The organism is Nostoc sp. (assembly GCF_036917455.1).
GTDB lineage: Bacteria > Cyanobacteriota > Cyanobacteriia > Cyanobacteriales > Nostocaceae > Nostoc.
In genome coordinates, this window is sequence record NZ_JBALDK010000219.1 from 1 (window position 1) to 110955 (window position 110955).

95 protein-coding genes, 2 tRNA genes and 3 pseudogenes are annotated in these 110955 nt (G+C 41.1%); 55 read left to right on the forward strand and 45 right to left on the reverse strand.

Annotated elements, in window-relative coordinates:
* The coding region (locus V7K42_RS23905) for a right-handed parallel beta-helix repeat-containing protein (protein WP_334919766.1) at positions 1 to 1347 on the reverse strand (1347 nt) is incomplete at its 3' end.
* Positions 1348 to 2552: 1205 nt separating this feature from the next.
* Here V7K42_RS23905 and thiD point away from each other — a divergent pair.
* The 3 genes from thiD to V7K42_RS23920 all read left to right on the forward strand — a co-directional run bounded on the left by thiD (position 2553) and on the right by V7K42_RS23920 (position 4849).
* Positions 2553 to 3380: a bifunctional hydroxymethylpyrimidine kinase/phosphomethylpyrimidine kinase gene (thiD, locus tag V7K42_RS23910; protein ID WP_334919767.1), complete on the forward strand. Its 828-nt coding sequence runs from the start codon at positions 2553 to 2555 to the stop codon at positions 3378 to 3380.
* Between the two features lie 175 nt (positions 3381 to 3555).
* On the forward strand, positions 3556 to 4164 hold the full coding sequence (locus V7K42_RS23915; protein WP_334919768.1) for a hypothetical protein: 609 nt from the start codon (positions 3556 to 3558) through the stop codon (positions 4162 to 4164).
* 346 nt (positions 4165 to 4510) lie between these two features.
* The gene (locus tag V7K42_RS23920; protein WP_012410794.1) at positions 4511 to 4849 is read left to right on the forward strand and encodes a P-II family nitrogen regulator; all 339 of its coding nucleotides are present in this window, start codon (positions 4511 to 4513) and stop codon (positions 4847 to 4849) included.
* A 113-nt stretch (positions 4850 to 4962) separates the two neighbouring features.
* Here V7K42_RS23920 and rdgB read toward each other — a convergent pair whose 3' ends face one another.
* The 6 genes from rdgB to V7K42_RS23950 form a co-directional block, all read right to left on the reverse strand.
* A complete protein-coding gene (rdgB, locus tag V7K42_RS23925; RefSeq protein WP_334919769.1) occupies positions 4963 to 5541 on the reverse strand; it encodes an RdgB/HAM1 family non-canonical purine NTP pyrophosphatase in 579 nt (192 codons plus the stop codon).
* 87 nt (positions 5542 to 5628) lie between these two features.
* Entirely contained in the window at positions 5629 to 7065 is a 1437-nt protein-coding gene (locus tag V7K42_RS23930) for a phosphoglucomutase/phosphomannomutase family protein (protein WP_334919770.1), read from the reverse strand.
* A 554-nt stretch (positions 7066 to 7619) separates the two neighbouring features.
* The gene (locus V7K42_RS23935) at positions 7620 to 8099 is read right to left on the reverse strand and encodes a plasmid segregation centromere-binding protein ParR (protein WP_334919771.1); all 480 of its coding nucleotides are present in this window, start codon (positions 8097 to 8099) and stop codon (positions 7620 to 7622) included.
* Between the two features lie 5 nt (positions 8100 to 8104).
* Positions 8105 to 9271 carry a ParM/StbA family protein gene (locus V7K42_RS23940; RefSeq protein ID WP_334919772.1) on the reverse strand — a complete coding sequence of 389 codons (1167 nt, stop codon included), beginning with the start codon at positions 9269 to 9271 and terminating at the stop codon, positions 8105 to 8107.
* A gap of 240 nt (positions 9272 to 9511) precedes the next feature.
* Positions 9512 to 10135 (reverse strand): DedA family protein, encoded by a 624-nt coding sequence (locus V7K42_RS23945; RefSeq protein ID WP_094345931.1) that lies wholly within the window; start codon positions 10133 to 10135, stop codon positions 9512 to 9514.
* A gap of 582 nt (positions 10136 to 10717) precedes the next feature.
* Complete coding sequence (locus V7K42_RS23950) at positions 10718 to 11800, reverse strand: Gfo/Idh/MocA family protein (protein WP_094327261.1); 1083 nt, start codon at positions 11798 to 11800, stop codon at positions 10718 to 10720.
* A gap of 339 nt (positions 11801 to 12139) precedes the next feature.
* On the opposite strand from V7K42_RS23950, the gene queC reads away from it, so the two are divergent.
* Positions 12140 to 12817, forward strand: coding sequence for a 7-cyano-7-deazaguanine synthase QueC (queC, locus tag V7K42_RS23955; RefSeq protein ID WP_334919773.1), 678 nt, complete (start codon positions 12140 to 12142; stop codon positions 12815 to 12817).
* A 31-nt stretch (positions 12818 to 12848) separates the two neighbouring features.
* On the opposite strand, the gene V7K42_RS23960 is transcribed toward queC, so the two are convergent.
* Complete coding sequence (locus tag V7K42_RS23960; protein ID WP_181154362.1) at positions 12849 to 14243, reverse strand: hemolysin family protein; 1395 nt, start codon at positions 14241 to 14243, stop codon at positions 12849 to 12851.
* Positions 14244 to 14313: 70 nt separating this feature from the next.
* A complete protein-coding gene (locus tag V7K42_RS23965; protein ID WP_334888884.1) occupies positions 14314 to 15015 on the reverse strand; it encodes a hypothetical protein in 702 nt (233 codons plus the stop codon).
* A 298-nt stretch (positions 15016 to 15313) separates the two neighbouring features.
* Here V7K42_RS23965 and V7K42_RS23970 point away from each other — a divergent pair.
* Positions 15314 to 15386 (forward strand) — tRNA-Ile (locus tag V7K42_RS23970).
* A 118-nt stretch (positions 15387 to 15504) separates the two neighbouring features.
* On the opposite strand, the gene V7K42_RS23975 is transcribed toward V7K42_RS23970, so the two are convergent.
* On the reverse strand, positions 15505 to 15939 hold the full coding sequence (locus tag V7K42_RS23975; protein ID WP_334919774.1) for a hypothetical protein: 435 nt from the start codon (positions 15937 to 15939) through the stop codon (positions 15505 to 15507).
* A 106-nt stretch (positions 15940 to 16045) separates the two neighbouring features.
* Here V7K42_RS23975 and pyrE point away from each other — a divergent pair, with 106 nt between their 5' ends.
* Entirely contained in the window at positions 16046 to 16669 is a 624-nt protein-coding gene (pyrE, locus tag V7K42_RS23980) for an orotate phosphoribosyltransferase (protein ID WP_334919775.1), read from the forward strand.
* Positions 16670 to 16760: 91 nt separating this feature from the next.
* On the opposite strand, the gene V7K42_RS23985 is transcribed toward pyrE, so the two are convergent.
* Positions 16761 to 16832 (reverse strand) — tRNA-Thr (locus V7K42_RS23985).
* A 322-nt stretch (positions 16833 to 17154) separates the two neighbouring features.
* Between V7K42_RS23985 and argF the strand changes: the two genes are divergently transcribed.
* The 7 genes from argF to V7K42_RS24020 all read left to right on the forward strand — a co-directional run bounded on the left by argF (position 17155) and on the right by V7K42_RS24020 (position 24713).
* Positions 17155 to 18075 (forward strand): ornithine carbamoyltransferase, encoded by a 921-nt coding sequence (argF, locus tag V7K42_RS23990; RefSeq protein ID WP_334919776.1) that lies wholly within the window; start codon positions 17155 to 17157, stop codon positions 18073 to 18075.
* Between the two features lie 210 nt (positions 18076 to 18285).
* Complete coding sequence (lexA, locus tag V7K42_RS23995; RefSeq protein ID WP_334919777.1) at positions 18286 to 18891, forward strand: transcriptional repressor LexA; 606 nt, start codon at positions 18286 to 18288, stop codon at positions 18889 to 18891.
* A gap of 290 nt (positions 18892 to 19181) precedes the next feature.
* Positions 19182 to 20654, forward strand: a complete 1473-nt coding sequence (locus V7K42_RS24000; protein ID WP_334919778.1) for a DNA phosphorothioation system restriction enzyme — start codon at positions 19182 to 19184, stop codon at positions 20652 to 20654.
* Positions 20655 to 20966: 312 nt separating this feature from the next.
* Entirely contained in the window at positions 20967 to 21140 is a 174-nt protein-coding gene (locus tag V7K42_RS24005) for a hypothetical protein (RefSeq protein WP_180277607.1), read from the forward strand.
* On the forward strand, positions 21137 to 23209 hold the full coding sequence (locus tag V7K42_RS24010; protein ID WP_334919779.1) for an AAA family ATPase: 2073 nt from the start codon (positions 21137 to 21139) through the stop codon (positions 23207 to 23209). The genes V7K42_RS24005 and V7K42_RS24010 overlap by 4 nt, the downstream gene beginning before the upstream one ends.
* 159 nt (positions 23210 to 23368) lie before the next feature.
* Positions 23369 to 23938 (forward strand): Uma2 family endonuclease, encoded by a 570-nt coding sequence (locus V7K42_RS24015; protein WP_334919780.1) that lies wholly within the window; start codon positions 23369 to 23371, stop codon positions 23936 to 23938.
* Between the two features lie 301 nt (positions 23939 to 24239).
* On the forward strand, positions 24240 to 24713 hold the full coding sequence (locus tag V7K42_RS24020) for a DNA phosphorothioation-associated protein 4 (RefSeq protein WP_334919781.1): 474 nt from the start codon (positions 24240 to 24242) through the stop codon (positions 24711 to 24713).
* 28 nt (positions 24714 to 24741) lie between these two features.
* Here V7K42_RS24020 and V7K42_RS24025 read toward each other — a convergent pair whose 3' ends face one another.
* Both V7K42_RS24025 and V7K42_RS24030 read right to left on the reverse strand, forming a co-directional pair.
* Positions 24742 to 25935 (reverse strand): DNA sulfur modification protein DndB, encoded by a 1194-nt coding sequence (locus tag V7K42_RS24025; RefSeq protein WP_334919848.1) that lies wholly within the window; start codon positions 25933 to 25935, stop codon positions 24742 to 24744.
* 203 nt (positions 25936 to 26138) lie between these two features.
* Positions 26139 to 27740, reverse strand: a complete 1602-nt coding sequence (locus tag V7K42_RS24030; RefSeq protein WP_334919782.1) for a DGQHR domain-containing protein — start codon at positions 27738 to 27740, stop codon at positions 26139 to 26141.
* Between the two features lie 179 nt (positions 27741 to 27919).
* Here V7K42_RS24030 and dndC point away from each other — a divergent pair, with 179 nt between their 5' ends.
* From dndC to V7K42_RS24080, 10 genes are all read left to right on the forward strand, one after another.
* Positions 27920 to 29545, forward strand: coding sequence for a DNA phosphorothioation system sulfurtransferase DndC (gene dndC, locus V7K42_RS24035; protein WP_334919783.1), 1626 nt, complete (start codon positions 27920 to 27922; stop codon positions 29543 to 29545).
* Positions 29546 to 29628: 83 nt separating this feature from the next.
* Positions 29629 to 30042: an IS200/IS605 family transposase gene (tnpA, locus tag V7K42_RS24040; protein WP_334919784.1), complete on the forward strand. Its 414-nt coding sequence runs from the start codon at positions 29629 to 29631 to the stop codon at positions 30040 to 30042.
* A 104-nt stretch (positions 30043 to 30146) separates the two neighbouring features.
* Positions 30147 to 32132 carry a DNA sulfur modification protein DndD gene (gene dndD / locus V7K42_RS24045; protein WP_334919785.1) on the forward strand — a complete coding sequence of 662 codons (1986 nt, stop codon included), beginning with the start codon at positions 30147 to 30149 and terminating at the stop codon, positions 32130 to 32132.
* A gap of 57 nt (positions 32133 to 32189) precedes the next feature.
* The gene (gene dndE / locus V7K42_RS24050) at positions 32190 to 32576 is read left to right on the forward strand and encodes a DNA sulfur modification protein DndE (RefSeq protein WP_334919786.1); all 387 of its coding nucleotides are present in this window, start codon (positions 32190 to 32192) and stop codon (positions 32574 to 32576) included.
* Between the two features lie 51 nt (positions 32577 to 32627).
* Positions 32628 to 34085, forward strand: coding sequence for a DNA phosphorothioation-associated putative methyltransferase (locus V7K42_RS24055; protein WP_334919787.1), 1458 nt, complete (start codon positions 32628 to 32630; stop codon positions 34083 to 34085).
* Positions 34086 to 34229: 144 nt separating this feature from the next.
* Positions 34230 to 35531 (forward strand): AmpG family muropeptide MFS transporter, encoded by a 1302-nt coding sequence (locus tag V7K42_RS24060; protein ID WP_334919788.1) that lies wholly within the window; start codon positions 34230 to 34232, stop codon positions 35529 to 35531.
* The gene (locus V7K42_RS24065) at positions 35516 to 35920 is read left to right on the forward strand and encodes an ABC transporter permease (RefSeq protein WP_334919789.1); all 405 of its coding nucleotides are present in this window, start codon (positions 35516 to 35518) and stop codon (positions 35918 to 35920) included. The genes V7K42_RS24060 and V7K42_RS24065 overlap by 16 nt, the downstream gene beginning before the upstream one ends.
* A gap of 142 nt (positions 35921 to 36062) precedes the next feature.
* Positions 36063 to 36251: a hypothetical protein gene (locus V7K42_RS24070; RefSeq protein WP_334919790.1), complete on the forward strand. Its 189-nt coding sequence runs from the start codon at positions 36063 to 36065 to the stop codon at positions 36249 to 36251.
* A gap of 38 nt (positions 36252 to 36289) precedes the next feature.
* The gene (locus tag V7K42_RS24075) at positions 36290 to 36844 is read left to right on the forward strand and encodes a GNAT family N-acetyltransferase (RefSeq protein ID WP_334919791.1); all 555 of its coding nucleotides are present in this window, start codon (positions 36290 to 36292) and stop codon (positions 36842 to 36844) included.
* Positions 36845 to 37012: 168 nt separating this feature from the next.
* Entirely contained in the window at positions 37013 to 37771 is a 759-nt protein-coding gene (locus V7K42_RS24080; protein ID WP_334919792.1) for a HEAT repeat domain-containing protein, read from the forward strand.
* Between the two features lie 47 nt (positions 37772 to 37818).
* Here the strand turns inward: V7K42_RS24080 and V7K42_RS24085 are convergent, their stop codons facing one another.
* From V7K42_RS24085 to V7K42_RS24115, 7 genes are all read right to left on the reverse strand, one after another.
* Positions 37819 to 38223 carry a phosphomannose isomerase type II C-terminal cupin domain gene (locus V7K42_RS24085; protein ID WP_094345013.1) on the reverse strand — a complete coding sequence of 135 codons (405 nt, stop codon included), beginning with the start codon at positions 38221 to 38223 and terminating at the stop codon, positions 37819 to 37821.
* Between the two features lie 227 nt (positions 38224 to 38450).
* A complete protein-coding gene (locus V7K42_RS24090; protein WP_334919849.1) occupies positions 38451 to 39794 on the reverse strand; it encodes a PQQ-dependent sugar dehydrogenase in 1344 nt (447 codons plus the stop codon).
* A 144-nt stretch (positions 39795 to 39938) separates the two neighbouring features.
* A complete protein-coding gene (locus tag V7K42_RS24095) occupies positions 39939 to 41150 on the reverse strand; it encodes an EAL domain-containing response regulator (protein ID WP_334919793.1) in 1212 nt (403 codons plus the stop codon).
* Positions 41151 to 41648: 498 nt separating this feature from the next.
* A complete protein-coding gene (locus V7K42_RS24100) occupies positions 41649 to 42002 on the reverse strand; it encodes a hypothetical protein (protein WP_334919794.1) in 354 nt (117 codons plus the stop codon).
* 360 nt (positions 42003 to 42362) lie between these two features.
* On the reverse strand, positions 42363 to 45170 hold the full coding sequence (locus V7K42_RS24105; protein ID WP_334919795.1) for a family 10 glycosylhydrolase: 2808 nt from the start codon (positions 45168 to 45170) through the stop codon (positions 42363 to 42365).
* Positions 45171 to 45267: 97 nt separating this feature from the next.
* On the reverse strand, positions 45268 to 46608 hold the full coding sequence (locus V7K42_RS24110) for a TIGR03279 family radical SAM protein (protein ID WP_334919796.1): 1341 nt from the start codon (positions 46606 to 46608) through the stop codon (positions 45268 to 45270).
* A gap of 69 nt (positions 46609 to 46677) precedes the next feature.
* The gene (locus tag V7K42_RS24115; protein WP_334919797.1) at positions 46678 to 47502 is read right to left on the reverse strand and encodes an undecaprenyl-diphosphate phosphatase; all 825 of its coding nucleotides are present in this window, start codon (positions 47500 to 47502) and stop codon (positions 46678 to 46680) included.
* 434 nt (positions 47503 to 47936) lie between these two features.
* On the opposite strand from V7K42_RS24115, the gene V7K42_RS24120 reads away from it, so the two are divergent.
* From V7K42_RS24120 to nadB, 3 genes are all read left to right on the forward strand, one after another.
* Entirely contained in the window at positions 47937 to 48716 is a 780-nt protein-coding gene (locus V7K42_RS24120) for a DUF3120 domain-containing protein (protein ID WP_334919798.1), read from the forward strand.
* 584 nt (positions 48717 to 49300) lie between these two features.
* Complete coding sequence (psbU, locus tag V7K42_RS24125; protein WP_094331664.1) at positions 49301 to 49729, forward strand: photosystem II complex extrinsic protein PsbU; 429 nt, start codon at positions 49301 to 49303, stop codon at positions 49727 to 49729.
* A gap of 194 nt (positions 49730 to 49923) precedes the next feature.
* Complete coding sequence (gene nadB / locus V7K42_RS24130; protein WP_334919799.1) at positions 49924 to 51600, forward strand: L-aspartate oxidase; 1677 nt, start codon at positions 49924 to 49926, stop codon at positions 51598 to 51600.
* A 165-nt stretch (positions 51601 to 51765) separates the two neighbouring features.
* On the opposite strand, the gene V7K42_RS24135 is transcribed toward nadB, so the two are convergent.
* The 4 genes from V7K42_RS24135 to btpA form a co-directional block, all read right to left on the reverse strand.
* Entirely contained in the window at positions 51766 to 51999 is a 234-nt protein-coding gene (locus tag V7K42_RS24135) for a hypothetical protein (RefSeq protein WP_334919800.1), read from the reverse strand.
* Between the two features lie 748 nt (positions 52000 to 52747).
* Positions 52748 to 54952 (reverse strand): CHASE2 domain-containing protein, encoded by a 2205-nt coding sequence (locus tag V7K42_RS24140; protein WP_334919801.1) that lies wholly within the window; start codon positions 54950 to 54952, stop codon positions 52748 to 52750.
* 565 nt (positions 54953 to 55517) lie between these two features.
* Positions 55518 to 56501 carry a vitamin K epoxide reductase family protein gene (locus tag V7K42_RS24145; protein WP_334919802.1) on the reverse strand — a complete coding sequence of 328 codons (984 nt, stop codon included), beginning with the start codon at positions 56499 to 56501 and terminating at the stop codon, positions 55518 to 55520.
* A gap of 106 nt (positions 56502 to 56607) precedes the next feature.
* The gene (gene btpA / locus V7K42_RS24150) at positions 56608 to 57456 is read right to left on the reverse strand and encodes a photosystem I biogenesis protein BtpA (RefSeq protein ID WP_094329752.1); all 849 of its coding nucleotides are present in this window, start codon (positions 57454 to 57456) and stop codon (positions 56608 to 56610) included.
* Between the two features lie 675 nt (positions 57457 to 58131).
* Between btpA and rimO the strand changes: the two genes are divergently transcribed.
* From rimO to V7K42_RS24165, 3 genes are all read left to right on the forward strand, one after another.
* Positions 58132 to 59451, forward strand: coding sequence for a 30S ribosomal protein S12 methylthiotransferase RimO (rimO, locus tag V7K42_RS24155; protein WP_334919803.1), 1320 nt, complete (start codon positions 58132 to 58134; stop codon positions 59449 to 59451).
* 264 nt (positions 59452 to 59715) lie between these two features.
* Positions 59716 to 61239: a DEAD/DEAH box helicase gene (locus tag V7K42_RS24160; RefSeq protein ID WP_334919804.1), complete on the forward strand. Its 1524-nt coding sequence runs from the start codon at positions 59716 to 59718 to the stop codon at positions 61237 to 61239.
* A 198-nt stretch (positions 61240 to 61437) separates the two neighbouring features.
* A complete protein-coding gene (locus V7K42_RS24165; protein ID WP_334919805.1) occupies positions 61438 to 62016 on the forward strand; it encodes a Uma2 family endonuclease in 579 nt (192 codons plus the stop codon).
* 10 nt (positions 62017 to 62026) lie between these two features.
* Here V7K42_RS24165 and V7K42_RS24170 read toward each other — a convergent pair whose 3' ends face one another.
* From V7K42_RS24170 to V7K42_RS24200, 7 genes are all read right to left on the reverse strand, one after another.
* Positions 62027 to 62974 carry an aldo/keto reductase gene (locus V7K42_RS24170; protein WP_334919806.1) on the reverse strand — a complete coding sequence of 316 codons (948 nt, stop codon included), beginning with the start codon at positions 62972 to 62974 and terminating at the stop codon, positions 62027 to 62029.
* Positions 62975 to 63010: 36 nt separating this feature from the next.
* A complete protein-coding gene (locus V7K42_RS24175; RefSeq protein ID WP_334919807.1) occupies positions 63011 to 63172 on the reverse strand; it encodes a hypothetical protein in 162 nt (53 codons plus the stop codon).
* Positions 63173 to 63389: 217 nt separating this feature from the next.
* A complete protein-coding gene (locus V7K42_RS24180; RefSeq protein WP_334919808.1) occupies positions 63390 to 63614 on the reverse strand; it encodes a hypothetical protein in 225 nt (74 codons plus the stop codon).
* Between the two features lie 329 nt (positions 63615 to 63943).
* The gene (locus tag V7K42_RS24185; protein WP_334919809.1) at positions 63944 to 64396 is read right to left on the reverse strand and encodes a hypothetical protein; all 453 of its coding nucleotides are present in this window, start codon (positions 64394 to 64396) and stop codon (positions 63944 to 63946) included.
* Positions 64397 to 64632: 236 nt separating this feature from the next.
* Positions 64633 to 65298, reverse strand: coding sequence for an AAA family ATPase (locus V7K42_RS24190; RefSeq protein WP_334919810.1), 666 nt, complete (start codon positions 65296 to 65298; stop codon positions 64633 to 64635).
* Positions 65261 to 65749: an AAA family ATPase gene (locus V7K42_RS24195; RefSeq protein WP_334919811.1), complete on the reverse strand. Its 489-nt coding sequence runs from the start codon at positions 65747 to 65749 to the stop codon at positions 65261 to 65263. Before V7K42_RS24195 ends, V7K42_RS24190 begins: the two co-directional genes overlap by 38 nt.
* Positions 65750 to 66197: 448 nt before the next feature.
* On the reverse strand, positions 66198 to 66995 hold the full coding sequence (locus V7K42_RS24200; protein WP_334919812.1) for an Rpn family recombination-promoting nuclease/putative transposase: 798 nt from the start codon (positions 66993 to 66995) through the stop codon (positions 66198 to 66200).
* A gap of 235 nt (positions 66996 to 67230) precedes the next feature.
* Here V7K42_RS24200 and V7K42_RS24205 point away from each other — a divergent pair, with 235 nt between their 5' ends.
* From V7K42_RS24205 to V7K42_RS24220, 4 genes are all read left to right on the forward strand, one after another.
* A complete protein-coding gene (locus V7K42_RS24205) occupies positions 67231 to 68664 on the forward strand; it encodes a BCD family MFS transporter (protein WP_334919813.1) in 1434 nt (477 codons plus the stop codon).
* Positions 68665 to 68713: 49 nt separating this feature from the next.
* Positions 68714 to 69520, forward strand: a complete 807-nt coding sequence (locus V7K42_RS24210) for an inositol monophosphatase family protein (protein WP_334919814.1) — start codon at positions 68714 to 68716, stop codon at positions 69518 to 69520.
* Positions 69521 to 69735: 215 nt separating this feature from the next.
* Complete coding sequence (locus tag V7K42_RS24215; RefSeq protein ID WP_334919815.1) at positions 69736 to 70308, forward strand: hypothetical protein; 573 nt, start codon at positions 69736 to 69738, stop codon at positions 70306 to 70308.
* A 138-nt stretch (positions 70309 to 70446) separates the two neighbouring features.
* On the forward strand, positions 70447 to 71403 hold the full coding sequence (locus V7K42_RS24220; RefSeq protein ID WP_334919816.1) for an MDR/zinc-dependent alcohol dehydrogenase-like family protein: 957 nt from the start codon (positions 70447 to 70449) through the stop codon (positions 71401 to 71403).
* A gap of 79 nt (positions 71404 to 71482) precedes the next feature.
* Here V7K42_RS24220 and V7K42_RS24225 read toward each other — a convergent pair whose 3' ends face one another.
* The 4 genes from V7K42_RS24225 to petP all read right to left on the reverse strand — a co-directional run bounded on the left by V7K42_RS24225 (position 71483) and on the right by petP (position 74412).
* Positions 71483 to 71770: a hypothetical protein gene (locus V7K42_RS24225; RefSeq protein ID WP_334919817.1), complete on the reverse strand. Its 288-nt coding sequence runs from the start codon at positions 71768 to 71770 to the stop codon at positions 71483 to 71485.
* An 89-nt stretch (positions 71771 to 71859) separates the two neighbouring features.
* On the reverse strand, positions 71860 to 72906 hold the full coding sequence (chlG, locus tag V7K42_RS24230) for a chlorophyll synthase ChlG (RefSeq protein ID WP_334919818.1): 1047 nt from the start codon (positions 72904 to 72906) through the stop codon (positions 71860 to 71862).
* Positions 72907 to 72999: 93 nt separating this feature from the next.
* On the reverse strand, positions 73000 to 74100 hold the full coding sequence (locus V7K42_RS24235; RefSeq protein ID WP_334919819.1) for a Get3/ArsA fold putative tail anchor-mediating ATPase NosAFP: 1101 nt from the start codon (positions 74098 to 74100) through the stop codon (positions 73000 to 73002).
* A gap of 120 nt (positions 74101 to 74220) precedes the next feature.
* A complete protein-coding gene (petP, locus tag V7K42_RS24240) occupies positions 74221 to 74412 on the reverse strand; it encodes a cytochrome b6f subunit PetP (RefSeq protein ID WP_334919820.1) in 192 nt (63 codons plus the stop codon).
* An 886-nt stretch (positions 74413 to 75298) separates the two neighbouring features.
* Between petP and V7K42_RS24245 the strand changes: the two genes are divergently transcribed.
* The 16 genes and pseudogenes from V7K42_RS24245 to rfbD all read left to right on the forward strand — a co-directional run bounded on the left by V7K42_RS24245 (position 75299) and on the right by rfbD (position 93276).
* Positions 75299 to 76147 carry an ABC transporter permease gene (locus V7K42_RS24245; RefSeq protein ID WP_334919821.1) on the forward strand — a complete coding sequence of 283 codons (849 nt, stop codon included), beginning with the start codon at positions 75299 to 75301 and terminating at the stop codon, positions 76145 to 76147.
* A 180-nt stretch (positions 76148 to 76327) separates the two neighbouring features.
* A complete protein-coding gene (locus V7K42_RS24250) occupies positions 76328 to 77680 on the forward strand; it encodes an ABC transporter ATP-binding protein (protein ID WP_334919822.1) in 1353 nt (450 codons plus the stop codon).
* Positions 77668 to 78177, forward strand: coding sequence for an acyltransferase (locus tag V7K42_RS24255; protein WP_334919823.1), 510 nt, complete (start codon positions 77668 to 77670; stop codon positions 78175 to 78177). Before V7K42_RS24250 ends, V7K42_RS24255 begins: the two co-directional genes overlap by 13 nt.
* Before the next feature lie 41 nt (positions 78178 to 78218).
* Positions 78219 to 79895, forward strand: a complete 1677-nt coding sequence (locus tag V7K42_RS24260) for a class I SAM-dependent methyltransferase (protein ID WP_334919824.1) — start codon at positions 78219 to 78221, stop codon at positions 79893 to 79895.
* Entirely contained in the window at positions 79892 to 80938 is a 1047-nt protein-coding gene (locus V7K42_RS24265) for a glycosyltransferase family 4 protein (RefSeq protein WP_334919825.1), read from the forward strand. The genes V7K42_RS24260 and V7K42_RS24265 overlap by 4 nt, the downstream gene beginning before the upstream one ends.
* On the forward strand, positions 80935 to 82236 hold the full coding sequence (locus tag V7K42_RS24270) for a glycosyltransferase (RefSeq protein ID WP_334919826.1): 1302 nt from the start codon (positions 80935 to 80937) through the stop codon (positions 82234 to 82236). The genes V7K42_RS24265 and V7K42_RS24270 overlap by 4 nt, the downstream gene beginning before the upstream one ends.
* A 582-nt stretch (positions 82237 to 82818) precedes the next feature.
* Entirely contained in the window at positions 82819 to 83382 is a 564-nt protein-coding gene (locus V7K42_RS24275) for a class I SAM-dependent methyltransferase (protein ID WP_334919827.1), read from the forward strand.
* A gap of 7 nt (positions 83383 to 83389) precedes the next feature.
* Positions 83390 to 84109: a glycosyltransferase family 2 protein gene (locus V7K42_RS24280; protein WP_334919828.1), complete on the forward strand. Its 720-nt coding sequence runs from the start codon at positions 83390 to 83392 to the stop codon at positions 84107 to 84109.
* A gap of 98 nt (positions 84110 to 84207) precedes the next feature.
* Positions 84208 to 86346: a COG1470 family protein gene (locus V7K42_RS24285; protein ID WP_334919829.1), complete on the forward strand. Its 2139-nt coding sequence runs from the start codon at positions 84208 to 84210 to the stop codon at positions 86344 to 86346.
* Positions 86347 to 86382: 36 nt separating this feature from the next.
* Positions 86383 to 86752: pseudogene (locus V7K42_RS24290) on the forward strand (EamA family transporter).
* 353 nt (positions 86753 to 87105) lie between these two features.
* Entirely contained in the window at positions 87106 to 88077 is a 972-nt protein-coding gene (locus V7K42_RS24295; RefSeq protein ID WP_334919830.1) for a GDP-mannose 4,6-dehydratase, read from the forward strand.
* A gap of 8 nt (positions 88078 to 88085) precedes the next feature.
* A complete protein-coding gene (locus V7K42_RS24300) occupies positions 88086 to 89246 on the forward strand; it encodes a glycosyltransferase family 4 protein (protein ID WP_334919831.1) in 1161 nt (386 codons plus the stop codon).
* Positions 89246 to 90340 carry a glycosyltransferase family 4 protein gene (locus tag V7K42_RS24305; protein ID WP_334919832.1) on the forward strand — a complete coding sequence of 365 codons (1095 nt, stop codon included), beginning with the start codon at positions 89246 to 89248 and terminating at the stop codon, positions 90338 to 90340. Before V7K42_RS24300 ends, V7K42_RS24305 begins: the two co-directional genes overlap by 1 nt.
* A 79-nt stretch (positions 90341 to 90419) precedes the next feature.
* The gene (locus V7K42_RS24310) at positions 90420 to 91496 is read left to right on the forward strand and encodes a glucose-1-phosphate thymidylyltransferase (RefSeq protein WP_334919833.1); all 1077 of its coding nucleotides are present in this window, start codon (positions 90420 to 90422) and stop codon (positions 91494 to 91496) included.
* A 118-nt stretch (positions 91497 to 91614) separates the two neighbouring features.
* Entirely contained in the window at positions 91615 to 92160 is a 546-nt protein-coding gene (gene rfbC / locus V7K42_RS24315; protein ID WP_334919834.1) for a dTDP-4-dehydrorhamnose 3,5-epimerase, read from the forward strand.
* Positions 92161 to 92391: 231 nt separating this feature from the next.
* Positions 92392 to 93276: a dTDP-4-dehydrorhamnose reductase gene (gene rfbD / locus V7K42_RS24320; protein WP_334919835.1), complete on the forward strand. Its 885-nt coding sequence runs from the start codon at positions 92392 to 92394 to the stop codon at positions 93274 to 93276.
* An 86-nt stretch (positions 93277 to 93362) separates the two neighbouring features.
* Here rfbD and V7K42_RS24325 read toward each other — a convergent pair whose 3' ends face one another.
* Positions 93363 to 94097 carry a 2-phosphosulfolactate phosphatase family protein gene (locus V7K42_RS24325; RefSeq protein WP_334919836.1) on the reverse strand — a complete coding sequence of 245 codons (735 nt, stop codon included), beginning with the start codon at positions 94095 to 94097 and terminating at the stop codon, positions 93363 to 93365.
* A gap of 318 nt (positions 94098 to 94415) precedes the next feature.
* On the opposite strand from V7K42_RS24325, the gene V7K42_RS24330 reads away from it, so the two are divergent.
* Both V7K42_RS24330 and V7K42_RS24335 read left to right on the forward strand, forming a co-directional pair.
* Positions 94416 to 94835 carry a BlaI/MecI/CopY family transcriptional regulator gene (locus V7K42_RS24330; RefSeq protein WP_094329782.1) on the forward strand — a complete coding sequence of 140 codons (420 nt, stop codon included), beginning with the start codon at positions 94416 to 94418 and terminating at the stop codon, positions 94833 to 94835.
* Complete coding sequence (locus tag V7K42_RS24335; protein ID WP_334919850.1) at positions 94835 to 95677, forward strand: M56 family metallopeptidase; 843 nt, start codon at positions 94835 to 94837, stop codon at positions 95675 to 95677. Before V7K42_RS24330 ends, V7K42_RS24335 begins: the two co-directional genes overlap by 1 nt.
* Positions 95678 to 95820: 143 nt before the next feature.
* Here V7K42_RS24335 and V7K42_RS24340 read toward each other — a convergent pair whose 3' ends face one another.
* On the reverse strand, positions 95821 to 98460 hold the full coding sequence (locus V7K42_RS24340; protein ID WP_334919837.1) for a M1 family metallopeptidase: 2640 nt from the start codon (positions 98458 to 98460) through the stop codon (positions 95821 to 95823).
* Between the two features lie 554 nt (positions 98461 to 99014).
* Between V7K42_RS24340 and V7K42_RS24345 the strand changes: the two genes are divergently transcribed.
* Positions 99015 to 100697, forward strand: a complete 1683-nt coding sequence (locus tag V7K42_RS24345) for a DUF3352 domain-containing protein (RefSeq protein WP_334919838.1) — start codon at positions 99015 to 99017, stop codon at positions 100695 to 100697.
* Positions 100698 to 100965: 268 nt separating this feature from the next.
* On the opposite strand, the gene mscL is transcribed toward V7K42_RS24345, so the two are convergent.
* Positions 100966 to 101388, reverse strand: coding sequence for a large conductance mechanosensitive channel protein MscL (gene mscL / locus V7K42_RS24350; protein ID WP_334919839.1), 423 nt, complete (start codon positions 101386 to 101388; stop codon positions 100966 to 100968).
* A gap of 327 nt (positions 101389 to 101715) precedes the next feature.
* On the opposite strand from mscL, the gene V7K42_RS24355 reads away from it, so the two are divergent.
* The 3 genes from V7K42_RS24355 to V7K42_RS24365 are packed head-to-tail and all read left to right on the forward strand — an operon-like array spanning position 101716 to position 103779.
* Positions 101716 to 102636 carry a class I SAM-dependent methyltransferase gene (locus V7K42_RS24355; RefSeq protein ID WP_334919840.1) on the forward strand — a complete coding sequence of 307 codons (921 nt, stop codon included), beginning with the start codon at positions 101716 to 101718 and terminating at the stop codon, positions 102634 to 102636.
* Positions 102629 to 103624, forward strand: coding sequence for a PrsW family glutamic-type intramembrane protease (locus tag V7K42_RS24360; protein ID WP_334919841.1), 996 nt, complete (start codon positions 102629 to 102631; stop codon positions 103622 to 103624). The genes V7K42_RS24355 and V7K42_RS24360 overlap by 8 nt, the downstream gene beginning before the upstream one ends.
* Before the next feature lie 32 nt (positions 103625 to 103656).
* A complete protein-coding gene (locus V7K42_RS24365) occupies positions 103657 to 103779 on the forward strand; it encodes a hypothetical protein (protein ID WP_334919842.1) in 123 nt (40 codons plus the stop codon).
* A 58-nt stretch (positions 103780 to 103837) separates the two neighbouring features.
* Here V7K42_RS24365 and V7K42_RS24370 read toward each other — a convergent pair whose 3' ends face one another.
* The 7 genes and pseudogenes from V7K42_RS24370 to V7K42_RS24400 form a co-directional block, all read right to left on the reverse strand.
* Positions 103838 to 104710, reverse strand: a complete 873-nt coding sequence (locus V7K42_RS24370) for a 6-carboxytetrahydropterin synthase (RefSeq protein WP_334919843.1) — start codon at positions 104708 to 104710, stop codon at positions 103838 to 103840.
* Positions 104711 to 104828: 118 nt separating this feature from the next.
* Positions 104829 to 105530, reverse strand: a complete 702-nt coding sequence (locus V7K42_RS24375; protein ID WP_334919844.1) for a J domain-containing protein — start codon at positions 105528 to 105530, stop codon at positions 104829 to 104831.
* Positions 105531 to 105545: 15 nt separating this feature from the next.
* Positions 105546 to 106508, reverse strand: coding sequence for a cysteine synthase A (gene cysK, locus V7K42_RS24380; RefSeq protein ID WP_334919845.1), 963 nt, complete (start codon positions 106506 to 106508; stop codon positions 105546 to 105548).
* Positions 106509 to 106623: 115 nt separating this feature from the next.
* A pseudogene (locus tag V7K42_RS24385) lies at positions 106624 to 107076 on the reverse strand (RrF2 family transcriptional regulator).
* 268 nt (positions 107077 to 107344) lie between these two features.
* Positions 107345 to 109063, reverse strand: a complete 1719-nt coding sequence (locus tag V7K42_RS24390; protein WP_334919846.1) for an iron uptake porin — start codon at positions 109061 to 109063, stop codon at positions 107345 to 107347.
* 655 nt (positions 109064 to 109718) lie between these two features.
* Positions 109719 to 110000 carry a 4a-hydroxytetrahydrobiopterin dehydratase gene (locus V7K42_RS24395; protein ID WP_334919847.1) on the reverse strand — a complete coding sequence of 94 codons (282 nt, stop codon included), beginning with the start codon at positions 109998 to 110000 and terminating at the stop codon, positions 109719 to 109721.
* Positions 110001 to 110766: 766 nt separating this feature from the next.
* Positions 110767 to 110955: pseudogene (locus tag V7K42_RS24400) on the reverse strand (photosystem II D2 protein (photosystem q(a) protein)); the annotation flags it as partial.

The window sequence follows — 110955 nt, forward strand, 5'->3', positions numbered from 1 at the left end:
CAAGGTGTTACCGGCAACGACATCGCCAAAGTTAATCGCAGTAGTACTACCATCTGCAATGTCAACTGTGCCATTGAGAACCTGAATTTCTGGAGCGCTAATGGTGCTGCGGGGGGCTTCGTAGGCACCAATGTCAATCAATGCAGTGCCATTGCCATCACCATCCTGGGGAGTATTCGTACTAATGCCATTGAAAAGATTGGAACCCGCATCAATTGCAGCGCTTCCAGTTTTGAGTGCAAAATTTCCTTTGGCCGCATCAACAAATTGGGGATCTTTACCCAAAATATTCTGCAACCCTGTGGCCTTTAGATTATCTGAAGCTTGGAATAGATTCGAGTTATAAACAAGGTTGCGATCGAAAGTTACATTTGTAGAGAACTTGATGAGATTGGCATTTTGATTGTCATTTGCATACATGATGTTGTTATAGACCCGTACATTATCTGAGTAATTAACACCAATCTCTCCAGAGTTTGTTAGAACACGGCTATTCTGATAAACCGTGTTGTTAACAATATCAACGTTCGTAGCTTTGAAAGCTTCAATGCCAGAGCTACCATTGTTGTAAACTATGTTATTAGCAACTAAGGTCTTACCGCTATAAGGCACACTATTAGTAGTCTTAGTAATAGTGTCAAGCATAATCCCGTGACCTTCAGTGATTTTGCCAGCTTCATGCCACGGAACTAAACTTTGATTATCGTAAACAATATTGTCTCGAAAAATCATCCTGTAGTCAGTAGTATTATTATCGTAATTAAAACTACGGAGAGCGCTGATTCCCTGAGTCCCCCAAGGCGAATACCAAGCGTTTCCAGACACAATATTTTTCTCAACAGTAATATAGTCTGTATTGGTGAATCCCATTCCTGCACCGGAGAAGTTACGGACTGTGTTACCGGTAATGACAATATGATGGGGGTTAGTACCGCCTACCCCTTGGCTATTTGTCCAAGCTTTTACTTCAATTCCACTGGCGTTAGTCAAAGGGTTGTTGAGATTGTCCTTTTGTTGTAATGCATAGTCTAAAGTTATATTTTCCCGATTGCCTTCTATATCAAGTCCTTCAATCCGCACGTAGGATGAACTAAATACAAGAATGCCACTTCCTGTTGTTTGGATCTTAGGTGTAGCCCCTGGATAAGCTTTTATTGTTGTCCAGTTATCTGGCGAGCCATTTTTGTTAAAAAGCATCGCTCCTGTGTTATAAGTCCCATTCATAACGTAGAGCGTGTCGCCTGTTTTCATTCCATACACGGCTTTGCCCAAGGAGCGAAATGCAGCGCCTTCCTTCAAGCCATTATTGCTATCATTGCCTGTTCCAGAAACGTAGTATGTAGTCATTTATTTACTCCGAATGTGTGTGTGTAAGGGTAATTGGAAGTACACCTCAGCAACTTTATTAAGTTGCTAAGGAGTGATTTGAATGGTTAATATGTTGGGATTTTTCAGACAGTCACAGTTGTCCGATCACAACTTAAATTTGTGTCGTTGTAGAAACGCTGTTATCAAACTGAAAACTTTTTCTCCTATCAACCGTTGATGGTTAAATGAGGGATATTAATATCGTCAATCGTCAGTGTTTTATTGAGGGTGAGCGGACGATTAGCACGTAGACAAGGCAGCGCAAAGCCGGAGACGTTTCCTGTCTTCTCTGAGCTTTTTGTTAGATATCCTGTGAAGAAGTCGAGTTGAATAGTATCTTTTATCTGTAGCAGATGCGTAGGCATAGCCCGTCGTAGACATCGCTGCTCTTTGCAAGCCAGCTTATCTGCTATATTTGATACAAGAATCGTAAATCTGCATAGTAATTCCTCTGAACTTTGTCCGTTGTTTTAGGTCAGGAAGTTGCCAAATCGGCATGGTAAAATGCACCTCCGGGCTGATAACTGAGGACTTAAAGTTACAGTGATCGAAGTTAAATTGGTTGAAACTTTAGTAGGTTGATCCCTTAACTTAAGGGAACTAATGTAACAACTTAATTGAACCTGTTGTAGGCGATGTAACTGAGCCTTGTGAACTTAGTTAAAAGTAACCTTTACAAATAGCACTTGATATCAGTGAATATTCTGAATGTGGTAAATTTTTTTACAACAAAATCAAAATAACTATGGAGGTATAGTAGTGGAGTCCTGTTAATTTCGAGAGTGATATGGGGATAGAGAGTGCTTTGTGCGAGGATTTGATGAAGTTCCTTCAAACATTTTTTGCGAGTTACGCCTACACCGAATGGCACTAAGAAAAGGGAAAATCGTTGAGGCAGCAGGGGTGCAGAGGAGCAGGGGAGAAAGAAGAAGTTTTAGGTATACAAACGGATATTTAAAAATTCCCCTCTGCACCTTTGCCCCCCTGCCCCTCTGCAATCTTTACGCTGCACACTCTTCAGCTTAACTTAGTGCCATTCCGCCTACACCAAGCAAAGACTATCTCATCAGTAAGTAGGTTGCCTTCAGGAGGCAGAAGGGAAGAGGGTTTTAGCTTAATTCATCAATCTTTGAGATAGTTTGGTTTGATGATGCCAACTGACTTATGACTTAACCTTCATAATTATGAATACTAAAATAAACTCCAGAATACCTGTTGCTTTAACCATTGCTGGTTCAGATAGTGGTGGCGGTGCAGGAATTCAAGCTGATTTACGCACCTTTGCTTTTCACTGTGTCCACGGTACTAGTGCCATAACCTGCGTCACGGCACAAAACACTTTAGGAGTCAAAAGAGTTGATGCCATCGCAACAGAGGCTGTTGTGGCGCAAATTCAGGCAGTAGTTGAAGATATTGGCGTACAAGCTGCCAAAACTGGTATGTTGCTCAATCAGGAAATTATCTTTGCTGTTGCCCAGCAGGTGGAAGCTTTACAAATCGAGAATTTAGTAGTAGATCCAGTAATGGTTTCACGTACAGGGGCACAATTGATTGATGATGATGCTGTGAAGACTTTATGCGATGCCCTGATTCCCAAGGCAGTTATCATTACGCCGAATCGCTACGAAGCCCAGATTTTGAGCGGTTTACAAATTAATTCTTTGGAGGATATGCAAGCTGCGGCTGAAATTATTCACAAGACTTTACGGACGAAGGCTGTTTTAGTCAAGGGTGGTGGTATGCAGGGAGATTTGCGTGGAATTGATATCTGGTTTGATGGGGACAAGTTGGAAGTTTTGACTTGCCAGCAAGTAGAGACAAAAAATACTCACGGTACTGGTTGTACGCTATCGGCTGCGATCGCTGCTAATCTGGCTAAGGGAAATAACTTGTGGTCAGCAGTGCAACAAGCAAAGGAGTATGTGACTACTGCGCTTACTTACGCCCTAGATATTGGCGAAGGACAAGGCCCTGTAGGACATTTCTTCCCAATTGTGGGGACTAGAGACTAGAGACTAGAGACTGGGGACTAGGAAGATTAACCAATTCCCAATTCCCAATCCCTCATAATAAATCTTTGCCCTTTCGGCATTTTTCTATTATTCTTGGGCATAGTTTCAGGGCTGACTATCTCTGTTAGCATCTCTGTACGATCTACTTACCTTGATTTTTAATACCAAGCCCCCGATGCGAACAACCATAGGTTCTGTTCACAGAAATTCGCCAACACCGACTACTCAAGCCTACCCTCCCTCTGTACCACTATCTGTATACAGGGAATTGTCAGCAGAGTTGCAAGCAGCACAGGCAAGGCTAAATGCAGTCACCACCCAAAATCAGCAACTAGCACAAGAAAATCAACTATTACGCCAAGAAATTATCAAAGTTGCCGAGTCTTTTTCTCATTTGCAAAATTTTGTAGATTCCCATGCTACGCCTAGTTATCACCAAGCTTCCCAAGCTTCTAGCGGCGTGAAAAGGGCTACCAAACAGCCAGGAACTCAAGTGCCTCCACCTCAGCAGGTTGCTCATCCGCGTCCACCTGTTGTCCCCAAAGCCTCGCCTGAAAAAAGCCACTACCAAAACTTTTCGACACCTGTAATGGAAATTAATTTCCCGATACAAGAACCAGTTTTTATAGAAGAGCAACAAGTAAGTTATTATTCCACTACTGAGCCAGATGCCAAGGGACTAAGTGGTTGGTGGTTAATTATCACCATTTTGTTAATCATGCTTACTGCCTTTAGCGCCGGCTATTTCGTTGTGCGTCCCTTATTTGAACATCAGAAACGTTAGTTTCAAACTCCCACAATCAGCAGCAGGCTACCAAGCAATTTCTCTGCATTCACTCTCTAAATATTTGAGGATATCTGCTAAATAACGAAATTTATCTATTTCTAGGTTATAAAAGCTACATAAAATGCTAACTTGACAGCAACTTCTTTTTGTTAGAGCCTCAAAGATTATCCAATTAATAAATCCTGGCTGGTTCTCATGTCTCAAGCATCAGGCAATGCATTTACACTTTAAGAAAGTGGTAATTATTACATATCTTTTAGGAAAAGCACTGCTAGTTACAGCTTCAGACTGCGGATCTGGTTAGATATATAAACGAAGCTAGTAGAAGTCAGGAGTCAAGAAGATGAAAAAAGTAGAAGCTATCATCCGCCCATTTAAGTTAGATGAGGTAAAAATTGCCTTGGTTAACGCTGGTATTGTCGGCATGACTGTTTCTGAAGTTCGGGGGTTCGGACGGCAGAAAGGCCAAACTGAACGGTATCGGGGTTCTGAGTACACTGTCGAGTTTCTGCAAAAACTCAAAGTGGAAATCGTAGTTGACGACAATCAGGTTGATATGGTGGTAGACAAAATTATTGCTGCTGCCCGCACTGGTGAAATCGGCGATGGTAAAATTTTCATCTCGCCTGTTGAGCAAGTGATTCGGATTCGTACCGGCGAAAAAAACACAGAAGCAGTTTAAAAAAGTGATGAGTAGAGACGCGATTAATCGCGTCTCTACAGGAGTTATGAATTGTGAGTGAGGACTAAATGAATGAAGATTTAGCAGAATTCATAAATCCTAACTCCTAATTCCTAACTCCTAACTCTTTCCAACTGCGGAAGTAAGGCTGTAAAAGCCTTGCCCCGATGGCTAATTGACCGCTTTAACTCCCGTGTCATCTCAGCAAAGGTCAATTGCAACTCTTGCACATAAAAAATTGGATCGTAGCCAAAACCACCATCACCACGAGGTGCGTGGAGAATTTCGCCACGACAAATACCTTCAGATTGTAATGCGATCGCACCATCAGGACGAGCGATCGCTACTGCACAAACAAACTGCGCTTGCCGACTTACCTCGTTGTCTAATTCTTTCAATAGCCTAGCAATCCTTTCTGAGTCGGTTTTGGCGTAACGTGCAGAATATACCCCTGGTGCGCCATTGAGGGCATCTACTTGCAAACCCGAATCATCAGCAATTGCCCAGTTACCCGTAGCTTTAGCAATTTGTGATGCTTTCAGGCAAGCGTTAGCGGCAAAAGTTTCGCCCGTCTCTTCAATTTCCAATTCTTCAGGTTTAAGGGTTAATTCCCAACCAGAATTTTCCAGGTAAGCTTGCATTTCCCGCAACTTACCTGGATTTCCTGTGGCTACTACAAGTAATTTGGTCATTGGTCATTAATCATTGGTCATTGGCCGTTAGTCATTAGTTATTTACCAACGACAAAGGACAAATGACTAATGACTAATTAATGAATTTTACCCCGCCCACTGTTTCGCCCAAGCAAGAGTTTGATGCACTTGCTCAATTGTTGGGGCTTCGCAGTAGAGGCGTAAAACTGGCTCAGTACCGCTAAACCGAATCATTAACCAGCTTTTATCAGCAAGGCGATACTTGTAGCCGTCAATTGTTTGGCAATCAATTACTGCTAACCCGGCAATTTCCGTTAAGGGTTGGGTTTGCAGTTGTTGCAAAAGACGCGATCGCACTTGCATATTTGCTAAGGGTAAATCAATGCGATCGTAAGTTGAGGTAAACCCTGCTTGTTTCTGCAAGTAGCGATAATACTCACCTAAATCCAAACCAGATTCAACGATCGCCTCTAGGACGTACAACGCTGACAGCAATGCATCACGTTCGGGAATATGGCTGCCATAGCCGATTCCTCCTGATTCTTCGCCACCGAGCAACACTTTTGCTACTAACATTCTGTCAGCGATGTATTTATAACCAACTGCTGTCTCAAATACTGACAGGTTATGTAGTGCTGCCACAAGGGGCATCAAGTCGGAACCACTAACAGTTTTGACTATTTCACCACTAAAGCCGCGTCTTAGGGTTAAGTGGTCGATTAATATCGGGATTAATACTTGGGAACTTAGGAAGTTAGCTTCTCCATCTACTGCTGCAATGCGATCGCAGTCTCCATCAAATACTAACCCCACCGTTAAACCGGATTTATCGGTTTCTCGGTGAGCTTTGATGACTCCAAATAACTTTGAAAGATATTTAGGTAAGGGTTCCGGCGCACCGCCACCAAAGAGGGGATCGCGTTCTGAGTTGATTTCTTTGACTTGATTGCCTAGTAGTTTCGCCAATCCGCCAGCAGCAGCACCATGCATGACATCGGCAAATAACGTTAGTTTGCCAGATGCGATCGCTTCTCGAAGTTTGGCGATATCAACTTTACGTTCTAGTGCTTGGGTATAACTAGGCCAAGGATCGAACTTCTCTTGCTTACCTGGGGTAGCTGCTTGTGGTACTCCCACCGACAACTGCGCTTCGATCTCTTTTGTGACCTCTGGCGGCACCGATCCACCAAAATAGCCTTTGACTTTTAAACCTAAATATGTACCAGGATTATGGCTAGCTGTGATTACCAGCGCTCCTAAAGCATTGAGTTCTTTTGCTGCCCAACTATAAGCTGGGGTTGGAGCAAAACTTTCGCTCAGTAGCACGTCAAAACCGACAGCAGAGACAGTATCGGCAACAGCACGAGCAAAGTCTTCAGCCATGAATCGGCGATCGTAACCGACAATTATTGTCCGGCTACCCACCTGAGAAAAATATGTATCATATAATACTTTTGCGGCGACTGGCGCGACCAGGGCTAGGCGTTCAAAGGTGAACTCGTCACCAATAATGCCCCGCCAGCCGTCTGTACCAAACTTGATTGAGTTAGCTACAACTGGCATCTAAGTATCCTAACTGTCTACTTGAGGATTCTAGCATTTATACAGTGTATAAAGTAAAAAAAGAATCTAGTAATAATATGTACTAATAATATTCAGCACAAAAGTGAGCAAATTTTTGTATTGCAGAGGTGCGATCGGGTGTATTTCTTTTATTAGTTGATGCAAAAGGCAAATGGTGAACGGTCAACAATTGCTTAGACGTTAGGGATTTCCAAGGAATAAATTATCCCAAAAAACGAACCACAGAGACGCAGAGAACACAGAGAGAAGAGAGATTAAGAGGATTTTTGCGTCAGTTTTGGAATATTTTTTTATTTGGAAGTCTCTTACGCTGCTGGGGAGAGAGATTTTAGCGGGGTCGCTCTCAAAGGAGCTAATCTTAGTGGAGTCAGTGTTAATTTTGTAAAAAGTATTTCATGGATATCACTTTCTATAACTTGAATAGACGCGATCGCATTTCTAAAAAAAATATATAAACATTAATAATCCTTAATAGTATTTACTATTAAGGATTGTTAACATGAGCAAAAACTGCTCACAAACCTGATTGTTCCTTAAAAATCATCGAGAAACTGACTAAGGCGACTGATTACGGGGTCAACCTCTTGAGGAGGGGTAGCAACAGTATAAGAAGTATTATTTACTACTTCTAATTGAGTTGGAGACGGAACGAACGAGCGATCGTTGACTATGAGCGCCAGTTGTGCGACTTGTTGGGAAAGTTGCAGTAAATGATGTTCCATCGTCTCCAAACGATTAGATCCCTTGGCAAAAAAACGTTCCTCAAGTCCAGCCACTTGACGTTGCAGTTCACCGATTTGTTGTTCAATCGGTGTTGTTGCTGCTGTTTGTGGAGCAGGTTGTACAGATTCCGGTACACATAAAGATTGCCACAAGGCTTCTTTACAGAGGTCGCTGAAAGTCTTGTCTGGTTGTTTTTCCAAATAACTTTCTACTTGTGCTAACAAGCTTTCATCAGCAAGCTCTGGGTTGAACGTGACGGATTTAACTACCTTTTTTGACCATTGGAACATCAGCTTTATGCCCTAGCAGCGCGATTGGAGGATAATTGTGCCTCTCCATAAATATACTGCCCCAAAGCATTCGCCTGTCGTGAAGGTGCTGCTAAATGAGCATTAATCTTTGCTTCTTTGAGCAGACGTTGAACGTCATCCCAGAAGAACTCACCACCGCCGCCAGTGAGAATCACATCGGTGACGCGTTCTGGCAACCAGGCTAGCACACGGCTACAGATTTCGCGCGAAAACATCTCTGTAAGGTTAGGAAGAAAATCGTCTAGGTTGGTGGGCTTGCTAGCGCCTTTAGGACGGTAAAAGCGTTCACCTCTGGGTTTGTTCACAGCAGAAATCAGTGCTAGAGATTGACTATCTGCTCCCTCGATTTCGGCAGACACCAATTCATAAAACTTATTCATGCCGAAATCTTCGCTCTTAGAAGCACCTCTGGCAAAACGGAAGTTATCTACCATCAAAAGATCGACAGTTTGATGTCCAATATCAACTATCGCCACCGATATTTTTGTAAAATCGGGACTACCAGGGCTTTTCTTCGGTTGAGCTTCAGACCATAGCAAACTGCCGTAGCCTTCTGGCATTACCCATACCTTACTTACATTCAAGGATATAGATTCGCCTCGGAAGTTCAACACATGAGGCCCACCTACTTGGCTAATCAACTGTGCTTTTTCCTTTTCAAATTGCTCTAAGGAAAGAAAAGGCAGACCCAGTACAACTGAGATATCATCTCTGAGTTTGAAGTAGCCAGCACTTGCTAACACTTTTACCAGTGCAGCCTCTACCTTAGATTGGCCGACTCCTAGATTCGCCCCAAAATCTGCTGCTAGTTGACCAACGGCATATCCATTTCCTTGATACTCCAGCCACAAATCCATTAAGGGGTCAGTAGCTCTGGCTTCAAAAACACCACCGCGGACTTGTTCTATCGACATCTGCTTGACGTTAGCAGGTACGAAGACCACGCTGCCTGGTTCACGACTCACACAAGTTTTTGTGGAAGTTCTACCTAAATCAACACTGAGAATGGTTTTCCCGGAACCACCGACTGGCTTGCTAGTGGGAGGATTATTATTAACAGCATTGATGGGAGTCGTCGATGCTAACGGCTGCCTATTCATGGGTATAGCAGCAGTATTCATAGGGTTAGCGGCGGAAGGTTGGTCTGTCATGAAAGCTCCTAGTTCAAACTTAACTGTAAAAAGTTGTCATGCTCATCTTACAAAAATGCGAGCAACCAGAAATTCTAGGTTGCGTCAAGTGTAGCTAGAAATACGCCAAAAATTAATTCGAGCGATATCTCCGATGGGCTCATGCCTTCGCACATCTAGTATTATTTGGCATAGTGTAGGCGAATTTTGGCCAGATGTAACCCCTGCTTTTACTGCTTTCAAACCAAAAGCGTCCGTGTTTCATCTTCTAGTACGTCTTAACTGGCGCTTGAATATCCAAGAAACAAATGCTAGAACCAAACCCCCAAGGACGATTTTGGATACAGGAGCAAGGTACTTGTCCACAAGTTCATACTGACTACCCAAGGCGTATCCAGAGTATGTTAGCAAACCTACCCAAGCCGCGCTACCTACAGTTGTGTAAAACAAAAATGGTAGTAAGGGCATATTGCTGATTCCTGCGGGAACAGAAATCAAGGTGCGGATTCCTGGCACAAGGCGACCAATTAATACTGCTTTTCTACCTTGTTGGTCAAACCACTTTTTGGCTTTGGTAATATCTTTACTGGATATAGCCAGCCATTTGCCATACTTGTCAGCCCAAGCTTTCAAGCGGGTTTCGCCCAAAAACTTACCTGGATAGTACCAAATAAGTGCGCCCAATACAGAACCTAAAAGTCCTGCGAAAAACACACCAATGATATTCAGTTTTGGCCCTCCTGGTTGATGTGGACTTGCTGCAAATCCAGCCAGTGGCATAATCAATTCTGAAGGAATGGGAGGAAACAGGTTCTCTAGGAACATTAGTAGGGCGATTCCCCAATGGCCAAAATAGTTAATAGTATTAGTTATCCATTCAAGCATTGAGTCAATTCCGGAAATTACTACACTACTCTTGCTATTAAATTCAGTTTTAGCTTTTTTTAAAGATATAGGACTTATGCAAACCTACATACTGTAGGGGCAATTCATGAATTGTCCCTACCTAAAAATCTTTCTTTTCAACTATTGTTTGCGTAGGTCCTCAAAAGATAATTATCCTCGCTTGCTAGAATCAAGGTAACTTAGCTGCACTATAAAGTTGACACGCCAATTTAGAAACAGAGTAAAACAAGTGGAAGCTAGAGGTCTGTTTCATTAATTTTGAGGGTTATAAAAGTTCGTAGTCAGTAGCTCTAATGTTTTAAATTGAGCCATTTATGCCTCACTACGAACCTCACAAAATTCATGAAACGAACCACTAGGTTTTGTTTTCTAATTTTTTAGATCCCTCTTGGTCGGTTTTTTAAAAGGACTAGGAAGGATCTAAAAATTTGATCGCCTAATTTCAAAACATACTTTTGGATTTTCTTCTGAGATTGATGCAGTGAAGGGGATGAGGCAGAAAGAGAAGGTAAGGAAGAAAATTTTACTTTCTCCCCTTCATCTCCATCTGCCAATCTTCTTTTAAGCTGTCGGGGTCAATGATTGTACTCTTGGTTCCGATTGCCAGTCTAATGGATTCCAAACTCGATCTTCTAGCGCCATTTGCTCAATTAAACTTGCAAGTCTCAGAGCTTTGAGAGCTTGTTCGCCACCTACTGAGGGTTGATTGCCACCATGCACGCAGTTGACAAAATGTTCTAATTCTGCACTTAGGGGTTGAATATTGCTCGTGTAGACTTTTTCAATCACACCATCTTGTCTGTAAAGTACTTGTCGGTGGTCGGTGAGAGAATTTACCGTGGTTTGTCGGTGAATCAAAATTTCATTCTTGAGAAAATCTGCCTCAGTAAATGAATTTTTGCAATGGGCGACAATCCGACGAATTTTTCGATGGGTGACTTTACTGGCGGTCAGAGTAGCAACAATACCATTAGCAAACCCCAAGGTGGCGGTTACATAATCTAAATAACCAGAGTCTAGGGAGCGAGTCCCGCTAGCAGTCAATTTCGTGACTGGGGAAGCAGCTAATTCCAAAAGTAGGTCGATGTCATGGATCATTAAATCCAGCACAACTGAAACATCATTTGCCCGATCTGAGTAAGGACTCATTCTGTGGGCTTCTAGCGCCAACACTTCCTCTGTTTTTAGAACTTGGCTTAGTTCTTTAAAAGCTGGGTTGAAACGCTCAATATGACCTACTTGCAGGATACACCCAGACTCAGCCGCGGCATTTACTAAAGACTCTGCCTCAGAAATACTGGCTGCGATGGGTTTTTCAATCAAAACATGAATTCCCGCTAACAGACAGTTGATACCCACGGCATAGTGCAGACGGGTGGGAACAGCTACACAAACTGCTTCCACAAGGGGTAGCAGGTCACAGTAATCTTCAAAAAAACGCACCTTGTAATTGCTGGCAGTTTCTAATCCTCGTTCGACGTTAATATCTGCCACTCCGACCAGTTCAACATCTTTCATTGAACTCAGCACGCGAGCGTGGTGTTGTCCCATGTTACCCACTCCAATCACGCCTATGCGGATCGGTCGTGGCTGGTTGCGCTGTGTATATAGATTCGATTCTGCCACTGACATGCTATCTTGCACTATTATTCTCTCCTCAACCACCAAATTTAGAGACGCTACGGCCGTTGGCGTTTATACTCGAAAGCCAGTTACGATCCGTCTAAAACCATCCAGATGGTAACATAGAGCCTATGTTTATGAAGAATTTCAAAGTTTGCGATCGGTTCCCGTAATCCAAATATCTTTTGTATAGATAGTTCGGGTTTGTTTTGGATTTTGCACTTTCTACAATAAGTATGTATCTTTTTATTAACTTTAAAACATTCAGTAGGACTTAAATGTATTTTCTCCTTGGCATTGCCTTCTGGCATCTTGTTGAGGTGTGATTTGGTGATTTGAAATCTAAAATTTGCAACTGAGATGAAAGCTGTAATTCTGTTATCTGGGGGATTGGACTCTTCCACAATTCTGTATCAAGCTAAGGCTGATGGCTGTGAATGTCATGGGATCTCCTTTGATTACCAGCAGCGACACCGAAGAGAGTTACACTCAGCTCTCAGTGTTGCTCAAAAGGCTGCGATCGCAAAACATCAGGTAGTGAATTTTGATTTACGGCAATGGGGAGGTTCCGCACTTACCGATGATGCGATTGATTTACCCCAGGAGCGATCGCTGGATGAAATGTCTCAAAATATTCCTGTAACTTATGTTCCGGCTCGTAATACCATCTTTTTAAGCTTTGCTCTTGGTTACGCCGAAGCGATCGCAGCAGAACGTGTCTATATCGGTGTAAATGCCTTAGATTACTCAGGATATCCTGACTGCCGTCCCGACTATATTCAGGCAATGCAGGAAGTTTTTCGTCTGGGAACCAAACAAGGGCGTGAGGGACAGCCAATTAATATTGTTGCGCCCTTAATCAACCTGAAAAAAACCGAAATCATCCAATTGGGGAACCAATTAGGAGTTCCTTGGGAGCTAACTTGGTCTTGCTATGGCGGTGGTAATGTCGCCTGTGGTGTATGTGATTCTTGTCGCTTGCGGTTAGCAGCTTTTGCCGAATTGGGACTTGTCGATCCAGTGGTATATGCTTCTTGAAGTAGGAGTTAAAATTCATAACTCCTAGCTCTTAACTGTCAACGATTAACTCTTCTAACCGTCGAAGTTGAATTTGATGGAGGCGCGGGCCAACAATTGATACCACAGTGAATTCAAGATTTTCATAACAGAAAGTTTCACCAATGGCCGGAATTTTCTGTAACTGATATAGCAAAAAGCCTCCCAGTGTTTGATATTCTCTGGTCAGAGGCAAATTGAGATTTAAAACCTCATTCAGGTCTTCGAGGTTGATTTGTGCCTGTACCAGAAATTTCTGCTCATCTAACATCTGAATCAGTAAGTCGTCACTGCTTTCAGGAACGCTTGCGTCACCGATGATTTCGGCAATGACATCTTTGATTGTCACGAGTCCCACAATGCCGCCAAATTCATTCACTACCATAACCATAGCGGGTTTCTCTTGCTGCATCATGGGCAAAAGTTCACTCAAAGGCGTGTGTTCTGGAACAAACCGAGCGGGACGCATCCAAGGTTGGATTTGTGTCTCTAAACTGAGTTTTCCGACAGCCAAAGGTTGTGCCAAATCTTTAAAATAAACAATGCCGCGAACATCGTCTAAGGATTCACCAATCACCGGATAGCGAGAGTAACCAGTAGCAGCCATTTCTTTGAGTAATGCCTGGAAGGTAGCATCTTTTGGCAGCGTGATAATACTGGTGCGGGGGATCATCACATCTTGGGCCATGACATCCCCAAATTCAAAGACATTATTGAGCAGTTCTCGCTCCGCACGCTGTAAACCAGTAGATCCCCATTCTGTAGAGATAATCAGTTGCAATTCTTCGGGAGTCACAGGTGGCCGCCAGCCTTGACCTGTATATTGAATGCCAAAAATCCGCAATAAAAAACGAGTTGATTGGTTGAGAATCCAGATGAAGGGGCCAAAAAAACGCACGATCGCTTTTACCGAAGGCCCCAAAAACCTCGCTAGCTGTTCTGAGTACAGCATCGCTAAGGATTTGGGACATAGTTCTCCGATCACAATTTGTAAATAGGCAATCAAGAAAAAGGCGATAGGAATTGATAAAGAATGGGCGAGGAAGGTAGTCATCCCAATCGGTAAAGGCCAGGATCTTAACCAGGCATTTACCAGCACAACAATCGTACTTTCGCCAATCCATCCCAGCGCCAAACTAGAAAGGGTAATACCTAACTGAGTGGTAGATAGCAGTCGGTCAATACTACGTTGTAGCATTTCGACTGCGATCGCGGGAATATCCCCAGCCTTAACTAGCTGGTGAATACGCGATCGCCGCACGCTGACCATCGAAAATTCCGCCGTTACAAAAAAGGCATTTATGGCAATCAGTAGTAGCACTGACAACAACCGCAGCGCCACATCCGTCCAAATTAAGTTAGGAAAACCAATCACCGCCAAAGCTCGTGTAAAACTCACGTCCTCCATTTAGGAGGATTGGGGATTGAGTATTGGGAAGAATTCAGTCCCCAGTCCCCAGTCCCCAGTCCCCAGTCTTCTACCTTCCTACAGGAATATTCGATGCCTCTAACTTTAATTGTTGAGCAGGATAATCAGTGAGAGCAAGTGATATTTTCTTGACATCATCAAGTAAAGCTGTGGGAATGCTCACTGTACCTGAAAATACTGGCCCATTTACAGGCAATTCTGTTGGTAAACCCTCTGTACTAGCACTCAGAGTTCGTCCTTTGTCATCGGTAACATCTAAAAAACTATACAGGAAGCGCACAGAATCTTTACCTTTGTTCTGCATTTTCACTTTCAGTAGCAAATCACCACCAGAGTAGCGGGCAGATTGTACAGTCATGGTTACGCCCTGACTTTGGGCAGTAACAGGAAAGCCTGGTAGGGGTTTTTCTTCAACCACTTCTTTCGGCTTTTCCTCTGGCTTCTGCTTGCTGCTATTCGTTTCTTCGTCATCTTCCTCTAGCTTTTCTGATTTAGCAGCCTTGGTCTTACCGTCAATTCGCGCCTTGACAACTTTCAAAATCTCTTCCTCTTTTAATAGCACCAGCCCTCCTTGTTGGGAGCTATTTGCCTTATTACTGGCAAATTTTGTTGTGGGACGACCATCTGGTGTGGTCACGCCTTTAAGTGCTGAACTCCCTAGTTCAAACCCCAAAAAGGCGCTCACAGAACCTGCTCCCATCATCAGGATTAACAAAATCAAAGTAAGAAGTACAGTAGAATTTATTTTCATTGCTGATAAGCTATCACATAAAAATGCTGGTCTATTTAAGAATAGTGAAGCTTTTGACCTCAATCCTTAAAAGAACTTAATCAATATTAGTCTGTACTATTCCATGACTAAATTATGTAGTATAAAAATCTCGGAAGCTATTGTCCAGTATTCACACGTGGTAAACTTGTGTTATAGTTACGGAATTGGCTAAACTCAGTGCGATGAGGTATTTTCCTCACTCTAAAAATTAGCAAATGTTGACCTAAGAGTTAAAATAATTTCCTCAAAGGACAGCAACCCAAAACTCAACAAACGAGCGCCTTTGGCCGATTGGGGAGGCAGCGAACTCATAATTCGCCTTCAGGCTGGTTCGATTCCAGCAGGGCGCACTGAATCATCAAAAAACGCTAATAGCGGGCATGGGGTATGGGCACTTGTACTGAATGTTGCTGATAGTGTTGGTTAGTAATTATTATCCCCTGCTCCCCACTTCCCTAATCACCCATCTTACCGAGATGGTAAAGTTTCAAACCTGAATTCAGTTCCCATTTTGAGTTGATTGCTATTAAAACGAGGAGACATCATCAGCGATGTGTCATAAGGATTTGGTAGATCGGGGGTGCGAATATAAGGATCGTTGCCAGCTTGCTGAGTCAGGACATCGTGATATAAAGTGTTAACCAACTCAGCATCGCGGGCAATTTCATTTTCTGGGAAGGAACCACCGAAACTAGAACCGGATCCTAAAAGTGAGTCTAACTGACGCTTAAGGCTACCATTTTCGTAGAAATTGCGATCGTGACTAAAATAAGCCCGTTCAAATACATCGCTCGTAGTTTCAGTTTTGGGGGTTTCGGTTTGGGCAGATGCAACTGAGGGAAAAATAATCCCAGTAGCAAGCAGCACCAATAAACCACCAAAGGTTTTAAATTTTATCCGCACGTTTATGACTCCTCAATTTTCGTTTTTGGCGAATCTTAATTTATGCTTAAGTTCAGAACTCTGATGAGTTCAACCTTTGGTGTAGCACAACTTTTAATGTTTTGTAATGACGTATCCTACTGAAACTCTTACCCACTCAGATATTTGGGCAAGTACTGCTGATTTGACTACCTTGCGCCACAAGCTACTAAATTTATTTTCTCAACTGGCTTATCAAGAGGGTGATTTTGTTCTTGCTTCTGGGCTACGTAGTTCTTATTATGTCAATAAGATGCAGGTAACACTTCACCCCCAAGGAGCTTTAGCTGTTGGACGATTGCTGTTTCCTTTACTACCTCTAGATACTCAGGCTGTAGCAGGTTTAACAATGGGGGCTGACCCAATGGTGACAGCAGTGAGTATAGTTTCTGTTTATGAAAACCGTCCGATACCAGCACTAATTATTCGTAAGGAAGCCAAGGGTTATGGGACGAAAGCTTATATAGAAGGCCCGAGTTTACCAGAGGGTGCAAAAGTAGTTGTTTTGGAAGATGTGGTGACAACTGGGCAATCTGCTCTGAAAGCGGTTGAGCGTCTTAAAGATGCGGGTTATACCGTAAATCAAATAATTTCACTGGTAGACAGAGAGCAAGGGGGAGGTGAATTGTACCAGTCAGCTGGGTTGAAGTTTGAAACTTTGTTTTCGATTCAGGAAGTTCAGGAACGCTACCGACAACTTGCGAATTTATGAATATCTAAAATATACGATTTAGTTAGAGACTAAAACATATACTCGTGTAATCTAGAGCCAAAAACCCCCGAATGCGGGGGTTTTGGGTTAAAGCCAGCAGCGGGATTTGAACTCGCGACCTTCCGATTACAAGTCGGATGCACTACCACTGTGCTATGCTGGCAAATTTTGCGTTTACTTTAAAATAGCAACCACAATTTATTATTGTACCATAATGAATTTATTTGTCTAGCTGTAATTCCTAAAAAATATCTCCCTCTTCAGAAATAAGGTTAAAAGACAGATTAGAAATTTGCGCCTAGACAGTTTGGTTAGTGTTGCAATTGTGATGAAACACAAACAAATCAGCGATCGCAATCACTTCAAAAGCTAACTAAAATCTTAGGCTGGACGCAAAAATATCTCGTCAATTCTCAAACTGTATTTTCTTAGCACGGCTGAATAAAGGAACGGAAATATATAATTATTTTTTACAGATTACAAGCATGGCAGCATTGCTCGGACGAGATTTATTAAGTCTAGCGGACATCAGTCCAACGGAACTTCAAGAACTTCTGGAATTGGCAACTCAACTGAAATCACAACAGTTTAAGTTGCAGTGTAATAAAGTTTTGGGGTTGTTGTTCTCCAAAGCTTCAACTCGCACACGGGTAAGTTTTACTGTGGCGATGTACCAACTGGGTGGACAGGTAATCGATCTCAACCCTAATGTCACTCAAGTTAGTCGCGGGGAACCTTTACAGGATACAGCGCGGGTATTGGATCGATATCTGGATATTTTGGCAATTCGCACTTTTGCCCAGCAAGATTTGGAAACTTTTGCTCACTATGCCAAAATTCCAGTGATTAATGCGCTTACCGATGCAGAACATCCTTGTCAGGTATTGGCGGATTTATTGACGGTTCAAGAAAGCTTTAACACCCTTGCTGGGTTAACTTTAACCTACGTGGGCGATGGGAATAATATGGCTAATTCTCTGATGTTGGGTTGTGCATTGGTGGGGATGAATGTCAGAATTGCTACCCCTAGTGGATATGAGCCAGATTCTAAGATTGTAGAGCAAGCAAGAGCGATCGCTAATAACAAAACGGAAGTCCTCGTTACTCACGATCCAGAATTAGCAGCTAAGGGTTCTGCTGTACTTTATACTGATGTTTGGGCAAGCATGGGACAAGAAGCGGAAGCAGATAATCGGATGCCAATTTTCCAGCCTTACCAAATTTCGGAACAGCTATTAAGCCTTGCCGATCCAGAGGCAATTGTTTTACACTGCTTACCAGCCCATCGCGGTGAAGAAATTACCGGATCTGTTATTGAAGGTTCCCAATCAAAAGTTTGGGAACAGGCAGAAAATCGCCTCCACGCGCAGAAAGCTTTGCTTGCGAGTATTTTAGGGGCAGAGTAAGGGAATAGGGCACAGGGGATAGGGTATAGTTTTCTTGCTTGTAACCTGTACCCTCTAACCTGTAACCTGTAATATTCTTATTTGTCAAAAGCCAAAAGAAAATAAAATAATCTTACTTTTGCCTTTCATATTTTTACTTTTCTCTTGTTATAGGGAGTTTTTTGTAGTACTAATGTTCTAGAGACATTAATAATTACTTCCCACAAATTTATGGAACGTCTAACGGAAGCTCAACAAGAACTTTACGAATGGTTAGCAGAATATATCAGAACGCACCAGCATTCGCCTTCAATTAGGCAAATGATGCAAGCGATGAACTTGAAGTCACCAGCACCAATTCAAAGTCGCTTAGAGCATTTACGCACTAAAGGATATATTGAATGGACTGAAGGACAAGCGCGAACAATTCGGATTTTGCGTCCTGTTAAGCAAGGTGTACCAATTTTGGGCACGATCGCGGCTGGTGGTTTAATAGAACCGTTTACTGATGCTGTAGATCATTTAGACTTTTCTAATTTCGATTTACCTCCCCAAACCTACGCTTTGCGCGTAGCTGGCGATAGCATGATTGAAGATTTAATCACTGATGGCGATGTGGTATTTCTACGTCCAGTAGCAGAACCAAATCATTTAAAAAATGGCACCATCGTCGCCGCCAGAGTTGATGGATTCGGTACTACTTTAAAACGTTTTTATCGCCAAGGCGATCGCGTTACTCTCAAACCAGCAAACCCTAAGTACAATCCCATTGAAGTCATGGCTCAACAAGTACAGGTGCAGGGTTCTCTCATTGGTGTTTGGCGCGATTACAACTGAGTAATGGTGACTGGGGAGTGGGGAAGGGAGCAATGCGATTTTGTGAGGTGAGTAAGCAGGGGAGGCAGGGGAGGCAGGGGAGGCAGGGGAGGCAGGGGGAGAGAAATACTTCTAGTATATTTTTTAGTTTTTTAGTAGCAAAACATACTAAAATTTTTTCTTTACTCCCCCTGCCTCCCCTGCTCCCCCTGCTCATTAGACGATGATCTCACTTTTTCGCGTTGCTCCCAGTGGGGAATAGGGATTGGGAAAGATAAGTACCAATGACCAATGACTAATGACTAATGAATATGTACCTGACGAAAAATCCAGTGCAGCAACTGCCCACTTTCCGGTTGAAATTACCGTTTGCAAGGGAAAGTAAGGGCAGTTATCACACGCAACTATTACCAGGATGCCCAAGAATGCCTGTGTCTCTGCAATTGCGGCAATATCAGCGCCAAGCGATCGCTAGCTGGTTTACCAACAATGGCAGAGGGACGCTGAAAATGGCTACTGGTAGTGGTAAAACGATTACTGCATTAGCGATCGCTTGTGAATTATATCGGCAGATTAATTTACAAGTTCTGGTGGTGGTGTGTCCTTACCGCCATCTTGTCACCCAATGGGCGCGAGAATGTGAAAAATTTAATTTGCAACCCATTTTAGCCTTTGAGAATTTACGCACTTGGCAAAGTCAACTTTCTACCCAAATTTATAATCTGCGTTCTGGTTCTCAACGGTTTCTCACAGTAATTACTACGAACTCCACATTAATTGGAGATGGTTTTCAGTCTCAACTCAAATATTTTCCTGCCAAAACTTTAATTATTGGGGATGAGGCGCATAATTTAGGCGCACCCAAATTAGAAGAAAGTTTACCGCGCACTGTTGGGTTGAGACTAGCTTTATCTGCCACACCGGAGAGGTATTTTGATGATTTTGGTACACAATCTTTATTTGATTATTTTGGCCCAGTTCTCCAGCCAGAGTTTACTTTGAGGGATGCGATCGCTCAAGGTGCTTTGGTACATTATCTCTATTATCCGGTGTTGGTAGAGTTAACTGAAGCAGAAAGTATTGCCTATTTAAAGTTAACTAAAAGAATTGGGCGATCGCTACTTTATCGAGATAGAGAAAATGGCGGAAATTTTGAAGACAATGAAGATTTAAAACCGTTGTTGATGCAAAGAGCAAGATTAATTGGTGCGGCGGAAAATAAATTAACCGCCTTGCATGAATTAATGACAACTCGCCGCGAAACTACTCACACTCTTTTTTATTGTAGTGATGGTTCCCAAGATGCGGGACAACGTTCATCTCTACGCCAACTTAAAGCTGTTGCTAAAATTCTGGGGGTGGATTTAGGGTATAAGGTAAGCACCTATACGGCTCAAACAACTTTACAAGAAAGGGAAATATTGCGCCATCAATTTGAAAGTGGAGAGTTGCAAGGTTTAGTCGCAATTCGTTGTTTAGATGAAGGTGTTGATATTCCGGCTATTCAAACTGCGGTGATTTTATCAAGTTCTGGTAATCCCCGCCAATTTATCCAGCGACGGGGGCGAGTTTTACGTCCTCATCCGGGTAAAGAACGCGCCACTATATTTGACATGATTGTTTTGCCACCAGATTTAGATAGAGAAACTATAGAAGTTGAACGTAATTTGTTGAAAAAAGAATTACGGCGCTTTGTAGAGTTTGCCGATTTGGCTGATAACGCAGGTGTTGCAAGAATGAAGTTACTTGATTTACAAAAGCGATATGGTTTATTAGATATTTGATGATGAACCAGAAAATAGTTGTATTTTTTTATAAAATTTTTCGAGTTTTGAAAAAAGAAGCATTAAGTATGAAATAATAAAAATATGGATTAGATCATAATGGGATGTAAGTTGCTTTAAAAATTTCACTTACATCCCATTATAATCTAGTTTTTTAATATATACTATAACAAAAAACAATTAAAGAATAAAGTATTTTTTTAAAAAAATTGGATTTTAAAGATAATGCAAACAGTGCCTTTACGGAGGCTGTTCTAGCACGAGAGAAAGTTAAAATGTAGAAAAACTAAAAACTATATTTTAAAATCCGATATGTCACAAGAGGCTAATATCGATGATGTTCAAGAGCCAATAACCAGCGCACCGCCGGAAGTACGGCAAATTATTGAGCGCGTATGGAAGCTAGAAAAAGGCAGGCTAGATAAAAAGATTAACAGCCATATAAATGATAATATTTTGGACATTATTAAGGAAGAGGTGCGATGAAGCTGACTTCAATCAAGCTCTGCAACTTTCGCTCCTTTTATGGTACGACACCAGAGATGATTCTGGCTGGAGGAGATGCTCAGAACACGACAATTATTCATGGGAATAATGGCTCTGGAAAAACTAGCTTGCTGAATGCCTTTACGTGGGTATTGTATGATAAATTTAGTGCAGCGTTCGCATCGATAGAGCAGTTAGTGAATAAGCGTGCGATCGCAGAAACTCAAAAAGGTCAAGCTGTAGAATGTTGGGTAGAGATTGGCTGGGAACATGAAGGCAAACGCTATCGAGTCAAACGCGCCTGTCGGGGTTATAAAAACGAAGGTGATTTTGACGCTGGTAAAACTCAATTAACCATGTGGGTTGGTGCGGATGATGGCAAATGGAATATACCAATTCAGCAACCAGACGATATAATTAATCAAATTTTACCCGCTACTTTACATCAATATTTTTTCTTTGACGGCGAACGAATCGAAGAAATCGTTCGTTCTGATAAAAAAGCTGAAATTGCCGAAGCTACAAAAATATTTTTGGGCGTGGAAGTAATCAACCGTTCCATCAGACATTTGGGAGATGCTAAAAAAACTCTAGAAAATGAGTTAAAAGCGATTGGTGATTCTGAAACTAAACAGTTATTACGACAGCAAGAAAAAATAGAACGCGAACGTGAACGCATTACCAAACGGCAAACGGAAATTAAAGAAGAGTTAGAATATCAACAAACTTTTAAAAAAGAGACAAGTAACCGTTTGCGAGAATTGAGTGCTGCTAAGGAATTGGAAGAAAGATGGCAGGATTTAGAATCGCAGAAAGCGACAAATCAAGAAGAATATAAAAAAACCAAGGAAGCGCTGAAAAAAGTTATCTCTGGGCGGGGTTATACCGTTTTACTATCAGATACTACAGCACAGTTCCGAGAAATTATCAACGATTTAAAGCAGCGCGGCGAGTTAACATCAGGAATTTCGCGGGAATTTGTCAATGATTTACTCAATTCTCAACGCTGTATTTGCGGTGCAGAGTTGCACGAAGGTAATCATTCTCATACTCATGTGAGTACTTGGTTAAATAAAGCTGGTTCTTCGGCGGTAGAAGAAACTGCAATTCGCATGAGCGCCCAAGTAGATGAAATTGATAAGCAAGCAATAGGATTTTGGGAAGAAGTTGATAGAGAACAAGCTAGGATTAATCAGTTAAGGCAAAGTATATCTCAAATTGAAGACGATTTAGACAATATTCAAGAACGGTTGCGAAAAGATGCTAATGAAGAAATTGGCAGTTTGCAAAAAAGATTAGATGAAATTGAAAGTAAAATTGATGAATTAAATCGAGAACAGGGTGCAAATCAGCAGCAAATTGCTCAACTTACAACTGAGATTGAAGGTTTAAACAAACAAATCGCCAAGCAAAAGCTGAATGAGGATAAGCAAACCTTAGCACAACGACGGATTAACGCCACTCAAGATGCAATCGAACGGTTAACGGAAGTTAGAAATCGTCAAGAGCAACAATTTCGTCTGCAATTAGAAAAGAGAGTGCAAGAAATATTTACAGAGATTTCAGTTACTCCATATATCCCTAAAATTAGCGATAAATATGAACTGACATTAGTAGAAAATACTACAGGTGTGGAAGCGCCAGTTGCAGCTTCTACCGGGGAAAATCAGATTCTTAGTTTATCCTTTATTGCCAGCATCATTGACAAGGTGCGGGAATGGAGCGAGAAACGGAAAATGATGATGATTCCCGATAGTAGTACTTTCCCAATTGTCATGGATTCGCCGTTTGGTAGTTTAGATGAGAATTCGCGGCGACACATTGCGAAGACAATTCCCCAATTAGCGAATCAGTTGATAGTTTTAGTTACTAAGACTCAATGGCGGGGTGAAGTAGAAGCAGAAATGACAGACAGAATTGGTAGAGAATATGTGCTTACGTATTATTCTTCTAAGCCGGATTGCGAACAAGATTATATTGAGTTGGGTGGGAAAAGATATCCTTTGGTGAAACAAAGTCCGAATGAGTTTGAATATACGGAAATTATGGAAGTTAAACGGGATAGGTAATTACAGCAGTTTGTTTTGATGTCTTTGAACCACATCTGTCGTAAAAAATGTAGGCGCAAAGATTTTTTACGACAGATGTGGTTTAATTTTCCGTTCCCTGTGCGTAAGTCTGATTTTAGTTACAGTTGAGAAAAGTGGCTTTTGAGAAGGAATAAGCTTATGGTTGCGAGTCCAGACAGAAACTATATGTCCCCCCAGGAATATCTGGAATGGGAAGAATGCCAAGAAGTTAAATATGAATATATTGATGGTGAAGTTTTCGCCATGACTGGGGGTACTCTTTTCCATACAACTATTGCTTTAAACTTAGCTTCAGCGTTAAAAAGTCATCTCAGGGGGAGTGGGTGTCTTCCTTTCATGGCGGATGCGAAAGTAGGAGTATCGGAGAAGGGGCCTTTTCATTATCCCGATGTTGTGGTGAGTTGCGATGAACGGGATAAACAAGCTATTCAATTTCTCCAATATCCCTGTTTGATTGTTGAAGTTCTGTCCCCAAGCACGGAAGCTTACGACAGAGGTAAAAAATTTACGCGGTACCGTCGCATTCAGACTTTGCAAGAATACGTCCTCATCGATGCTGAAAAAATTGGTTTAGATTGCTTCCGGTTAAATGAAAGAGGACTTTGGGAGTTACATCCTTATGAAGCAGGGGATGAGGTTCATTTAACTAGCGTTGATTTCCACTTTCCGATTTCTTTAGTTTATGAGGATGTTCAATTATCAATTTAAATTTCACACAAAGGCGCAGTGGCAGGATGGACTATGTTGGTGGATAATTTGTTTGTTTAGCGATCGCCCACATACTATCATAAAATCATACCTTGGCAATTCCGTAAACGTAGCGATCGCCCACATACTATCATAAAATAATACCTTGGCAATTGCGTAAACGTAGCGATCGCTTTTAGCTGTCCTTGTTTGTTTAGTGATCGCCTACATACTATCCTAAAATAATACCTTGGCAATTGCGTAAACATAGCGATCGCTTTTCGCTGTCGGTTAAGATGGCAACAATGTAAATATTAATATTATGGCTGAAACTGGCAGAATCAGGGTTGCTAAAGATAAAGCTGAGTTGGTGAAAGGTTTAACATCTTCAGATGGTGGAACAGGGCCTTTTAATACTTTTGCTGATGTGATTGTATTTGCAGCAGCTTTGGGTGCAAAGCATAAAAAACGAGTGGCTTTAGGGGAAATTTCTAAAAGGGAACCATCGCCAATCAGGATAGAGTATTTTGCCTCAATGGGAAACGATATTTTAATAAAATTATTAGCAATCAATGAAACTAAAGATATAAAAACACTATCTATTAATGAAGAAGAATATGAAAGACAACGCAATCATATATTTGAAGAGTACGCTAATGGTGGATTGGAAATATTGCAAAATGAGTTGCGTGGATCAGTAGATTACTCAGAGCGAATTTTACTATTTCTCAGTTATGAGCGAACGAATATAGAGCAACAAGACGAGGAATTTGATCTTACCAAATTCCTCTCTTGATTTTTAGGCGATCCTTAGAAATAATTATTTATATCCATTCCAGCCGTATTTTTACTATCTTGACTGCATCTGTTACAGCATTTGCAGCAGTAGATAACTTATAAGGCTTATCCGGGTTTTTAGGTTTGGGATCTATTCTAACTACATTATCCTTCCAAAGTTGATTTTCTCTCGACCAATCTATTTGTGCTAGTTGTAAAACTTTTTCTTCATTAAAATAATTGTTTTCTGTATCGTATATATAATGCAATAAACGTCCTAAAACTTCCAGACCCACGCTTACACCTATAATACAGTCTTCTTTAAATGCTGCTACTTCATCTACTGTTAGTTCTTCAACAGTTGTATCAGCAATATACTCAGTGTTACTGCATTCTGAGAAAAATCTATTAAGAGAAAGAACCAAAGCATCAGATGCTTGATAAACATCATGATCTCGAAGCTGATTACTTGGATCGTTAGTAAAAACGCAACTTACAAACCTAGCGATAAAATTAGTTGTGTAGATCAGCTTATCTTTAGTTGCAGGACTTAATTTAATCTTCTCTGTCTTCCCCAAAAACATTGGTACTCGTTTTATTAATTCTTTAGTAATGCCAACTCGACCAGAGAATTCACCAAATGATAATAATAATGACTTATCTAGTTGTTTTGTTTGAGCCATGTCTCTGAAATCTGCTTGACACTGGTGAAAATCACCTTCTAAAACTAGAGTAATTGCAAAATCATCATCACTAATTAAGTGGCTTTCAGTACTTTCTATCAATTCGTGAATTGCAAGTTTACGATGTTGTCCATCAGTTATATCTAATTTGACTCCACGACGAATAACAACTAGACAAATGCCCCTACTCAGTTCAAGAATTGTTATATCTTTTGGAGCTATATTAGCAGTCAGAGTTCCTACAATCCAAGGTTTTCCTTTTCGAGAACGGTCAACAATATATTTTTTAATTTCATCAGCATGACCTTTGACCACTGGGCGATTTTTACCAGAATCAGGATCATTCCCGGTGGATGGTTTAGCTTGGAGAAGACCAGAAAAGTCACTCGCAGGTACATTAATTTGGAGCATTTTCCGCTTTCCCTGCTGGAAAATCAGCCCTGGATAGCAGCGATCGCGATGATATTGTGAGAAAAATGGTTCAATAAAGGAGCTAAACTGAGCTTTACAGCACTTCCGGCGGCTATGAGGTACATCCTCAAACCTGAAAGCTATGATAGGAGAGGGGCAAGAGGAAAACTGTATTGCATAATAGCCGGAAGCGCTGTAATCTGAGGAGAAATGCTATTATTAGCATCCTCAATTGGTTGAGACATATAAAGACCTAATATAAATTAGTAGATGTTAGCAAACATGATATGCAACCCTTATGAACTGTAGCATCGGTAAAAACCACACTGCAAAATCCCTACTGAAATTTGCTAGTTGAGAATATGTGGAAGTCCTACTGCTTTCGGTTCAACAAACTCGCCATCAAAACTTATAGTTTTATCTTCCACAGTCCTAGCATCCGCTAAAGCCTTGCGAAGTTCAGCACGTTCCATCTGTTCCTGAACTCCACCCAAGATGTAAACCAATAACTTCGCCGCCAAATCTCGTCCAGCAACCTGCACCCGCCTTTTATTTGGGTCATACAAAACCCCATACCAGAGAGATTGGGGATATTCCATACCACTAAAGCCGCCTTGCTGGTCAAACTTCCGCAGCTTCTTAAAAATATCTGCTAGGGAAAAACCTTTTTTAAATACTAAAATTCCCAAAGCTTGCGCTAATGCAACTTGAGCAACCGGACGGAAAAGCATATTTCCTTCACCTCCATCCTTCTCAAAGCTGAAGCGCCGCAAAGCTGGTGTATCCTCGTGTTCTAAAATTTTATAACTGGAAAGACTAGCTAAATTATCAAATAGCTTGCTAAATTCCTCAATCCCCTGCTCAAGTTCTTCATCCTCTGGACGCATGGGAATTAGACCTTTCTCCAAGGGTTTCCAATGGGGGAACTTTTGAGCCAAATATCGCTCAGACATATCTTGCAGAGCTTGCAATGTCGTCAAAACTGTAGAATTTGAAGCCACTGTTGCACTATTCCAATTGACGCGGGGATTGCGTTCTTGTCGTTGTTCTAATAGTGGATGTGTAACTGCAATTTTTCTAGCAACGATCGCAAAACCATCATCCTCATTCAACTGTGTTAGTTGCCCTTTAGTCAACGGTGCAGCCATCAGGTTGACATGAACAAAAATCGATCTTACCCTGCGCCTCGCCTGGGTGCGAGTTTCCCCAGCCGCTACCGCACAGATGAACTCAATACCAATTTTCTCCTTGGGTAAATTTTGCAAGTAAGCAAGGTCTACTTGGTACTTTTCTATCAAATCATTGACTGTAATAAAACTATCATCAGCACCTTTATCTTTTTTATAGCGCTGGAGTTTACGAGTTTTGATTAACTCCATCAATCCTTGAACGCCCATTAATCGATGTTGACCATCTAGTGCATAAATGGTTACATCATCCTCAGAAATATTTAGCAGACCTACCTTACCGTCTTTATCTAGGGGTATAAAATCAGTCGTAGACTTTGTAGCGCGTCCTTCGCCATCCCACTCAGCAGCTTTGGGATTATCCACCCACGGTTGATTAATCACCACTAGCACCGGCGGAAACTTATGATTGTCTCTAGCCGCTAAATACTGGACTAGCGGTGCTTGACGTGACCAATCAAGGGGACGTTGCTGAATTTCATCAATACTATCTGCGTCAATCTCGACATTATCACTTTCAGGATTATACTTTTTTTGAAACAGAGGTAAGCCAGAGGCGAAGTGAACCCGACCTGCAAACCATTCCAGTGTAACAGAGCTAACATAAGCCTCAGTACCACCCATCTCGGTTTTTTGAACGAGAATCTGATCTTTTCTCCCTAAAAACTTCTCTAGGAGTAAAGCTAGTACCTGTTTTTCTTTATTTTCTCGTTCCAGATATTCTCTAGCGATGTCAGCAGTTGGGTCAGATGTACTATCTTTCATGTTAAATTTTAAAAACAGAATAGTATTATGTAGTTTAATTATCCAAAAAATTGGATATTAGTAGTAAAGTTTTTAAAAACTTTTTCACAACCCAGGTCAGTAGATTTTGGGTGTAGCCGCGAATTCTATTCGCCCTATTTTCCCAGATATTATGCCAGTGTTTCCAGAGATCAGAAGAAATGACTACAGCACAACAACCAGAAAATCAAGTTCAGCAAGCGAATACTGTAGCAGATTTAGTGGCAGATATCCAAGCTCTCACTACTGAAATTCAAGAATTGTATTGCTTAGATGAAATACCTTGGGTTGTGGGTTACTCAGGGGGAAAAGACAGCACCGCGATTTTGCAGCTTGTGTGGAATGCGATCGCCGCACTCCCCGACGAAAAGCGAACTAAAACAATCTACGTAATCACCACAGACACACTGGTAGAAAATCCTATTGTTGCTGCTTGGGTACGCAATTCTCTAAAACAGATGAAATCTGAAGCCCAAACCCAAGGATTACCATTTGAACCCCATTTGCTACAGCCAGATTTTAAAGAGACATTTTGGGTAGGTTTGATTGGTAAAGGCTATCCAGCACCCAAAGGAAAATTTCGTTGGTGTACAGAACGCCTGAAAATTAATCCCTCTAACCGCTTTATTCGTGATGTGATTCGAGCGAGTGGAGAAGCGATCGTTGTGTTAGGGACTCGCAAAGCTGAAAGTACAAAACGTGCTAGCCGAATGAGAAAATTGGAAGCCCAACGGGTACGCGATCGCCTCAGTCCTAATATGAACTTGCCAAATTCTTTGGTTTATAGCCCTATTGAAGACTGGCAAAATGATGAAGTCTGGATTTATCTCATGCAGTGGGAAAACCCTTGGGGGTACAGCAATAAAGATTTATTTACCATGTATCGAGGCGCTTCTGCTGATAATGAATGTCCTTTAGTAGTCGATACATCTACGCCTAGTTGTGGTAGCTCTCGTTTTGGTTGCTGGGTTTGTACGCTGGTTAGTCAAGATAAATCACTGGCGGCGATGATTCAAAATGACGAAGAGAAAGAGTGGATGCAACCTTTACTTGATTTCCGTAAAGAATTGGATGCAGAAGAAACCCGTGATAAAAGAGATTTTCGACGTAGAAATGGTGGTGTCCAACTTTATGAACGTAACTTAGAAGATGGGACATCTATTGAACCTATTCCTGGCCCATTTATTAAAGAAGCGCGGGAGGATTGGCTAAGACAACTGCTTACAGTTGAAAAACAAATTCGTCAAACAGCACCAGAAAATATGCGCGACATTACCCTAATAACTCTAGAAGAAATGAGCGAAATTCGCCGCATTTGGCTAGAAGAAAGACACGAATTTGATGATAGCTTACCCCGGATTTATCAAGAAGTGACTGGTGAAGAATTTCAAGACCCCCGTCCTGGTGCTGACCTTAGCTTATTAGGTCGTGATGAGTGGATAGTATTAGAAGAAATTTGTGAAGGTGACGCGATGCACTTTGAACTCATGGCGAAATTGTTAGATACAGAACGCCAGTATCGCAAAAAGACTCGTCGCGTGGGAATATACGAAACCTTAGAAAAATGTTTTAATACGAGTTCCCGTTCTCCAGAAGATGCGATTAAAAATGCTCGTTTGAAACGCGAATTAAGCGAAGCAGTTAGTCAAGGTGATGTTGCAAAAGTCAAGCAGATGACTTTAGGCGATGTTGCAGCAATCAATGAAGTAGATGAAGGGAAAAGTGAAAGCGATGAACAGGTAACTTGGGCAAATATGAAATTTAAAAAGGAAAACTCAGAAGAATAAGAATAATAGAATACCCGGCGAATACCCAGCGAATGGAATTCGCGGCTACACAGACGAAACCCACCTTCGTGGGTTGAAGAAAAATGAGAGCAAGTTTTACACAATTGTATGTGCATTATGTTTGGGCAACCTGGGATAGATTGCCCATAATTACGCCTGATATTCAAAAGCAACTTTACGGAGCAATTATTCGGGAATCTGAACAGATAAAGTGTACCGTAATTGCAATTGGCGGTATTGAAGATCATGTCCATCTGCTAACGGGTTTTCCGCCAACCATCAGTATCTCTGAATTGGTTAAACAAATTAAGGGAAGTTCGTCACATTTCATCACCCACGAAATCAACCCAAGTGAGTTTTTCAAATGGCAAGGTAACTATGGAGCTTTTACAGTAAGTCATGATGCCATCGACAATGTAGCCAACTACATTAGAAACCAACCTATCCACCATAACCAAAAATCAATCATTCCCACCTGGGAACTAACTCCCAAGTAAACCAATAACTATCTATGAATTTAGTCCGCGAAGGCGGACTTTGCCTGTGTAGCCGCGAATTCCCGCCCGGTATTCCTTCACCCGGTATTTAATAATCTCCAATCATGATATTTCTTGAACTCGTATTACAAAACTTTGGCCCCTATACTGGAAAACAGGTAATCAACCTTAACCCAAAAATTGATGAGGAAAACTCACACCCAATTATCCTCTTAGGCGGGATGAATGGCGGCGGAAAGACTACCCTAATGGATGCCATTCGTCTCGCCCTTTATGGCCCCCGCGCCCAATGTTCTACCCGTGGTAATTTAAGTTATAGCGATTTTCTCAACCAATGTGTTAACAATAAAATTGATCCAGTTGCAGACACCCGGATTGAATTACTTTTTGAACATATTGAAAATGATAAACCAATAAAATACCGTGTTGTGCGTAGTTGGACAAAAAATCCTAAAGACGGTAAAGATACATTAGGTATTTTAGGTGACAGTGATACCTGGCCTGATGCTTTAGTTAATATCTGGGATGAATATATTGAAAATCTCTTGCCATTAGGGATTTCTAATTTATTTCTATTTGATGGTGAACAAGTTAAAGAACTTGCAGAACAGGAAACACCACCACCAGTTGTAGTAGATGCAATTCGCGGACTTTTAGGTTTAGAGTTAGCAGATCGTTTAGCAGTTGATTTAGATATCTTAGTTAACCGTAAACTTAAAGAAGTTGGTAATAGTAAGGATTTAGCAAACCTAGAGGAAATTGAAACTAGGTTAACCCAACAGCAAGAAGATTATCAAACAACAGGAGAAAAGTTAGAAACTCTCAAAAATCAGGTAGAAGAATTAGAACAAAAGCAGCAAGAAGCCTTTGATAAATTTATTTCTGAAGGTGGGAAGATTGCAGCAGAACGCAATCAATTAGAACTACAACAGGATACAAAAACTGCGGAAATTGAACAAGTACGTCAGTCGATGTGTGAATTGGCGGCTGATGTTTTACCTTTGGCATTAATTCCCTATTTGCTTAATCAAGTGCAAGCACAGGGAGAAAAGGAATTTCGCCATCAACAGGTACAAACTTCTAAAGATTTGTTAATTGAGCGAGATCAGCGCTTACTCGCTTGGCTAACTCAAGGGGAAATTTCTCCAATTCAAGTTGACAAAATTCAATCATTTCTAGTTCAAGATGTAGATAATTTATATGCAAAGACTATCCAGATAGAAGCACCTTGGTTATTAGCTGATGATGAAAATTTAAGTCAGTTAGATAATTTCATATATCACTTACAAAGTTCTAAAATTTCTGCAAAAGAGAAATTAGCTATCCTCAAAAATAAAGAAGAAGAAATTCATACTTTAGAAAGGCAAGTGCAAACAGCAGCAGCACCAGAAGATTATACAAAGCTGCGTCAAGCACTTGAAGCGGCACAAAATCAGGTTGTTGAAGCTAAAGCAAATTACGAAACAATCCGCCGCCGTTTAGCTGAGTTAGAAACTATTATTGCCAAGTCAAAGAAAGAATTAAGTGATTATACTGTAGAAAATATTAAACATAAAAATAGCGAACATATTATTACTTCAGCAGCGAAAGTTCAAAACACACTCAAGGTTTTTCGGGAAAAATTAACTCTGCGAAAACTCAATAAGTTAGAGGAGGAAGTTAAAAATTGCTTCCTTTATCTGCTGCATAAATCAGATTTAGTGCATCGGATCACCATTGATACTAAGACTTTCAGCCTTTTGCTTTACGATTTAAATAGTAAACCTGTTCCTAAACATCGTTTATCAGCAGGCGAAAAACAACTACTTGCGATCGCATTCCTCTGGGGTTTAGCCAAAGTCTCTGGACACCGCCTACCAGTAGCAATCGATACGCCACTAGGTAGACTCGACTCCTCACACCGCAACAATTTAGTTGAACGTTACTTTCCATCGGCTAGTCATCAAGTAATTTTGTTATCTACCGATACTGAGATTGGTAAAAAAGAAGTAGAAACACTCCGAGAAAATGAAGCGATCGCACGCGAATATCTCCTCAAATACGACTCCTCCACCCGCCAAACAACTATACAACCAGGTTATTTTTGGTAATTCCCTTCTCTCCTCTCTGCGTCCTCTATGCCTCTGCGGTTCGTTAATGAAAAACTTATGGAATCACCAATAGAACGTATTCGTCTCTCCCAAACAGCCAAAGACCAACTTACCAAACTCAGACGCAGTACCAAAATCGACCAATGGAATATCCTATGCCGTTGGGCATTTTGTCGTTCCCTCGCAGAATCAACCACACCCTCCCCCGTCCCAATTCCCCAAGATAGCAACGTCGAAATGACTTGGCGCGTCTTTGGCGGCGAAATGTCGGATATACTCCTTCTCGCCCTCAAGCAACGCTGTCATAATGACGGCTATTCCACCGACAAAGAAACCCTCGCCACCCAATTCCGCCTGCACTTACATCGCGGTATTGGTTACTTAGCAGGCGATCCAAATATCAAGAAAATTGAAGATTTAATTGAACTGGCGGTTAAAAATTGAAAGGATATTAGTTGATTGTTAACTGTTCACTGTTAACTGACAACTAATATTATGCCTGAAGCGCTAGAAATTGAGCGTCATAGAGCTGCGATCGCTCGCACTGACCTATCCCGCCCTGTAAAATTGGCAATAGAATGGGCAATCCTCAATCCAGACACCACTTTTTTTGACTACGGCTGCGGCTACGGTGGTGATGTTCAGCGATTAGCAAACTTAGGCTACACCAGTTTAGGCTGGGACCCTTACTACTATCCCGATGTACCACGCATCGCCGCCGATGTGGTCAACTTGGGCTATATCCTCAACGTGATTGAAGATTCAGAGGAACGCCGCCAAAGTCTGATCCAAGCTTGGGAACTTACCGGGAAAGTTTTAATTGTCGCAGCTCAAATACTGATTAACGCTCCCAGCAAAACCCAACTTGCTTACAATGATGGCATTGTGACGCGCCGCAATACTTTTCAGAAATATTACGAACAGCAAGAACTCAAAACTTATATTGATGAAGTTCTAAATGTTGATGCAGTACCGATCGCACTAGGCGTATACTTTGTTTTTCGAGATGAAGCTGAAAAAGAAAGTTACAAAGCTATCCGCTTCTTTTCTACCACTTCTACACCACGAGTCCGTATCCCCACTAAGCGGTTTGAAGACTATCAAGAACAGCTGCAACCATTAATGGCTTTCTTTACCAAGCGCGGTAGACTACCTGTAAAAGGCGAGTTGGAGAATGAACAGGAATTACTGAACGAATTTGGTAACTTCCGCCGCGCCTTTGGTGTAATTTTACAAGCTACTGATGAGGCTGAATGGGATGCGATCGCTTATCGTCGTTCTCTGGATATCCAAGTTTATCTCGCCCTGACTCACTTTGATAAACGCCCCGCATGGCAGAAGCTAGCCCTAGAAATGCGTCACGATATCAAAGCCTTTTTTAGTAGCTACGAGGAAGCGTGTCTTGTAGCAGACCAAAAACTTTTCAGCTTAGGTAAAGCTGGGGTAATTAAAACTGCTTGTGAAAAAAGCAAAATAGGTAAACATACACGCGGTGCTATTTACGTCCATGTTTCGGCATTAGCAGCACTCGATCCCTTGCTGCGAATTTGTGAAGGTTGCGCTAGCCGCACCATTGGGCGTGTAGATGGAGCCACATTAATCAAATATCACACTGATAAGCCGCAAATATCTTATCTGTTTTACCCTGACTTCGACACCGATCCCCATCCAGCCTTAAAAGCCAGCATCTGTATTGATTTAAAAACCCTCTTCATCACTCACCGAGACTACGAAACTAGGGCAAATCCGCCAATTTTGCACCGAAAGGAAACATTTGTTACCAGCGACTACCCACGCTACGAAGAATTTGCTAAACTCACTCAACAAGAAGAGGAATTAGGATTGCTCAAGGACAAAAGCGACATAGGTACGCGTGAAGGTTGGGCAAAATGCCTTGCTACCCACGGGGTAGAAATCAAGGGGCATCAGGTTTATTCAATTAAGGAAAATTAAGGAATAATCACACTGTTACAGCATTGTTGATATGTATCTTAAATAAAGAAAATCCTAGCGGATTTGTGTGCGTATACGAAATTAGACAGCAGGTATGGCAAGATAACTGCAATTCAACTTAGATAACAAGGAATCTTCAATATTGTGCAAGTAAATAAATCGCTGCTACGAATTTTTGGCAGCCAGAAGATGGGAGCTTTGTTATTTCTTGGCTTTTCATCAGGGTTGCCGTTATATTTAACTAGTCAGACATTACAAGCCTGGTTGACCAAAGAAGGGATTAGCTTGGCAGCGATCGCCGCTTTTAGTTTAGTTAAGCTACCATATTCTTTAAAATTTATCTGGTCGCCTTTACTAGATAGATTTGTACCGCCTTTTTTGGGGCGACGTAGAGGTTGGCTGGTAATTATACAAGTAGCATTACTGTTAAGTATAGCTGCGATGGCTCTACAACACCCATCCCAAGGGCTACAACCTTTAATAATTGCTGCTGTAGCTGTTGCTTTTTTTAGCGCCAGCCAAGACATCTTAGTTGATGCTTACCGCACTGATGTAGTGGAAGTAGAAGAAAGAGGTGCTGGGGCATCTATTTACTTGTTGGGTTATCGCATTGCCATTCTAGTAACCGGTTATGTCACCCTATTTTTGGCAGACAGAATGCCTTGGCAAGCTGTTTACTTGTTGATGTCGCTGTTGATGCTTGTAGGCGTGGTTAGCTCTATTTTTGCACCAGAACCAGTCCTACGCGATCGCCCGCCTCAGACTTTATCCGCCGCCGTCAAATTACCCTTTATTGAATTTTTCCAGCGTCATGGCTGGCTACAAGGACTTTTAATTTTGGTCTTCATTGTGATCTACAAGCTGGGAGATTCTTTACTAAAGAATGTATCCACCCCATTTTTGTTAGATAAAGGTTTACATTTCACTCAAACCGACATCGCGTTTCCTGGTGCATTGGGAATTTTCGCCACTATTGTTGGCACCTTAGCAGCAGGAGCAATAATGACCAAAATTGGTGTTAATCGCTCACTCTGGATATTTGCTATACTCCAAGCTGTCGGGAATTTGGCTTTTTTTGCGCTAGCAGTAGTCGGTAAAAATTTCTATCTGATGTTAGCTGCCGTTAATATCGAACAATTCTGTGCTGGTCTAGAAACTGCTGCTTTTGTAGCATTTTTGATGAGTCTTTGTAACCAAAGCTTTTCAGCTACACAGTACGCCTTACTTTCCAGTTTACAAGCTTTTAGTAGAGATATTGTCACCGCTCCAGCAGGTACATGGGCACAAGCCACTGGTTGGTCTACATTCTTTCTACTGACAGCAATAGCAGCTTTGCCAGGATTACTATTATTGCCATTTTTTGCCCCTTGGAATCCCAAACCAGTGGTAGTATTATCCAGACCAGGACTTGACGACGAAGAAGAGGATATATGGGGAATCAAGTAGTTATTGCTGTAGGCACATTTATTCTCTTACTGACTGGTTTATTACTTGGGTATGTTCTCTCGCAGTTAGTTCTGGGATATCTAGCATTTAATCTCCTAACTTTTTTCGGAACACTCAGCCTAATTTTAATTTTTGGTACACTTTATTACGTTTTATTTTGGCAGTTACGAAGAGATCAGTCTCGACCATCAACTATAAATCAAGGGATACCAAACCAGGTAGACGATGGTGTATCTGATAGCTATCTCAAAAACAGACTGATTGCTAAATTATCCGGTGACACTGCCGCAGCCGAAAGGTTAATTGAACAGGCAAAGGAAACTTATCCTGGAATGCCGGAAAATTGGTATTGCGAAAGAGTACTTGATGACTTGGAGCGCGGTCAATAGGGAACAGGGAACAGGGAACAGAATTAATAATCTATCCCAATTCCCAATTTTCATATACAGAAAATTGCTAAAATAAATGAATACTTCACAAATCTTCAGCTAAGTTCTCATAAAGGTTCCTAGCTCTCTTTGCAATTAAAATATGGCTATTTTTCGTCAATACATTGCTCCACTGCTTGTAGTTTTGGTATTTGTCTTTGCTCTAGTAGCAGTAAGCGCCCGCATATTTTTACCATCAGATATGGCAGCACCCGCACCAATTGAAGAGGTAGGAGTAAGTTCTCAAACCACTCCTGCTAATTTGCAACCGGCAGCACATACTAATTCGTAATTGGTATAACTCACCTACCTAAGAAACAAACGCCAGAAGTGTCTGAGCAATTACTACCGGGGTATATTATCCGCAATGGTTCCTCATTGGAGCGATCGCTGCTGCTTAAATTCATGCAGCGAACTTATCAGGATCTCTTTCCCCATGAGGATTTTTCTCACCTAGAGCAAACAGTTAAGCAATACTTTTCTAGCGATACGCCCTTGTGGTGGGTAGAAGAAGAGGGGGAGCAGGGGAGCAGGGGAGCAGGGGAGCAAGGGACTAATAAAGAATCTCTCTCCTCTACCCCTCTGCCCCTTTGCCCCTCTGCCTCTTCCCCCATCGCTTGCCTTTGGGTGGGTAATGCTATAGATCAAGTACATGGAAACCGCCATGCCCATATCTTTATCCTCTACGTTGTACCAGAACATCGGCGGCGAGGTATTGGTACAGCCTTGATGCGATATGTGGAAAATTGGGCTATTCAAAGAGGCGATCGCCAGATCGGATTACAAGTCTTTCAATCAAACAAACCTGCATTAAATCTTTACAATCAGTTAGGTTATCAAACCCAATCCCTGTGGATGGTAAAATTCCTGAGTGCAGAAAAATAAACTAGAGGATAGCCATAATATACTTTAGTGTTTGAGTATGTAGCGGTTCTCGTTTGGATAAAATTCAACGAGGGGAAAGGAAAGTGTATAATTACGCAACTTATAAAGTTTTAACTTATTGGCACGGCGGATTATGTGTTAATCCCTTTTCGGGATTGAAATGAAATTATGTATGACGAAGACGATCTAAGCCTACTCGATATTGAGGAGGAACTAGAAAGCCCCCTAGATAAAATAGAGCCGCTAACTGACGATTCAGTTGTGGCGAAGCCCGATCCAGAACTGATGCTAGCTCTCCTGCAAAATCCTCAGCCGCAGCAAAGAATGTTAGCGGCGCGTGCTTTTTGTGATATAGAAGATGCGCGTGCTACCCCCCATTTGATTCGCCTCTTAACTGATATCTGTCCCTTAGTCAGGGTGAGCGCATCTTATGCCCTCGGACGCAATCCCAGTTCAGAAGCAGTGACTCCATTAATTGCTCAACTAAACAGTGATTGGAATGGCTATGTGCGTAAAGGCGTTGTTTGGGCTTTAGGAAACTGTCGCGATCGCCGTTCTTTACCGCCCCTAGCAGATGCCTTAAGAACAGACATTTCCGCAGTGCGTTTGTGGGCTGCTAGCTCCTTAGCACAGATGGCAGAAGTTGGTTATGAAGCAGTTATCGGGGCAATACCACCATTAATTGAAGCCTTAGTCAAAGATCCCGTGGCAGCAGTGCGAAGTAACTGTGCTTGGGCAATTGGTCAACTGTGCCGCGAACTACCTTCTAATGTAGTTTATGCCACAGCGATCGATGCTCTAATTCAAGCCTTTGCCGAGGATCAAGATTTGGGAGTCCGAGAAGACGCGAAAGCTTCACTTTTAGGAGTGGGCGATCCTCGTGGCTTACAGCTAATTGAAACCCTAGAACAAGAAGGTTGGTTTTGATTTGGGTATGGGGCATTAACAACAGACGCGATTAATCGCGTCTCTCACTAACCTTCAGCTACAGCTTTGACCAAATTTAAGTCATAAGGACGCTCAGTATCATCCTCACCCAAATATTCACCATTTTGAATTTCCAGAATAACTAGCGGGATATGTCCAGGATTTTCCACCTTATGTAAGGTTGCTGCGGGGACATAAGTTGATTCGTTCCGATTCAGTAATATTTCTGCATCGCCACAAGTTACCTTAGCTACACCGGAGACTACAACCCAATGTTCATTGCGGTGATAATGAATTTGTGGTTTAATTCCGTGCCTGGGCTTGATTTCAACACGGCTAATTCTATAGGTATCTCCCTCCTCGATCACCTCCACCTCACCCCAATAGCGTGTACCTGAATGTGGAGGCAATTCGTTGATATTTGACTGAGTATTATTTTCATTGGGAGTCATAATCAATTTCTCAACCAGATAAGTATTAGTATTTTTCTGTAATTTACAGTAAATTTACTGTAAACGGGATAAACCTGGATAGGCAAATACAGCCACAACTGCCCTAACCTTACTCTAGGGAATTATCGTAAATAAAAGGGTTTAAGACCCCGACCTCTACAGGTAGCCCCAGCTTCAGCCGGGGTTTAGATCCCCATCTGAAATTGTCTTTAATTTTGAATTGTTATTCATCCCCCCGTATACTGAATCCGATAAATCCGATTATTGGCTTCTTCTGTTAGTAATAAACTACCATCTGGCAACACGAGTAAACCTACAGGTCGTCCCCAAGTGGTTGGTACAGAAGGATTTAGCAAAAAGCCTGTGAGAAAGTCTTCGTAATAGCCAAGCGATCGCCCCTTAGCATCGAAGGGAACAAATACAATTTTATAACCAGTACCGCGATCGCGATTCCAAGAACCGCGAAAAGCAGCAAAAGCACCGTTGCGGTATTTTTCTGGAAATGTCTTACCATCATAAAACTGTAAACCCAATGCTGCTGAATGCGCTTGGAACAGCACATCTGGGGTTTGGGTGCGGGCTGCTAATTCGGGGCGTTTACTTTTGCCATCAGTTTTTTGACGCGGATCGAGGTTGTTTGGTGTTAGATAGGCATAAGGCCAGCCGTAAAATGCCCCCTGTTTAACCCGTGTCAGATAGTCTGGAACCAAGTCATCACCGATGCCATCGCGTTCGTTAATAGTGGCGTAAAGTTCCTTAGTTACAGGGTTAAAATCTAAACCAACAGGATTACGCAAGCCGGAAGCGAAAGTTTGCTGTTGAGAACCATCTAAATTCATTACCTGTATCGAAGCGCGTGGTAGGGGTTCTTCATCCACATTGGTTCCCGATCCAACTGAGACATATAATTTATTGCGATCGGGTGAGACAACAACATTGCGCGTCCAATGGTTGTTATAACCTTGAGAAGGCAAGTCGGCGATTTTTTTCCCTTTACCTGTAATCTTATTTTGACCTTGGCTATAGGGAAAACGCACCACAGTATTTGTGTTTCCTAGAAAAAAGGAATTATCTGCAAAAGCCATCCCAAAGGGTCTATTGAGTCCGTTGTCCCCACTAGCAAAGGTTTCTCGAACGTCGGCTACGCCGTCACGGTTGCTGTCACGTAATAGACGAATACGATTTTGCCCGGTTTCAGTAACCAGAACATCGCCACTGGGAGTTAAAGCTAGCCAGCGTGGGGCATCTAAACCTTCGGCAAAAACATTAACTGTAAAACCTCGTGGTACGCGTAGCACCGGATCTTGCGGAATCGGCACAACTTCAGGCCGCTTGGAAGCACTTTCTGTTGCGAAGGGTGCTGGTAAATTCTTCAGGTTTATCCGAATCGGTGTAGCTGAGAGTGCTTCAGTTCGGACAATATTTTTTGGCTGTGTAGGATTCTGTGTCAGTTGGGCAGAAGGTACAGATTTTGGTGGTGTGGGATTATCTGACGAAGCGCGAGTTTGGTTGCAGGCTGCGGCCAAAGTCAGTAAAAAAACTGGTAGCAAGAAACGCGCAAAGACTTTCATGACGGTAAACACCATGAGACAATTTTTCTACTTTAGACTTAAGACTTAATAATTGTCGCCAGTCTAAAGTCCAATTTTTCTTGCTTAGTCAACCTATCAGAGGATTGGGAATTGAAAAGTAAATTATTTCCCAACTCCCAATCTTCACACATATAAGCATTTGTTAGTCAATAAAAAATTTTCAAATTCTGCTGCTGGTAATGGACGACTAAATAGAAAACCTTGCATAGAATTACAGTTGTGTTGGCGCAAAAAAGCTAGTTCTGCCTCCGTCTCTACACCTTCAGCAATTACATTTAAATTGAGATTATGAGCCATTTGAATTAATGCTTTAGTAATGGCTGATTTTTGTGGGTCTTTAGCAACATTATGAATAAAATAACGGTCGATTTTTAATGTATTGATTGGTAAGTTTTTTAGATATATCAAAGAAGAATAGCCTGTCCCAAAATCATCAATGGCAATTTTTATACCCAAAGATTGCAGTTTGCTCATAGTAGCGATCGCACTATTTACATCTTGCATAATCATGCTTTCAGTTAGTTCTAGCTCTAAGTCATCTGGTTCCAAATTATTGATCCGTATAAAGTTGACTATTTTATGAATAAAATCTGGTTGATTAAATTCGATGACTGATAGATTTACAGCAATAATCAAGGAATTAATTCCGATATCACGCCAGCTTTTTAATTGTTTACATACACTTTTTAATACCCATTTACCAATTGGAACAATTAAAGCCGTAGACTCTGCTAACGGAATAAATTCTGTTGGGTAAATCATCCCCAATTCTGGACTTTGCCAGCGCAATAAACTTTCAGCGGCTACTATTTTCCCAGAAGTAATATCAACTATTGGTTGATAATAGATTTCAAACTCTTGAAAATTATGTTGTTTGATAGCCCGATGTAAGCTAATTTCTAACAACTGCATTTTAGGAGATAAATTGCTAATTGCAGTTTGAGGAGATAAATATCTTTTTAAAGTAGCGTGCTTTTCTAACCTGTTCATGATAGCGCTTAATAACTCAGCCCGAGTGAATGGCTTTGTTATATAGTCATCAGCACCCATATCCATACCTAGACGGAAGTCAGATTTGGCAGATTTTGCAGTGAGAAAAATGAAGGGAATTGTTGCCGTTGAAGGATCTTGGCGTAACGCTGTTAGCACGCCATAACCGTCAACTTCTGGCATCATCAGATCGCAGAGAATTAAATCAGGAACTTCGCAGATAGCTAAATGTACACCGATTCTGCCATTTGCCGCAGCAATAGTTTCAAAGTCCTCAGCTTCTAGCAAATCTAAAAGATTTTCACGGACTGCTTCCTCATCTTCTATTATTAAAATTTTGGGCATATTTTACCTCAATTTATATTTGATTATTTGATAATATAATTACAATAAAATTTATACCAAACCCCGGTATAATTGTGATAAATATTTTACCTTAGTACATATCCAAACGTTTTTTTATAATTGCCATTCACTAATCCAGTGCCTAGTATACGCTCGACATTACTGCTGTGATGAAAAGATTGCAATACTGAATAGAGATGGTTAGACCAAAAGCCAGGATGTTCAGGTCTTTCCCGTGCTTTATAAGCCGTAAGAGTGACAATATTTTCGCTTATAAATCTACTACGAAAATCTCCTGAACTCTTAGAGGATGTTTGAAAAGTCCTCTTGTCGGTATCAAAAATTTTAGACCCCCCTAAATCCACGCCACTTGCTTCACTTGGGGAGACCCCAAGACCGCAGTGTCTCCCCTTAAAAAGGGGGATTTTGATTCTGGTTCCCCCCAATTGATCGGGGGTTATGGGGGATATAAAAGTGCCTAAAGTCACAGCGAAACACTTATTCATTCAACCTCTTACAGGTATAAATTACTGTAGGGCTGGAGGAGAGTAAATATTGCAGATGTTGAAGGCTTTCAAGTCGCATCCACCATATTTCCCAATCTGAAAGCCCAACTACATGTTGTGGTTGTAGTCCGCTAAAGTTGAGTGCTGTTTGGTTTACTTCTGGCACAATGCCTTCTTTTATAAGCAATCCGATAAACTGGAAAGTGCCATTAAAGATGCTGTGAAATCGTATTTCACTCTCATACAATCCTACTTTTACTACACGGGAAGTACTATCCACACAAACTCCAATGAGGCGAGCCAATTTGTCGTGTCTGTCAGTACTATAGCGCGTGGTAGTAAGCATTTGTACTTTAGTAACTGGTTCTCAACGAGAATTTGATATGCTATAGGACTCATATAGCAAGGGATTGGGGACTGGAGACTGGGGACTGGGTGAAAAGTCTTCTTGTGTCTAAGTTTCATCATCTATTGATGTCCTAACCACCAAGGCTTGTGCTATATTTAATTTTTGAAATACACGCAGAGGGTGTTATGCGTAAGCCGTAACCCACCAGACTCCAAAGCTTTTGGTGTGTTACGCTGACCCTAACACACCCCAAATATACTTAGATTTTTTCATAAATCAAATCGGATTCCTATAGAAGGAAGAAACTTGTTTAATAATTCTCCCTTGTCCGCGTGCTTTTGCTGCCTTGCATCTTCATTAGGGATGCAACTGCACCCGGCGTTCGCCGTAACGCAATAGCCTTTCTATAGTTACAAGCCGATTTTCCCAAACTTTGACTTGATAGGAATTCGACTTAATTTCTTGACTCATCAATACCCGAAATTGAGACTGGAAACGAGTTAGAGAGGCTTTCGCCACTAACAACTTACTAGCAGAAGGGGAAGCAGCGAGCTGATTTAAGGCACTGCGTAAAACTTCGGCCTGGTTGTTAAAATCTGATATTGTCTGGGCGGGTTTTTCTAGTGGGTCATTTTGGAAAACAAATTTCCATTCCCGTTGCAGTGCGGTGTAACGGATGGCGGCAGTTTGAAAAGGTTGGCGGTGAGGAATCGGTTCACTTGTTTTGGATTGAACTCTACCTTGGGTGCTAATAAAAAGCTTTTGTAGATCGTTATTAAAATTCTCTGCGGCAAAGAGTGCATAACCACTCACTGGCAAGTCCCTTACTAACTGGAGTTGATCGAATGCCCCGATTGTTGGTAAAGAAAGTAAGCGAATTCCTGGCACTAACAATGTAGCTCCCAATTGTTTAGAGGCGATCCAGGGTTGGGCTAGTCGCTGAAAGCGCGAAGTATCCAGAGCATAAGTCATGGGGACGATTAAATCTACATCTCCCCGCCTTGCCCAAATTTCCCAGTTTTGTTGAATTTTCTGAATCCGCTCTTGTTCTGGCAGAGGAAATACTGCAACCGATAAAATCAAATTCGGTCGTTTTTGTCGCAACTGCTCTGAAACTTTGGCAACAAAGCTATTAACTTGCTCGGTGCGAAATGTTGTCCACTTTTGCCACAAGTCTGGTTGACTGGGGGAAATATTTATCGGATCTACGCCAGTAAGTTGCTGAAACTGCGCTCTTGCAGCTTTGCCATAGCCGTAGGTTCGACCTGCTGATGGGTCTTGGAAGGGATAGCGAATGTAGTCTAGCTGTAGACCATCCACGTCATAGCGAGTAACGATTTCCTCGTACAGCTTGAGTAAGTATTGCCGCACTTCGGGGTTGGCTGGATCAAAGAATGGCTTAGTCTGACCAGCGGGAATCATGTTGCCAAGATTATCGTAGTTTGCCCAATCGGGATGAGCCGCTAGCACTGGCCCTGGATAATTTGGACTAACGTTGATAATCTCATTGTGCCGTTGATTGCCAGCAGCAAAAGTCCAAACCCATGCGTGTAATTCCATGTCGCGCTCATGGGCTAATTTCACCGCATCTTCTAGTGGGTTCCATCCATGAATTAATGGGTTTTGCTCTTTTGCAACTTGGCTGGGATAAATAGTATAGCCAGCATTAACAGTTTCAAAGAAGACAGTATTAATTCCAGTTTGGGCTAGGCGATCGAAAATCTGGGCTAGTCCCGCCTTGCTACCAGCACGAACAATCGTCCCCCGATCTAACCAAACTGCCCGAATTTCTGGTTGAGCCAACCTCCGATCGACAGGAAATTGCTGCCACAAAATTGTCTTTGCTACTAGCCACTGCTGACGAGCCAGGGCGTAGTTTTTTTGGGCAATCAATTGGGGTAAGTTGTTGACAATTACTCTTACCTGTGCCAAGGCTTGGTCTTTATTTCTGACTAGCCCACCTAATTTAGTTGAGGCCAATTGCGTTGGCTGCACATTAACAGGTTGGGGAGTGTAGGTATGCAGATGCCTAGCAGACTGCTTTTTCTCAGATATCCCAACGCTTTCGCTTTCATTTGCCACATCAGCTGACACCGCTAAATTAGCGCTTTCTACCCGACCAATTAGATTTTCTAGCTCTTGCTGGAGGGCGATCGCTTCATTGTTATCAATCGGCTTATTGGAGTTCGGCGTAACATCCAGACGTACTGATTGTTCTAACTGATCGATAGCCTCGGAATTCGGGGGTTTGACTATAGGAAGCGCTCTCGGTATGGGAGCAGTCGCACTTTTAAGAGGAGGGGATGCTGGAGATGAGGAAGGAGGTGAGTTGCCCCTCTGCACCTCAAAGCCTCTGCCCCCTTGCTCCCTTGGCGCGGCTGCCACCGTTGTAGAGCAGTTTGAGGAGCCTCCTGTTACTTTTTTCATCCGACTCGATGGTGGTGGTGCTGTCAAATAATGATTGAGAGCAGCTTTTAACCAGGCATTATCTAATTCTGCTGCTGAGGCTGTATCTGTTCCCCAACGCCAGCCAAAAAAGGTGGAACGCTCAGTTGTTACTACTGCGGCTGGATTATCTTTGGAATTCCAAACAGCAGCAGATTCTGCGCCCATATCATTCGGAATCACAGCGCCGCCACGTATTTTGCCAAAAAGTTCAGTTTGATTTGCCCATTCTGGGGCATTAGTTTTTATGGGTTTGATCTGTTCTGTATCACTAAGGCTGAATCCCCAATAACCTCCCAAGAGCGATCGCAATAACTGCCGCACTCCTGCCGATGACAAACTACCCAAGGGGCCACTAGCAATCAAGCGCCCTCCCTTACTCATCCATTCTTCGAGAGCGATCGCTTGGGTTGGCGTTAATGTCTCGACATTTGGCAAAAATAATACCCGGCGATCGCCCCAATCTGCCCCACTCTTTACATCATTTAGGGGGATTACACAATATTTCACCCCTATTGTCTGCAAGCGGTCAGTTATCCCTGTCCATTGATTCGCATTTTCTGGGCTATGCACTACGCTCAATACAGGTTCTTCAGTAGCCGCCGTCACTGGCAAAATACTAAAACTATTTAAAATTAAAAAGTTAAAACTTAAAATGAAGAATCCGGCTTTTTTTATTTGTGAATTTGCCTTTTTATGATACTCTTTCCGATTCTTCACTACTGACTCCTCAGTGGATTAATTATTAGGCATTACTTCTTATTTATCATCCAGCATAACAATAAATTACCTCCGAAAAACAACTGATCTTTTATAACTAAACCTGAGCATAATTAAAAATACAGTTTTTGATTAAATCTTCCACTCCTGCTACTGGAAAAATTTTTGTATTTAGTCTACTAGCTAATTCTTCAATCCTCATATCATCTAAAAATACTAATTCACCATTTTTTAACATGACATTGGGTAGCAAAATCCCATCACCTAAATCTTCACCTTCCAAATTTAAAAGCAAATCATGACCAGTTAGCAATCCGGTTACACTGATAGTTTGTCCCCAATAATCACTAGATAAAGCACGCATATTTACTTCTAAACCTTCAACATAATTTAAGCGTTTCAAAATAGGTTGAAATGCTTTTTCTACGGCGTTGCCCACGACCCAAGTTAATTTTCTTTGAGGATATACTTTTGGCGGAAGTAATTCTGCTGCAATGGTGGCAAATTGCTTGATAAATAATTGAATCGAACCAACTCCGTTATCAATTTGGGGATATTCTTCATATTCTGATTCGCTGGGTAATTCCTTTCCTGCAATCAAAAACCACTCATCGGCTAACCAAACAACGCTAGAACCGAATTGTTGGCAAAATTGCTGTGAGAGGATTTGCACCTGGGAAATAACTTCTTGAGCTTTTTCCCTAGTTACGGGTATGAGTGCGTCTTCTGGAGGTCGAAACCTTGTCAACCCAACTGGTACAACTGCTACTGATGCCACCGCAGGCACTTCACCAGTATGAAAAGACGCTAAATCTTTGAGAGTTTGTTCCAGGTGTTTGCCATCATTTATACCAGGACAAACAACAACTTGAGCATGAATTTGTAGTCGCCTTTTTTGAAACCACTTCAATTGTTGTAAAATTTGCCCCGCACGCGGATTTTTTAGCAGTCTAATTCTCACATCTGCTTCTGTAGCATGAACAGAAACATACAACGGAGACAAGCGCATTTGCTCAATTCGCTGCCATTCTTTTTCTGGTAAATTGGTCAGGGTAAGATAAGAACCGTACAAAAAGCTCAGACGATAATCGTCGTCTTTCAAGTACAAGCTGGTGCGCTTACCTGGTGGCTGTTGGTCAATAAAACAAAATGGACAACGATTATTGCACTGAATTAAGCCGTCAAATAGGGCAGTTTCAAATTCTAGTCCCAAGTCTTGGTCGTAATCTTTTTCGATTTCCAGGCTATGAGTTTTACCAGCTGCATCTAAAACTTCTAGTTCCAAAACTTCATCAGCACACAGAAACTGATAATCAATTAAATCGCGGGGACGCGTACCATTGATTGCAACGATCGCATCCCCAGCCTCAAAGCCAATCTCGGCGGCTATTGAGTCGGGAAGAACCTTGGTAATTCGGGCCGGATTAATGGTATTCATGGGAATTGGGAATTAGGGATTGGTAATTAGTCATTAGCTTTAAACAAATGACTAATGACTATTATGAAATTATCCTTTCCAACCTGCTGCGATCGCAGCTAAGATAGTGATGCCAAATGCTAATCTATACCATACAAAAATCAAAGTATTTTTTGTTTGTAAGTACTTGATCAAAAATGCAATTGATAGGTAGGAAAAAATAAAGGTTGAAATAATCCCTACAATTAATAGTCCAACAATATTATCGGGTAGTTGGTGAGCTTGAAATAATTTGAAGATTTTCAAGCTTTTATAGAGCGTAGCAATGGTAAGAGTTGGAAACCCTAACAAGAATGAAAATTTCGCTGCTGTATCGCGTTCTAATCCTAAAAATAAAGCAGTTGTCAACGTCGAGCCAGAACGAGAAACTCCCGGAATTAAGGCAAGTGTTTGTCCCAATCCAACTAAAATACCATCTCGAATCTGCAATGAATCAAAATCTCGCTTGCGAGTACCAATTCTTTCTGCCAAAGCTAATACAAGTGCCATGATGATTGACATGATGGCAATAATTAATGCACTCTCTGGTAGAACGTCTTTTAAAAGAAAGCCGAAAATTAAGGCAGGCAACGTTCCTACTACAATCCCAACCAGAATTTTCCATTCTTCACGTTGCCAATCTTTCTGTTTTAGTGCTTCGATTCCACCTTTGACAATACTAGAAATCAGCGACCAGAAATATCCTGCAATTGCGATCACACTGCCAAATTGAATGGCATCGACAAAATCTTTAGAACCTAATTCTTTCCAACCAAATACTTTTGTAAAAATCAGAAGATGTGCAGTGCTACTGATTGGCAAAAACTCTGTAATACCTTGAACGATACCCAAAATAAAAGCTTGGATAAACTCCATTGCAATTAATACCTTTTTCCTGTTCTAGACATCATTATGAACATTGTCTAGATGATGATGTTGCTTTATATACTCTCTACTGCACCTAATTTTATAGAAAATCTGATTTTACCGATCAATAACATCATCTAAGACGCTGACCATGTTCTTACACCCACTTCAATAAGTCAACGAAATTTTAGCAGTTCATCAAAATTTAATATTTAGCGGACTAATATCGTTCGCTTTTTAACTATTAAATTTTACCCTTCATCTCTCTGTAGTCCACTATCTACAAGAAACTACAGAGCAGTTTTGTACATAGTGCAACTTTGTTTTGTCTGGTTTGCACCAGCGCTCCGGGAAATTTCAGTATAATTTACAATGCCCCTGGGGTGGATTTTAAAGTGTGATATCTTAAATAAGATAAAGTTTAGTAACAAATATTAAAAACTTTGATTAATAATACACTGTCCTCCTACACTGCTTCTACCCCTTCTATTGATACTGAGTTCAATTTGGCTGATACTGGGCAGAAAGGGATCGGACAATTGGAATCTACACTCTCCTTTTCTGCCTCTCTCCCTTTATCTATTTCTGCTAGACAAAGTTGGTTAGTGTTTGCGGCGGCGGTGTTTTTGGTATCAGTGTCAGTATTTATAGAAGCGCCAATAGTGCGATCGCTACCAACTCTGAGTTTAGCGTTGACAGCATTTTGGCTGTGGCTAAGTTTTTCCTTAATGTCGCGTTCTGCAACTTATGTCTGGGGGGATTTGCTCTTAGGATTTAGCTGGAGTTGGTTAGCAGGGGCGATTTACTGGGGCTGGTTACGTTGGGAACCTTTATGGCATCTACCAGTAGAATCTATAGGTTTACCGTTTGCTTGCTGGTGTCTAGCGAAGAATTGGGGCAAGGTGGGTAGCTGGTTTTATTTAGGTTCTTTACTCGGTACAGTTTTAACAGATGTATATTTTTATCTAGCAGACTTGATGCCCTATTGGCGGCAAATTATGAGAGTAGATGCAGATGGCGCACCACAAATATTACAAAATGCCCTGATCCAAGTACAAACCCCTTGGGGACAAAGTTGGGCAATAATTCTCGCCTTAGTGCTTTCAACAGTCGGGATTTTTGCTTTAGGTCGAAATCAAAGACACTGGTATGCCTTTGGTGGAGCAGTTTTAAGCACAATTTTGGTAGACAGCCTATTTTTGTTAGCTGCGATCGCAGCGTGAAGGAGGCAGAAGGCACAAGGTTGCAACGATGGTCTTATCTCACCGAAACTTTTTCTAGTCAATCTGCGGCACATCAAGAATGATGGTATAGATAATAATTAGTTAAGAAATATTACATAACACTCCATCACCCTCAAGTCCTCTTGCTAGGGTCATCGATATTAGACATCACACGGTTTTGTGTCTGCTTGGAAGGTAAAATCAGCCACCCCGAAAAGATTTTGGATCGTAGGGAATACTACCGGGATCGTTGATAGAAGCCGATTACAGCTATTCATGCACTCTAACGACGATCAAAGTTTTTGCCAAAAATAAAGTCAAACCCAGCAACGGTAAATATTGTGGATATTAATACGCTGTATATTAGTTTCTGATGACTGCTGTGTTAATTAAGCTATCACGTTTTGTCCAAAGTCCAATTGTCCTTTGTCCTGTGTCTTCTAAGGTAGACGCATTAGTGGCTACTCTGCGATTTACTCCAACCGAGTACCCGCAGGGTATGACCAATGACCAATGACTAATGACTAATGACAGCTTTTAGCTTAAAACTTTTATTTCTGTTTGATGGAAAGAGGTAGAAAATCGTGAAAGGATTGGCGCGTTTATTAACAGTGTTTAGTTTGTTACTTAGTTGCTGGGGATTGTTGGGAACAACTCAGATAGCCCAAGCTGCTAGTTTCAACAGTTTTGCTTTTCCTCAAGTCCCAATTCTGGCAATTGAGCGGCAGAATCGGGCAGATAAGAAGCTAGGAACGGAATTTGGTAAGAAAATCGATTTGAATAATACCAACGTCCGAGCTTTTCAACAGTATCCAGGGCTTTATCCCACCCTGGCTAAGAAAATCATCACAAATGCTCCCTACAAAAATGTAGAGGATGTATTGGATCTTCCAGGATTGAGCGATCGCCAAAAACAAACCTTGCAAGCCAACTTGGATAAGTTTACCGTGACAGAACTAGAACCTGCCTTCAACGAAGGAGACGATCGCTTTAACAACGGCATCTACAGATAACTGACTTGCAGTTAATGTAGCAAATAAAAGCCCACTCCTGATTCTAGGGAGTGGGATTATTCTATTAAAAATGAAGGGGATGAGGAGGATAACAAAGACAAGGGAAACAAAGAGGAGAAAGTAAAATTTTCCCTCTGCTCCCCTGCTCCCCTGCTCCCCCTGCTCTCTACCCCCTTCCCCCCTCCCTCATTACCTTGTCTCAGATAGATATTCCTAGCCAATTTGATGTCTTAGTAGTCGGCGCTGGTGCTGCTGGACTATACACGGCGCTGTGTCTACCAGAGTCTTTGCGAGTCGGTTTGATTACCAAAGAAACTGTTGCTTTGTCTGCCAGTGATTGGGCGCAAGGTGGTATTGCCGCAGCCGTTTCCCCAGAAGATTCTCCCACCCTACACATTGAAGATACGATCCTGGCAGGTGCAGGTTTGTGCGATCGCAATGCTGTAGAATTTCTCGCCCAACTTGCCCCTAACTGCATTCAATCCCTAATTAACTTGGGGGTTGCTTTTGACCGTCATGGTCAAGCCTTGGCTTTAACTTTAGAAGCCGCCCATTCTCGCAACCGCGTTCTCCATGCTGCGGATACTACAGGGAGGGAAGTTACCACCACCCTCACCACCCAAGTATTACGTCGCCCAAATATTCAAGTCATTCAGCAAGCTTTAGCTTTAAGTTTGTGGATTGAACCCGAAACTGGTCGCTGTCAGGGAATAAGCCTGTTTTATCAAGGTAAAATCACATGGGTAAGGGCTAGTGCTGTGATATTGGCAACTGGTGGCGGAGGTCAGGTATTTGCCCAAACCACTAACCCGGGGGTGAGTACGGGTGATGGAGTGGCGATCGCATATCGGGCTGGGGTCATCCTCCGCGATTTGGAATTTGTACAATTTCATCCCACAGCCTTGACTAAACCTGGTGCCGATCGCTTTCTGATTAGCGAAGCTGTACGCGGCGAGGGCGCACACCTTGTTGATAACGAAGGGCGGCGTTTTGCTTTTGACTACCATCCTGCGGGTGAACTCGCACCCAGAGATGTAGTCAGTAGAGCAATTTTCAGCCATTTACAACGTACCGCAGTTGATTTGGCGACTGCCCATGTGTGGTTGGATATGCGCCCCATCCCTGCGGACAAGATTCGTCACCGCTTTCCCAACATCATCAAAGTTTGTCAGCATTGGGGAGTTGATGTTTTCCATGAACCAATTCCTGTAGCGCCTGCTGCTCATTACTGGATGGGTGGGATTGTCGCGGATCTAATGAATCGCACAAATATTAAAAGTTTGTATGCAGTGGGTGAAACTGCTAGTACTGGAGTACATGGGGCAAATCGTCTTGCCAGTAATTCTCTGCTGGAATGTATTGTGTTCGGGGCCCAGATGAGCCAAATTGAGCTGGAAAATATTGGGTTGCCGTCAGAAATACCAGTGTTACCATCACGTAAATTTAGTATTGATGCTAGCGAGGGAAACATCCAGCAAGCACAGCTAGAAGCACTCAGAGAGAAGTTACCGCGTCTAGTGTGGGAAAATGCTGGTATTTGTCGGGAGCAATCAAAGTTGGAAACTGCGATCGCCACTGTCGAATCTTGGCAGCAAGATTTTGCTGCTTTGCCTTTAAGTCAATTCTTGGTTGCTTTACGTCCAGCAGAACCAGCTAATTTTGACCTACCAGATGTTGAACGGCAATTGCGACTTTGGGCAGAAACCCGCAATTTATTAGATGTGGCTAATTTAATTCTCAAAAGTGCTGCTTTTAGAACCGAAAGCCGAGGTGGACACTACCGTTTAGACTATTCGCAACCAGACCTAAATTGGCAAGTTCATACCCTTGTACAAACACATCATTGGTGGAAATCTTCACTATTATCTTGAATAAATTACCCTTGGCATTTTCCAAGGCAAGAGACTTACTAAAGACTATAGATGCCCTCCCAAGAGCGATGCCATTTCTCCAAGCAAAAGATGTGGTGTCTTAGACACGATATACACAAACGCGCTACTTTACCACAATCTAAAATTTAAAATCCAAAATGGTGATCAGCGAGTGCCGCTACCATGCTGACTGTCAGGACCACCATAATTTGGTGGGATATATGTGTCTTTTAAATTTTGAGAACTGACTTGATGGGTGATTGAAGTATTGTTGCTAGCACCACCAGTATTAGCACTTGCAGTACTAGATATACCCGTGTAAGCGGCAATTTTCGGTATCAGTATGTAAGCACTTATACAAAATATCATGATTTTTGTGATTCGGAAGTTAGTTTTCATAGACTCAGTAATTTTACTAGTTTTGACTCTTAAAGTTATTTTATTTTTTAACGTGTATTTACTTATATTGATGAGAAAAATATTTTAACTTTATTAAATTATTGCCAGTGGTTTACAACTAATCGTGGTATTCACTTGTACACAAATTTTAATTTGCTGGTATTAAATAATTCCTATACTTAAGAAATATTCTTAATGAACCGTTTTTACATCAGTCTAAAGTTAGATATGTTGATGAATCACTGTAAGCTTTTTATCTACTTCACTATTTATTAATAATACCTTAATGCTTTTAAGTATAAACACCATGCCTACTGAATAGCGAGTTTTTCAAATAGACAATAATACTTAATTTCTTGTATAATTAAGTTTTTATCAACGTAAAGAGATATAAGGATAGAATAATATAATTGTTATAGTGTAAGGGTTTAAAAAAGTATAGGAATATAAAAGACCGTAATAGCACTATTAAGTATAAGTATTATTTTGTAGTCAAATAATTACATAAACATATTTTTTTCCTAATTACTTCTAAGAACTAATTTTTTGCTCACCTATATTCTTAGTTTGGGTTATGAGGTCAAAAAGCCTTGCTAATTCTATGTCTTAACTAAAAAACCATCTCTAGACATATACACAATGCTTTTTCAAGACCGTACCTTACATGTATTTAAAATCCAAATTCCGAATTTTAAGGTAAAAATTTTTACTAAAAAAAGAAAAATATGGAGACTTGACCCTTGACTAATTAAGCAAACTCGTATCGATTTTTACCCAGATGCTTTGCCCGATACATTGCTGCATCTGCTTGCTTCATCAAAGTTTCACTGTCTTGACTGTTGTATGGGTAGACACTAATGCCAATACTGGCAGAGATTCGGATTGCATAGCCATCCAAAACAATTGGCTTAGTAATACTGCTTAAGATTTTTTCGGCGACCTTAGCCGCTATTTGGACGTTAGGAATTGCCCGTAAAATTATAGTAAATTCATCGCCGCCCAAACGAGAAACTGTATCACTAGCGCGTAAAGAGTTGCTCAGTCTTTCAGCGATAGTCATTAGCAAGCGATCGCCAGTCTCGTGTCCCAAAGTATCATTAACTTGCTTAAAGCCATCTAGATCGATAAACAGCAGTCCCAGCAAGAGGTTATTGTGTTGCGCCCAATTTAACGACTCATAAAGTTGTTCGGCAAAAAATTTGCGATTGGATAAACCGGTCAAGGGGTCATGATACGCTAAATAACGCAAGTGGTCTTCTTTGAGTTTTAATTCATTATTAGAGCGGAATAGTTCAGCAGCAGTCCGCTTCAGCTGCTCCTCCATCAGCTTGCGCTGAGTAATATCTCGGATGACTCCAACTAAAAATAAATTGCCAGCTGCGTCTTTGTGGAGCGATCGCTTAGTAGCAATTTGATGAGTCTGTCCATCTGCATTTGTAAATTCTTCTTCGTGTTCCTGGGGTTTTTGAGTCCGAAATACAAGATCGTCCTGTTGTCGAAACACATCAGCCTCATGTTTAGGGAAAAAGTCATAGTCTGACTTTTCAATTAACAACTTATTCGCATAACCGATAAATCGACAATACGCCTCATTTAAAACAATCCACTGGTGTTGTTCATTTTTCACAAAAATTGGATCGGGAATCGTGTTAATGACGTGATACAAAAATTCTTTGGAACGTTTCCACTCTTCCTGCATGTGGGCAATATGACTAGTCATCCATATAGCTGAACTGCCAAAGCTAAACAGTGAGGGAATGAGCGGTATCCACCAACCATACAAAAAAGCAAGGTATGTACTCAAAGTCAATATAAAACAAGAAACTAAGATACTGAGCAGACCTCTCGTTGCGTGTCGTATCCGCCATGTAGTCACGGCTCCTAAATAAGACCAGACAAAAATCCACAAATCTTCTACTAAGTCAGGCCAGACCTTGAGTAAGGGCCGTCCACCAAGAGCTGCTGAGATTAACTCACTAATAAAATAAGCTTGCAGTTGAATACCAGGTACAGGCTTTGCTGTACCCATTAGACTACTGGAATAAGGAATGAATACAAAATCTTGGAGACTGGGTGCAGTGGAGCCAATGAGTACGATCCGATCTTTGATTAAGTTTTCTTTAACTTTATCTGCCAGTACATCTCTCATCGATACCTGGCGAAAATTACACAATTCTTTAGATGAACCTTGACATTGGGGTTTGGGAAAATTGGTCAAAAGTTGGTAGCCTCTATCATCGGCTCCCACATAAGCACCATCATTAGTCTCAAAACGAGTAAATACTGCTTTACCTAATTGCAGATACTCAGGATTGTTTTTTGCTTTGCTGGGGGTAATTCCCTTTGACTTTAAATACAATAAAGCCAACTTCAAAGCAAAACTTTCGTGTGGCTGATTATCAACGTACCAATACAACAAACTGCGACGTACTTTACCATCAAGATCGTACAGCAGGTTATTAAAGCCCACTTGATTCTGATTCAGTCCCTGTGGAGGCAAAACACTAATGTTTTTGTTTTTGTCATTTGTCAACAGCTCAATACCAATTAAGTTGGTCATTGACTTATAAACATTACGCAGTTCTTGGTTCCCTGGCTCTACTGGCAAATTTCTGTAGATATCTAAGCCAACGGCAAGGGGTTTGTGGACATTTAATTTTTGCAACAACTGAGCAATCTTCGTATCTGGAATCGGCCACGAACGTATTTCGTTTAAATAGGATTCATCAATCACTACAATCGTAATCCGCTCTTCTGGCGGTTCATTTGGACGTAAGCGAAAAAATTGATCCAAAGCTGCCAACTCCAAAGATTGCAATAATCCGATGGAGTGCAAAAGCAGAACGCAGACTGCTACGCTGACGGCAGTAATCAATTCTCTGTGTCCTCGACTAAGCGATTGTTTGAGTCTAAAGATTAACTTTACAAAACGCTTGTCTAGCTGCTGATTCATTCCCATTACCTAGTGGGGAGAAATATTCTCTATTTCCTATAGATATTAACTATCGGACTAACATAGCTCAAAGGAGAGATCGATAGAGTTTCTAAGAGTTTTTTCAACTCAGCAAGGTTCTTAAAGACATCTTGGTATAGGATTCCGATTTGATTTCTGAAAACATCCTGAGATTGGAAAGCCCCTTTTATAAGGGTTTCATCTGAAATATTGTTCAAAAATCAGATCCGAGTCCTATATTTATTGAATGTATTACCATATATTGAGGCCAATTATCTTACCAAACGGCAACTGGGACTTTTTTGGCTATCGGCACAAATTAAGTATAAATCTTGATTAATTTCCTTGAGCTTTAGGTGTTTGCGGATAAAAGCCACAGGAGAATTGGTTATTGGGTATTGGACAACACCTATTATCTATTACCAAAAACAAAAAAGCCAACTGGAAACAGACTTTGCTGTATTCATCCAGTTGACTGTACTCAAGACTCTTGATCTTGGATGTGAACTACACCTTACCGCTAGCTCAGTGTAGACCATAACTGAGACTTCTTGAAGGTAAGTAACTACTTGAAATACTTGAAGTTCCTAGATCCTGTGTAACCAGAAACTTTTGCTAGCTCCTCTAAATTTTGGACTCCGCTATAGCTTTTCCCATTAACGATCCAAGTGGGGAAGCCTTCAATTTTTGCGGTTTTACACAGTTCAGTTTGAGCATTGAGTCCTTCGGGAGCGCACTCTACCTTAACATCTTTGTTGATTATTTCCTCCGCTTCTTTACCAAAAAGCATCTTTTGTTCGTGGCAGTGAGGACACCAATAAGCACTGTATTCCTTTGCGCCTATCTTTGCTAGATGGCTTGCTAAGGCTATTTCTGCCTCACCAGAAGTAGTAGTAACTTCCCAACCGAAGGCTGGGTTAGGGTCTCCTTTGGAATTAAAGGTAATTTTAACGGGTTGTCCAGGAGTTCCAGGTGTAACATTTGATTGATTTACGCCAGCATAAACGCCTAAAGTGCCAATCAGCGTTACCATCCCCACAATTAGGGCAGTAAATAAAATTTGTCCAATATCCTCCCAAGTGCGACCCATAATCGTTAGTACCAAAAGACTCACAGAGAATAAAGCTGAACCAATACAGTAAGGACAAATAGCTTTGATTTGAGATGCTAACACGTACATTAAGTAGCCGCTAAAAACAGACATAGCGATCGCACCCACAAGCAGCAGCCACCACGTCAAATTTTCTAATTGTTTGCGGCCATTGTTTTCCCCTGAGTTAAAGACCAAGGGAGCCAAAGCAAATATCACCATACTGATGTATGCCAACAACCCAAACAAAGCTAATGGCTGACCAAGAACTGTTGCCCAAGGGCTGGAAAGTACATCATTACAATCCTTGACACCAGCCTGTGCCACACAAGCTGCACTGCCTCCTGTTAACTTTTCTATGGTGAGATAACCTGTGATCAGGGCACCACATCCAGCGATCGCGGCAATCAATGGACGTGACCATTTATGAATCCAAGGAGTTGAACGGCGGCGAATCATAAACTGTTATTGAAGATTGGGGATTGGGGAACTCGGGGCCCCCTCTGGGAATTAGGGGCGATGGGGATTGGGGATTGGGCATTATTTATTTCTTCCCATGCCCCATTTAAGAATGTAACTTTACTTGTTCTACTGATTTACTTTCACTTTTAGAGTTCCAACTGCGACGTGCGGCTTCGACAAATTGGCTGACGCGAATTGGGTCAATTGGTTGCTCAATGCGTCCGTGACGTTTTAGAGAACTGGAAACTATTACACCATCTGCTGCCTGCATCAATGTATCAATATTTTCCCAACTTGCCCCACTACCAATAAATACTGGCGTACCAGCTGCTGCATCACAAGCTAGTTCCAAATCTTCTAAGTTAGGTGGACTACCAGTAGCCCAACCAGACAAAATTACTCCGTCTGCTAAACCCCTTTCAATGGTGTCTTTCACCGCCACCGTGAGATTTGGAGAACTCAAAGGACGGGCGTGTTTCACCAACACATCGGCCAGGATTTTAACATCGCTGCCTAACTCCCGTCGATAACGGAGCAGTTGATAGGCTTCTCCCTCAATTAATCCCTGATCGGTTGCCATCACCCCTGTGAGAACGTTGACGCGGATAAATTGCGCTTGCACACAGCTAGCGATCGCCATTGCACTTTTACCGTCGTTTCGCAAAACATTTAACCCTATAGGCAAAGTCACCAAGTTTTGTATCCGTTGCACCACAATGGTCATGGCACTCACAACCACAGGATCGACTTGGTTTTTGGTAAAGGGCGCGTCGAAAAAATTCTCCACAATCAACCCATCAACCCCTCCACTTGCAAGGGCTGCGGCTTCTTGTTCGGCTCTGTCAATCACCGCTTTTAGACTACCTCCCCAACGGGGCGAGGTAGGCAGTGGTAGCAGGTGAACCACGCCAATAATCGGTGATCGAGTTTTAAATAATTGATATAAGTCCACGTCTTTAAATCCGCCTCGCGGAGTCCAGAGTCTAGAATTTTTTGACTATTGACTGTATGACCCTTGACTCTTGACTTTTCATTAACTAGTCAAATGTGTTTTATGATAGTCGGTTTATTGCCTCCTTCCTCAGATGGAAATTGGCGTGAAACCTCCCATAAGATATGTTAAGATAAAACTTGGCTACAAGAGGAGTTTGCCACTCACTAGACGCAAGGCAGCTTTCCGTGGTTTAGGGCATCTTGTCCGCGCCCAGTCGCAGGACTTGCCAATCGCCAGGTTAACATTACTGCTTTATCAAGCGTAGTCGCTTTCGTCGATTTCCCTGAGGGTAGCGACTTCTCACAACAAGCCCTTTGGGCGGCTTCCCGATGGGTAGATTAACAACGCATACGCTGTGGTAATGTAAAATACCAATAGGCGAATTGTTAAAAAAGATTACAAGTGTCAAATGTACCCAAAGACACTTCAATTTACCCTGGGGAACAGATTGATAGGAATATCATAACATGACCTCTATTTTTATTTATTGATAGAGTTATGAGTCCACGTCCAGTTACTAACAGTGGGGATTTGCCACTGTAGTGTTTTCATGAAGATGCTGATAGCAAAAAAGCAAAGTTAGCGCCGGAATGTTTGACAACAAGAAGAAAAAAATGAAGATATTTTCAAAATATGGGTGACAAGCCAACAATTGCCATTTCTCACCTGGGCTGCGAGAAAAATCGAATTGATACAGAACACATGCTGGGAATGCTCGTAGAAGCAGGCTACGGTGTAGATACAAATGAAGAATTAGCAGATTACGTTATTGTTAATACCTGTAGTTTTATTGAAGCAGCCCGGCAAGAATCTGTCAGAACTCTGGTAGAACTGGCAGAGGCAAATAAAAAGATCGTAATCACTGGCTGTATGGCGCAACACTTCCAAGAACAACTTTTGGAGGAGTTGCCCGAAGCAGTGGCGGTGGTTGGTACAGGCGATTATCACAAAATTGTTAATGTAATTGAGCGTGTTGAACTTGGCGAACGGGTCAAACAGGTTAGTATTGAGCCAACCTACATCGCCGACGAAACTACACCGCGCTATCGCACTACAACTGAAGGCGTAGCTTACCTCCGCATTGCGGAAGGATGTGATTATTGTTGTGCATTTTGTATAATTCCTCATCTTCGAGGGAACCAGCGATCGCGTACTATTGAATCTATAGTCGCCGAAGCGGAGCAGTTAGTTAGTCAAGGGGTAAAGGAGATTATTTTAATTTCCCAAATCACCACTAATTACGGTTTGGATATTTACGGTAAGCCAAAATTAGCCGAATTACTTCGCGCTTTGGGGAAAGTAGATATACCGTGGATCAGAATGCACTACGCTTATCCCACGGGACTGACCCCAGATGCGATCGCGGCGATTCAAGAAACACCAAACGTCTTGCCTTATCTGGATTTGCCCTTACAACATTCTCATCCAGATATTCTCCGCGCCATGAATCGTCCTTGGCAAGGGCGCGTAAATGATGGGATTATAGATCGCATCAAAACGGCGCTACCAACAGCCGTATTGCGGACAACATTTATTGTTGGTTTCCCAGGAGAAACACAAGAGCATTTTGAGCATCTACTAGAGTTCGTCGGGCGGCATGAATTCGATCATGTTGGTGTCTTCACCTTTTCCTCTGAGGAAGGAACCCCAGCTTACAAGCTACCAAATCAGTTGGCCCAAGAAGTGATGGACGATCGCCGATACCAACTGATGGAACTCCAGCAACCGATTTCTCAAAAGAAAAATCAGCAGGAAGTAGGCAAAATAGTCGATGTCCTGATTGAGCAAGAAAATCCTGAAAGTGGTGAACTAATAGGTCGTTCAGGTAGATTTTCCCCAGAGGTTGATGGTCTGGTGTATGTCAAAGGCCAGGCAAAATTAGGAACCATCGTGCCAGTAGCGATTCACCACGCTGATACATACGACCTCTACGGTCAAGTAGTCAATAACTAAATTGTCCTTTGTCTTTTGTCTTTTGTCCTTTGTTAAATGACCCTTACAGATTAGCCCTTATTTTTGATGTCAATGCTGCATTAATGGCAGTTTTTATGAGGGTTTACCTGAAACGCTCGCGGACTTGCTAGCATAACCTCTCCAAGAGTTGAGGCTACGCTATCACCCTTGGCTTACTAATAACTAATGACTAATGACTAATGACTAATGACTAATGACTAAATGACTAATCCAAAATCCTTACATAAAATTTAGGACGAATTAATGACTCTTTCATTCCAAGAATTAGGTATTTCTCAAGAACGTGTTGCACAATTAGAAAAAATCGGTTTTACCGAACCAACTAACATTCAAATCCAAGCAATTCCCCAATTGTTAGGTGGTCGTGATGTAGTCGGTCAATCTCAAACTGGAACAGGCAAAACGGCAGCATTTTCACTGCCTATTTTAGAACGGCTAGATATTAATCAAAAAGCCGTACAAGCCATAGTTTTAACACCAACTCGTGAATTAGCAATGCAGGTTCACGATGCGATCGCTCAATTCATCGGCGATGAAGGATTGCGAGTGTTAGCAATCTATGGTGGTCAATCAATTGACCGCCAAATGTTACAACTCAGACGTGGCGTTCACATGGTCGTGGGTACTCCCGGACGAGTGATCGATTTACTCGATCGCGGTTGTTTAAAGCTCGATCAAGTGAAGTGGTTTGTGTTGGATGAAGCCGATGAAATGTTGAGCATGGGCTTTATCGACGATGTAATCAAAATCCTCTCGCAAGCGCCCGTAGATCGCCAAACAGCCTTATTCTCGGCAACAATGCCCCCATCGATTCGGATGCTGGTGAACAAGTTCTTGCGAACGCCTGCAACTGTCACCGTTGAGCAGCCAAAAGCCGCTCCCAACAAGATTAATCAAGTAGCTTACTTGATCCCCCGCCACTGGACAAAAGCCAAAGCATTACAGCCGATTTTGGAAATGGAAGATCCAGAAACAGCTTTAATCTTTGTTCGTACCAGACGCACCGCCGCAGAACTCACCAGTCAGTTACAAGGGGCTGGTCATAGTGTAGATGAATACCACGGTGACTTGTCACAACAAGCGCGGGAACGTTTATTGATCAGATTCCGTAACCGTCAAGTGCGTTGGGTGGTAGCAACTGATATTGCAGCACGGGGGTTAGATGTCGATCAACTCTCCCACGTAATCAATTTCGACTTACCTGATAGCGTAGAAACCTACGTTCACCGTATTGGTCGGACTGGTCGTGCTGGTAAAGAAGGAACAGCAATCTCTCTAGTACAACCATTTGAGCGGCGCAAACAGCAAACATTTGAACGTCATAACCGCCAAAGCTGGCAATTGCTGTCGATTCCAACACGCGCCCAAATTGAAGCGCGGCACATCATGAAACTGCAAGAACAAGTGCGCGAAGCTTTGACAGGCGAGCGTTTGGCTTCATTCTTGCCAATTGTCAGCGAACTGATTGAAGAATACGATGCTCAAGCGATCGCCGCAGCAGCACTGCAAATTGCTTACGATCAAACTCGTCCTGCTTGGTTGAGTTCAGACGTGGAAATTCCTCAAGAGGAATCTTCTGCTCCCAAACCAAGACTTGGCAAGCGTCGTGAATCTTCTAGCGATCGCCCCCGTTCTGCGTGGAAATCAGATAGCAACGAAGAAAGACATTCTTCTCCCAAACCAAAACTGCGGACAAGTGGGCAAGAGTCTTCTGCATCCCCTAGTAAAAAGATAGGTTCACCTACAGCTAGAGAATCAGCTTCTTAGTCAACAGTTAGAAGTTAATCAATTTTGGATTTTAGATTTTTAGATTTTTTCTTCAATCCAAAATCCAAACCTAAAATTGGAGAGTTGAGAGTTAAGAGTCAAGATTTTGACTTTGGCTCTTGACTTTTTGGCTTTTTAGGTAACTTTTTCTGCCAGTTTGTAGGAAGATAAATTTAAAGATGCATTCTTAGTGGTCTTATGTTCACTATTCCAGACTTAGAGCAATTACAAGCAGAGCATCCAGAATTGCAAATGGAGTTGGTAGATGGAAATATAGTTGTTATGGGGCCATCAGATTATGAGTCAGAGGAAATAGGCATAGAGTTTGCGCGGCAACTGGCTAATTGGGTACGCCCACAGAAGCTAGGACGGGTAACTGGTTCTAGCGCTGGTTTTATTTTGCCTACATTAGAAACTGAGAACGGGAAAGAAGCTAATAACGAAAAACGAAATCTCCGCGCTCCCGATGTGTCTTTTGTTCGTGCTGATAGACTGAAAACAAGCAAGCGCGACTTTGTAGAACTCCTACCTGACTTGATGGTAGAGATAAAATCTAAGTCAGACCGGATCAAACCACTGGTAGAAAAGATTCAGCTATTTTTACAACTCGGATCTACAGTTGGTATCCTCATTGATCCTGACAAATTGACGCTTACAGTTTATCGACTCAACCAAGAACCAATAGTTTTGCAGGATAACGATAAACTGACACTACCAGACTTATTACCAGGTTGGGAGCTAGTAGTGTCAGAAATTTGGCCTCCTGTGTTTGAGTAGTTCAAAAATACTACAGCCAAGGACGACTAACTAGTTCTAACTCTGCAACTTCATCGTCGCTTAATTTCCAGCCCAAAGCACCAGCATTCTGGCGCACTTGTTCGGCTGTCTTTACTCCAGCAATAGGAATAACATTCCCCTGAGCAATTAACCAGTTGAGAGCAACTTGGGCGGGGGTGCGATCGTATTTTTCCCCGAAATTGCGTAGCAAAGATATAACTGGGGCAATTTTTTGCAGACCTTCTTTCTTAAATCGCGGGTCTATTTTCCTCGCACCAGTTGGGCTTTCAATACTATCAATGCTGTACTTTCCAGTGAGTAATCCCTGAGCTAGAGGACTATAAGCCAAGATAGTCACACCCAACTCACGGGCAGTTGTGATAATACTTTTGCTTTCAACTTGGCGACTGAGTAAAGAATAGCGCACTTGATTCACAGCCAAAGGCACTCCACGCGCCGCCAATATTTGATGCGCGTCTCGCATTTGCTCTGCTGAGTAATTACTTACACCAACTGCGGCAATTCTGCCCCGCTTCACTTCATCTGCTAGGGCATTCATCAAAGTTTCTTGACTTAAAAAGAAGGCAAAAGGCCAATGCACTTGGTACAGCGCGATTCGCTCTAATTGTAAGCGTTTGAGGCTTGCTGTTAAAGCATCAGAGACGGATTGGGCTGTAAATCGCCACGGTACGGGGCCAAATTTTGTGGCAATTTGTACAGGTTGTTGTGTCTGTTGGAGAAATTGCCCCAAAAATTTCTCTGATAGTCCCATTCCGTAGATTTCGGCGGTATCAAAGAAGGTGATACCAGCTTCTAAGGCTGCTGTAAAGGCTTCCTGTAACTGTTCTGGGCCGTAGGCATTGCCATAATTCCAAAATAGTTTATCACCCCAGGCCCAAGTGCCGATGCACAAGGGCGTAACAACTGGGCCATTTTGCCCCAATGTGATATTTTCCACGGTTGCAAAATTTAGTTTATTTACATTTCTTTACTTTTATAGTCTATCGTTATAGACAAAATTAGGTGTGGGGCATCGGACACCATAGCTCAAGCTGAAATGTTTCAACTGACCTGTGTAACGATCGTGGTGTCCATCATTCCAGACTCTTGAACCAACTAAAATCTCTGTAATCCAACGTCCAAACACTAGCGTCATGTTCTACCCTCATTGTACTTGCTGGGGTGCGATCGCCAACCTCTCAAAATTCTATTTCAGTAACGACAGTAAGCTGTTACGCAGCTAAATTTAACGAACAGCATTACCTTTATTTTTAATTTTGCGCTCCTATTTAATAATAAGCTACTACACAACTTAAGAATTGAGGGAGGCTAATAACCTCCCTTTTCTGATAGTTGAGTGTATTTAATTTTATTTATGAATGAGATGATTTCTCCTGCTTGGCTTTTTTGATTAATTCCATGTAGACATTAATCTCACTAATTTCTAAATCATGCTCAACTCTGGTTACTTTCCATCTCTCCTTTTTTAGGTAAACTTCTTCTCCTACTCTGGGAGTAAATTGGAGATCGTAGAACTTTTTGAGAAAATCTTTTTGATTTTCTTCCCATAATATTACTTTGACTACTTCTTTGTTCATTGCTTATGCCTATTTTTTTACTAGATGAAGGTAGGTATTTTGAGGACATACATAAGCCAAGTTTATCTTACTAATTCAATGCAATAGCGTAGTTAAAACCACAATTCTACATTGATATTTTAATGTGGCTTGATTGCGTTCGATAAAATTACAGCGCAATACCATAGTCTCAGAACTTTATTAATTGGCAGTTTTTGAAGCCTATCCTGTAGAATAACCCTGAATAGTTGATGCAGTATCTTCGTAACGCGATCGTCAGAACTTCGCCGGAACTAGCTATAAATCAAACATAAAACACATAGCACTTCAGGACTGGCACAGTCAAAAAATCAAGAATCTGGTGCGTCATTACTATTAAATTCAGCACCCACCTTTGCAGTAGTAATTAAATATAGTGCAAAAGCAGCATATCCATTAGGACAGGAAGTTTTGATAATAGCTAAATTAATCTGATAAGCTAAGTTCCATCGAATTTGAAGCGGACGTTGATTGCTACTTTCTTCAGAGAGATAAGTTGATTCTGCAATCGCTTTCTCTAAAATATCTTTTGTAGCGTATAAATCCTCTAAACATTCAAATTGTTCAAGCTCTACACCTAAAATCTTTGAAACAGTTTGAGTATCAGCCAGCAACCACGTCTCAAAATTTCTAATCGCTAAACCTCCTGCACTACGATTATTGATTGGTTGCTCGTTGACATCTAAATGATTGTCACAAATTTTATTCAAAGCACGCTCTAAATCCCGCTGCCGTTGAGATAAATTATCATCTGCATCAACCACAATGAGGATCATGTCTACCTCCTCTGGTTTCCAAGAGATAACTACCTGTGCTAAATATTTTGGATCTAAGACTGAATGTCCAGTTCTTCGTTTAAAACATTTACTTTCACTGCTTGATGGGTGTCTCTGTACAAAATTACAATCAGGTAATCCAGCAGTTTTAAGTTCTCGCCTAATTAAGGTATGAAGTGCTCCTTCATTATTTCTTTCAATAACCTTTCCACCGTCTTCTGGTTTTATATACGGAATACTTGCTCCCAGTTCTGCCTACCTAACTCTCCATCATAAGCTTCCAGTGCTTTCTGAAAACGCATAGAATCTGTGGGTAAAGTATGGACTTGAGTTTTACCTTCGTTATCTAGCTCAACGGCACGTACTTGGTGAGGTTCAATATAATTTAGTAGTACAGGAGAATGAGTTGTGATTAACACTTGAACAGGCTTACCAGTAATTCCTTCTGTCGAGATAATTTTTAATAGCTCTATCATTTTGTGCAGCAGCCAAGGATGAACTCCATTCTCTATTTCCTCAAAGCAAACGATACTTGGAGTGTTCTCTTGATAAAGTGCGGTTAGAAAAGCTAGGATTCTAAGTGTTCCATCTGAGATGTCATAAGCAGGAATATGATGTTCTGAATATCTATCAATTAATTCCAGTAAAAAGGTTTGATTGTCTCCACGGGGCAATACAATTCTTTTTATATTAGGAACGAGCCGCGTTAAACGCTCCTCTAATTCGTCAAAACTTTTACGATTAGCGTGCAAAATATCAACTAGAGCATAGGTAATTCCTTGTCCAGTCCTGCCCATACTACCAGTTGATGCGGTTTTACTAGACAGATCAACTGGGGCAAAATCATAAATACTAACTTTTATCTGCAAGCGGAGAATCTGAGTATTCATTAGAAACCAGAAATTCTCTTAGCTCAGTTGTATAGTTATTTGTTTGACTGCGAGTCTTTTCAATATTTCTTAAACAAACTTTTCGCTGAGGATAATCAAGATGAACTGATAGGTCTAAAAAGTTTTTAGCTTTTTCAAAATGAATGCTTTCCGTTGTAGTAAGGGTACTGACCTCAAACACAAAATAATCTAGCTTTCCATGCCAGAATTTAGATTCAATGCTTGGCTGGTTCTTGCTTACAGTCTTTAAAGACTCTGCAAAAAAGTCTATTATGTAATTACCACTTGTATTATCTAGAAGTCTTTGAAGGAAATTAGACAATACAGCCAAAGCTTCACAAATATTCGACTTTCCAGAACCATTAGGCCCAATAAATACGGTTAATGGTTCTAAAGCTACTTCAGTATTGAAGAGGCTTTTGTAGTGCTCAACTCTTAATTTAGATAACATCTGTTTGATAGTAAGCAGATTTATATATTGTATAACAGTCCTAAATGCTCGGTGAAAATTGAACCTCCTGATTCCATCTTTCACCCTCAATACACGATTCTATAAACTCAGCCTACAGAATCTTGTCTACTGAATCTGAACGGATCTATCCCCATGCCAATTAAGCCAAACTTATTAAATGAGATGAAATGGAAGTTGTGAGGGGAGTGAATGATAAGCCTGACTACGCTGAGATATTTAGGGTGTTTTTGGGGAGTGTAGAAAGGGTATGCAAACCTTAGAGACTGAAGTCCCCTGCTACCAAGTCTCAACTTCGATGAAGTCATGAGCATCTTAATCGCTCATATTTTGGTGCGATCGCTCTGAAAACCGTAAAAGGGCAATTGAGGATTTTAATCAAGCTCTCCTCATTTTCCAAAAATATGACACCAGATATGAAATGACCATTCTATGTGTTTTGCTGTGCGGCAAGCTGGACAGCTTTTATATCAACATTGACGTGTTGAGCAATCTGATCCGCACTCATCCCTGTTTTTAGTAACAAAGGCACGGTAAGTTTCAACATTTCAGCTTCCCGTTCTTCTCGACCTTCGGCTTTCGCTTCTTGATAAACCCTTGTTTGTTCCAAAGTCAGTCCTAGCATAGCTTCAACTTCCTCTCTACTCAACGAAGAAAACTTATAAACGGCGATTGTGGTGATGATGTCTAGTATTTCGTTTTTTGGCAGTGTGTCCGTTTCTTCTAATTTTACTCGCTCAATTAATTGCTTTGCTTGCTCCGCCATCACTTCATCTGATGCTAGAGTCAACTGCATCAAGTTGATACCTATTGGCTGCTGATTAGTCGCGCCTAACTCATCTAAATAGATTCGCTGCACTTGGTCGCTGTTGAGAAATATTCGATGAGTTTTTTGATCGCTTGGTTCCAGAGAGCGTGATGAAAAAATTACCACGCAGAACCAATCATCGTACTGAGAACGATTCCGGTTCAGGTACATCAGCGACTCGGTAAAGAACCGATGGTACAAAGCTTCATCCTTTTGGAATTGAACTTCAGCAAAAAAGATTACCCTGGATGTTGCATTCTCTGGAGGTAAAAACACACCATCCATGCGAAAAGCGGTTTCTTTGACTTCAACTGATTCAAATCGATAGTTTTGCCCTTGCAGAGGAGGATTATCAACCAGTTCAAAGAGTAACGCAGGAAAGCGCTTAAAAATTTGATAGTAAATGGAGTCTCGTTTCACTACTTCATCCTAAAATTCTCTTGTTATGCTTAGGCGGAGCCCATCGTAGACATCGCAGATTACAACCAAGCCCTAAAAATTAATCCTAACTTGGCTGAAGCATACCTTAATTGAGGTGTATAATTTCTTGCCAGATCGCAACTTCAACTTTTCGTTCGCTGATTTTGAGCGGGTAGGGTTTATCTTTATTTAAATAAGAGAGATTAAATCCTATAAACTATACGAAAAAGTAGCTATGGCAAGCGGTGAAGTATTTGATACCGAAAGAAAATCCCTATCTGTGCCAAGGGTAAACCTGCTAACCATGTTTCGGCTGGGTTTATTTCAAATGGGGTTGAGCATGATGTCCATTTTGACTCTGGGCGTACTCAACAGAGTCATGATTCAAGAAATAGCAATTCCGGCGACGCTGGTATCAGTAGTTTTAGCATTGCCTTTATTTGTTGCTCCTTCTCGTGTCTGGTTCGGGCAGATTTCCGATGCCAAGCCGTTATGGGGATACCACCGCACAGCTTATGTTTGGGTGGGCGCGGCAATATTTGCGATCGCAGCATTTTTAGCTATACAAGTAATATGGCAACTAAATCTTGCCGCTACTAGTGCAGGTGGTTGGACATGGACAACCCAAACAACCGGCTGGACAGCACTTTTAGCTTTGGTTTTCGCTATCTACGGTCTAGGAATTTCTGCTAGTGGTACTGCCTTTGCTGCTTTATTAGTGGATATATCTGAAGAAGATAACCGTTCCAAAGTAGTTGGTGTAGTTTGGTCGATGCTAATGGTGGGGATTATTGTTGGGGCAATCATCAGTGCCAGTTTGCTGAAACAGTTAACGCCAGAAGCAACCTTAGAAACTTTGCAGGCATCTATCACCAGGTTATTTACTATCGTCCCAGCAATTGTATTTGGTTTAGCGATCGCAGCTACATTAGGCGTAGAAAAAAAGTACTCCCAATACTCAACCCGTTCCACACTAGTGAACCGGGAAGATAGCATTACTCTAGGGAATGCTTGGAAAATATTGACAGCTAGCCCACAAACAGGTATATTTTTCACCTTTTTATTGGTGATGACTATCAGTCTGTTTATGCAAGACCCAATTTTGGAACCTTATGCGGGTCAAGTGTTTAAAATGCCGCTAGCGGAAAGTACCAAATTAAATGTTTTTTACGGAACTGGTCTACTGATTGCCTACGGGGTTACGGGTTTTTACATTGTCCCGCGTTTGGGTAAGCGTAGAACTGCACGTCTAGGCTGTATGTTAGTAGCATTCTGTGCGATCTTGCTGGGTATATCAGGATTCACAGCTAATCCAGCAGTTCTCAAACTAGCTTTGGTCTTATTTGGTTTAGCTACGGGTTTTTTAACAACGGCAGCAATTAGCTTAATGTTGGATCTCACCGCAGCAGAAGCCGCAGGTACGTTTATTGGGGCATGGGGATTAGCGCAGTCCATCTCTAGAGGAATAGCGGTAGTAATCGGAGGTACAGTCTTGGATATTGGACGCAAGCTGCTACCAAGCCTAGAGTTAGCTTATGGACTGGTATTTGTCCTAGAAGCCGTGGGAATGGTGCTGTCGATTTGGTTTCTGAGTCGGGTAAATATCACAGAATTTCAAACAAGTACAAAGCTTGCGATCGCTTCAGTTTTGGAAAGCGATTTAGATTAAACTGTATTGTGCATGGGGCATGGGGCAAATGACAAATGACAATTAACCAATGAATGATTTTTGGACAACAATTCTTGATTTTGCCCAAACTACTACTACCAGAGTGGGCAAGCAGTTAATGCAAGATTTTGGGCAGGTACAGGCTGACCAAAAAGCTGATGGGAGTTTGGTGACGCAAGCAGATAAATGGGCAGATCGGGAAATTCGTGATGCGATCGCTTCGACTTTCTCTGGTTACGGTATTTTGAGCGAAGAGAGCGATCAGTCATTTCCCGGTACTGAGTGGTGCTGGGTAATCGATCCTCTCGATGGTACAACCAACTTTACACGCGGCATTCCCATCTGGACAATTTCTCTGGGTTTACTGTATCGAGGCACGCCCATTTTTGGGTATGTTTACGCACCAATCTTAAATCAAGCTTTTCATGGTTTTTGGCCAGGTTCATCTGGTTTAGCAACACCAATAGGAGCATTTATCAACCTCCACCCCATCCACACCAGTGTAGATAGTCCCAGCAATAATCACTTTTTCAACCTTTGTTCTCGTAGTACCGCAGCTATCAAAAACGGCTTTCCTTGCAAAATTCGGATGTTGGGTGTGGCTAGTTATAACTTTTTAACGGTTGCAACTGGGGCTACTCTGGGTGGTATTGAGGCGACACCAAAAGTTTGGGACTTAGCCGGGGCTTGGGTGATTGTCCAAGCTGCTGGTGGAACGTGGTTATCGCTTAAATCAGAACCGTTTCCGTTGTCAGCAGGAGAAGATTATAGCGATCGCTCTTTTCCCACCCTTGTTGTCAGTCGTCCCGAATTAGTTCCAGTATTTCAACCTTTTCTCGAAGGCGTAAAAATTTAATTTGCCGCTTTCACTGCTGAAAACAGTGATTTTGTCAATCAGCATATTGAGTAGTAGCATATAAATAGAAAACTCAACAAAACCCTAGTTAAACAAAGAATTGAGTATAAATAAAGCTGGTAATAATCCTGATTTAAGAGCAAAACCAGTGTAGTTACTAATTTAAGTAGTGTAGTGGCTTTTATCACACTGGTTATTTTAGTATAAAAAATTTTATGTTATCTAATCTAGATTTAATTCAAGAGTTTGTGCAAAACTCTATCGATAAAAAAGAAGTTTTGTTGTCAAATCCTGCTTTGACAGCGCAAACAGTATATAAGACTAACCAACTGACAGCAAAAGGCGAAGGTGTGATTGCCACCGTCCAACTATCTAACACACTATCTGAATTCTCGATTTCTCCAAAATCATCCCAGTGGGAATTGATAAATCAGGTATTAGCAGAATATAGTTATCTCCTCAAAGGAGAAGTAGATAGTCGGGGTTTCTATCAGTATCAATTCTGCGAAGTTCCCAAAGGCTATGAGATGCATTGTACTAAATGTGTGCTTCTATGGCGAGCTTGGTGGAAATATCGCAAGTATACTTCAAGACTAGGAATTCCGTTGGAACTTCTGATTAGAAAACGAGATTCATGGTATCCAATTAGAGATTTAGTTATTAGTGACGGACTTCTTTATATCAAAACATTAGGAAGTGAGATAGCACTTGACTCAGGCGACTTGGTTACTTGGTTAAGCAAAGTTGATGTAACCAGAATTAAAGAAATACCTACTACAGAGACATAGACGTGGGTAGGGGCATACAGGTATCATCATAATTCGTAATTAATTTATAGACGCGGTTTCTAATCGCCCTTCTAACGTTAAATTAACTACAGTCGATTCATTATTTTGCAAAGATTTTTGAAAATAGTGTGAAGAAAAATGAAAGGAATTTGGCTCGAAAATAACCAGTTGCAATTACGCACGGATATTCCCATTCCTGAACCACCATCAGGAGAAGCTTTGGTGCGTGTCTTACGTGCGGGTATTTGTAACACTGACTTAGAACTACTCAGAGGCTACTATCCCTACACTGGTATTTTGGGACATGAATTTGTCGGTGTGGTTGAAAAGGGGCCAGAACACTTAGTTAACCAACGCGTAGTTGGAGAAATCAACGCTGCGTGTGGGCATTGTCGGTTTTGTCGTAGTGGACAACCAACTCACTGCGAAAATCGTACAGTTCTAGGTATTGTCAACCGGAATGGAGCCTTTGGTGAATATCTCTGTTTGCCGATAGATAACTTACATTTAGTACCTGATAATGTGCCAACAGAAGTAGCAACATTTACCGAACCTATCGCAGCAGCTTTGGAAATTCAACAGCAAGTACCATTGCGCCCAAACGATCGCGTGTTAGTGGTTGGAGATGGTAAATTAGGGCAGTTAGTAGCTCAGACACTAGCCCTAACTGGCTGTGAACTATTGGCTGTGGGGCGACATCAAGAAAAACTTGCCAACTTAGAGGCACGGGGGATTAAAACGGGTTTAGCGGATGCTGTCAAAGATGGATATTTCGATGTTTCAGTAGAATGTACTGGCAACCCAGCAGGATTTGCGATCGCCCGTCGCGCCCTCCGTCCCCGTGGTACGCTCGTACTTAAAAGTACTTATGCTGGCAACCTCAGCTTAGATATTTCTTCTATAGTAGTGGATGAAATTACCCTCATCGGCTCTCGTTGCGGCCCCTTTGCCCCAGCCCTCCAGTTACTAGCCACAGAGCAGGTTGACGTACAACCTCTGATTCATGCCACCTACCCCCTCATTGAAGGGCTTGCAGCTTTTGAACACGCGCAGAGTCGCGGTGTTTTAAAAATATTGCTGGAAATTGGTCAATAGTTATTGAACATTGGCAAACTCTTTCCCAATCCCCATCGCTCCTAATCCCCAGAGGGGGGCCCTCCCCAATCCTCAATCCCTAATACAAATAAGGATTCGTCTTCGGTTGATAGTCAGAACAATCGATCGCTTCTTCTGTATTAGCAATAGATGGGCGTACAGTGCATTTAAGACGGTAATTGTCGGTAAAAAATTGGCAACCTGTACAGGGAATTTGATGCATCAGCTTGGCTGTAGTCACACTATCTCGCGCCGCCATCAAGAGACTCAAAACAACGAGAATAGTTACAGTCCAAGCAACAACAAAGCAAATTGGGACTAAAAAAGGTTGAATCCCATGAAGAAGGAAAGATATCAGTTCTAACACAGTATGTCCTGATACAAATTAGGAATTAGAAGTATATTAACTCCTAATTCCTAATTCCTAACTCCTAACTTCTCAACTATAGAAGTATATTAAATGCCAGCATGACCCAGCGCTAAACCTGTTACCAACATTCCTAGAACAAGGAACGGTTGAGCGCTGGCTTGGTATTTAACGTCATTCTTCACAGGGTCGCGCAGAAAATACATATCCTGTAAAGTAATCTGGGGAATGATTAACAGTACTAGTATTGCTGCATACAAATTCTCATGGATGCTGACGAGATAAGCTGCGATAAATCCTTGAAAGACATCAATTGTGACTACACAGATCCATGCCGCAGTGGTGATGCCAAACATTACGGGTAGTGAATTTAATCCTAGCTGGCGATCGCCTTCTACACTCTTAAAATCATTGACAATGGCAATGCCCAATCCAGCCAAACTGTAGAACATTGTCAAAATTATAATTGTGGAATTGAGTTCGCCAAACAAAGCGTGTCCTGTAGACCAAGGTAGGGTGATATAGCTTGCACCCAAGGCGTAGCTACCTAGCCAGCCGTTTTGTTTGAGTTTCAGGGGAGGTGCAGAATAAATGTAGGCAATGAAAGAACCGATAATTGCGATCACTGTAATTGTCGGGAATTCATGACCAGACCACACATCTAACACAAATGCCAAACCATAGCCAGCAATAAGTAATACCCAAATTTGAATAATTACTTGGGGTAGGGGAATTGCCCCAGAGGGAATCGGGCGATAGGGTTCATTGATGGCATCGATTTCGCGATCGTAGTAATCATTGAGGATTTGGGTGTAACCTGTCATCAATGGCCCAGCCAGTAGCATACAGGTTAATACTTTCAACACGTTTTCCAGCGTCCAAGTATAGTTCCCCGAAGAAGCCGCACCACAGACTACACCCCAAATTAGGGGAATCCACGTAATCGGCTTCATTAACTGCAAACGAATTTTCCAAATTGAAGTTTCTCCAGCAGCTGCACCTTTCATCCCCAGCAACTGCCTAGTTTTCGCATTGCGATTGCTCGTTGCTATTGCTTGTTCGCTGGGATTAATTGCTACTGAGTCTATAGCCTCTGTTGGATTGGGGTCTGGGGTAATGGGAGTTGATTCTGACATAAGGCGTATTTTTTTTAGAGTAAGGAGTTAGGAGCAGAGGTGGAGATGCTCTTAACTCCTCACTCTTAACTCCTAACTTTGTTCCTAACTAACTTAAAACGAAATTATCAAATAATTATTCTGAAACTTTGCTCCAGCAACGGATCTACCACTTAAAGCCGAGGGTAGGGGAATATTGCGTCGCTGATCTCCTGCATCTATCGTGACTTCTGGCCCATATTGGGTGAGTTTGACTTGCTTTTTGTCAAAACCTGGCAAGAATAAGCGTACCTGACGATTGGGTATGTCTATTTCAATTGGTTTGGGAGCCTGTAGAGCTTGTGCTTCAAAGTTTGGTAGCGCGTCTATCAATGGTTTCCAGTCACCTACGGGCGAGTCGGGAATAACACTCACCGGTAGGGGGATAAATTCCTCTGACAGATTGACGTTTGTCTCAGGAGACACAAGCAAAACACCACCAACAGTTAAACCAATTTGTTGAGCGCTACCCCACAAATAACGAGCATTTGCTACCTCAATGGGATCTCCTGTGGTCACTAAGAAAGCAGCAAGACGCTTGGGATCGGCAAGAGCCGCTCTCCCTTTTTCCAAGAGATTATTGACTTGGTTAGTGGGCGCTGCAAAATTATCTGCTGTCCAGTTGATATTGAAAAAGCTGCTAATTAGCGGTTGAATTAAGGGCGATTCAGTAATCGTCCTCCCCAAATCAGAGTTGACAAACAATTGCCGAAATCGCCGGACATACCAACTGAGAGATTCTGGTAAACCCAACATTCGCAACGTTAAAGAGTCACCCGTGCCATCGTAGACGATCGCATCATATTTGCCACTGGCATCATATTCGCGGATAGCATTTAGGGCTAGGGCAGTGTCCATACCTGGTAAGACTACCAGTTCTTGACCAAAAACGTCTTTAAATATGGGCGTGCGAAGATATTGAGCCTCAAGTTTCTTTACTTCGTCCCAGTTGCGCTCAAGCAGTAAAGATGATTTAAACTGAACTACCTGTAATTTGGGAGCGATTTCTTGGGGATCGGCAGCAATAGAAGTATCCAACAGGATTGATAATGTTGGTTCTGCTTGTCCTGCCAGAAGTACGCGCTTGCCTTGACTTGCCAATAATTTGGCGGCGGCGATCGCAATTTTGGTACGAGCGGTGCCGCCTTTGCCCAAAAATGTCAATATTAGAGCCATTACTTGATTCCTATTTTCACCGCCGGTCTTTTCAATTCCAACTTAGCACTCAATAAAGATTCTCAACCTGGGCTGGAAATTTCAGATGCCAAGAAAAACCCGCTTCTGAGTTCTTTCCAACTACACAGGTTTGATTTCATCTTCAAAAAACCAAGTGGAAGTACTGTCTTCAAACAGCACGACGACACCGATTCCAGCACCATCGGTAACTTTGTAGCCTTGGATGATACCCACTTGCCCTAGTTTTTTTACAACAGGGGCAGAAACGCGATCGCGCAAGCGAAAGACTTTAACCTTTTGTCCGATTTCCATGCCTAATTACAATCCAACAAACCTTCGTCTCAGTGTAGCGGAATCCGTGACTCTGCTATCACAAATTCAGGGGATGGTTGCAAGAGTTAGAACTAGGATTAGGTATTTGGCAAAGTACTTATCAGCAGACGACAGGTTTGTAGTTGTGTTGGTATAATGCAGAGGCTTGGGTGCCGAGGCTAGCTGAACAAGAAGGGCAACAGGCTGAACGATTGGCAAAGTATTGGCGATCGCAAGGAATTGATCCAAAAAAGTTGAGTTAAGCAAAAATTTGCATCCCTAACAAGGAAAGCTGCCTTGTGAACATAAATTATATTTTTAGTAAAAATAAACTTGACAATGGCCGATTAATTGTATGATCGCCAAGATAATTTGAATCCGATTCTCTAGTGATGATATAGCAATCCGATTTGATTTTTGAAAAAATCTAAGTATATGTAGGGCGTGTTACGGCTTCCGTAACGCACCAGAAGCTTAGAATGGTGCCGTACTCTCCGTGCTAACACAACGCCAGTGACGCTACGCACAGCTACCGCTACGCCCTTTCGCTCAAGTCGGGAAACCCTTTCGGCAGTTCCTTCTGGGGGAACCCCCAAGATCGGACTTCCTTACCATGCGACTGGCTCACCTACGTATCTTTTCAAAAACAAAATATGAGTTTTATAGATCCTAAAAGCACTAAAGGAATTTCCAACAAATAAATTATCCATATAAGCATCTCTTGCCCGCCGACAGCCAAAAACGGGTGAGATAACCTACTTCACAAGAAGTAGTTATTTTTTATTTTAAAGTCTCTATAAAGGGAACTTTCATAAATATAATAGGCTTCATTGAAAGTAATTAGGTTAATGAGTAGTAAGCGAGGAAGTAAAAATTGTTTCCGACAATGCGGAGAGTTGTACGTAAGGTAGGGAGATGGAGGCGCATCTTACCCATAGATGAACAGTTGTGGGTGAAGTTCGACTTACTGAGAACTCTAGTACGCCGAGATTTAGAAGCGCGTTACAAGGGTTCTGTTTTGGGCAACTTGTGGCCTTTGCTAAATCAGCTATCACAGTTACTGATTTACACTTATGTATTTTCCACTGTGCTAAAGGTGAAACTTACTACTCTTAAGGGTTTACCAGCAAATGATTTCACCTTTGGTTTGTGGTTATTTGCAGGGTTACTTCCTTGGCTTGCTTTTACAGGTGGTCTAATGCAGTCTGCTGGTTCAGTGCTAGGACAACCGAATTTAGTCAAGAAGGTGGTCTTTCCTCTAGCTTTGTTACCCCTAGTGCCAGTATTGTCAACATTAATTGAGAGTTCCTTTGGTTTAATGGCATTGATTTTTTTCGTGGCGGTCAATGCTCATACTTTACATACTACCTTGGCGCTATTACCCTTGATCTGGCTAACGCAGTTATTGCTAACAGCAGGGTTGGGCTATTTAGCCGCAGGACTAACGGTGTTTTTGCGAGATATACCCCAGACTTTAGGAGTGATTTTAAATATTTGGTTTTATGCGACACCCCTTGTCTATCCAGCATCAGCAATTCCAGAGCAATGGCGGAATTTGGTATTCTGGTTAAATCCAATGGCAGCGATCGCAGAAGTCTATCGCGATATAGTTTTAAATGGTGAGGTGAAGCATTGGGGTGAATGGGGAGTTGCTTGTGTAGTAGCAACAATTATATTTTGTTGCGGTTTCTTAGTTTATAAGCGTTTGCGTCCAGCATTTGCCGATGTGTTATAGCACAGTTCTACTAGTAAATAACTCCATTAATCAGTCTAATGGTAATAAGAATATTAGGTTTGAAATATAAATTATGTATACATCAACAAGGCATATAATGCTTGATAGCTTAAGTTAATAATTTATAGTTGATAAAGGTTATGCAGTTATTGAATGTTCTGGTAGTAAGTATATAGTGGTATGGGTGAGGAGATTGCAATTTCACTGAAAAATGTTTCAAAATGCTACAAACAGTATGCCCGTCCGGTAGATCGACTTAAGGAAATTTTGCTACCTGGTAAAAGCCATGCAGAAGAATTTTGGGCCTTACAAGATATTAGTTTGGAAATTCCTCAAGGCGAGACTTTGGGAATTATTGGTCAAAACGGATCTGGCAAAAGTACTGTACTGCAAATTATTGCAGGAACGTTAACACCAACCACAGGTGAAATATATGTTAATGGGCGGGTTTCAGCTTTACTAGAACTAGGTAGCGGGTTTAATCCTGAATTTACTGGTAGACAAAATGTATTTTTTAATGGGCAAATTTTAGGATTAAGCAGAGCAGAAATAGAATCAAAGTTTGACAAAATTGCTTCCTTTGCTGAAATTGGCGATTTCATGGAGCAGCCAGTCAAAACATACTCTAGTGGTATGTTTGTTCGTTTAGCATTTTCTGTAGCAATTAATGTTAACCCAGAAGTTTTGATTGTAGATGAATCTTTAGCAGTAGGGGATGGTATCTTCGTCCATCGTTGTATGGCAAAAATTAGAGATTTTCAAGATGCCGGAGGAACAATATTATTTGTATCTCATGATATAGGATCTATTTCACGCCTTTGCTCTAAAGCTATGTGGATTAATCAAGGGATTATTGTAGACACTGGACAACCTGCTGAAGTATGTAAACATTATCAAGCATGGGTGCATGAAGAAGTAAATAAAAGAACTAGTATAAGTTTTGATTTAAATAATAATGAGAATATTACTGCAAAGCAAGAAGAAATTGATTTGGCTAAAATCACCATTAAAGAATTAAATCCTTTTACGACAAAGCCATATATAGCTTTTTCTGGATTTGAAAGATTTGGTACAGGGCGTGCAGAGATTGAGCATATCTCTGTGTTAGATAGTGAGGCTCAACCTATTAAGTTGGTTTATCCTGGAGATGTATTAAAAATTAGAATCACTACATTCAGACACGACAAAGTTAGAAAACCTAATGTTGGTATAGCACTACTGGATAGATTGAGGACTGTTTTATCAGGATGGAGTACGGAACTCTTAGATAAAAATTTTGCTAGCTATTGGCTATCTAAATCAGAAATAGGAAGAGCAACAGTTGACTTTGAGTTTATTTGGCCCCACTTGGCTGGTGGAAATTATGCATTAGATATCGCATTTGGAGATGGAACACACGAAAATTTAGAAATGCTGGACTGGATTCAAAATGCCATAGTTATACAAGCAGCAGTGAATGATTTGGTAGAAGGAGTCTTTCAAGTATCTGGCAGGAAGATAAGACTCCATGAGGAATCACTATGTACAAAATAATTAAAAATTATTTTAAATCTAAGCTCGAAAGCTGGATTAAATTGTATTTTGAGATTTACCTTAAGCAATCTCTAACGCAAGGATATTTCGATCAGCGCATCAAAGATGTAAGTTTAAAACAATACTTAGTTTTTGGAGAACCTCAAAGACTAAAATTGTCACAAACATGCATTGTAAATAATGCATTATTTAACTTATCTTCTGGAAATATAGTAATAGGAGAATATGTTTTTTTTGGACATAATGTTAGTGTAATAACTGGAACTCACGACTATAAAAATTTTGGGCTAGAGAGAATGAACAATTTTCCAACTGAAGGAAATGATATTGTAGTTGAAGAAGGAGCTTGGATAGCGAGCAATGCCACAATAATTGGCCCTTGTAAAATTGGTAAGAACTCTGTAGTAGCAGCAGGCGCTGTTGTGAAATGTGATGTTCCTAGTTATCATATCGTAGCCGGAATTCCAGCAAAAATAGTCAAAGAAATAATCTCTTGAGCAGTGAAAATTTTATATATTCATTTCAAAAATATAAATAAATGATGATTGAATCAAATAATCCTGAAATTAATGTTGATGAATTTATGGATAAAATTCGTGAAGAGGTAGTTAAACGTCAAATACCCTCTCAACAAATAAATTTACCATCTAATCTCGACACATCAAAACTGAAGTTAAGTATTAGTTATATTGAAACTTTTCTTAAAAATGCAGAATCTCGTTCAAATTTACGTACCAAGTGGCCAGATAAACTTAATTTATTTCCTTTTAATTTAAGTACTAAGTTACAAAAATTTATTCTAAAACTCATCAATTTTTTATTTAAAGATCAACGAGAGGTCAATTTCAACATAATTAATTCTTTAAAAGAGTCTGTAGCACTTAATCACCAACTAATAGAGCAAATTGCAACTTTAAAAGCGCAAGTAGATAGTCGCATCCAAGGGTTGGATGAACGCCTAGTTAATGTGGATACTAGCATCCAAGGGTTTGATGAGCGCCTAGTTAATGTGGATACTAGCATCCAAGGGTTTGATGAGCGCCTAGTTAATGTGGATACTAGCATCCAAGGGTTTGATGAGCGCCTAGTTAATATGGATACTAGCATCCAAGGGTTGGATGAGCGCCTAGTTAGAGTGGATACTAGCATCCAAGGGTTGGATGAGCGCCTAGTTAATGTGGATACTAGCATCCAAGGAATAGAAGATAGCTTAAATGCTATTGATACTTTAATTAGTAGCTGGCTAACTGGTCTTCAAGAAGGTTTAGATACCGTAAAGATACAAGTACAGTACCTAGATGAACATCTAAGTACTGTGGATGCTCGTGTGGGAAGACTAAATGAGCATTTAATTACAACAGATAATCGTATAATTACAGCAAATACTCGTATTCAAGAAATAAATGAGCGTTACATCAAAAATGTTAGTTATCTCAAACACGATCTAATTCAACAGAAGCATTTAATAACAGTATTTTTGGAAGAGGCAAGAAAACGTTTACCAGAATCTTTTAGTCAAGAACAATTGCAAACCTTAGTTAATGAAAATACACATTCTTTTGATGCTTTTTATGTTGCTTTTGAGGATCAATTTCGAGGTAGCCGTGAAGACATTTTAAATAGATTAAAAGTTTATTTGCCATTAATTGCAGAAGCAAATACTGGTAAGCCAGAATCGCCTATTTTAGATATGGGCTGTGGGCGAGGTGAGTGGCTAGAGTTACTGCAAGAGACAGGGTATACAGCTAGAGGTTTGGACATCAACAGAGTAATGATAGAGCAGTGTAAAGCTAGAGGACTTGAAGTGATAGAAAAAGATGCCCTCTCTTTTTTACAATCTTTGCCTGATTCTAGTTTAGGCGCTGTGACAGGCTTTCATATTATTGAACATCTACCATTTGAATACCTACTAAAGTTGTTTGGTGAAGCGGCAAGAGTTCTACAAACAGGAGGTTTGGTTATTTTTGAAACGCCTAATCCACAAAATGTATTAGTGGGTAGCTGTAGTTTTTATTATGACCTAACTCATCGTAACCCTCTGCCACCTGTAACTATAGAGTACATAGCTCAATTTTATGGTTTTTCTCGTGTAGAGATATTAAAACTTCACGCTTCAGAGCAGAACATAATTGCAGATAATTCAGAATTAGCACAACGATTTAACGAATATTTTTATGGTTCTATGGACTATGCAGTTATAGGATTTAAATCATGAAAATCTTAGTGGTTACAACTCAAGTTCCCTTTGTGCGAGGTGGTGCTGAAATACTAGCAGATGGCTTAGTTCAAGCTCTATACACTGCTGGTTATGAAGCTGAGATAGTTGCAGTTCCTTTCAAATGGTATCCTCCAGAGCGAATTTTAGATAATATGTTGGCTTGTCGCTTACTGGATATATCAGAATCTTGTGGACAAACGGTGGATAGAGTTATAGGACTAAAATTTCCTGCATATTTAATTCCACATTCTAATAAAGTAATGTGGCTATTACATCAGCATCGCACAGCTTATGATTTATGGCATACAAATTATTGTGATTTAATGCATTTTTCCAACGGTGTGCAAATTCGTGAAGCAATTATCAATGCTGATAATCAAGCACTGAAAGAGTATAATTCTATTTATACTATTGCTGAAAATGTTTCTCAAAGATTAAAGAGATTTAATCAAGTAGATTCTATCCCGCTTTATCACCCTCCTCAAAATTCAGAGCTTTTTTATTGTGAAGATATAAACGATTATTTCTTTTTTCCCAGTAGGCTTGCAACTATGAAACGACAGGAACTTGTAATCAAAGCCCTTGCAGAAACGAAGAATCCTGTAAAGGTATTGTTTGCAGGCAAACCAGATACATTAAGTTATGGTGAACACTTAAAGGATTTAGCTAAAAAATTACATATTGCCAAGAGAGTATTTTTTCTAGGTCAAATTAGTGAAGAAGAAAAAATTAAAACCTATGCAAAAAGTCTAGGAGTTATTTATCCCCCTTTTGATGAAGACTATGGTTATGTCACCCTGGAAGCAATGCTAGCGTCTAAAGCCGTTATTACTTGTACAGATTCAGGAGGCTCCCTAGAATTTATCCGCCACGAAGAAACGGGTTTATTTACTGAACCTACTTCTATATCTCTTGCCGCAGCTATGGATCAATTATGGGAAAATCGCTCTTGGGCACAATCTCTTGGTAAGGCAGGAAGAGATTATTATGATAGTTTCAACATTTCATGGTCTACAGTTGTTCAAAAGCTAGTTTCATGAAAATTAACTGGTTTTCCCCACTACCGCCTGCAAAGTCGGGCATTGCTGAGTATACATCTCGATTAATTCCTACTCTGCAAAAATATGCTGAAATTGTGCTGTGGACAGATCAACAGCACTGGAGTTCATCTTTAGAGAAGTACGCCATAGTGCGTCATTACGATCTGGCTAATACTCCTTGGGTTGAAATTAACCAAGCGGATTTAAATGTATATCACATAGGCAATAATTCAGACTTTCACTTTGCAATATGGCAGATTAGTTGCCAATGCCCAGGTTTAGTTGTTTTACATGATATTAGACTACAGCACTTTTTTACTGGTATTTATCTAGAACACAGACAAAAGTCTAATATAGATGCTTATTTATTTCAGATGAAAAAATACTACGGAATTCAGGGTGAGCAAGCTACTGAAAAATTCTTGAGTGGTTATATTTCAACTGAGTATATGGCTGAATTCTATCCGCTAACATTTTTAGCTTTAGAGAATGCAGTAGGAGTTGTCACACATACAAAAGCAGATTTCCAAACTATTAAACAAGAGAAGCGATGGTTTGTCGGTTATGCACCACTACCGTACATAAGTGAATGGCAAGCAAATTCACAAAGTAAAAACAATAAAGCACCCTATCACTTAGTCGTATTTGGCTATATTGGTGCCAATCGTGGCTTAGATTTTTTATTAAATGCACTATCTAGTCTCCCTGAAAAAAACCAGTTTTTCTTAGATATATATGGGCAAGTTTGGAATAAAAGTTATATTGAGCAACAAATTAAACTATTAGGACTTAGTAAACTCGTAAAACTACATGATTTTGTTGCGGATGCTGAGTTAGACTTGGCGCTAGCAAATGCTAATTTAGCTATTAATCTACGCTACCCGACTATGGGAGAAGCATCACTGAGTCAACTTCGGATTTGGAGTCATGCACTTCCCAGTCTAGTTACACGGGTTGGCTGGTATGCAGAACAATCGGAAGAAACTGTTGCATTTGTGCGTCAAAATCATGAAATTGAGGATATCCAGCAACACCTAAAAAGTTTTTTGGCGAATCCAGAATACTTTATAAAAATGGGAAAAAATGGTCAGGAAATTTTACACAAGCAACATAACCCAGAAATTTATGCTCAGGCAATTATGAGCTTTGGACAAAATATTCAAAGGTTTAGACGTAGTGTAGTAGCGTATGATTTGATAGAAAAGATAGGAGAAGAACTAAGTAATTGGGTGGATTGTAAAACACTAGATATGCAGATAAAAAAAGTTGCTGAAGCTATATACTTTATTAGTAATTAGTTCAGCACTGAACTATCATATCAATTAGATTGGTAAGGATATTAGAACTAAAATCAGCTTTAGTGAATAATTATTTTAGCTGTTGACATTTAGGTTAAAAAGCCCAATTTGCCGTATAAAGAGGCTTGTTTTGAAGCCTATGTTGAAACAGTTGAAACACAGTAAGTTGTTTTGCCTAATTTCTGCATTGTCACTCATGCTCTACTAAAATTATTCTTTTAATTGGAGTGGAGATATCTCATAGTTATGAAACTTATTTTGTGATTCGAATGGCATAAAACAGCTAAATTTGTGCATTAGATAAACAGCCTAAAGCTTTGAGAAAACTTAAGTTAACCTTATTAAAATTTGTACTATTTTTATCGTATAGTATTAATTTAACTAATTGCTATCCTAGTTTAATACTTAGCTTTCTCAAAGGTTATTACTGTGACCAAAAAAGTCTTTATAATAGGTTTAACTGGACAAGACTGTTACTACCTTGCCGAACTCCTTGTATCAAAAGGGTACTAAGTTTTAAGTTGCGAATAATTTTAGGAAAATTAATCAATTAATCCCATTTGGCTATAAAAGTAAATAAATATGAATGAACCATTTTTAGAACCAATATTACGATACCTCCGCCTTAAAAGAGTAATATGCCACATTCCTAAAAATTCTGTTGTTTTGGATGTAGGCTGTGGCAGTTCGGCAACTTTTCTCAAAAGTATTTCCCCTCACATTAAGCAGGGATTTGGTGTTGATTTTAAAGTAAAAGATTTCCACTCAGGCAATATATTGACTAAGCAGCTAATGCTTGAAAATGATTTGCCATTTAAGGATGAAAGCTTTGATGTTGTAACTATGTTGGCAGTTTTAGAACATATAGAACATGAAAACGAAATTTTAAAAGAGATTTATAGAGTTCTCGTTCCTCAAGGTAAACTGATACTGACAGTTCCATCGGTTTGGTCACAGTCGATACTAGAATTTTTAGCTTACAGATTAAAAATAGTGAGTGAAGCAGAAATTCGAGATCACAAAAGATATTATAAGCGTGAACATCTCAAAAAAAAATTGGTAAATGGGGCTGGATTTCAGGGATTTTATCACCAATATTTTCAGTTTTGGATGAACAATTTTTGTATAGTCACTAAGAGGAGTTAATTATTATATGAGGCTATCGGTTGTTATTCCTTGTTACAACGAATTAGGAACTATCAGCAAAGTTGTAGAGGCTGTCAAAGCATCACCTGTAAAAAATTGTGAAATTATTATAGTGGATGATTGTTCAATAGACGGAACGAGAGAATTACTTAAATCTCACATAGAGTCCCAGGTAGATAAAGTAATTTACCACCACAAAAACAAAGGGAAAGGTGCAGCTTTAAGAACTGGCTTTGCTGGAGCTACTGGAGATATTGTCATCGTTCAAGACGCAGATTTGGAGTACGATCCACGAGAATATCTCTTAATGATTCAACCTATTTTAGATGGTAAAGCTGATGTAGTTTTTGGTTCACGTTTTCAGGGTGGTAGACCGCACAGAGTAGTCTACTATTGGCACATGATAGGCAATATTTTTTTAACTATGTTATCTAATATGTTCACTAATATTAACCTAACAGACATGGAAACCTGTTACAAGGCTTTTAGACGGGAAGTTATTCAATATATCACAATAGAAGAAAATCGATTTGGATTTGAACCCGAAATTACTGCTAAAGTTGCAAGATTGGAATGTCGTATTTATGAAGTTGGCATATCTTATTATGGTCGAACTTATAAAGAAGGTAAAAAGATCAGTTGGAAAGATGGATTTAGAGCTATTTACTGTATTTTAAAATACAATTTGTTTAAATCAAATTATGCTGATAAGATATATAAGAAATAATTTCATTTAACTTGTAATCTAGGTAAAAATCTTTTCTTCTGGTTGGTTCATTAAAATCATATATCTTAATAAATCAGATTTTTGGGTAGATAAAAACAATGAATAAAAAGTTATTTTTAACTAAAACTATTAATTATCTTAGCAACAATAATAAAAATATAAAAATAGTTTATATTCCTGCACTCTATACTATTGTTTGTCTTTTAGGAATTTTTATAGCATTTTACCCAACAATCCTCAGTAGATTTGCTTTGATGCAAAGCGATCCTGGGGATACTAGGCTAAACAATTATTTTTTAGAGCATTCTTTTCAATTATTGATAAATAAAGAGTATGTAGGTGATTTATGGTCGCCAGCTTTTTTCTATCCTTACGAAAATGTTCTGGCCTTCTCAGAAAATTTATTTGGTTCTGCTCCTATATATTGGTTATTTAGATTATTTGTATCAGCAGATTTGGCATTTCAAATATGGATGATTGCTGTTTCTATTCTTGGTTTTGCTAGCTTTGTATTTTTAATGCGGAGATATCAAGTAAGCCATTTATTGAGCGCTTTCGGAGCTTTACTGTTTGCCTTCAGTATGCCTAGAATTAATCAAATTGGACATCAGCAGTTACTGCCACAATTTTTTACACCTCTTGCTTTTTTTATAGGCTGGGAATTTTTCCTGCAACCAACTAGAAAAAAGATAACATTGTTTTTGCTGCTAACTTATCTACAAGTACTTGCCGGAATTTATTTGGGTTGGTTTTTACTATTTAGTTTACCTATATTTTTTGCTATAGCTTACAAATTAGCTCCACCATCAATCCGCTCTAATCTTTTATCATACTGTCGAGTCGATTATAAAGCAATTATTACAATTACTTTAGTATGGGCAGCAACAATGTTTCTGACCCTACTTCCATATTTGGAGGCAAAGTCAGTTTTAGGAAAAAGACCATACTCTGAAGTAGACACAATGCTTCCCAGAATTTCCTCTTGGTTTGCTGTTGATTCTGGTAGTCTTTGGGCACCTTTACTTTCGTCGGTTTCTAAAAGCTTACCGATGCCAGTAGAACATCGGATGTTTGCTGGGGTCATAATTTTGTTCTTAATAGGAGTCTCTGTATATACACTATTTAATTCCCAAAACATATTAACTCTTGAAAGAGCATTAGTTGCTAAAGTATGCTTTTTTGTCTTTATTACTCTGTTTATTTTGTCATTGCGTCTCCCTTTTGGGATATCACTTTGGAGAATAATTTATGAAGTTGTACCTGGAGCCTCTGTAATCAGAGCAGTTACTAGAATATGGTTAATTGCATATTTTTATTTATTAATTGCGGGGATATTATGTTTTGATTCATTATTACAATCAACAGTATTTATCAATCGCTCTATTTTAAAGTTAGTGATAGTAAGTATATGTTGCTTAATAGGTATATCAGAACAATTTATATTCAATTTACCTAACTACGAAAAAGCTCCATTGCTGAAAGAGACTACAGAAATTAGCAGTTTAATGAAACAAGGCTGTAGTGTTGCATATTTATCTTTGAACCTTGAAAAGCCTTTTTTTACCGATCAGTTAACAGCGATGTGGGCTGGAATTGAAGCAAACATTCCAGTTGTAAACGGTTATTCTTCTGCTCCTCCACCTAACTATGGTGATATGGGAGAACCCTTAAAGATATCTCAAGTGCTTAACTGGTTAAGTTTTTTTAGTAAAGATATTTCTGGTAACTTATGCGTTATATCCCAAAAATCAAAATCACTAGAAAAAAAAGATAATTTTTTTGCTCCATTAGCACTTCAAAAAAACGCAATTTTATCAAGTAATTTTATTTTTTACGCAATTAAATTGCCAATCGAAAAAATATTTCGACAAGAAATAACCCTTTTTGAATATCCAAAAATAATGAGAATTAATTTGCCAGTAAAAATACCAATTGTAGTAAAAAATACGAGTAATTTTTTATGGTCAATTAAAGGAGATAAACCAACTAATCTTTCTTATAAATGGATAGGAATAGACTCTCAAGGTAAGCTAACTAATATCGAAGGAAATCGAACTCAATTACCTTTTGATATAGCTCCTGGAGAGTCGGCGGCAATTAATGCAGTCATTAAACCACCTGCTTTACCAGGAAAATATACTCTCATTTTAACAATGGTGCAGGAAACGGTTGCTTGGTTCAGCGATAAGCAATCTCCATACCCTAAAATTGATGTAACTGTTACATCAAATTCTTAATTGTTTATTTAGCTAAATGAGTGTGAGGAAAATGGCATGAGCCTACAAGAATTTGCTTTACTGCTAATGTCTGTTGCTACAAGTGTGGAGGGGGCAATTTTTCTTAAAATTGGGGGCACTCAAATTGGGGAAAGTCAATTCAGCCAATGCATTGAGCAATATTATCAGTATTGCTACCACACCAGAGTTATTAACTGGATTAACTTGTGATGCTTTAGGCGCTATTGCATACATCCTGCTTCTTACCAAAGTCAATTTAAGTGTTGCTGCTCCGTCTATTTCCTTAGTTTATGTTTTTTCAGTTCTGTTAGGTTACTTCATTTTCAGGGAAGCAATTTCTTTAAGCCGTCTTGTCGGTTTGAGTTTTATCGTGGGTGGAGTTATTTTAGTACTTTGGCAAAAATAAAAAAGAGACTATTTCAATCTTTAGCTTTGTTTTGCTGTTTAAATTTACCTTTCAAAACTGATTTATCAGATTTTATAAACTTAGGTAGAATTAATTAGCCCCGAATCTTAATGGTTAGCTTTTTCAAATGCCTCTTTCTTATATATTATACTAAAGTTACTCACAAAAATATCAAAACACCCATCAATACATACAGTAGATAAGACTTGATTCTATAATTTTGTGACTTTTAAGTAATTTGAGTATTTTATACTTTACTTTAAAACAAAGTTTTGGAGTTTAACTATTAGTTTGACATCACAAGTACTGAAGAACCTATTAAATTTTATGTTTTTAACAGTAGGATTACAACTGTGACTAAAAAAGCTCTCATTACTGGCTTAACTGGACAAGATGGCTCTTATCTTGCTGAACTACTACTAACCAAAGACTATCAAGTCTTCGGCTTAGTCCGCCGCTCAAGTTCCAGTAATCTTGACCGCATCAATCACCTTTCTGGCGATATCCACATCCTTTCTGGTGATCTTTTAGATCAATCTTCTTTAATGGATGTGATTGCCGAAGCTCAACCCGACGAAATTTATAATCTTGCCTCTCAAAGCTACGTTCCTCTGTCTTGGACACAACCTGCTCTTACTGCTGAATATACAGCTCTAGGTGTCTCTCGCCTCTTAGAATCTATTCGTCGTTGTAAACCGGATGCGAGATTCTATCAAGCCTCAAGTAGTGAAGTCTTCGGTCAACCTGACGAATCACCCCAAACTGAACGCACCGCCTTTCGTCCACGCAACCCTTACGGTGTTGCCAAAGCTTACGCTCATTGGATGACTATCAACTATCGGGAAAAATACAACCTTTATAACTGCTGTGGTATTACTTATACTCACGAATCACCTCGACGTGGGACAGAATTTGTATTTCGCAAAATCACGCACGCGGCTGCCCAAGTTAAACTGGGTTTGGCAAATGAACTGAAATTAGGCAACCTAGATGCCTCTCGTGACTGGTGCTACGCCAAGGATGCTGTTTACGCTATGTGGCTGATGTTGCAGCAAGAACAACCTGATGACTATATCATGGCCAGTGGTGAAACTCACTCTGTCAGAGAACTCGTTGAGTGTGCTTTTAACTGCGTTGGTCTAAACTGGAAAGATTATGTCTCAGTTGACCCTGCTTTTTATCGTCCTGATGAACCAGTGCAGTTAGTTGGTTCCATTAATAAAATTAAGACGGAGTTAGGTTGGCAACCTCAGCATTCTTTTGAGCAATTGGTCGAGTTAATGGTTGATTATGATCTAAAAAAATTGAGCAGAGGCGGAGCTTAAATATTCTGATGCTAAAAGTTGTAGTTGATGCCACCCCAGTGGATTCAAAACCCAGTGGGGTTGGCTTTTATATTGCTAATTTAATCTGCGCCCTTGATGTATTACAAAAAGAGGAAAATTTTGACTTAGGAGTACTCTATCAACCAGGGTTAAAAAATTGGCTTCGGGGTGACTTCATTTTTCCTGAATCCTTTAAACATTCTTCTCAACAGTATCTCTTGCCTTTACCTGTAAGAATTTCAGATTTATTATTAGCTTTAGCATTTAAACCTACTTTATCTTACTTTGAAAAATATTTTGGTTCTCCAGATATATTACATGGTACAAATTACTCAGTTTATCCCTGTCAAAATAGTTTAAAGGTAATGAATATATATGATCTGACTTTTATTAAATATCCTAACTATATAGATTCCGTCGTAAAAACATATACAGAAAGGGTAAAGCGATGTTTACAGTGGACAGATTTAGTTTTGACAATTTCAGAAAGCTCTAAAAAAGATATTATTGAATATTTGGAAGTAGACCCCGATCAAGTATATGTCACACCTTTAGCTAGTCGCTACTATTCTAATTACTTGTCTGAGGAAATTGCCCAAGGGTTAGAAAAGCAAGCTAATTATGATTTTTCCAAGCCATATCTACTTTTTGTCAGCACAATAGAGCCAAGAAAAAATATTAATAATATAATTACAGCCTTTAATTTTTTAAAAGAAAAGTACAAAATTGAACATCAATTAATATTGATTGGTAAGAAAGGATGGAATTACGAACCGATATTTACGGCTATTGAAAATTCACCTTGGTCAAACCAAATTTATCATCTTAATTACCTATCTAATGAATTAGTAGCATTGTTTTACTCAAGAGCCGATGTTTTTGTCTATCCTTCTCACTATGAAGGGTTTGGTTTGCCTGTATTGGAAGCAATGACGTTGGGTACTCCTGTAGTCACTTCTAATAGTTCATCAATACCAGAGGTTACAGGAGATGCAGCTATACTAATTGATCCTAATGACCCTATACAACTAGCTGAGGCTATCTTGAAAGTAATTAGTGATTCTCAGTTACGACAAAATTTAATTGAGAAAGGTAAAACTAGAGCAAAATTATTTTCTTGGGAAAGAACAGCAAAGGAAACTTTAAAGGCTTATAGAAGTATTCTTTAATGAAGATGGTAGATAATAAGTCATCAAATGAATTAATCATAAATTTATCGATTATTTTTTCTCGACCAACTGGCATAAGTAACTATGCCAAAAATATTTTTCCTTATTTAAAAACTCTTAATCCTACTTTATTAACTTCCGAAAGATACCCCGAATTTAACTGTTACCCAGTTCCAGATAATCTGACTCCTGCTCAAGGTACAAAAGGTCATATTCGCCGCCTGTTTTGGACGCAATTTCAATTACCGCAAATCTATAAAAATCTTAAATCTAACCTTTTCTTTTCCCCACTTCCAGAAGCACCTCTGTATAGCAACTGTCGTTTTGTGGTGATGGTTCACGATTTTATCCCGTTGCGCTTTCCCAAACGCTTCTCACCTTTGACACCATATCATCGCTATTACATTCCCCAAGTCATCACCCAAGCCGAGCACGTTATCTGCAATTCCCAGTCCACTGCTAATGAGATCACGGATTTTTTTCACATTCCGGCTAGCAAAATTACTCCCATCCTGCTAGCTTACGATCGCACTCACTTCCATCATCTCAACCTCCCCACCAGCAACTATTTTCTCTACATTGGTCGCCAAGATCCATACAAAAACATCCAGCGACTCATCAGTGCTTTTGCTGCGTTACCTAATTGCAAAGACTATGAACTATGGTTAGTAGGGCCAATTGATTCGCGTTATACCCCAATTTTAAAAGCGCAAGTTGCAGAACTAGGTATAACTAATCAAGTAAAGTTTCTTGACTATATCCCTTACAGTGAATTACCAAAAATCATCAATCAAGCGATCGCTCTCGTTTTCCCTAGTCTCTGGGAGGGTTTTGGTTTACCAGTCCTAGAAGCAATGGCTTGTGGTACTCCCGTCATTACCTCCAATCTCTCCTCTCTTCCAGAAGTGGCTGGCGATGCGGCGATTCTGATCAATCCCTATAACACTGGAGAAATTACAGACGCAATGCAGGCGATCGCAACTAATTCGGAATTGCGATCGCGCCTTTCTAGCCAAGGTATCATCCACTCTCAACAATTCAGTTGGGAAAAAACAGGAAAAGCAACCAGCGAAGTTTTATCTCGTTATCTATAAACCTTGATGCAAGGATTTGGGATTTGGTCAAGATTTCAGATTATCTTGACTAATGACTTGTAATTAATCCTCAATCCCTATGAAAGCATTAATTCTCTCTGGTGGTAAAGGTACACGCTTACGTCCCCTCACCTATAGCGGAGCAAAACAACTCGTACCAGTTGCTAACAAACCTGTTTTATGGTATGGCATTGAAGAAATGGTTGCGGCTGGTATTACTGATATTGGCATCATTATTAGTCCAGAAACTGGGGCAGAAGTCCGAGGTAAAACTGGAAATGGAGAATACTTTGGAGCGAACATCACCTACATTATACAAGATCAGCCACTTGGACTTGCTCACGCCGTCCAAGTGGCTCGTCCCTTTTTAAGAGATTCTTCCTTTGTCATGTACTTGGGAGATAACCTGATTCAACTAGGTGAGTTACGTTACTTTCTGCAACAATTTAGCCAACAACAGCCAGATGCTCTGATTCTCTTACGTTCGGTTGCTAACCCTAGTGCCTTTGGTGTGGCTCAGGTAGATGAAACAGGACGGGTATTACAGTTAATTGAAAAACCCAAAGTTCCTCCTTCAAATATGGCATTGGTAGGGGTTTATTTCTTTTCTCACCTGATTTTTGATGCGATCGCAAATATCCAACCTTCTACCAGAGGCGAACTGGAAATCACTGATGCCATTCAATACCTCATTAATCATAAAAAGCAGGTTGTAGCCCACAATCTCCAAGGCTGGTGGCTAGATACTGGTAAAAAAGATGACTTGTTAGAAGCTAACCGATTGATTCTCGATACTTATTTAACAGCATCAGTTGTCGGCGAAGTCGATGCCCAAAGTCAGATTAGTGGGCGAGTCCAAATTGGTGCAAAATCTAAAGTAATTAACTGCACAATTCGGGGGCCAGTAGTCATTGGTAGCAATTGTCATTTAGAAAACTGCTTTATTGGCCCTTATAGTAGCATTGCTAACAATGTCACACTCATTGATACCGATTTAGAACACAGTGTTATTTTAGAAGGTGCTAAAATTGCCGGAATCCATCAGCGCATTATTGATAGCGTCATTGGACAAAGGGCACAATTGAGTCTTGCACCTCGTCGCCCCAAAGCCTTGCGATTTATGATTGGTGATGACTGTCAAATTGAACTAACGTGATTTACTTGTTAAAAATAGGACAAGCCACCGTCAAAGTTGGAACACAGTCCCTGTAAAATATAAATGCGAAATTCATCTCACAATCAGAACACTGCGGCACATCCGATAAATCATATTAATGAGCATTGTACATACCAAGATTCCTGAAGTTTTACAAATTGAACCTCAAGTATTTGCAGACGATCGCGGTTTCTTTTTTGAAGCTTACAATCATCAAAAATTTGCTCAACAGACAGGTATTGTTACGAACTTTGTCCAAGATAACCACTCTTGTTCTAAACAAAACGTTCTGCGTGGGCTGCACTATCAAATCCAACAACCCCAAGGAAAACTCATTCGTGCTGCTGTTGGTATCATTTTTGACGTAGCCGTAGATATTAGAAAAAGCTCTCCTACATTTGGGAAATGGGTGGGTTCTGAACTCAGTGCTGAGAACAAACGCCTACTGTGGATACCACCAGGCTTTGCTCACGGTTTCCTTGTGCTTTCAGAAATAGCCGAAGTTCTCTACAAAACTACAGATTACTACACGCCTCAAGGCGACCGCACCATCTTATGGAACGATCCAGATTTAGCGATAGATTGGCCCGTGAGTGCTACACCGATTTTATCAGCTAAAGACCAAGCGGGTAAATCTTTGAGAACTGCGGAAGTATTTGATTAGGCTTGATGATTGCGTTAGATTCGAGAAGGGAGCAATGCGATTTTGTGAGATGGGTAAGCAGGGGAGGCAGGGGAGGCAGGGGAAGAGAAAGAAATAAGTGTAGAAGCAGTCTGTTTTGGTAGTAAAAAATACTAAAAATGCCTCTTTACTCCCCCTGCTCCCCCTGCTTCCCCTGCCTATTTCACGAGGATCTCACTTTTTCGCGTTGCTCCCATTCGAGAACTAATTAGGATGAGTAAATCAATTTTGCTGATTGGTAGCAACGGTCAAGTCGGTAAGGAACTGCAAAAAATACTCCCATCCTACGGCAATCTTATCTCAGTAGAACGCCCAACAGTAGACCTTGCCCAACCCGATACTCTCCGCAACGTTATCAGAGCAAAACAGCCGCAAATCATCATTAATGCTGCTGCTTACACTGCTGTAGACAAAGCAGAAAGCGAACCTGAAGTTGCAAGCGCTATTAATGCGATCGCACCCCTAATTATTGCCCAAGAAAGCCAAAAATTAGGAGCTTTCCTAATTCATATTTCGACCGATTATGTTTTTGATGGTAATGGGTATCGCCCTTATCAGGAGACCGATGCAACTAATCCCTTGAGTGTTTACGGTAAAACCAAACTTGCTGGAGAAGAAGCAATTCGGGAAGCTTACGCCCATCATCTGATCCTCCGTACTGCTTGGGTTTATGGCACCTTTGGCAAAAGTAATTTTGTCAAAACTATGCTGCGATTAGGTGCAGAACGCCAAGAAGTTCGTGTTGTCGCCGATCAAATTGGTAGCCCAACTTGGGCGCAAGATATAGCCGCAGTCATCGCCCAAACGACTCTCCAGTTAGCCCCAGAAATTAGCGGCACTTATCACTACACTAATAGCGGCGTTGCTAGCTGGTATGACTTTGCCGTTGCCATTTTTGAAGAAGCCCAACAACTAGGCTTCCCTTTGAAACTTGAACGTATTGTCCCCATTACAACTGCTGAATATCCCACACCAGCCCGTCGCCCAGCCTATTCTGTGCTTGCTTGTGGAAAAATTGCCGCAATTTTAGGGACTTATCCACCTCATTGGCGACAAAGACTTCGGCAAATGCTCACAGATTTGAAAATTGGAAATTGAGAATTGGGTATGGGTTATTATCATTGTCTCCCTCCCCAATCCTTATCGCCCCTAATCCCCAGAGGGGGCCCCGAGTTCCCCAATCCCTATCCCCTTTTTAAAACTCCCGTCTCATGTTGTATGGGCAAGACATCTAAAATATCAGTTTGGGAACAATATTTTAAATCTTCTTGACAGTCAAGACGCAACAATCGTTGTCCGTGACTAGCCTGGTGGAATAATCCTAATAAGTTATCTTGCCATTGAGAATAAAGAGCGATCGCACCAACTACTTCATCGTTACCAGCTATTTCTTCTGGTGACAACTTGGTTTGCTCTAAAAGACTATGAGCGATCGCACCTGCACAAACTGTATCCTCTAAAGAAAAACTACCTTCCCAACCGGAACCGACAATCCACACTGTCTCTGGTTGCTTCTTTATAACAAATTGCACCACCGCCGCCCGGTTAATTAAGGCTGCTGCTAATAGATTTGGGGAGTCTTGTACCCGTTGTAAGGCACGAGTGCCATTGGTGGTACTGATAAACAACCGCCGCCCTTGGACTAATTCTGGTGTGCAGTCGAGGGGAGAATTCCCCAACTCAAAGCCAGGTACTTTCGCGCCGCCGCGTTCTCCAGCCCGCAGCCGTTTTTCAGATGGCCATTTTTCACTAACTTCAATTAACCGATCTAAATCGCTGAATACTTGTACAGCTTCGCCTCCAGCTGCCAAAACTGTCGCTATTGTGCTAGTGGCTCGCAAGACATCGACTGCGATGGCACATTCTGGCGCTTTACCCGTTGGAGTCAATTCAGGAGTGTGGTATACGAATAGCTTCACGCGCTGGATACACCTGCTTTAATACTACTGCCGCAGAATAACATTCTACCTAGTTGGTGTCACTAACTATAGTTACAATTACTCCCAGAGATTTTTTTAGCATCAGAATGCATTATGTAACTTATTCAATACATAAATACTTAAAAAGTCCATTTTTATGCTTATAGACTTTTAGACTTGCGGCATTATCCTGTAATGTAAAACAATAAAGGGAATGGAGCATTGGGTATTGGGCATTAGTTATTTATTCTTTCTCCCCCTGCTCCCCCTGCTCCCTCATCTCCCTTGTCCCTATGCCCCATTCCCTTCAAAATCCCTATGGCACCTTTACCCGATTACCGCCCTAAACAACTATCTTTAGGCCCGTTGGAAGCGGAAATTTTAAATATCATCTGGGAACTTGGTTCAGCCACAGTCAAGGATGTACACGATCGCATTTTGACCGATCCCAACCGCGAATTAGCGTATACTTCTGTCACCACCGTCTTACGTCGCCTCACTGATAAAGGTTGGTTAGCCTGTGATAAAAAAGAGCGAGCATTTTATTGGCGGCCAATGCTGAGTAAGCAGCAATCAGATGTCATCAAAGCTCACGAGCAGTTACAGCGATTTCTAGCGGTGGGAAACCCCGATGTTGTTGCTGCTTTTGCTGATAGCCTAGATGAAGCAGCTAGTGAGCAAATAGCAGCGATCGCCAAACGCATTCAATCAGCACGCCAAGCCAGGGAGGAAAAATGATGCATCTCATAATGATTTTGATTGCTTTGGCAGTTGCCTGGTGCTTAAGATCCTCTTGGAATCAACCCCAAGGCAATTGGAATCTGCGGTGGCAGCGATCGCTATTTTTATTCCTCTTCCCGCCTTTGCTAATTTTCATGACTGCGATCGCTGTGCTATTCATGGGGCCTCAAGGACAAATGGGCGGAATGTATACAGGCTCAGTCAGCTATGTAGTAGCGTTGATTTATTTGGCATTTTTTGCCATTTCATGTATTAAACTTGCCTTTCAGGGTTGGCAGTCTGTGGAATCTGCTCGTAACTGTCCTCTGGTAAATTTGGGGGATAAACGAGCCAGGTTACTGCAAACGGGGGCGTTGTTTGCGGGTCAAATTGGTTTTTGGCAACCAGAACTGGTAGTTAGCCAAGGATTACTACAAAGTCTCTCACCAGATCATTTAGAAAGCGTCTTAGCCCACGAGCAAGGGCATCATTATTATAAGGATACATTCTGGTTTTTTTGGCTGGGCTGGGTGCGTTCCTGCACCGCTTGGTTGCCAAATACAGAGCTTTTGTGGGAAGAATTGTTAGCTTTGCGCGAACTCCGTGCCGACGGTTATGCAGCATTGCAGGTAGACCCTCTGGTGTTAGCAGAATCACTGTTATTAGTAGTTAGTACCAGCCCAGTATTATCGGAAATCTGCTGTGCTGCATTGGGTTCCTCTGGTGTCGGCGATCGCTTAGAACAGAGAATCGAAGCCCTATTAGCGCCACCAGAACCGATCCAAGAACCTCAATTGCAGTCCTGGCATGGTTTTCTTTTAGCGTTATTGCCTTTAGTAGCTGTAATATTTCATAGCTAGGTGGAATTTATTAGCATTAAATAGCACGAAGTCGCAATTTTAAGAAAAAGAATAATAAAAATTACAGCGTTAAGTACAATTTCGGCAATTGGTAGTGGGTTTACCACAATTACCAATTACCAACTTTTAAGGAGCGTATTGTGCTATTTAGATTTGGCCTCCAAGTTTTCTAAACGGCTTCTCAATTCCTGGTTTTGTTGCTTGAGTTGGTCGAAATCTTCACGCAATTGACGCAGGGTTTTTTCTGAACCGATGTTCTTTTGCACCTTGGAAATTTCTTCTTCAGCATTGCGACGGACACGCCCATCGGCTGTTTGTTCAGCTAGCGATCGCAAAATCCCGACTGCTTTAGGTGTTTCCATTTGTCCTAACGCTGCGGCTACCGCCACTTGGGTTAAAAAGAAGGTTTCTTTAACTAATTCTGTTAATTTTTCTAAAATCCGTTCCAAATTAGCCGGACTTTGACCTCCAGAAATCTTTCCTAAAGCGCGAATGGTGGCTAAACGTAGAGGTTGTGGTACACCAAGTTTGGTGTATTCGATTAGTAAATTTAAAGCTGCTTCCGAGGTTTTGAATTCAGCTAAACCGGCGATCGCACCACTCCGCACTACTTCATTCCAACCCGCTTTTTCTTCTAAAATACCTTTGAGTTGCTTTAATACCTTGTCTTCCTTGGGTTTTTCTTCCAAGTTTGCAGAGGCGATCGCCCCAATCACCCGAGAAGCTGCTGCTTCCACGTAGTAGCTAGGATCGCCCTTTTGCAACAACCCTCTCACAACTTTATAGCTTTCAGCAGTTTTGATTTGAGCCAGTGCTTCCACTACAGATCGTCGCACGTAAGCATTTTTATCTTTTAATCCCAGAATCAAGCCATCAAAGGCTTGGTCTAAATTAATTTTGGCTAGTTGCTTCGCTACTTCCACCCGCACACCCCATAATGGGTCATTTTTGAGGGATGCAGATAGCGCTTTTGTTGCTTCTAACCCGCCTTTTTTCGCCAAAGCTTCCGCTGCATAGATGCGCGAAATTGGATCTGGGTCAGATTCTAACTGTGCTTTTAACTCTGCGATGGGATACTCTAAAGCTACTGTTTTTAGGTAATTATTCTCAACATCAAAGCTGATAAATTGGGGCTTGTTTTCTAAGGGAAAGTAGAAGCTTTGTTCTCGTTCATGTACTCGCACTGTGAAAGTTTTGAGTTTTGAGTTTTGAGTGCTGAGTTTAGAATTATTTTTAACTCCTAACTCCTCACTTCTGGCTTCTTGTTGGCTATAGCCAAAACCAATAGGTATTTTTAAATCAAACAAATCCTTGCTACCATTTTTACCTTCAGCAGCTTGGGTTTGAGTTACCGTAATTTTTGCCAACTTAGCATCCCCATCCCAAGAATAAGCTACCTTAAAATCGGGATGACCACCACGATAAACGTATTGGTCAAAGAGGAACAAAAGATTATGTCCGGTAGCTTTTTCAATCGCCCTAAGTAAATCTATTGTTTCTACAGTTTTGTGGGCATTATCTTGGACAAATGTTTGAATAGCCTGCCAAAATAATTCATCTCCCAATTGGGAGCGAATCATGTGATATACACAAGACCCTTTTTCGTAGATGTGGCGATCGTAAAGTTCAATAGCTTCGCGGTAAACATGTGTTACCATCGGGCGACGATAGCGGCTGCTATCTTCACTAATGTAACGACGAGCCTCTAATAAACGATAGTAAGCTGCTTCTTCTAGATTATATTCCTGTTCTGTCCACATCACCTCAGAATAGGAAGCCATTCCTTCCTTAATCCAAGCATGAGACCAATGCTTAATCACCACCAAATCACCAAACCACTGGTGCGCGAGTTCGTGGACGACTAAGCTTTCGGTGTTGCGGTTATCTAAAGCAGCGCGTTCATCCAGCAAACATCTATCTGTTAATAAGGTTGTGGAGGTGTTTTCCATCCCACCAAAGATGAAGTCATCAACACAAACTTGGGCATATTTCGGGAAAGGATATGGATAACCATACTTTTGGCTCAAAAATTCGATCATCCGGGGAGTTTTGCCCATGCTGCGTTTAGCATCTTCCTCCCGTCCTTTTTCTACATAGTAGGTGACTGGTTTACCCATCCACTCATCCCGAATTTCGGCAAAGTCACCGACAGCCAAAGTCATCAAGTAGGTAGGATGAACTTGTTGCTGTGACCAATGGTAGATTTTGTCATCACCATCTTCTGTTGTGTCAATCAGTTCGCCGTTAGAAATTGCCACCAGAGGGTTGGGAACACGAACGCGAATTTCTGAAGTAGACAATTGTCCTGGATAGTCAAAGCAGGGGAACCAAAAGCGAGAGTCTTCGTCTTCTCCCTGAGTCCAAACTTGAGTGGGCTTGTTTGGATAGTGCTTGTCTGGTTGGATAAAATAAATGCCGCGTTGTGGTTTTGCCACCGAGTAGGCGATCGCAATCAGTAAGCGTTTACCAATCTGAGTCGCCTCAGCAAGCTGGATAAAAAGCTGTTCGCCGTCGTAGTCAAAAGTTTGTGGCACATCCTCCACCTGCACAGACTCGATATTCAGGTTGACAGCATCCAAAGTCAAACGATCAATGCCATTACGGATTGGCAAGAGACGAATGCTACAACTGCCTTGATAGCTTTGCTTGGGGATATCCAAGCTGAGATCGAGAAAAATATGCTCCACTTGTCCGGGGCGATCGGGGTTGTAGTGTGGTCTTGCTCCCGGTAACTCAAAAGGTTTGTGTCCGTTATTATCTGTATCAAAATAAGACTTCGACATTGATCCTTACTGACCTTGTAATCCTGAAAAGTCTGGCTTGGCTAGATGTAATTAAGCAAAATAGCGGTGTCTATATTTCCCAAATCAATAGGGCTGTATGGGGGTTAAGATTCCCTTTGGAGATTGGGGGATTGAAATTAATCTCACCCAAATTCCCGAAGATCGGCAGCCGATCCTTGGACTTTTTTCCATATCCCTCCCGCATTTACTTTTTTTGATATTTTGCACTTTTTTGTTATCGAGTCAAGTGTCTCTTGCACCTCGATAGATTCATATTAAGTACAAATACTCCTAATTATTCTTATAACTTAGGATAGCTTGCTGTTGTTGATCGCGCTATTTTCTTTGAAATGAACAGCATATCATTTGCAGATTCGCTCTTCATCCCCTTGAAGTCTTTTTTAGGGTAATTAATTTTAGATTTTTAGCTTATAGGACTACTAATTTTATCAGTAAATACCGATCGATGAGCGGGAAATATTAATAAATCCGAAAACTCTACAATGACACTTGTATAAATCTCGGTGACAATCTGAGAAAAAGAGGATAACAAAATGCCCGAAAGTAAATCAAAGTTTCTCATTCCTGCTGTTGGTGCTGCTCTAGTTATAGTAGGAGGTATAGCGGCTTACATGTATTTTAAAGGCCCATCAGGAGGTAGCTCAGATGCTCTCGGTAGTGCGAAATTAGTACCTTCAACAGCATTGATGGCAACTTATATTACTACTGACCCTCAAGCTTGGGCAAAATTACAGCAGTTTGGCACTCCAGAAGCACAAAAGTTAGTTGCAAAAGGTCTAGAAGATTTCAATAAGCAAATGTCCAGTGATGGGAACATTTCTTATGAAAAAGACATAAAGCCTTGGGTTGGTGGTGTGATGATTGCTGTACTACCACCGAATCCTGTGAAACCGGCACAGTTCAAAGTGCCTTCTGGGACACCGAATGTACCAACAAATTTACAGCAGGAATCAAATATCCTGATAGTGGTGGGAATCAAGGATAAACTCAGTGCTTTGAATTTTGCTAATAAATTGAAGTCACAAAAAGGTGGGAAATTCCAGGAATCTGACTATCAAGGCCAAAAAATTATCGAAACTACAGAAAAGGGTAAGCCAACATATAGCGTAGTTTTAAATAATAGTTACTTAGTATTAGCCCCCGAAAAGCAAGCTGTAGAAAAAGCAATTGACACCTTTAAGGGACAGTCTTCTTTTGCCAGTAAAGAAGGTGCAAGCAGCATTCTCAGCAAAGGAGTGGATGTTAAAAACAGCCTCGCCCAAATTTATGTCCCAGACTATGCAGGTCTGGTACAGCAATTAGCAGCCGGAAGTCAGCAGGCAAAGCAGTTGCCTCCACAAGCATTGACGCAACTGAAGCAGATAAAATCTGTGGTAGCGGGTGTTAGTGTTGATGATGCGGGAGTGCGGGTAAAAGCGATCGCTAATTTAGATCCGCAACTCAATAAATTCCAATATCAATCAAGTCCGGGAAATATAGTCGGGCAATTTCCTGTTGATACCTTTGCTCTAATTAGCGGAAATGGCATCAGTCGTGGCTGGGAAACCTTAGTAGAACAGTCAAAAGATTATCCAGAAATGAAGCAAGCCCTGGAACAAGCGCGAGGACAACTAAAAGTTGTCAATATTGACCTAGATAAGGATATTTTTGGCTGGATGAATGGGGAATTTGCCTTTGGTGCGATTCCATCGAATCAAGGAGTGTTAGCAAGCGTTGGTTTTGGAGGTGCTTTAGTATTTGACACTAGCGATCGCAAAACGGCCGAAGCCACCTTGACAAAATTGGATACCCTCGCCAAAACTCAACAAATCAACATCGCTAATCGAAATATCGGTGGTAAAGACGTAACTGAATGGCAAATCCCCAAACAGGGAGCTTTATTGGCGCATGGTTGGCTGGATCAAGACACTGTATTTGTGGCTGTTGGTGGCCCAGTTGCTGATGCGATTAGCGATCGCAAGAATTCATCTCTCGATAATAGCGATGCTTTCAAAGCCGTTACTGGTTCTTTGCACAAACCCAACGGCGGCTATTTCTATCTGGATATGGATAAAACTAAAACTGTGCCCTCGATCAATAGTTTAGTTTCATCTGATCCCAATACCATCACCATCCTTAATTCCATTCGTGGTCTTGGTTTTACCGCTAATAGTCCCGATAAATCCACCAGTGAATTAGAGATGTTGTTAGCTCTCAAGCCTAAGACTGCAAAATAGGGGATTGAGTATGGGACAATTCAATTTTAGATTTTGGATTGACGTGACGATAGCGTAGCGTAAAGCCTTCTCTATGAGAGGCTTTTTCAACGGTATAGCCTGGCTTAGAGCAACTCTGCGTACATTTTACAAAAAAGCAAGCTACTTGCAGCATCTCTTAGAGAGCGTCTTTCGGATTAAATTTCAATCAACAATCCAAAATCTAAAATTCTTAGTCCCCTGTTTTTCTGCTCTCTCATCCTCCCACTCCTACCCCTACTCACAAAACTTAATTATTGCGAGATTCCAAGGTTTGGTTCAGCCGATCTAAAGCTCCAGTCAATCTTTCATGAGCTACAAGGTTAGGGTCTGGTAGGGGTTCATCGGCAACTTCTTCTTGTCTCTTGAATTTTTGTAAAGCTCGAATTGCCACAAATAAAACTAAGGCAACGATTACAAAGTCAACTATTGCGCCAAGAAAGTGACCAATCTTGATTCCCGGTCCAATGGCGATTGTTCTCCAGTCTTTGCCAGCAAAACTAACCAAGGGATTAATCAATGGCATGATCACATCTTCAACAAAGGAAGTGACAATTTTACCAAAAGCACCACCAATGATGACGGCGATCGCCAAGTCAACTATATTGCCTTTAAGGGCAAATTCTTGAAAATCTTTTAAAAAGCCAGTTGCTCTTCTTCTTGATCTCGCCATATTTGACTCCAATAAGCTTAACTTACTGTAATGTTCCTTATAAATGGCACTCAGCTTTGTGCCATTCCTCTTGATAAAAATGTTGATCGGTATCAAAATTTTACCAGTCTTGAATAATATTCTCTGATAAATATAAAATGCAAACCAGCATAATTCACATCTTCTCAGAACTTTGCTGCTCTCCAAATGTCAACCTTCTATAATATTTTTTGTTGCTTAGAGCAAGCGACAGGAGGCAAACTCCCGTTATAAAATTCAATTCATTTCTAGACTGCCGTCCAGCAAGTATGTCATAAGTAGAAAAGGCTGTTAAATGCAAACTGATTTATGACTGCTGCTGTAAAAACTAATCCTGGCTTCGCTTCCCGCTTGGTAAATGGCGTACTGGCAATCAAGCCTTTAGCCAACCTAGCCAAACATCAAGCCCGTCAAATGATGATTAAACGTGCCGAGAGGATTGGTGTACTTTGGACGCAAGAAGTCGAGATACTACAGGCGCGTGATTGGAAGGCCGATTTAGCTCAGGTAGAAAATCCTGAGCTTTCCTACCCAGAATACTATTTGCGACCATTCCATGCCTACGAAGACGGAGACCTCAGTTGGAAAGCTGCTTGGGAGCTAGAAGTTGCTGCTCGTACCGTCCATGCTGGAATTTGGCAGGATGCTGGAGCGGAAGGAGATGCTAAACTGCGCCAAAGTTACCACGATATCCTAAAAAGCCAAATCCCCAATCAACCCCAAGACATTTTAGACTTGGCGTGTGCTGTAGGTTTGAGTACCTTTTCCATGCAGGAAGTTTATCCCCATGCCCAAATCACAGGCTTGGACTTATCTCCCTACTTCTTAGCTGTTGCCAATTACCGCGCTGGGCAACGTCAAGCTAAAATTAATTGGCTTCATGCCCAAGCTGAATCAACTGGGCTACCAGATGCTTCATTTGATTTAGTCTCAATTTTTTTGATGTGTCACGAGTTACCCCAGTCAGCAACCCAACAGATTTTTACTGAAATGCGGCGCGTGCTGCGTCCGGGTGGCTACTTGGCAATCATGGACATGAATCCTAATTCTGAAGTCTACCAGAAAATGCCAGCATACATTTTGACGTTGCTCAAAAGTACTGAGCCATATTTAGATGAATATTTTGCTTTAGACATTGAGCAAGCTATTGTTGAGGCAGGTTTCCAAACTCCCACTATTACCAGCAATACTCACCGTCACCGCACAGTAATTGCTCAGGTGAGTGGTTGATTTTTCTCTAATAGTGTGGGCAGTAATACCACCCTTACTGCTGCTAGGCTACTACTATTATCGAGTCCCATTTGCCCCACCTTTGTTAAGGTTACTGATGTTCTTTAGCATTGGGGCAATATCTGGTCTTTTAGCTCTTAGACTCGAATCGAATTTTGAAACTGTAGCCAATTGGTTTGTAGATTGGGAACGGATCAAGCGATATCTGGCGATAAGCCGCTTCGCGTCTACGCTTCCTGGTGCAGTCTTGCGGCAGCTTATGGAAGTAGGTCTAATTGAAGAAGGCTGCAAGTTAGCAGGGGTTATTGTGCCAACCTACTATTTGCAACGCACGTATCGATTACTTCCCTCAACCATTTTCCTCTTCACCATAGCCGTTGCCCTTGGATTTACTGCCGAAGAGAACTGGATTTACCTTTTTAACGACACAGCATCAATTCCTGTCCGTACTATCAGCACGCCAGTCCATGCCATGTTCTCTGCACCTTGGGGATATGCCTTGGCAATGTATATTTCGTCTAAAAATCGGTTAAATCAAGGCAGGAAGTTGATTTTTAGGGCTTGGCTAAATTCTGTAATCTGTCATGCTCTAGTTAATATTTTATCTATTGCTTGCGGTTACTCACTAGCGTTATGTTTCCTTCGTTATGGTTTATTTCCGTTTCTATTGTGGATGTTTTGGCGACTAGAACAATTGCTGCGAAAAGCACAAGGTAAATCAGTAATTACCCTGATTTCAGCCCGTACACCTCAGCGCCGTTACTGGCAGAGGAGTTTAGCGCTTTTCGCCCTCGTGCTAGGTGGAAATGCTATTTTTGGGCTGTTTCTCTTAGCCAATAAAATTAGTCCTTTGAGTCCGTCAAAGCTTTTTGACACTTATATTTTATGGTTTATATTTAGTCGCTTTTTGCTAAATCTCTTTTTTGGAGTTTTAGCTTGGGGCATTTATCGCTATTTGCGACATTCCGCCCGTCGCCGCTATTTTTAAAATATGATTTAAGAAAATGCTAGGGGGTTTCTATGCAAACAACTCCAGTGCGTTGGACAACAGATGACCTAGAGTTATTCGCCGGCGATTCTCATTCCGAGACACTTCGTGAACGCAAAAATCGCTATGAGATTATTGATGGAGAACTATTTTAACTGGGAATTGGGAATTGGGAATTGGTTATTTCCTCCCTCATCTCCCCAGTCCCTATAGCTAAACCCGTGCTAGTACTGGCTGATTCAGGGATGCACTGACTGAATCTGATTCTGACTCCGTGCAGTAGATTTCGCAAGAGTTATTAGGACTTTCAATCAGTTTCACTTTATAAAGTTTAGCTCCCAATTCAAGAATTGGCGATCGCAGTAAATTACTAATGTAAAGTGCAATATTCTCAGCAGTCGGCACAATTTCGGCAAAGTAAGGAATGTCTTTGTTTAAAAAGGTGTGATCGAATGGTTCAACTACATAATCTTCTACCACTTGATTCAAACCCCCTAAATCGACAATCATGCCAGTGCGTGGGTCAATTTCACCTTTGACGGTGACTTCTAGATGATAGTTGTGTCCGTGACCGTGGGGACGGGCGCACTTACCATAAATCTCAGCATTTTCTTCGTTATTAAGATTAGGATGAGCTAGCCGATGGGCGGCGCTAAAGTGAGTACTGATAGTGAGGTATGCTTCCATTGCGTTTCCCATATAATCTGCCCAAAGTTCAGGATGTTCAAATAACTGCACGCGGACTAAGGGCAAATGCGGTGCTAGCCTTTGCCAAATAATCCGTGCAATATTTTCAGTGGTGGGCAGAGTTTGCTGAAATTCTGCCCAGACATCGTTGATATAAGAAAAATCCAATTGACTAGTAACTTCCCGTTTGATTACGTGTTTCACATCAGACAAATTCAGTACCATGCCATATTCATCCAATTCACCAGCAAGTGAAATAAATAAGACATAGTTATGTCCGTGCCCAGGAAATCTAGAACCAGCACCAAATTTTTCAATATTCTCGGCTTCACTCAGTTCTGGCAACCAATAACGATGACTTGCTGAGAACTGGGCGCGGCGATTAACAATACATTGCATGAGTACACTATGAGCAGAATTTAAAATTTCTTAATCTTTTTCTGTATCCAGCATAAACTAATTTCTTTGTCAGTAGTCATTAGTTATTTGTCCATGCCCAATGCCCCATGCCCAATAACTACATAACAGACATTTGTGCTTCACAGTGTAATCTCGTAGCTATGCGGAATAATTCTTGACCTGTGTGTAAATAACGCTCATCGTAGCTCAAAGGAAAATAAGCAAACTCATCAAGTCCATCTGATACTTGATTGAGGCTGTAATAGAGGTTAGCCGCAGTTCCTGCTAAACTTGAGGGATTCGGCAGAGATCGAAAAATAATTTGTGCCTGCTTGAGTTCATCTCGACAGGTTTGTAAGTATTCCTGAAATTCATCTAACAACTCATCATCAAAAGGATCGGCAGCTAATTGCTCTATTTGCTCCTCTAGAGAATAGAGAATACCAGAAAGCAGATGATTGACTGGTTGATAAACTCGACGTAGCCATTCTTCAACTTGCTCGTCAGCTTCCCGTCCTGTTTTTCGTTTTGTCTGATAATGCTTTTGCGCTGATGCTGTACGCTGTTGGCGATCGTTATTTAATTTTTGAGAGTCATTTTGCAGTTGTTGGTCATAATTGCGGCGATTATGATTATCGCCTAAGACCTCATAAGCTGCATTGATGCGAATAATCTGATCGCCATCGGCTGTTTCCTGATTAGTGTCAGGATGAAACAACTTAACCAAGCGGCGATAAGCTTGCTTAATCTCCGCAAGGCTTGCACTTGGACTAATTTTGAGAGTTTCGTAATGGTTAGAAACGTGCTTAGAATTGACCATTAATTCAATGTATTGTTAGCTGATGCTAGCGGCTAACCTTGTCTCCAGGTCTTGGAACAACGGTGTACTCAAATACCTCTCACCAAAGCTGGGCTGAATCATCACAATTAAACGCCCTTTGTTTTCTTCACGTTGAGCAACGCGAATTGCTGCACATAAAGCGGCCCCACTGGAAATACCAGATAATAGCCCTTCTTGTTTTGCCAAACGCCGACTATAAGCGATCGCTTCTTCATCGGTGACGGTAATCACTTCATCTATCAATTTTAGCTTGAGTACTTGGGGAATAAACCCAGCGCCAATTCCTTGAATTTTGTGTGGTCCTGGCTGTCCTCCAGATAAAACAGGGCTATTGGCTGGTTCAACAGCGATCGCTTTAGAACTAGGTTTGCGTGCTTTGATTATTTCTGCTACACCAGCGATCGTACCACCTGTACCCACCCCAGCTACGATTATATCTACTTGTCCATCAGTATCTTCCCAGATTTCCTCTGCTGTAGTTTCCCGATGCACTTTTGAATTCGCTGGATTGCGGAACTGCTGTAACATATAGGTATTTGGCATACTATAAACTATTTGTTGCGATCGGACAATTGCCCCACTCATGCCTTCCATACCTGGCGTTAGTTCCAGTTCTGCTCCATAAGCCCGCAACATTGCCCGACGCTCGCCACTCATCGTCTCTGGCATTGTCAAAATTAATCGATAACCCTTAGCTGCTGCTGCCATTGCTAGAGCAATTCCTGTGTTTCCAGAAGTGGGTTCTACCAATATTGTCTTCCCAGGAGTAATCAGCCCCTCTTCTTCGGCGGCGTTAATCATGCTGACCCCAATCCGGTCTTTGACCGATGCCGATGGGTTCATACTTTCCAGTTTCACCACAATTTCAGCAACGCATCCTTCTGTTTGGGGAATGCGGTTCAACTGTACTAAGGGTGTACGACCAACCAGTTCTGTAATGTTACGAGCAATTCGCATAATTATAGTCCTCAGTTACTTAGTCAAGAGTCATTTGTCATTGATGAGTCCAGTCCTCTTTGGTCTTTGCATTTCCCGCAAGTTAGGCGGGTTTCCTAACAAGCGTGAACTGACGTTAGCGATTTGAATAAATGATGTAGTACATGATATCGAAGTGCCGCCGCAAATCTCGTTTTTCACAAAGATCCTGGAGCGTATATTTTTGCAACACTGAATTTGCAGCGTGACTTGCTTCTTGCCAAATCTCTTCTATAACCGAACTGTCTCACGTTTTGGGATTAACGTTTTCTTCACAAGTCCGTACCTCTAACCCTTCTAAACATTTCAAAATTTCAAAAAGGATAATTTTTCGGGGTTCTGGCGTTAATAGATAGCCACCTTTTGACCCGCGCTGACTCTTGACTATACCCCCACGCCTCAAGGTTGCTAGCAGCTGTTCCAGATAGCGATCGGGTATGTTTTGTTATGCTACAATTTGTCGAATTTGCAGTGGTTCACCGCTTTCGTAGTGAGCAGCCATCTCTAATAAGGCTAGAATTGCGTATTCCGATTTACAGGATAGTTCCACAAACAGCAATAAGTTAGGGGTTAGGAATTAGGATGTTAAGAGTCAAAAGTTAGGATTCATTCAATATGGGCATTACAACACCCACTCTACTCTGGTCTATTCATATAAAACCCACCATAACTTATAACTTCTAACTCACAACTCCTAACTTTTCTAATATACTCCGGTTAACTACTGGGGTTTATCCATTGCTGCTACCGACAACAAAAAGCCCCGCCTGATGGCGGGGAGAAATAGAGTTTAAAATTTTCAGTGCATATTCAACACTCTAGAAGGTGAAAGTTGTTCTCAGTGTACCGATAATTGCATCGTTGTTATTGCTGTTTTGATCGGGAGCAGTCAACCAGATTACACCAGGGGTAATTGAGATGTTATCCGACACGCGATACTTGTAGAAGCCTTCAAAGTGATAAGGTATATCATTACCACCAGTACCAGCAAAAATTGCTCGGTTACGGGAATAAGGTTCTGCACCAGCAAAAATACCTAACACGTTACCCTTTTTACCAAAGTCAGGTAAGGCTACTCCAACACCATAGCTCCAAGCTTCATAATCATCACCTGCACCGAAGCCAGTGATATCGTGGTAAGAGACGAAGCCACTAATTGACAGCTTGTCGCTGGGTCTAAACGCAGCCGACACACCGTAAGAGTTGCTGGAACCTGCACCTTGTAAAGTGTTAGCTTGTCGAGTCCCTACTTCATATGCAAGATTTGTATCTGCTGAACCAGAGTTGAATAAAGTACCACCTGCGCTATATCCATGGACGTAAGTGGCAGCCAAAGCCAAGCGATCGCCAACACTGAAGTTCAACTGTCCTAAAGCGGCATAGTCACCGTTGGTCAGACCTGTATTAGGACCAGGATTATTAGCATCCGATGCCAAGTAACCCGCAGTGATTGAACTATTTCCTAGAATACCGCCACCTTTACCAAGGGGGAGATTGAGCGCTATACCTGCACCACCACCAATCCGATAGATAGGACTTTCAGAAGCTAAGGTAGATAAAGCGCCGTTACCACCGTCAGTGTTGTCAAAAAAGTAAGGATTGTTGACAGCAGCATAATGGCTATGTCGTCCACCACTGGCTGCTATGTAAACATTGGCTGGTCCTATAGGAGCTTCATAGGTCAAACGATCTATACTGACGCTGTTGTTACCATTGCCATTACCAACTTGAAACGTTTGTGTGCCTTCAGCAGCACCAATCGGATTATTAGCGTTGTCAAATTGTGAGAAAGCTACTGCATTACCGGCAGCAAGACGGGTGTGTAAAACATCTCTACCCGTGAAGCTGGTTTGTAAGTCTAAACGTACCCGATCTTGGAAAACAGTATTGTTATTATCCCCAGTGTTACCGCCAAACACATCAGTAACACCAAAAACGGCTTCACCGACTAGTTTTGTGGTGGTGGAGAACTGATTCGCTTCCAATTCAGCAGTCCGCGCTTCTAGGGAATCTACGCGACCGCGTAGAGTTGCCAATTCTGCGGAAAATTCTTCTTGTAAACGCTGTAGGGTAGCTAAATCTTGTTTAGTTACCAAGTCGGCTGTTGCTGTGGCAATCAACTCGTTAACACGATCTAAACAGGCGTTTAAACCAGCAGCAAATTCATAACGGGTCAAGGCACGATTACCGCGATAAGTAGCATTCGGATAACCTGCAATACAACCATAGCGCTCAACCAAGGACTGCAATGCTTGGAATGCCCAGTCAGTAGGTTGTACATCGGAAAATTGAGAAACCGATGTTACTTGAGATTGAGAGTTATTTTGGTTGCCTTCGTTGCTGTAGCGGTTAACTTGATCTATCGTTGTTTGAGCCAATATTTCTGGCTGCTGGGCAACTTCAGCTACAGTTGGTTGTTTAGCTGGTGATACTTCAGTGGTTGTGTTTGGGGCCGCAATTGCACTTGTCGAAAGTAACAATGTTGCTCCCAAAACTGCTGGGCTAACCACTAAGGATTTCCATAATAGATTAGACATTTTTTCTTTACTCCTCACACCTTGTTTAGATAATTGGTTTCGTTCCACCTAATTCTCGAAAATGCCACATCTCATCGAAACCTATGGATGAGGCATAATTGCCATTACTACAATTCTAGTTTTTGCAAAGCTAATAAACGATTAACTTAGGGTTAAAAACTGATGTGATTAACTTATGCAAAAACATATCTTTATATCATAACATTATAAAACATCTGATCTAGATGGCAAGATTGGAGCGATCGGCTTAATAACTGTCACACATGGTTATCTCAATCTCTAAGCAGGGAGTAGGGTTTAGGGAATCTGCTTCTCACTTGGCTAAATTGCTGAAAGCGCTATATACTTAGCACTTTGCGAGTAAAAATCACCTCTCACACTTAGCCAATCATAAATTGCACACTAGTTAAAATACGCTAGCTGGGCTGTGCCAATTCAGCAAAGCCTTTATACTCGGCTATTCACCTGGTATTGTTGGAATAAAAACAAAATCAGGAATCAAGATTTTCGAAATCCGCGTACTCCAAAGAAAAACCTGTAACATTACTCTCAATCAATTTACGGGCTACTTTTGCTTCATAAGTAAAGATAGGCGGCTTTTGTGTTTGTCATGGTTACTTCCAGTTTCCTCGTGCAAGATGTCAGAAGAAATTACTTATTTAATTTGCGAAATGACCTGCGCTACATCAAAGTCTGTCTGCGTTAGCCCACCTGCATCATGTGACGTAAGTGTAATTTTCACTTTGTTGTAGGAAATCTCTATATCTGGATGATGTCCTGCTGACTCAGCCGGTTCCACCAGTTTATTGACAAACTCAATCGCTTGGATAAAATTCTTGAATGTGCGGGTAATATGCAACTTGGAGTCTTCAACAGTCCAACCTGACAGAACCTTTGCATGTTCTTGGATTTCTGCTTTAGTGAGTAGTTGTGCCATGTCAAAAAATTCCTAAGCTATGTTATGCTCACTCAGTTTGGCATTTAACAGAAAAACCCCCACTTAATTTTCCACATACAATTTTCCACATAATATATGAAGATAAACTAATGCTTCATACGTGTGTATTTAAATCAGGCTTGGTAAATAAATGCTTTAGCTCACATCTGGTCATAATCCAAGATTTGATGCAAGATATTTTTATTTTTAAGGAAACTTAAAGGCATTAGCTTTACTTGCCGCAGGTTTCGCTATCTAAGTTTTCAAAAGTCACCCTTAAAAAACTATCCGCTCCGATTTAGATCGGACGATCTAAATCGGAGCGGTCTAGCGGGTCTTCAGGTTGCAACCAGACTGCCGGAAGGAACTCCGAGCTTGCCTAGCTACTTGAGCTAACTTAGTATCTCAAAGATAACTAAGGCTAACTTTTAGAGAACAGCTCCGGCACGCAGCCGGCTAACTGCAACCTGATGACCCATGGTTTTACTACTTTCTATCATGGGCATCACCTCCTTATTGCCTAAACGGTCTTAGTTTCAAAAGGGCAGAGCTTTTACTCTGGGTTTATAACCTTCATATAACATAACATATAAATTTAGATAATTGACGAATATATAAAAAAAATCTCCCACCAAAAGGCGGGAGATGACTGGAAAATAGGGAATGTTGACACTTTATTGACTTATGCCAAGAAGATTATTTAATCTGGCTGATGTCAAGTTTTGGCAACTACAGTCCTGATTCAAGTCATGGTCGGCTTTTAATATTAGAGAGCGTTACCGCGAGGTAGAACTTCCTCGGGGAATACAAATTGTTCGTGGGGTTGATCTTGAGGAGCCATCCAAGCGCGGATACCCTCATTCAGCAAAATGTTTTTGGTATAGAAGGTTTCAAACTCAGGGTCTTCCGCCGCCCGTAATTCTTGGGAAACGAAATCATAAGCCCGCAGGTTGAG

Coding starts and splice junctions, on each gene's coding strand:
- thiD (WP_334919767.1), top strand. CDS start 2,553: ATGAATACTAAAATAAACTCCAGAATACCTGTTGCTTTAACCATTGCT.
- V7K42_RS23915 (WP_334919768.1), top strand. CDS start 3,556: ATGCGAACAACCATAGGTTCTGTTCACAGAAATTCGCCAACACCGACT.
- V7K42_RS23920 (WP_012410794.1), top strand. CDS start 4,511: ATGAAAAAAGTAGAAGCTATCATCCGCCCATTTAAGTTAGATGAGGTA.
- rdgB (WP_334919769.1), bottom strand. CDS start 5,541: ATGACCAAATTACTTGTAGTAGCCACAGGAAATCCAGGTAAGTTGCGG.
- V7K42_RS23930 (WP_334919770.1), bottom strand. CDS start 7,065: ATGCCAGTTGTAGCTAACTCAATCAAGTTTGGTACAGACGGCTGGCGG.
- V7K42_RS23935 (WP_334919771.1), bottom strand. CDS start 8,099: ATGTTCCAATGGTCAAAAAAGGTAGTTAAATCCGTCACGTTCAACCCA.
- V7K42_RS23940 (WP_334919772.1), bottom strand. CDS start 9,271: ATGACAGACCAACCTTCCGCCGCTAACCCTATGAATACTGCTGCTATA.
- V7K42_RS23945 (WP_094345931.1), bottom strand. CDS start 10,135: ATGCTTGAATGGATAACTAATACTATTAACTATTTTGGCCATTGGGGA.
- queC (WP_334919773.1), top strand. CDS start 12,140: ATGAAAGCTGTAATTCTGTTATCTGGGGGATTGGACTCTTCCACAATT.
- V7K42_RS23960 (WP_181154362.1), bottom strand. CDS start 14,243: ATGGAGGACGTGAGTTTTACACGAGCTTTGGCGGTGATTGGTTTTCCT.
- V7K42_RS23965 (WP_334888884.1), bottom strand. CDS start 15,015: ATGAAAATAAATTCTACTGTACTTCTTACTTTGATTTTGTTAATCCTG.
- pyrE (WP_334919775.1), top strand. CDS start 16,046: ATGACGTATCCTACTGAAACTCTTACCCACTCAGATATTTGGGCAAGT.
- argF (WP_334919776.1), top strand. CDS start 17,155: ATGGCAGCATTGCTCGGACGAGATTTATTAAGTCTAGCGGACATCAGT.
- lexA (WP_334919777.1), top strand. CDS start 18,286: ATGGAACGTCTAACGGAAGCTCAACAAGAACTTTACGAATGGTTAGCA.
- V7K42_RS24000 (WP_334919778.1), top strand. CDS start 19,182: ATGTACCTGACGAAAAATCCAGTGCAGCAACTGCCCACTTTCCGGTTG.
- V7K42_RS24005 (WP_180277607.1), top strand. CDS start 20,967: ATGTCACAAGAGGCTAATATCGATGATGTTCAAGAGCCAATAACCAGC.
- V7K42_RS24010 (WP_334919779.1), top strand. CDS start 21,137: ATGAAGCTGACTTCAATCAAGCTCTGCAACTTTCGCTCCTTTTATGGT.
- V7K42_RS24015 (WP_334919780.1), top strand. CDS start 23,369: ATGGTTGCGAGTCCAGACAGAAACTATATGTCCCCCCAGGAATATCTG.
- V7K42_RS24020 (WP_334919781.1), top strand. CDS start 24,240: ATGGCTGAAACTGGCAGAATCAGGGTTGCTAAAGATAAAGCTGAGTTG.
- V7K42_RS24030 (WP_334919782.1), bottom strand. CDS start 27,740: ATGAAAGATAGTACATCTGACCCAACTGCTGACATCGCTAGAGAATAT.
- dndC (WP_334919783.1), top strand. CDS start 27,920: ATGACTACAGCACAACAACCAGAAAATCAAGTTCAGCAAGCGAATACT.
- tnpA (WP_334919784.1), top strand. CDS start 29,629: ATGAGAGCAAGTTTTACACAATTGTATGTGCATTATGTTTGGGCAACC.
- dndD (WP_334919785.1), top strand. CDS start 30,147: ATGATATTTCTTGAACTCGTATTACAAAACTTTGGCCCCTATACTGGA.
- dndE (WP_334919786.1), top strand. CDS start 32,190: ATGGAATCACCAATAGAACGTATTCGTCTCTCCCAAACAGCCAAAGAC.
- V7K42_RS24055 (WP_334919787.1), top strand. CDS start 32,628: ATGCCTGAAGCGCTAGAAATTGAGCGTCATAGAGCTGCGATCGCTCGC.
- V7K42_RS24065 (WP_334919789.1), top strand. CDS start 35,516: ATGGGGAATCAAGTAGTTATTGCTGTAGGCACATTTATTCTCTTACTG.
- V7K42_RS24070 (WP_334919790.1), top strand. CDS start 36,063: ATGGCTATTTTTCGTCAATACATTGCTCCACTGCTTGTAGTTTTGGTA.
- V7K42_RS24080 (WP_334919792.1), top strand. CDS start 37,013: ATGTATGACGAAGACGATCTAAGCCTACTCGATATTGAGGAGGAACTA.
- V7K42_RS24085 (WP_094345013.1), bottom strand. CDS start 38,223: ATGACTCCCAATGAAAATAATACTCAGTCAAATATCAACGAATTGCCT.
- V7K42_RS24090 (WP_334919849.1), bottom strand. CDS start 39,794: ATGAAAGTCTTTGCGCGTTTCTTGCTACCAGTTTTTTTACTGACTTTG.
- V7K42_RS24095 (WP_334919793.1), bottom strand. CDS start 41,150: ATGCCCAAAATTTTAATAATAGAAGATGAGGAAGCAGTCCGTGAAAAT.
- V7K42_RS24100 (WP_334919794.1), bottom strand. CDS start 42,002: ATGCTTACTACCACGCGCTATAGTACTGACAGACACGACAAATTGGCT.
- V7K42_RS24110 (WP_334919796.1), bottom strand. CDS start 46,608: ATGAATACCATTAATCCGGCCCGAATTACCAAGGTTCTTCCCGACTCA.
- V7K42_RS24115 (WP_334919797.1), bottom strand. CDS start 47,502: ATGGAGTTTATCCAAGCTTTTATTTTGGGTATCGTTCAAGGTATTACA.
- V7K42_RS24135 (WP_334919800.1), bottom strand. CDS start 51,999: ATGAAAACTAACTTCCGAATCACAAAAATCATGATATTTTGTATAAGT.
- V7K42_RS24140 (WP_334919801.1), bottom strand. CDS start 54,952: ATGAATCAGCAGCTAGACAAGCGTTTTGTAAAGTTAATCTTTAGACTC.
- V7K42_RS24145 (WP_334919802.1), bottom strand. CDS start 56,501: ATGATTCGCCGCCGTTCAACTCCTTGGATTCATAAATGGTCACGTCCA.
- rimO (WP_334919803.1), top strand. CDS start 58,132: ATGGGTGACAAGCCAACAATTGCCATTTCTCACCTGGGCTGCGAGAAA.
- V7K42_RS24160 (WP_334919804.1), top strand. CDS start 59,716: ATGACTCTTTCATTCCAAGAATTAGGTATTTCTCAAGAACGTGTTGCA.
- V7K42_RS24165 (WP_334919805.1), top strand. CDS start 61,438: ATGTTCACTATTCCAGACTTAGAGCAATTACAAGCAGAGCATCCAGAA.
- V7K42_RS24175 (WP_334919807.1), bottom strand. CDS start 63,172: ATGACGCTAGTGTTTGGACGTTGGATTACAGAGATTTTAGTTGGTTCA.
- V7K42_RS24180 (WP_334919808.1), bottom strand. CDS start 63,614: ATGAACAAAGAAGTAGTCAAAGTAATATTATGGGAAGAAAATCAAAAA.
- V7K42_RS24190 (WP_334919810.1), bottom strand. CDS start 65,298: ATGAATACTCAGATTCTCCGCTTGCAGATAAAAGTTAGTATTTATGAT.
- V7K42_RS24195 (WP_334919811.1), bottom strand. CDS start 65,749: ATGTTATCTAAATTAAGAGTTGAGCACTACAAAAGCCTCTTCAATACT.
- V7K42_RS24205 (WP_334919813.1), top strand. CDS start 67,231: ATGGCAAGCGGTGAAGTATTTGATACCGAAAGAAAATCCCTATCTGTG.
- V7K42_RS24210 (WP_334919814.1), top strand. CDS start 68,714: ATGAATGATTTTTGGACAACAATTCTTGATTTTGCCCAAACTACTACT.
- V7K42_RS24215 (WP_334919815.1), top strand. CDS start 69,736: ATGTTATCTAATCTAGATTTAATTCAAGAGTTTGTGCAAAACTCTATC.
- V7K42_RS24220 (WP_334919816.1), top strand. CDS start 70,447: ATGAAAGGAATTTGGCTCGAAAATAACCAGTTGCAATTACGCACGGAT.
- chlG (WP_334919818.1), bottom strand. CDS start 72,906: ATGTCAGAATCAACTCCCATTACCCCAGACCCCAATCCAACAGAGGCT.
- V7K42_RS24235 (WP_334919819.1), bottom strand. CDS start 74,100: ATGGCTCTAATATTGACATTTTTGGGCAAAGGCGGCACCGCTCGTACC.
- petP (WP_334919820.1), bottom strand. CDS start 74,412: ATGGAAATCGGACAAAAGGTTAAAGTCTTTCGCTTGCGCGATCGCGTT.
- V7K42_RS24245 (WP_334919821.1), top strand. CDS start 75,299: ATGCGGAGAGTTGTACGTAAGGTAGGGAGATGGAGGCGCATCTTACCC.
- V7K42_RS24250 (WP_334919822.1), top strand. CDS start 76,328: ATGGGTGAGGAGATTGCAATTTCACTGAAAAATGTTTCAAAATGCTAC.
- V7K42_RS24255 (WP_334919823.1), top strand. CDS start 77,668: ATGTACAAAATAATTAAAAATTATTTTAAATCTAAGCTCGAAAGCTGG.
- V7K42_RS24260 (WP_334919824.1), top strand. CDS start 78,219: ATGATGATTGAATCAAATAATCCTGAAATTAATGTTGATGAATTTATG.
- V7K42_RS24265 (WP_334919825.1), top strand. CDS start 79,892: ATGAAAATCTTAGTGGTTACAACTCAAGTTCCCTTTGTGCGAGGTGGT.
- V7K42_RS24270 (WP_334919826.1), top strand. CDS start 80,935: ATGAAAATTAACTGGTTTTCCCCACTACCGCCTGCAAAGTCGGGCATT.
- V7K42_RS24275 (WP_334919827.1), top strand. CDS start 82,819: ATGAATGAACCATTTTTAGAACCAATATTACGATACCTCCGCCTTAAA.
- V7K42_RS24280 (WP_334919828.1), top strand. CDS start 83,390: ATGAGGCTATCGGTTGTTATTCCTTGTTACAACGAATTAGGAACTATC.
- V7K42_RS24285 (WP_334919829.1), top strand. CDS start 84,208: ATGAATAAAAAGTTATTTTTAACTAAAACTATTAATTATCTTAGCAAC.
- V7K42_RS24300 (WP_334919831.1), top strand. CDS start 88,086: ATGCTAAAAGTTGTAGTTGATGCCACCCCAGTGGATTCAAAACCCAGT.
- V7K42_RS24305 (WP_334919832.1), top strand. CDS start 89,246: ATGAAGATGGTAGATAATAAGTCATCAAATGAATTAATCATAAATTTA.
- V7K42_RS24310 (WP_334919833.1), top strand. CDS start 90,420: ATGAAAGCATTAATTCTCTCTGGTGGTAAAGGTACACGCTTACGTCCC.
- rfbC (WP_334919834.1), top strand. CDS start 91,615: ATGAGCATTGTACATACCAAGATTCCTGAAGTTTTACAAATTGAACCT.
- rfbD (WP_334919835.1), top strand. CDS start 92,392: ATGAGTAAATCAATTTTGCTGATTGGTAGCAACGGTCAAGTCGGTAAG.
- V7K42_RS24330 (WP_094329782.1), top strand. CDS start 94,416: ATGGCACCTTTACCCGATTACCGCCCTAAACAACTATCTTTAGGCCCG.
- V7K42_RS24335 (WP_334919850.1), top strand. CDS start 94,835: ATGCATCTCATAATGATTTTGATTGCTTTGGCAGTTGCCTGGTGCTTA.
- V7K42_RS24340 (WP_334919837.1), bottom strand. CDS start 98,460: ATGTCGAAGTCTTATTTTGATACAGATAATAACGGACACAAACCTTTT.
- V7K42_RS24345 (WP_334919838.1), top strand. CDS start 99,015: ATGCCCGAAAGTAAATCAAAGTTTCTCATTCCTGCTGTTGGTGCTGCT.
- mscL (WP_334919839.1), bottom strand. CDS start 101,388: ATGGCGAGATCAAGAAGAAGAGCAACTGGCTTTTTAAAAGATTTTCAA.
- V7K42_RS24355 (WP_334919840.1), top strand. CDS start 101,716: ATGACTGCTGCTGTAAAAACTAATCCTGGCTTCGCTTCCCGCTTGGTA.
- V7K42_RS24365 (WP_334919842.1), top strand. CDS start 103,657: ATGCAAACAACTCCAGTGCGTTGGACAACAGATGACCTAGAGTTATTC.
- V7K42_RS24370 (WP_334919843.1), bottom strand. CDS start 104,710: ATGCAATGTATTGTTAATCGCCGCGCCCAGTTCTCAGCAAGTCATCGT.
- V7K42_RS24375 (WP_334919844.1), bottom strand. CDS start 105,530: ATGGTCAATTCTAAGCACGTTTCTAACCATTACGAAACTCTCAAAATT.
- cysK (WP_334919845.1), bottom strand. CDS start 106,508: ATGCGAATTGCTCGTAACATTACAGAACTGGTTGGTCGTACACCCTTA.
- V7K42_RS24390 (WP_334919846.1), bottom strand. CDS start 109,063: ATGTCTAATCTATTATGGAAATCCTTAGTGGTTAGCCCAGCAGTTTTG.
- V7K42_RS24395 (WP_334919847.1), bottom strand. CDS start 110,000: ATGGCACAACTACTCACTAAAGCAGAAATCCAAGAACATGCAAAGGTT.